Source organism: Acinetobacter sp. CIP 102529 (genome assembly GCF_000368325.1).
Classification (GTDB): domain Bacteria; phylum Pseudomonadota; class Gammaproteobacteria; order Pseudomonadales; family Moraxellaceae; genus Acinetobacter; species Acinetobacter parvus.
This window is the reverse complement of sequence record NZ_KB849353.1, coordinates 1-115343: the sequence shown is the minus strand read 5'-3', so window position 1 is coordinate 115343 and position 115343 is coordinate 1. Positions and strand designations below refer to the sequence as shown.

Sequence of the window (115343 nt, the reverse complement as noted above, 5' to 3'; positions counted from 1 at the left end):
AAGAGGATTTAAGCAAAAAAGATCTGGAGTTTTTTATTGAAAATGGCGCCAAGGAATGTTCTTCCTCCAGTGACGAACGAATGAGAGCACAACGCTTTTGCTTCGATATTAAGCTGGCAGGTGTGGTCTATCCTGCTGCCAATAACCTGACCTCATTAAAAGCCTTGAGCAAGCCTTATCAGGTCACTATTTATACCCAGAAAGAGCAAAGCTATGCATCCAAATCAGGCATGAATCCTTTCGAAAAACTGGTTCTGCTGCCATTTGCAGTGGCGATTGATGTGGTGAGTCTACCTTTCCAAGCCGCAGAAAAGATCTTTGATTAAGCTTAAGCTCGCACTCAGTCATGCAATGATGTATACAAGGCACCATTGCATCACGAAATTATAATTCTTGATCTAATACTTCAACATTGTTTTGCTTAATTTTATCCATCTTCTGATTTAAGCTGAGCACATCTTGATAAAGTGCATTAAATTTTTTGACTTGTGCTGTTTCCTTAAAAAGAATCTTGTTATCTTCTCTTTGCCAAGGGTAAGTTTTTAACATATCAAACATCGCTTGTGCTTTCTCAATAACTTGTTGTTCAATCGGAAAAATGTCATGCTCCTTGTCTGTTTTCAGGTTATTTTGCAATTTTTCTTGTAAGGATTTTCTCATTTCATTATGAATGGCAAGATTTTTTGCTTGTTCAAGTGAATCTGCCTGTATTTTCTGTCTGTTTATTCCGTATTCAGTCGAGATTTTTCGAACATCATGAAGCATTTTTTCAGTCTCACGATAACCTTTTTGACGGTCTTGATCTAAACGTTCGACATCTAAAAAAGTATCCCAATTTGCTGCTTTGAGTTGCCTTAAATAAGCGTTTCTTGCCTCAACATTTTGCATCCAATAACTAAGTAGAAATTCGGACATCAACTTATAATCACCAGATAAACGATCATCATGCACATTGAGTTGTATAGGCTTGCTCCAATCCTGCGCTTGATCATATAACTCACGCATTTTCTCAGCCATCACCACTTCAAACATCTGTTTACTGTCAGCAGCACGTTGCTGTAATTGATGTTGATAGAGAAGAAAAGAACCGATACAGATCACCACAAGCCCAAGCAAGAATAAAAAACGGCGCATACAGCCTCCAAGTATATTTATATTTTTTATGTTCTGAATTTAAGTTTAATCAATCAAACATAGACTGTTAATTGATTTTTATTTCATTTCTCGTAACGGAGCATTACATTTTCATTGCTTTAAATTTCGTAGTTACGCCCCTATTATCAAATTAACTGAAATTGTAGAGATATTCCATGCGTGTGGATATTTGGTCAGATGTGGTCTGTCCTTTTTGTTATATCGGTAAAAAACGTCTTGAACATGTGGCGGCAGAGGCAGGTATTGAACTGGAGGTGCATTGGCACAGTTATGAACTTGACCCAAACGCACCTGCAAAACATGAGGGCTCCAATACTGAGCGCCTAGCCAGAAAATATGGCCGAAGCTATGCCGAAATGGAGGAGATGCAACGTCATGTAGCTGCAATGGCGGCTACTGAAGGCATTGATTTTCAATGGCAGAAAGCCAACTCGGGCAACAGCTTCAATGCCCACCGCATCATCCATCTGGCACAGAGCAAGGGTCTGGGCAATGAGGCAGAAGAGGCCTTTTTCCATGCCTACATGACTGAGGGCTTGGCGATTGGTGAGCGTGAGGTGGTTGAGGAAATTGCCTCACGGATTGGTTTGGACAATGCCGAAGTCGAGTATGTGCTTGATTCAGATGAATTGACCGATTTCGTTCGTCACGATGAAAAAATTGCCCGCGAACAGCTCAATATCACAGGGGTACCGTTTTTCGTGTTTGACCAGAAACTCACACTTTCTGGTGCACAGCCACGTGAGATTTTCTTGCAGGCGCTGCAACAGGCGCAGTCGGCAATAACAGAAATTGAGCAGGATGCTGCTGCGCAATGTAATGATGAAAGTTGCGAAATCAAGCCTCAATAATGCTGGTCATTGGGTAAGCTTCAACATCAGTCCGAAGCTTACCCACTCATATACAGGCCTGTATAATTCCTTTTTATATCAAACTTTTATCATCGAAAAACCACCTTTTATCCAGGGTCATCATTCCGTCATTTTTTCAGCGGTCCTGTTTGCTCGGCTTTTCACCAGCAGATATGTGCGGCTAGTCACAACTCAGCCATAAATTTACAGATAAAATTTAGTTTTATGATCTAATTAACCGATGCATACTTTTAAAATGTTTTTATTTTCAAAGCTAAACCATGAACAATTTCTCTATTTGGAATAGCTAAATGAGATTTTTTACTAACTCATAGGCTATGGATTTTGCATTGTTTTCTTCTATAATCGTCATAAAGTGACATTCTTTTGTTATGGAAATGCAAGCGTTACAAGCCCTCATTAAAGGTCGGACCCCACCAGAACAAATATGCATTGAACAGCTTGTAACGTGGGCGAAACAGCATACTTCAACGACTACAACTGAATACAGACTGTTAGGGATTGCTGTCAATATTGTACTGCTTCACTATTTAAAACAGGCTCAAGCCTATCTCTAAGGAAACTATTGATGGACGTATTAGAGAAAGCTCTTTTGGTTGATGAGCTCAAAACTCTCATTGATAGGCTCAATGACAATAAAACTTCGCTTTTTGAAATTGCAAAATCAAAACAACGTATTAAAGACATTTGTGCATCTTGTGATGACCCTGCCTTTCAGGACCAGTTGATCCCGTTCAAACAATTTATCCAGAATGAAGATTTTTCCGCAGAAGAACTCGCAGATTATGGCTACACCATGACCTATCGTGGCACCTTTAACTTTATGGGGCGCGTTGAAAATGCCCTGTTTGCTTCTGGGGACATGGGCTGGGCCGCCTTACGTCAGGCACAGCACTGGCAAGTGTGGGTGATTCGCCCTGCCCTGTCTTTCCTTAAAAGCCCGTGGATGAACTCATCTCAGGATGCGTTAAAATGGCTACAGCGCCATGCCAGCGACTATGTAAAAACAGATGATGAGCTTGACCACCTCATCCCTGTTCTGGAACCCATGCAACAGAATTCGGCAGATGGCCTTTCAGGTCAGGCAGCTCATAAGGATGCGCTATCTATAATGAGAGAGGAAACAGCGAACTTTCAGATTCAACTGGAAGCACTTATTCAGGAAAAAATACAACCTGTTGCATCCACGGCGACCGCCACACGCGCCAAATCTGGTTTTAAACAGAATGTACGCCCCGTAGCAAACCTGAACAAGGCCAAGCCAATTGCACTGAAAGACTTTAATCTGGATGGTTTGCTCTGTCGTCTGGAACGTGTTGACGCACGTACATTCCCTTCGCTTTACCGTGTTGATCTGCACAATGACATTTACCAGAACATTAAAATCGACTGGCTCTATCTCAAGGCAGAGAATGACGCACAGCCAATCTGGGAATCTGCACAGGTTTTTATTGCAGAGCAGTTGTATGCACAGGGCCAGTTCTCGCATTATGTGGTGCTCGTGGGTACACACAACATTGAATATGCGACCACCATCCTACAGGCCTATACCGACCAGCGTCACACCACAACCAGCTCCATCCATCAGACCAGCTGGACAAATTTCAAGCAGCATTACCACCAGCATGAAACCCTGTTTAATGAATGTGTCATGAATGGTACTCTGGTCTGGCAGCGCGACCAGCGGGTATATCCTTATATCCCTGTATCATTTATCAATACTCAGAAATTCATTCCATTCGAGGAAACTGCGGCAACGTTCCTAACCCCTGTTATCCTGTTAAGGGAACGCCAGAAAATCCGCATCATTCACGGTTCGGAACGCGTTAGGCTATCCAGTGAAGACCAGGCCTATCCATACCTATTGCTGGACCGTGCCGAGGGATATACCTGGCAACTGATCCGTCAGGTGATTAGCCGCCTGCCACAACCCATTTCTGTACATGACCTTTATCAGGCACTGGAAAGCAGTGCGGCCTCAGAATCATCTTAAAACCATCCTAAATTTTACCCCTTAGTCCATCATTTTTTCCTACAACATTCCAGTTGTGGCTGGAGATGATGGACTTTTATTGCAAGCCCTTATTTTCCACTGATTGACCTGTTCACTATCTACCTCTGAAATATCCTCCAACCAAGTGTCAACAAGCTTTGTTGATATGACTACTTTTTGTGTCTATCACTTGATTTTATTCAGTAAATCATCAAGAATGGGGGTAAGAACAATATATAACCCTGCATTATGATGATTTTCCCAAAAACAGTGTCACGACCTCTATTTTATAGCTTTATGGCGTGCTCTTTAGGTTCAGCCAGCATGGTCTATGCGGCTTCAAACACTGAGCCACAGAATCCACCGCAGCCTCAAACTCAGTCTTCCCAGACAGAAGTAGCGACATCTGAAAATTTTCTGGACTATATTCCAAAATGGGTGGATGCGACCCCAACTGTTTTTCCTGAACAGTCCAATCAGCCGATTGTGCCGCCAACGGTGGAAACGGAAGACAGAACATGGATTGATCGCAAACAGCGCACTATCCGCGAATGGACTGACCGCACCTCAGTTAAGATTGATGACTGGTTTGGGGAGATAGATCCAGAAAAGCCTGCTTCCGCCACCATCCGCTTTATGCTCGATAATTACTGGAATGAATATGACAATTACGAGGTGAAACCCCGTATTCGAGGGAAGATCAAGCTCTCAACTCTGGAGAAACGCCTGAGTCTGGTCTTCGGTGATGATACGCTGGACGATGAGTTTGATAATCATATTTCCAGTACCAATCAGCAGCCAAACCAAGATCCTGATAAAAGATTCGATTCTAAACAAACGCGTGATAACAATGGTTCTGTTGCTCTACGCTTCTCAGATCTCTCCAAGAAATTGCCTTTTGAAACGGATGCCGATATTGGTTTGCGTTCAGGCAGCGATGTTTATCTTCGTTTAAGAGCGAAAAAGAATTGGGAATTAAATAACGACTTTAGGTTCAATGCTGAACAGATTTATCGTTATGGCAGCCAAAGTGAAAATTATCTTCGCACTAATTTAGAACTTATCCATGCTCGTCCCAATCAAGCTTTTTTATCCAATCAGCTCAGCCTGACCTATGCTGATAAACAGGATGATGATTTACGCTGGGATAATCGAACCTTCCGTGAACATCAGTTTTTTGCGCACAATCGTTTTAATTATGGCATTTATACGGGTGGTTATTACAACGACAATGACTTGCGTTTGAATAGCTGGGGACCTTTTGTCTCATGGCGACAACCACTGTGGCGTGAATGGTTTTATGTGCAAGGTGATCTCAATTATTTTAATGACCACCGCGAAGACCGTAGCCATTATGTCAGTACTTTTATTCGCTTTGAAACATTGTTCTGATGAAAACACCAGCATAATTGTGGATAACTTCAATGTTATCCATAGAGACAAAAAACCTCTGACGGATCAGAGGTTTTTATTATTTAAGGGGCTACTTCAACAACAGGCTATTGATGCGTTTGACATAAGCCGCAGGGTCTTCTGGCAAGCCGCCCTCGGCAATCACCGCCTGATCAAAAATCACGTTGGCAAGGTCATCAAACTGTGCTGAGCTTTCCAGTTTTTTGACTAATGGATGTTCAGGATTAATTTCCAGCGTTGGCTTGCTTTCAGGAACCGCCTGACCTGCCTGTTTCAGCATACGGATCAACTGTGGAGAGAGTTCACCCTCACTGGTGACCAAACATGCAGGTGAGTCAACCAAACGGGTGGTCACACGGACTTCCTTGGTTTTGTCCTTCAATGAAGTGCTTAAACGCTCCACCACAGGTTTAAACTGTTCAGCCGCTTCCTCAAGCGCCTTTTTCTCATCCGCATCCTGTAGATCACCTAAATCCACCGCACCTTTAGACACGTTCTGTAATGGTGTCCCATCAAACTCAAAGACAAAATTCATTGCCCACTCATCGACACGGTCTGCCATGAGTAACACTTCGATGCCTTTTTTCTTGAACACTTCAAGCTGTGGTGAATTTTTCGCGGCGGTTAAGTTATCTGCTGTCACATAATAAATGGCTTTCTGCCCCTCTTTCATGCGGGCTTTATAGTCAGCCAAAGAGGTTGAGATTTCATCATTGGTCGATGTCGCATAACGTAACAGCTTTAAGATACGCTCACGGTTAGCCATATCTTCACCCAGACCTTCTTTTAACACTGAACCAAATTCAGTGTAGAAGGTCTTGAATTTTTCCTGATCTTTCTCATCTTCCGATTTTGCCAGGCCATCCAATAAGGTTAGAACACGGCGAGCATTGCCCTCACGAATGGTTTTGACATCACGGCTTTCTTGTAACAATTCACGGCTGACATTCAGCGGTAAATCGGCACTGTCCACCACGCCCTGAACGAAACGTAAATAGTTTGGAATCAGGTTGTCTGCTTCATCCATGATGAATACACGTTTAACATAGAGCTTGATGCCCGCCTTTGCCTCACGCGTGAACAAGTCCTGCTTCGCCTGACTTGGGATATACAGCAACTGGGTATATTCGGTGCTGCCCTCAACACGGTTATGCGCCCATGCCAAAGGCTCTGCAAAATCGTGGCTCAGGTTTTTATAAAACTCGATGTATTGCTCATCAGTGATTTCACTCTTATTACGTGTCCATAACGCACTTGCTGAGTTAATCGCTTCCCATTCATCCGTCTTCACCATTTGGCCGCCTTTAGGCTCCTCACCCTCGGCAACCTCTTCCTCTTGCCAAACCTCTTTTTGCATTTCAATTGGCAGACTAATATGGTCTGAATATTTATTGATGATCTGTTTAACTTTCCACGACTCAAGATATTCCAGCGCATCATCACGTAAATGCAGAATGATGTCGCTACCACGGCTCGCTTTATGAATTTGCTGAACTTCAAACTCGCCTGTACCACCACTGATCCAGCGCACACCCTCGGCCGCATCCAGCCCCGCACGACGGGACTCCACCGTGATTTTATCGGCAACAATAAAGCCTGAATAGAAACCCACACCAAACTGACCAATTAACTGTGCATCGGCTTTCTGGTCACCTGTCAGTTTGGACATAAAGTCCTTGGTGCCTGATTTTGCAATGGTACCAAGGTTGTCAATCGCTTCCTGCTGGCTTAAACCAATACCGTTATCTGAAATGGTCAAGGTCTTGTTGTCTTTATCCAGAATGACACGAACATGCAGGTCTGGATCATTTTCATAATATTCAGGATGGTTGATCCCCTCAAAACGCAGCTTATCGCAGGCATCTGATGCATTGGAAATCAATTCACGTAGGAAAATTTCAGGATTGGAATAGAGGGAATGCGTCACCAAATGCAATAACTGAGCAACTTCAGCTTGGAAACTATAATTTTTTGAGGCTTGTTCACTCATAAATCACTCCTTATTTGTGAGGCTTAAATTTAGAATGATTTATGAATGGAGTATTTCTATGATTTTTCAATGCTTATGACTAAATTTTTTATACGCGCACGCCATTAAAATGGCCCATGACTCAACTACGCGATCCTGCAACAACTGGTCAAGCTGCAACTGTTGCTGTGCATAGGCACGTTTCAGGCATGGTGTATTGGCCCCATAGGAGTTACGCTGCTTTAACCACTGGAACTGCTTGTCCTTTTCTGCATCCCGCCCGCCCATTGGCAATGCAGCAGGATAATCTGATAGATGGTTGCCAGTTTTATATCAACATCATTCAGTCCAATATTCTGGCAGATTTGCTGTTCAGCTTTTAATTTGGCCTCCATCAATAAAAAAGGCTCTAAAATAGAGCCTAAACATTGTTTTAATTTTTTATAAAACCATTGCAGCAATCCAGCCAAAAATAAGCAGTGGGATATTAAAGTGTATAAATGTTGGCACAACAGTATCCCAAATGTGATCATGTTGACCATCAACACCCAAACCAGCGGTTGGTCCCAAAGTCGAATCAGAGGCTGGAGAACCCGCATCACCCAGTGCGGCGGCAGTCCCAATAATTGCGATCGTTGCCATCGGACTAAAACCAAACTGCAAACATAATGGCACATACATGATAGCCAGGATCGGTACGGTAGAAAATGAAGAACCGATACCAAGTGTGATCAAAAGACCAACCAAGAGCATGACAAAGGCAGCCAGGGCCTTACTGTCCCCAATCCAGCCTGCTGTTGCTTTCACAAGCTCAGGAACCTGATTGGTTGCTTCAATGACCGCAGCAAAACCTTGTGCAGCAATCATGGTAAAACCAACCAGTGCCATCATACGCATACCTGTCACAATCACATCATCGGCTTCTTTCCATTTAAAGATTCCAGCACAACTCAGGATTGCCACACCGACCAAGCCCGCGACAATCATTGAATCTGAATAGAGCTGTACGACAATCGTTGCAAGAATGGCAAATGCAGCCATGAATAACGTGAACTTTGCAATCTGGGGTGCTTGCTGCTCCTGGGTCATTTCACCCACGATACTACGTGCAACATTATGCAAGGCCTTGTCCTCATAATCTCGCGGTTTACGGTAGCTGATAAAAACCGCTGTTAACATCCCCAGGAACATTCCTGATACAGGGATCAGCATTGCTCGCGGAATTTGATCATTGCTGATATGAAAGCCGTAGCTTTGACCAAAATGGTTAATGTTGTGTCCCAAAATATCATTCAGGAAGATCGCACCAAACCCCATTGGCAAAAACATGTACGTTGCGACCAAACCGAACGTCAGCACACACGCAATCGCTCTACGATCCAGGCGTAGATGGTTGAAAACAATCAATAATGGTGGTATCAGGACAGGAATGAACGCAATATGTACTGGAATGACATTTTGCGATGCCACCGCAGCCGCACCAACTGTAAGAAAAATGAGAAATTTCATTTTCTTCTGGGTACGATTATCTGCATCATTTTTTAGACTTTTAACCAATTTATAGGCAAGTAAATCAGGTAAGCCAGAACGGGCAAGCGCCAAAGCGAAAGCACCGAGCACCCCATAAGCAAGTGCGATCTGAGCACCGCCGCCTAGACCATTATTAAATGCATCTAACGTACCCTGTACCCCCAGACCTGCCAACAAACCTCCCGTTAAAGCTCCAATTACAAGTGCAAAAACAACTGGAACCCGCCCCAGGGATAGGCCGAACATAACAGCAACCGCTGCAATAATCGCGAACATAACTTTGAACTAAATGAAACGAGGGCGCCATTCTACCAGAGTTTAAATTCCGCGATTGCCGTCAGTTGATTTTTATTTATGCATTTTTCACGATAAATTGGCGAATATAATCGGCAATTTTTTCTGGCTGACTCAGTACCGCCCAGTGATACGCATCCAGCTCAACATATTCAAATTCCTCAACCCATTTTGGCATGGATTCCGTAATGTATTCAGGGCTTACGAAAGCATCCCGCTTCAATACAATTGCCTGCACAGGACACTGTGCATAACGCTGGCGTGGCTGGGTCAGGGATGGAATAAAGTTGGCACGGTACAGATTGATTCCATATTTACCATCCGCCACAATATTGGCATTTAATGGTAGATCCTGTTTTTTCTCCAGACCACTTAAAATCTTGCCCCATTTCTCTGGACTAAAGAATGTCCATGCTGTTGGTGCAAGCAATGGTAAATGGAATGCGCCGATGTACCATGATTTAGTCAGCATCTTCAAGACATTGCTTGGAGCGGACTTAAATTTCTCACGTAGATACAGAGAGGCGTGATCCAGGCAAGGTCCCGAAATGGTAGTATAGGATAATAAGCGACCCTTTAATTTTGGCTCAGTTGCCGATTCCCACGACTGTATAGAACCCCAGTCATGCGCTGCCATATGGAAATTACGGTTTGGCAGAACCTGATCAACCACTTCCTGCAAATCCAGTGACAAACGTGGCAAACGATAATGCTTGATGCGTTTAGGAATGGAAGATAACCCTGCACCACGAACATCGTAGGTCACGACAAAATAGTCATTTACCAACTTCTCAATAATCGGTTCCCATACTTCCTGATTGTCTGGATAGCCATGTACCAGCACCAATGGTGTGTTTTTCTCATCACCCCATGTCTTGACACAAAGTGTTTGCTGATCAGAAGTGGTGACGGTTTTTACTTGTGCTTGCATAATTCTTTCCCATTTTTTCAGTCGGCATGGTCATAAAAAAGCCATTGCCACCGATACAATAAAAATGATACTTATGGACTATGAATAGAGTTGCAAGAAAAAAAATTGACCATGAAAGACATTTTCAAAAAAATTCGAACCATTCCTGTGGTTTGTAAATTTATGATCAACCACTACTCACCTTACCGTGGTGCAGGAATCACAATTGAAACCATTGATATGGACAATTACCACATCCGTGTCAAAATGCCGCTCACCCGAAAAAACCGTAACATTGTTGGGACACATTTTGGTGGAAGTTTATACTCAATGGTTGATCCATTTTATATGCTGATCCTGATGCACCATTTAGGCCATAAATACATTGTGTGGGATAAAAGTGCCTCGATTAATTTCCTGTCACCAGGTCGCAGCACCGTCTATGCGGATATACAGCTCAGTGCCACTGAAATTGCGGAAATTAAGCAACTGGCTGAAAATCATGAACCTGTGTTTCGAAACTATACATTGAACGTTGTGGATGATGCGGGAACACGAATTGCAGAGGTTGAAAAGGTTCTGTATATCCGTCTGAAAAAGCCCAAAGCCAGTGCTTAATTTTACGCATATAAAAATGCCTGCAAGGTTTTGCAGGCATTTTTGAATCTGAGAAATTATCTTTTCTTCTCCTGAATGGCTGCACCAGCACCACCACCGATTGCGCCACCAATCGCAGCCCCAGAATCACCACCAAAGATTGATTTACCAATCACAGAACCAATACCTGCGCCAATTGCACTACTTGTGGTTGAGTTGCTGCTGCCACCCTTGGCGTTTGCACCGACACCTGCGCCCGCTGCCGCACCGACACCTGCACCAAGACTACCACCGACATGGTTACCTACACCACCACCAACAGCACCACCCAGTGCCGCCGCACCAATACGCTGGTCAGACGCACTCATATTCTGGCAGCCTGTAAACATCACCGCCGATAACATCAAAGTAGAAACTAAACCCATTGTTTTTTTCATGACTATACTCACTCCTGTTGGTTCTAATAAAAAGCATAATCTTCTTTTATGGGGAATTTGATCTGATTGTGTTATTAGAATGTCCAAATCGATTAATGTTTTGTAACGACTTTCCATTTTTATCATCATTAAGTTGACGCTTTAAATGACGAAAAGAAGCCCTTATCCTAGACAAGGGCTTCTTCCTAATTTTTAAACAATACTTGGCGTACTTCTAAATTCTAGTATTTAGTATTTGCCTTTTTTCTCACCATAAGCTGCGCCAGCACTACCGCCCAGTGCGCCACCTACCGCAGCACCAGCCTCTCCACCCAGAACTGCACCACCCAGAGCCGCACCCACACCAGCACCAATCGCACTGTTTCTGGTGTTTTTACTATTTGCACCTTTTGCATTGGCAGCAACACCCGCACCAATCGCCGCACCCAGTCCAGCGCCAATATTACCGCCTAGACCTTTTCCGACAGCACCACCTGCACCACCCCCAATGGCAGCCGAACCAATACGCTTATTTTCTGGACTTACATTTTGGCAACCCACAAACAATGTGGTTGACATTAGGCCAACACTCACAATCATCATCATTTTTTTCATTAGAACTTCTCCTCTCTCAATTGAAAGTAGCATAGACTGCTTTCATGAAGCATTTACCTTGATTAAGTAATCAAGTGCTAATGCTGTAATGTGTTTATGTAACATTTGCTTGTTTTTTCCACAAAAAAGGCACCGCAAGGTGCCTTTTTTGATTTGCTGGAACTTAGAACTGGTCTGAGTTCAACGCTTGACTAAATGCCTGGTCAACTTCACTGAAATCGTTATGAAGTTCAAACTCCGCAGCTTCAGCCTCTTGACGACGACGCTCTAAGTGGTACGCAAGACCCGTACCCGCTGGGATCAAGCGACCCACAACAACGTTTTCTTTTAAGCCACGTAAATCATCTTCTTTACCTGTTACAGCAGCTTCAGTTAACACGCGTGTTGTTTCCTGGAACGATGCAGCAGAAATGAATGAGTCAGTAGAAAGCGATGCTTTGGTGATACCCATCAATTGACGTTCAAACTTCGCAGGGAACTTGTTCTGAGCCAAGACAGCTTGGTTCTCTTGAACAACGCGGATGTAATCCACTTGCTCGCCCTTAATGAAACTTGTATCACCGCCATCAGTGATATCAACTTTACGCAACATTTGACGTACAACAACTTCAATGTGCTTATCGTTGATTTTTACACCTTGCAGACGGTAAACGTCCTGAACTTCGTTCACGATATAGTTGGTTAATGCCACTTCACCTTTCAAACGTAAGATGTCATGTGGGTTTTGTGGGCCATCAGACACCGTTTCACCACGGTTGACATGCTCGCCTTCAAACACGTTCATGGTACGCCATTTCGGAATCAGCTCTTCATAAATTTCCGAGCCATCATCTGGTGTAATCACTAAACGGTTCTTACCTTTGGTCTCTTTACCAAAGCTCACGATACCAGACACTTCTGCCAGAATCGCATGCTCTTTCGGTTTACGTGCTTCGAACAAGTCAGCTACGCGTGGCAGACCACCTGTAATATCACGGGTACGAGAAGATTCCTGTGGTACACGACCAATAACGTCACCCACACCAATCGTTTCTCCATCACGGACAGTTACAATTGTATTTTGTGGCAGGAAGTAGAACTGTTCGCCGCCATCGGTTGTATCCAACACGATTGCAGGACGTAAATCTTTACCAGAAGCAGGACGTGCTGTTACAGGCAAGATTTCAACAGTGGTCATACCTGTTGCATCGTCCGTCTTAGAGGTTGCAGTTACACCATCAGCGATCTGGCTAAAACGTGCTTTACCAGCAACTTCTGTTACCAATGGATGTGTATGCGGATCCCAAGTCGCTACGATACCGCCAGCTTCTACAGCTTCACCATCTTTCAACAAGATGCTTGCACCATAAGGAAGTTTGTAACGCTCACGCTCACGTCCCAAGTCATCCGCAATACCAATTTCACCTGAACGAGAAACCGATACCAAGTGACCTTTGGCATGTTGTACAGTTTTCACGTTGTGGAAACGTACAGTACCTTTGTTACGCACTTGAACACTGTTCGCAGCAGAAGTTCGGCTCGCAGCACCACCCACGTGGAACGTACGCATGGTTAACTGTGTACCTGGCTCACCAATTGACTGTGCAGCCATTACACCAACAGATTCACCTGGGTTCACCAAATGACCACGTGCAAGATCACGACCATAACAACGCGCACATACGCCGAATGTAGATTCACACGCAATAACTGAACGAACTTTAACTTCATCGACACCCGCTTCTTCAAGCTGAGCTGCGATTTTCTCGTCAATTAACGTACCACGAGGTAATACAACTTCATCATCAGATGCACGACGTACATCTTCAGCAGTTACACGACCCAATACGCGGTCACGTAATGGCTCGATGACATCACCACCCTGAATGAATGGTGTCATTACTAGGCCGCCAGCTGTACCACAGTCAGATTCAGTAATCACCAAATCTTGTGCTACGTCTACGAGACGACGGGTCAGGTAACCCGAGTTCGCAGTTTTCAATGCAGTATCGGCCAAACCTTTACGTGCACCGTGTGTTGAAATAAAGTACTGGAGTACTGTTAAACCTTCACGGAAGTTCGCTTTAATCGGAGTCTCAATGATCGAGCCATCTGGCTTCGCCATCAAACCACGCATACCAGCAAGCTGACGGATCTGCGCCGCACTACCACGGGCACCCGAGTCAGACATCATATAAATCGAGTTGAATGATTTCTGTTTCTCATCTTCACCTTGTTTGTTTTTCACAAGGGTATAAGACAAGTTATCCATCATCGCTTTCGCAACTTGGTCGTTGGTACGTGCCCAAATATCGACTACTTTGTTATAACGCTCACCCGCAGTTACGAAACCTTGCTCAAACTGTTGTTCAATTTCGCGAACTTCAGTTTCAGATTTAGCAATAATCGCTTCTTTGTTTGGTGGAATCAACATGTCTTCCATACCGACGGACACACCTGAACGCGTCGCTTGACGGAAGCCCAGATACATCAACTGGTCAGCGAAGATAACAGTGTCTTTCAAGCCAAGCTTACGGTAGCAAGAGTTGATTAACTTCGAGATGTTTTTCTTGGTCATCTCAAGGTTGATCATGTCAAAACTCAAACCTTGTGGAACCACTTCCCACAATAAGCAACGACCCGGTGTGGTATCAACAATAATGGTTTGCTGTTCACGCTGACCATTTTCATCAATCACGGTTTGATGTACACGTACTTTCACACGCGCATGAATATTCACTTTACCTGTCGCCAAGGCACGGTTCACTTCATGTGTATCCGCAAACACCATGCCCTCACCCTTGGCATTTACCGCATCACGGGTGATGTAGTAAAGACCCAAGACCACGTCCTGAGAAGGTACAATGATCGGCTCACCATTTGCAGGTGACAGGATGTTGTTGGTTGACATCATCAATGCACGTGCTTCTAACTGTGCTTCCAATGTCAATGGAACGTGTACCGCCATTTGGTCACCATCGAAGTCGGCGTTAAACGCTGCACAAACGAGTGGGTGAAGACGGATTGCCTTACCTTCAATCAGAATAGGTTCAAATGCTTGAAGACCTAGACGGTGAAGTGTTGGCGCACGGTTCAACATCACTGGATGTTGACGAATTACAGAGGCAAGAACGTCCCAAACTTCCGGCGTTTCACGCTCAACCATTTTCTTCGCAGCTTTAATGGTTGTTGCTTGACCAGAAGCTTGTAGTTTCGCGAAAATAAATGGCTTGAACAGTTCAAGTGCCATCTTCTTCGGAAGACCACATTGGTGCAGACGTAAAGTAGGACCTACGGTAATGACCGAACGGCCTGAATAGTCAACACGTTTACCAAGTAAGTTTTGACGGAAACGACCTTGTTTACCTTTGATCATATCAGCCAAAGATTTCAATGGACGTTTGTTCGAACCTGTAATCGCACGACCACGACGACCGTTATCAAGCAACGCATCAACAGACTCTTGTAACATACGTTTTTCATTACGTACGATAATATCTGGTGCTGCAAGGTCAAGAAGACGCTTCAAACGGTTATTACGGTTGATCACACGACGGTAAAGGTCGTTCAAGTCTGAAGTCGCAAAACGACCACCTTCAAGTGGTACAAGCGGACGTAAGTCTGGTGGAAGTACTGGAAGTACGTTCATCACCATCCATTCAGGCTTGTTGTTTGAATCTTTGAATGCTTCCATCAATTTCAAACGCTTAGACGATTTTTTCAGCTTAGTTTCTGAGGTCGTTTGTGGAATTTCTTCACGTAAACGCGCGATTTCAGCATCTAAATCGATATCTTTAAGCAAATCTTGAATTGCTTCTGCACCCATTTTCGCAGTGAATTCATCACCGTGTTCTTCAAGTGCGTTGTAGTATTCTTCGTCACTTAAAAGTTGATACTTTTCAAACGGTGTCATACCAGGATCAGTAACAACATAAGATTCGAAATACAATACGCGCTCGATATCGCGTAATGTCATATCAAGAAGTAAACCGATACGGCTCGGTAATGATTTCAAGAACCAGATGTGTGCAACTGGAGAAGCAAGGTCAATATGACCCATACGCTCACGACGAACTTTAGCAGTCGTTACTTCAACGCCACATTTTTCACAAATGACGCCTTTATATTTCATACGCTTGTATTTACCACACAAGCATTCATAATCTTTGACTGGACCAAAAATTTTGGCACAGAACAAACCATCACGTTCAGGTTTAAAAGTACGGTAGTTAATGGTTTCAGGCTTTTTAACTTCACCGTGAGACCATGACTTAATCATCTCTGGTGACGCAAGACCAATACGGATACGGTCAAATTCAACAGGTGCATGACCTTCTGAATCCGTTTTCTTACGCATGATATCGAGCAAGTCTTTCAATTTTTTTCTCCGTGTGTCGGGGAGCTACGCTCTTCCGACTGGGTCACAAATATTGTTTTTACTGAAATTATGGAATCTCCGCCTAGCCCCTCTTTTCAAAGAGGGGAACTTCCCCCCTTTTTTAAAGGGGGAACGAGGGGGATTTAGTCACCATTTTTCAGTTCAATGTTGATACCTAAAGAACGGATCTCTTTGGTCAATACGTTGAACGATTCAGGCATACCCGGATCCATGTAATGGTTCCCATCTACAATGTTCTTATAGATGCGTGTACGACCTTCGACGTCATCCGACTTCACTGTAAGCATTTCTTGGAGCGTATATGCAGCACCGTATGCTTCAAGTGCCCAGACTTCCATCTCACCGAAACGCTGACCACCGAATTGTGCTTTACCACCAAGCGGTTGTTGAGTTACAAGTGAGTAAGAACCTGTTGAACGCGCATGCATCTTGTCATCAACCAAGTGGTTCAGTTTCAGCATGTACATGTAACCTACAGTTACAGGACGGTCAAACTGTTCACCTGTACGACCATCAAACAATACTGTTTGACCTGTACGAGAAATGTCTGCCAATTCAAGTAAGTCTTTGATCTGGCTTTCTTCAGCACCATCAAATACAGGAGTCGCTAATGGAACACCAGCACGTAAGTTACCTGAAAGCGCCAAGATTTCTGCGTCAGTCAAGCTATCAAGCTCTTCCTGCTCACCACCAACCTTGTTATAAATCTTGTCTAAGAATTCACGCAGTTCAATCACTGTACGTTGTTCTTTCAACATTTTTTCGATCTTATCGCCAAGACCTTTCGCCGCCATACCCAAGTGAGTCTCAAGAATCTGACCCACGTTCATACGTGACGGTACACCAAGTGGGTTCAATACGATGTCGACTGGCACACCATTCGCATCATGTGGCATGTCTTCAACTGGCAAGATGTTTGATACAACACCTTTGTTACCGTGACGACCCGCCATCTTATCACCAGGCTGGATACGACGTTTAACTGCCAGGTAAACCTTAACAACTTTCAATACGCCAGTTGTTAATTCATCACCTGTAGAAAGTTTACGCTTCTTCTCAGCAAACTTCTCGTCAATCTCGTAACTCTTCTCTTTCAAGAACACTTGAATTTGAGTTAAACGCTCAGCAATTGCTTCATCATTTGGCTGGATTTCAAGTAAATCAACCAACTCTAAACCAGACAATACCTCTGCAGAAAGTTTATCACCGCGTTTGGTTGAACCACCACCATTAGATTCTTGACCTTTCAACAAACGAACAATACGTTCACGTGCTGCTTCTTCGAAGATTTTGTATTCTTCTTTCAAGTCTTTACGGTATGCATCAAGCTGAGCTTTCTCAATTGCCTGCGCACGTTCATCTTTTTCCAAACCATCACGTGTGAAGACTTGAACGTCAATCACTGTACCTTTAGTACCCGATGGAACACGTAAAGACGAGTCTTTTACGTCAGCCGCTTTTTCACCAAAGATTGCACGAAGTAATTTTTCTTCAGGTGTTAACTGAGTTTCACCTTTAGGCGTGACTTTACCAACAAGGATGTCACCCGCAGTCACTTCCGCACCGATATACACAATACCTGACTCATCCAACTTAGATAAAGCTGCTTCGCCAACGTTTGGAATATCAGCGGTAATTTCTTCCGAGCCCAACTTAGTATCACGTGCGACACATGACAATTCCTGAATGTGAATCGACGTTAAACGATCTTCTTGAAGCACACGCTCAGAAAGTAAGATCGAGTCTTCATAGTTATAACCGTTCCATGTCATGAACGCGACGCGCATGTTTTGACCCAGCGCAAGTTCACCCATGTCAGTCGATGGACCGTCAGCCAAAATATCACCACGAGCAACTTTGTCGCCCAGGTTCACGATGACATTCTGGTTAATACAGGTATTTTGGTTTGATCGTGTATATTTGATCAGGTTATAGATATCTACACCTGCTTCACCCGCAATCATTTCATCTTCGTTGACACGAATCACGATACGAGATGCATCAACATATTCAATCGCACCACCGCGGTTGGCGATTACACACACACCTGAGTCACGTGCTACGTTTGCTTCCATACCTGTACCAACAAGCGGCTTGTCAGCACGCAATGTAGGAACAGCCTGACGTTGCATGTTCGAACCCATCAAGGCACGGTTCGCATCATCGTGTTCAAGGAATGGAATCAATGATGCTGCAACAGAAACAACCTGCTGTGCAGAAACATCCATATGTGTGACGCGCTCAGGCGACATACGCACAAATTCACCTTGATGACGGACAGAAACCATTTCTTCAGTCAAGTTGCCATCTTTATCCACTGCTGAGTCGGCTTGTGCAATGACAGTGCCTACTTCTTCAATTGCAGATAAGTATTCAACTTCATCAGTCACACGACCATCAACAACTTTACGGTATGGTGTTTCCAAGAAACCGAAGTCATTCGCTTTAGCATAGACAGAAAGCGAGTTGATCAAACCAATGTTTGGACCTTCAGGTGTTTCAATTGGACAAACACGACCATAGTGAGTTTGATGTACGTCACGTACTTCAAAGCCTGCACGTTCACGCGTCAAACCACCAGGACCAAGCGCAGATACACGACGTTTGTGCGTAATCTCAGACAATGGGTTATTTTGGTCCATGAACTGAGACAATTGGCTTGAACCAAAGAATTCTTTGATTGCCGCAGCAACTGGTTTGGCGTTAATTAAATCTTGCGGAGACAAGTTATCAGTTTCTGCTTGGCTTAAACGCTCTTTCACAGCACGTTCAACACGGACTAGACCAACACGGAATTGGTTTTCTGTCATTTCACCCACAGAACGTACACGACGGTTACCTAAGTGATCGATATCGTCGACTTCACCTTTACCGTTACGGATTTCTACTAATGTACGTAATACATCAATAATATCGTCGTGTGACAGAATACCTTCAACTTCACGTGACTTCTGGTCAGTACCGACTTCGTATGGACGCCCCAAACGACGGTTGAACTTCATACGACCCACTGGAGAAAGGTCATAACGCTCAGAAGAGAAGAACAAATTATTGAATAGGTTTTCAGCAGCTTCTTTCGTCGGCGGCTCGCCTGGACGCATGACTTTATAGATTTCAACAAGTGCTTCTTCACGACCTGTTGTTGTATCTGCACGTAATGTATCCGCAACAAACGAACCACGATCAATATCATTCGTGAATAGGATGTTAAACTGCTTCACACCATTTTCAGCGATCTTCACCATGATGTCATGGCTAAGAACGGTATTCGCAGGAATCACATCACCACTTTTCAGTGTGATATCTTCAGCTGTAATACGCTCATATAAATATTCATCAGGTACAGAAAGCTTGGCTAAGTTCGCAGCTTCCATTTGACGTACGTGACGTGCGTTAATACGTTTACCTTGTTCAACGATCGCTTTACCATCATTGTCTAAGATATCAAATTGTGCCATTTCACCACGTAAGCGATCTGGAACAAGATCAATTTGATAGCTACCCATATCAAGATATACAGGTACTTTTTCATAGAACAAATTCAAGATTTGTTCATTGCTGTAATTCAAGGCACGTAGAATCACCGTTGCCAGTAACTTACGACGACGGTCAATACGTACGAATACTAAATCTTTAGCATCAAATTCAAAATCTAACCATGAACCACGGTAAGGAATAATACGTGCTGAATACAACACTTTACCACTTGAGTGGGTTTTACCCTTGTCATGGTCAAAGAATACACCTGGTGAACGGTGTAATTGAGATACGATGACACGCTCAGTACCGTTGATAACGAAAGTACCGTTATCGGTCATGAGTGGCATTTCACCCATGTAAACTTCTTGTTCACGCACGTCTTTAATTGATTTCGTTTCACGATCTTTAATGATCAAACGAATTTTTACGCGCATTGGTGCTGCATAAGTTGAACCACGTAAAATACATTCACGTACGTCAAACTCAGGCTTACCAAGACTATACTCAACAAATTCTAAAGCAGCATTGCCAGAATAACTTTCAATAGGAAAAACTGAACGAAATGCGGCTTGGAGACCGATATCTTCGCGATTTTTTGGAGTTTTACCGCCTTGTAAGAATGTACGGTACGAATCGACCTGAATCGACAGTAAGTACGGTGCTTCCATTACGTGGGGCAATTTACCAAAATTCTTACGGATCCGTTTCTTTTCGGTATATGAGTATGCCATCTGGAGTCCTCGGAAAGTAAACTAAACCCGCCTGCAGAACGGGTCTAGAAAGAATTACGCAGGCCGATATGGCCACCACTGTTTACAAATGCTGCAATTTTAGTGGTATTAAAACGCTTAACAATATTTTTATAAGCAAAAAAATATTGGTAAGCGTTTGATTTCATAAATTTTGTTTAAATAATACGCACAATGAACGTAAAACTATCAAAAAACGAGCCGATTATTGTAACGCAAAAAGGCTGATGACCCAAGAGCCATCAGCCATTTTTTGGAGCCGATTTTGAAAAAATCGACTCCCTACAGCATTACTTAAGTGTAACTGTAGCACCAGCTTCTTCAAGCTTCTTCTTAAGTTCTTCGCCTTCTTCTTTAGAAACGCCTTCTTTAAGAACTGCAGGAGCGCCTTCAACAAGATCTTTAGCTTCTTTAAGACCAAGGCCAGTAGCTTCACGAACTGCTTTAATTACAGCAACTTTGTTAGCACCGAAAGAAGTCAACTCAACGTTGAATTCAGTTTGCTCTTCAACAGCAGCAGCAGCTGGACCAGCAGCTACAGCTACAGCAGCAGCAGATACATTGAAACGCTCTTCAAATGCTTTGATTAAGTCAACAAGTTCGATAACTTTTAATTCAGCAACTGCGTCTAAGATTTGTTCGTTTGTTAAAGCCATGAGAATAACTCCAAATGGATATTGAATGGTGTGAAAGTAGATTTAAGCTTAAGCAGCTTCTGACTCGTTTTTCTCTTGGAGCGCTGTAAGTAAACGACCCAATTTCGAAATAGGAGCTTGAAGAACAGAGGCAAGCATAGTAAGCGCTTTTTCGTGGTTCGGAAGGTTTGCAATAATACTAACTTCTTCACCTTGATAAAGTTTGCCGTCAAATGCAGCAGCTTTTAATTCAAATGCTTTGTTAGTTTTAGCAAATTCTTCGAACAAGCGTGCAGCTGCACCCATATCGTCTTCAGAAGTTGAGAATGCTAAGATTGTTGGACCAACCAGATTGTCATTCAAGATAGAGAATTGCGTATCTTGAAGAGCACGTTTAGCTAAAGTATTACGTACAACACGTGTAGCAACACCTAGTTTACGAGCTTCAACACGAAGAGCAGTTAATTGCTCAACCGTTAAACCCTGATAGTCAGCAACAACGGCAGCGAACGCTGTAGAAGCAACTTCAGTTACTTCAGCAACGATCTGTTTTTTGTCTTCGATAAGAAGAGCCATTGTAAAACCTCCTAACGGTGATTTATGCACCCATACAGGCACACTCCCAATTCGTAAGCCTTTCGACTTACACGCGGAGGAGTAACAAATCACACCACCGCGTCTACTCAGACTGGTATTTTAAGAAGCAAATCCTAAAACCTGCCTCGCCTGAGGTCTTTGACGCTGATAAACCTTCATTTATCAATTCAAAGTTTGCTCGGACCCTCTTTTAACAAAAGAGACCGAGGCTTTAAAATTCTGTCTAATTACTTAGAAACGTTGTTTACGTCAACAGTAAGACCTGGGCCCATAGTCGAGCTTAAAGTGATCTTCTTAACGTATACACCTTTAGAGGTTGCAGGTTTTAAACGTTTTAAATCTGCAATTAAAGTTTCAACGTTTTGACGTACAGCTTCTTCGCTAAAGCCAAGTTGACCGATTGCAGCGTGGATGATACCACCCTTGTCTACACGGTAACGTGCCTGACCAGATTTAGCATTTTTAACTGCATTAGCAACATCTGGAGTCACTGTACCCACTTTAGGGTTTGGCATTAAGCCACGCGGACCAAGAATTGTACCTAACTTACCAACAACGCGCATTGCATCAGGAGCAGCAATAACTACGTCGAAATCAAGATTTCCACCTTGAATGCTTTCAGCAAGGTCATCAAATCCCACAACATCTGCACCAGCTTCTTTTGCAGCTTCAGCAGCAGCACCCTGAGCAAATACTGCTACACGTACAGTTTTACCTGTACCTGCAGGTAAAGTCGTCGCACCACGAACAACCTGATCAGATTTACGTGGATCAACACCAAGGTTTACAGAGATGTCTAATGATTCTTTGAACTTCGCAGCTGGAAGGCTGTTAAGAACTTGTACCGCTTCTTCCAAAGTATAAACTTTGTTTGCCTCTACAGCAGCAGCAATGGCTTTTTGACGTTTAGTTAACTTTGCCATGTCTTATAGCTCCACTTCCAAGCCCATAGAACGTGCAGAACCAGCAATGGTACGCACACGAGCGTCTAAATCAGCACCAGTTAAATCTGGTTCTTTAGTAGTCGCAATTTCTTCCAATTGAGCACGAGTCAACTTACCAACTTTAGTTTTGTTCGGTACAGAAGAACCCTTTTGAATACCAGCAGCTTTCTTAAGAAGAATAGATGCAGGTGGAGTTTTCATGATGAATGTGAACGATTTATCGTTGTACACAGTGATCACGACAGGAATTGGCAAGCCAACTTCAAGTTTTTGTGTAGCAGCATTGAATTCTTTACAGAATGCCATGATGTTTACACCACGTTGACCTAAAGCAGGACCAATTGGTGGAGATGGATTTGCTTTACCAGCTGGAACTTGCAGCTTGATATAGCCGTCAATCTTCTTAGCCATTGAAAATTACCTCTGGGTACAGACGCCGTCAGGCTCCCCAAAAAATTAAACAACACCAAAGTGTTAGAACAACAATGCCCGATCAAATCGGGCGCTTACCAACCAACTCAAATTAAATCGTTTTTTCGACTTGTCGAAACTCAAGTTCAACTTGCGTTGGTCGATTAAATACATTAATCGTCAACGTTAAACGCGACTTTTCGTACTGAACTTCCTCCACGACTCCTTTAAAGTCAGTGAACGGACCATCAATAACGAGTAATTCTTCACCTGGTTCAAACATCGTCTTAGGACGCGGTGCTTCACCAGTATTACGTACACGAGCAAGAATCGCATCAGCTTCACGTTGAGAAATTGGTGCTGGTTTTTCTGGCGTACCGCCGATAAAACCAAGAACCTTTGGACATTCTTTTACAATGTGCCAAGTATCATCATTCATTTCCATTTCGACTAACACATAGCCTGGAAAGAATTTACGTTCAGATTTACGTTTCTTACCGTCCTTCATTTCAACTACTTCTTCAGTAGGAACTAGGACTTCACCAAAGCTGTCAGCTACCGTGCTACGTTGAATACGTTCATTAAGCGAACGCATCACTTGTTTTTCAAAACCTGAATAGGCATGAATAATATACCAACGTTTCATGGCGCTCTTACCCGATAATTAACTTAATAAACCAACCTAACCCATAATCAAAGCACCACAACACTAGAGATGCAATAATTACTACCAAGAGCACCTGCCACGAAGTGGTGATCGTCTCTTGTTTCGTCGGCCAAGTCACTCGACGCAGTTCAATTCGTGCATCTTGCAACAAGCGCACAAAGCCTTTACCTTGATGGGTGGCGTATAATAAACCTAAAGCGACAACGATACAAGCCAAAATTACCCCAACGCGCACCCAAATATCATTTGCAGGCGCCCAATAGGCAGGTAAATGCTGATTTACCAATGCAGAACCGATTAGCAAAGCAATAGCAACCAACCACAGGACAGCATCCAATGGCGAACTTGAACTTACAACTTCTGCATTATTTCTTTGAGGGATTGGCGCGTCGCTTAATGCGTCACGCGATTTATCATTCGACATTTTTTTACTCGTCGTTGAATTCGCGACTTATTATATGACAACTTAGCCAGAATCAAGCTTTTTTATTTAAAAAAAGTGGCAGGCCAGGAGGGACTCGAACCCCCAACATTCGGTTTTGGAGACCGACGCTCTACCAATTGAACTACTGACCTATTAAGCAAATCGAAAGCCGAAGCTTTCGATTTGAGTCTAACACAGTATGGAGCTTATGCAGTTACTTTCGCAACAACACCAGCACCTACAGTACGACCACCTTCACGGATTGCAAAACGTAGACCTGGGTCCATTGCGATCGGGTGGATTAACTCTACTGACATTTCTACGTTGTCACCAGGCATTACCATTTCTACGCCATCTTGTAGTTTGATCGCGCCAGTTACGTCAGTTGTACGGAAGTAGAACTGTGGACGGTAACCGTTAAGGAATGGAGTGTGACGACCACCCTCTTCTTTAGAAAGTACGTATACTTCCGCATCGAATTTGGTGTGTGGCTTGATTGTACCTGGTTTAGCAAGTACCTGACCACGTTGTACGTCTTCACGCTTGGTACCACGTAGAAGAACACCACAGTTCTCACCCGCACGACCTTCGTCAAGAAGTTTACGGAACATTTCAACGCCAGTAACTGTAGTCGTTTGAGTATCACGGATACCAACGATTTCAACAGACTCACCAACTTTGATGATACCAGCTTCTACACGACCAGTTACTACTGTACCACGACCAGAGATAGAGAATACATCTTCGATTGGCATCAAGAATGCTTTATCGATTGCACGCTCTGGTTCTGGAATGTAAGAGTCAAGCGCTTCTACAAGTGCAAGAACTGATTTCTCACCATATTCGCCATCATTGCCGTTCAATGCTTGAAGCGCTGAACCACGGATGATTGGAGTGTCATCACCTGGGAAGTCATAAGTAGAAAGAAGTTCACGAACTTCCATTTCTACTAATTCAAGTAATTCTTCATCATCAACAAGGTCACACTTGTTTAAGAATACGATGATGTAAGGTACACCTACCTGACGAGAAAGAAGAATGTGTTCACGAGTTTGTGGCATTGGACCATCAGTCGCAGCACATACAAGGATCGCGCCGTCCATCTGAGCAGCACCAGTGATCATGTTTTTAACATAATCGGCGTGGCCTGGGCAGTCTACGTGAGCGTAGTGACGGATTGGAGAATCGTATTCTACGTGTGATGTATTAATGGTAATACCACGTGCTTTTTCTTCAGGAGCTGAGTCGATTTGTGAGTAATCTTTCGCTTCACCGCCGTAAGTTTTTGCACAGATAGTTGCAATCGCAGCAGTTAAAGTTGTTTTACCATGGTCAACGTGACCAATTGTACCCACGTTTACGTGTGGTTTATTACGTTCAAACTTAGCCTTAGCCATTTGATTTTCCTCGTTTACGTCGACACCAGTTTAGAGAAAAACAACCCTGAAAAACTTTCTTTATCGACATTCGCCTAAAAAACTAGACACCTAATACTTGAAAAGCAGACTATAATAGCCTGCTTCTTTAAATTTTGTAGATATTCTCTACTAAGCTGTATATCTGGAGCTCTTATCGAGATTTGAACTCGAGACCTCTCCCTTACCAAGGGAGTGCTCTACCACTGAGCTATAAGAGCGATCTCTTCGATGGAGCGGGAGACGAGGATCGAACTCGCGACATGCAGCTTGGAAGGCTGCCACTCTACCAACTGAGTTACTCCCGCATGTTGGTACTGACCACTTATATCGAAGTCGAATGGTGGTGGGAGAAGGATTCGAACCTTCGAAACTTTCGTAGCAGAGTTACAGTCTGCCCCCTTTGGCCGCTCGGGAATCCCACCATATCGCACTTACTTGCAGTGCCATCCTTTATTCAACCTATCAACTTTAAGATGGTGCCGGCACACGGATTCGAACTGTGGACCTACTGATTACAAGTCAGTTGCTCTACCAACTGAGCTATGCCGGCTTTATCTTAGCGTTTGATACGTTTCGTATCGGAACGGTGTGCAGTTTAGCAAAACTCACACATGATGCAAGCAGTTTTTTTAGAAAAACTGCGAAAAACTCATAAAATCAATCCGTTTGATGATAATTCAACCGCTTTGATCACTGCGCGAGCTTTTATCTGGGTTTCATTCCACTCAGACTCAGGATTTGAGTCCGCCACCAGTCCCGCCCCCGCCTGTACATAGACCTTTTGATCGCGGATGACACAGGTACGGATCGCAATCGACATATCCATCTCCCCATGCCAGCCCAGATAACCGACTGCCCCACCAAATACGCCACGTTTTACAGGCTCAACTTCGTCAATGATCTCCATTGCACGGATTTTTGGTGCGCCTGAAAGTGTGCCCGCTGGGAAAGTTGCCTTAAAGACATCCAACGCATCCACATCATCACGCACCTCTCCCTGCACATTGGAAACAATATGCATGACGTGCGAATAGCGCTCAATCACCATTTGATCAGTCACCTGCACCTTGCCAATCTTGGAGACACGCCCCACATCATTACGCCCAAGATCAATCAGCATTAAATGCTCAGCAATCTCCTTTTCATCTGCCAGCAAGTCCTGCTCCAACGCCAGGTCTTCCTCCTTGGTCTTGCCCCGTGGTCGCGTACCCGCCAAAGGCCGTACAGTTGCAATGCCATTTTCCAGACGGGATAAAATCTCTGGCGAAGAACCCACAATATGAAAAGGTTTCTGGTCTGTCAGGGTTTGCCCTTGCACCAAAAACAGGTAGGGTGATGGGTTGAGGTGACGCAATGCACGGTAAACCTGCAAGGCCTCACCATCAAAATCAGACACCATCCGCTGTCCAGGCACCACCTGCATCACATCACCAGCGCGGATATATTCCTTGACCTTTTCAATGGTCTCAAGAAACCTCGCCTTACCTGTGATGGATTCAAAATGCGGTGGTGTATGCGGCTTGGCCTGTAGGCTGACAGGGATTGCAAGCAGTTGCTCCAGCTGGTCCAGCTTGGCCTGTGCCTGTACATAGGCATCTGCCTGGTTTGCATCGGCATGATGAATCAGGAACAGCGTATCTTTCAGGTTGTCAAACACAATCACGGTTTGGGACAGCATCAACCACAAGTCAGGCAAGGTGACAGGGTCAGCTGCTGGAACATTTTTTAGTTTTGGTTCGATATAACGAACAGCGTCATAGCCCAAATATCCAACCAGTCCACCTGTAAAGCTAGGTAGATCAGGCAATTCTTTTTGGGTGGGAACCTTGAACTGGCTTTGGAAGTCGCGAATATACTGGAATGGATCGCTACAGTCTTGCTGGGATACGGAACCATCCGCCTGCTGAACCGTAAGGATACCCGCATTGCATGAAAAGACAGTTGACTCGCCCAAGCCGATCATTGAATAACGCGCCCAGTTCTCCCCACCTTCCACTGATTCAAATAAGTAGGCCTGCTTTTGCTCTTTAAAACGTGCGAAAACTGAGAGTGGTGTTTCTGTATCTGCCAGTCGCTGACGGTATACAGGAATGGTATTATAGCCAGCGGCCTTGAGTTGCTCAAATTGTACGAGGGTGGTCATGAATTTTCTCTATAGTTTCGATTTTTGTGCGTTTTCGTTTAATGCTGCTTCAAGCCCGCCATCGAAAAACCATAACAGCTTTCATGCCTTTCTCCTCACCAGATCTTCCTCAACTAACTCTTCCAGACTGTCCACCACCTGTTGTGGCTGGCAGTCATGGATATTTTCTCCATGATTATAGCCATAGCTGACCACAATACAATCTATACCTGCACGTCTTGCAGCTTCCACATCATTACTTGAGTCCCCAATCATCAGGGTTTCCGCCGCGGATACCTGACACAGCTGCATACAATGCAGTAATGGCAATGGATGGGGTTTGCGCTCAGGCAAGGTATCACCGCCAATGACCAATTTAAAGTAATGATCAAGTTTAAGAATCTGTAATATCCCTTTTGCCAAATGTTCAGGTTTATTGGTGACACATGCCATCACCATGTTATGGCTCTGGCAATAGTCCAGAAAAGGCAAGATACCTGTGTAGACCTGAGTATTGACACACAACTCCTGAGCATAAATGTCCACAAACGTATCCAGCAATTGCTTTTGCTGCTCAGTATTCACCTGCCCAAATATATGTTCAAGTACGGTCTCACATAGTTTTGCCGCGCCCTTACCCACCCATGCACGCACTTGTTCCTCTGTCACCAGAGGAAATTGTAGTTTTTCCAGACTCAGGTTCATGGCCCGATATAAATCGGCTGCGGAATCAACCAGTGTTCCATCCAGATCAAACAAAATAAGATGACGACTTTGTAACTGTGCAACAGACATTGAATTTACTCAGAAATAAAAAGGCATGCTTTCTAGCATGCCTTTGATTGTAGAAGCTTAGACTGATTATTTAAAGAACAGCCAGGCAATCACCGCCAAAATCACTAAAATAATAATGGAAATCAGGCCAACTGAAGCATTTTTCTGCTGCTCTTTTTCCTGAGCCACACGGGAGACTGGCTCTTGCATAGGCATAGGCTTTGGCTCAGCAACCGCCTCAACTTGCACATTTTCTGGTATTGGTGCAGGTTTTGGGATGGAAACCTGTTGTGGCATGCCATCACGTGTAATACGTGTTTCAGCGGCACGCTCGGCAATGCTTGGCATTCCCTGATCATGCGGTACTGTCGTTACTGGCTCAACGTCAATTTCAGGTAAATGAGCCTTATAACGCTCAGGAGCAAGAATCATAAACATAAAACTGGCAAACTGGAGCATATCCCCATCATGCAATTCTATCTCCTGTTCCTGCTCAACACGCTCACCATTCACAAATGTTCCATTGGTAGAGTTTAAATCTTTTACCCAAATATGGTCATCTCTAAACAGTAATGCAGCATGTTTTCGTGAAATATCAGTGGACTGCAACAAAATTTCAGCATCCTGATGCCGCCCCACCAGCATGTCACGTTCGACACTAATTTCCTGCCCTGTAAATTCACCTGTAATGGCTTGTAATTTCCAAGTCATAGATGCCTATCCTTATCATATTTTCTTGCAATCATAACATTTTGACACAAGCGCTTCTGTGCATCTACTGTGAATACGCAGGGCGGATGGTTGTTGTTGTCACCGTATTTTTGCTCCGTTCAGTCGCCTTAGCGGGAAGCTGTATGCTTTGCCTCTGCACAGGTGGCGCATCAACAGCAACAGGTGTGGTCACCACAACTGTCTTGCCTTGTATCGCTGTTGGAACTTTTTGATAGGATGAGCTATTCAGCGTAGGTTGTTGCTGGTAAATATCCCCAACATTTTCTGGCAGTTTTGCAAAGTTACCATTGTTGTCCATCGCAAGCTGTAAGCTGTAAAGCTGGTTATAGCGTTGCTGCGACAAACGGCGTACATCATCGGCATCGCCTACAATAGTTGGATGGATAAACACCAGCAGGTTGCGCTTTTCGTTGCTTCTACTGTCAGCTCGGAATAAACGCCCCAGATAAGGAATATCACTCAGTCCAGGAACACCCTGACGTGACAATGCAGTATTATCCGCAATCAGACCACCCAGCACCACCGTCTGACCATGTTCGGCAAGTACCGCAGTTTTAATGGCACGCTTATTGGTGACAAGGTCGGTTGCCTGACCTTTATTATTCTGAACATCTGAAACTTCCTGCTCAACCTCAAGGCGAACCGTACCATTTTCACCAATATGCGGAACCACCTTTAAGGTGACACCAACATCCTTGCGCTCAACAGTGGTATAAGGGTTTACCGTACCTGACGTTCCTGTCGATACCGAACCCGTGACAAACGGAACGTTCTGACCCACAACAATATAGGCTTCTTCATTGTCCATCGTCACAATCGAAGGAGTGGACAAGAAATTAGATTTGGTATTGGTTTTCAAGGCTTGTATCAACGCACCATAAGCTTTGCGTGAATTCTCAAAATTACCTACCCCGAATGTAGCGCCATTGCCTTTGCTGGCATCTCCAGCAATGGCTGCGGCTGCACCACTTGCCCCAGCACTGGCATAACCTGCGGCAATTGATGCGAGACTTGCCCCGACATTACTAAAACTCATCAGACCAACACCGCTGCTTAAATCACCCAGTGCCCATTGAATCCCCAATTGATCTGCATCATTTCCTGACACCTCAATAATCGCGGCCTCAATCAACACTTGCTGACGGCGAATATCCAACTGTTGAATGGCTGCCTCAATTTCACGCATCAGTTGTGGGTCAGCCTTCACCACCAGGGCATTTTGAGTGCCATCTGCAATAATACTGACACCATTGCCATTAAAACTGGTGATGCCAACATTATTCTGGCTGTTATTAAAACCACTGTTCAGGCTAATGGATGAGTTGACACCAGCAGGAGAACTCCCACTCTGACTACCAGAAGTTAAGTTAGTTGTCGGGCTGGATTTATTGCTATTGTTTGAGGTGGATGATGAGGAAACAGACTGTCCCGTCACCAATCCTTGCAGGATCTCAGCCAGATTTTTTGCACTGGCATATTTTAAACGGAATACCTTCAAGCCACCCAAACGGTCTGCCGATGGTACATCCAGCATTTCAATGGTGCGGCGCAAACGCTTACGTGAATCAGGATCACCCTTGATCAGAATTCGGTTGGTTCGATTATCGGCAATGATACGTACACGCGCACCAATAAAATCCTTAGATGTTCCAGTGGCGCTCATGGTTTCCAGCAAACCGATAATTTCCTCGGCCTGACTCGATTGCAGTGTAATGGCTTCAATATCATTCTGACCTGTACCATCCAAATTACGGATAATATTTTCAAGTTGATAAATATTCGTCGCACGATCTGAAACAATCAAAGCATTGGTGCCAGCCACAGCAGCTAAATGTGCAAATTGTGGCATTAATGGTCTTAACGCAGGAATCAAATCATTTGGGTTCGTATTTTGCAACCAAATAACGCGAGTGACTATTTGATCTCCACTTGCACGCTTACGTGCATCATAAGGAATGCCTGAGTTTTTCGCATTACTGTCAGGAACAAGTTTTATCGTATTTCCAGAGGGTAATGCCACTACCCCATTGACATTCAGCACGCCCAAAAACAGGTCGTAGACCTCATCTTTATTGAGTGCCTTGTTGGAAATCACCGTCACATTGCCACGTACACGTGGGTCAACTGCAAAATTCTTGCCTGTAATATCAGCAACTTCATTAATGAATGCAGTTAAGTCTGCATCACGTAGATTGATCTTCCATGTTTGTGCCTGCGCCTGAGTACTGATGGTCGCAACCAGTGGTGCGGCGGCAAGTAGTGCCCAAAGTGGACGTTGATGATTCAAGAAAGCCATAACTTGCACTTGTTCCTAACTTGTAAACCCTTTTGTATTCCCCTTTAACAAGAAGGAATTATAGAAGGTTCTAAAAACTCTGTTGTATGGTCATCACTTGATCACCACGTTTTATTTCTATTTTGGCATGCCCCTCACGACGTACTTGCTCTAGTAATTGTACTTCGCTGAGTCCTGGTCCAATGGTCTGACCGTTGACCGATAGGATACGATCACCCGAGCGTAAACCCAAGGTGTTTTTTAAGGCACTGGGCGTCCGATCCGATATTTCATAACCATCCGCTCCGCCAGCGACACCCATATTTTTCAGATATTGCTCACGGTTGTCCTGCATTTGCTGAATGGCCTGACCTAGAGCAGATTGTGCAGTATTCTGTGCTGGTGGTGTCTGAGGTGGCACACTGTTGCTGTTATTATTCGTAGATAATGGTGCAATTGGCTGATAAAGCCCCTTATCCAGTCCCTTGAACTTGACTTCACGGGTTGCACCATTGCCCTGCCTTAAAATGACATGATCCCAGTACACTTCCGCCAGTTGATATGAAGTTGAACCAATTGTTTCACCCACACGATAACGCTCGGCGGTATCATTCAGCTTAATCACCGCAGAGGATAAATAGCTTGGGTACCCCAGCAACACACCCTGTAATTCTACATTCACATTATCCTGAGCTGTTGTTGCCGCAGGTTCATCAAACAAGGCAAATGAGCTGATGTTTGGCACCCTTGCCTGCTGTGAACCCAGCTCAACCCGATCAAACTGCATCGGCTGTGGCGGTGCAACCACCCACCAGAATAATGAGGCCAGCTTCCAGCATAACCATAGAATCAGCACCACCAGAACCAGCGCACTGAGTTTATCCAGCTTTTGCCAGCGTAACTGCTGCATTTTCTGCATCAATGCATTCATTAGAAACCACCCTGCAACAATGGCTGACGGGAACTAATCACATAGGTGTCCAGTCCAGCCTTGCCTTGATATGATGGAATATTCAACAGCATACGTTGTGTCAACTGTACATCCAACATGAAACTCGGATCTAAACTGAGATTTGCCATTTTTTGACTGCGCTGGTCACGGACATCAATCTGTAGTTGCCCGTTTTCATCCTTTAATTCAGCGATCAGGGATGGTACATTCATACGATCCTGACGCTGACCCAAGGTATAGCTCAATTCACCGCCACCCCAATGCAACTGGCCTTTTGCCGAACCAAAACCTTTTTCTTTCTGATAGTTTAACTGTACATTCTTGAGTTGAATCGCATTTTGTGGCCATTGCCAATTTGCAAAATATTTCAGGGTCTCTGGTGAAATTGTTCCCTGCAAGTCCTTGACCATGATTTTTTGGCCAAAACCATATCCAAACACACCATTGAACTGGGTATTGCCACTATGAATATCGAGGTTGGCACCCAAGCGCATGAGCAACAGGTCTAAAGGACGTGTTTTCCAGTGCACGGAACCGCGCAGCTGGCCTTGCTGCCAATCTGCCTGTCCCTGCCAGATATTGCCGCTGACATTATGTAATATTTGATTATCTTTTGAAAATTTCGCAATTAACCATGTTGCTGGAATTTGTAAAATAATAAAAATTAAAAATGCAAATATGGCGAAAATCCACCATTTCCATTGTTTGGTTTTTTTCTTCATTCCATCCTTACCAACATGCAACAGACCGTCCATTTTGAGAAACTTGCTCTCCGAATGACATTATGCATACTTTTTCAACATCGCCAATTCTCTGATATAAAAAAACCAAGCTTTTTCAGCCTGGCTTTTGAAACAGGGTAAAGTCATCGTATGACAAAATCATGACTTTTAAAACTCGATTAGATTAAGAAATCTTCAAGTTTTGCACCTTTCTCTAACTCAGCAACCAACCAGCGTGGCTGCTTACCACGTCCAGTCCAAGTATCTTCAGGATTATTTTTATTACGGTAACGTGGTTCTACGGCTTTACGCGTTGTTTTTTTACGTTTTTGCTCGCCAAGTTCCAATAGTTCTTCAATGCTAAAGCCCAGACCATCCGCAATCGCAACAATCTGATCATAAGCATCTTCAATTGCTTGATCTTTTTTACTTACAATTAAAGCCTCAGCTTCTACTTGTAAGCGTTTTAATTCTTCAACAGATAATTTACTAATATCAGGTTTCATTCGAAATGCTCCAAATCTAAAAAAGGAAATATATCACTCAAAAATAAAAAATGAATTTTAAAATTCAAAACTATATTAATTTATAAGTGATTAAATAATCAATATCAGAATAGTCTACTTAATCAAATCAATCCATAAAATGAGCTTTTTATTTATCATTAAATAAAATATGGACAGCTTTGCTCAATCAAATGAAATTAATCCAAATAAGCAGACTGTAAGATCTATCAACAAGAATATTAATTTTTTTCTTAATTTTGACTCATTTTTTCTTATTTGAGAAATAAAATACTGCGTCTCTTCACACAAGTCATGATCAGAAATATGCAAGAATTTGATGCAATAAATGTCTATTTTAATTCCGTAAAATAGACATAATTGTCTTTACTATTCACCAGCAGCTAGATTGTGTCCTACACTGGCTTCAAGCTGAATGATCCTGTTCCTAATCAACTCTGGGATATTCACTTTCTGTGAAGTTTGTTTATCCACACATACCAACACAGCTTCACCCGTTGCAACAACCTGGTTTTGTGCCTGACTCCATAACATATAATGCATACGAAATGCACTGTTTCTCAGTTCTTCAATGCGCGCCCCAATATACAATACATCGGGATAGAATACTGGTCTTAAATATTTACACTGGTTGGAAGCCACCACAGTCAATATATCATTTTCAAATATATTTAATACCATTAAGTACGCAATTCGCGCACTTTCAATATATCGGTAATACTGCACATTATTGACATGGCCAAAAGCATCCATATCTCCCCAAGCCACAGTTTGCTCGTGAACAACAGGATAGATAGACAGTTCTTGCATATTTCCACTCATATTTTAAAGTTAAGAAAATTAACATCATTTTCAAAAATTAAATTTAACTGCCTGATTAAATCAGGATTATCGCCAAGCACGGTTTTAATGCGCAGGTAGCTCATTAAAATGTTATCTGGATATAGGCTTAAGAGCTGTTCCGCCTCTTGCTGGCGCTGTGTCGCCACATAAATATGCCACTTGGCGAACGTCAACATGGGTACACTGGTATAACGCTGCTCAAGCTGGATTATACGCTGTTCCACATAAGCATAATCTGGAATCTGCTTTAATAACTGCTGCTGGAACCAAAGATAAAACACCTCTGGGTCAAAATGTTCCTGCAATAAATGTAAGGCTAAATCTTCGTGTTGCAGGCTCATTTCTGGCAGTCGTGCCATTAATTTCAGCCACAGGACTTTACTACTGTATGGTCGCGCCTGAATCTCGCTTTGCAGTGCCAAATAACGTCGCTGCAAGGCAATTAAATCATCGACTGAAGCCTGGTCAAACTGAATCAGTAACTGCTGCAACCATAAATCACGATGTTCAGCATCAAGTAAACCCTGCTGCGTGGTACGTAAAAATAACCACGGTTTTTGTAATGCCAGCTTGCCCCATAAAATCGTGATACATTGCTGATATGCTGTTTCAATTTCACTTAACCAGGGAGAAAGCTGGTGCTGGGCAAGAAATTCCAAATGGGTCAACGCCTTTTCAGTTTGCTGCTGCGCCAGAAAAATATCAATACGCTGTAACTCAGCCAGTTCAAAAGCCATAGGCGCCGATTTTTCCAGATGCTGCAACGCAGTTTCATAATCTCCATTTCGATAATCAAACTGCGCATCCACAATATTATTCAGCAAGCCTGATTGTGTAAAAACACGTTCTATAAATACCTGCTGGTCCTTGGCAGCATCCAGCAACCAAACAATGCCGAGTTGTTCATAGGGATGCAGGTCTCTAAAATGTAAAACTGTTTCTTTTTTTCGTTGCTCACGTGCTAAATAACGCCGAGCAAATATCCATAATAACTGTGCAAACAGACTCACCAAAATAAACAGCAGGATAAGACCCCAAACGCTGCTCTGGAATTGCCAATCGCGCCAGTAAATATAGACATAACCCGCACCATAGCCATAGTTCAATACGGCAAGCAGGGCAAAGATTAATAGACCGACAAGTAGGTAAATCAATACAAGCTGTTTCATCATTCGCTACCCCAACAAACCAAGTGTTGTCAGTTTTGGCGTTGGCACAGCAGGTAAATTCAATACTTTCTCCAGTCGGGACCTGATCTGTTGGCTATTTTGGTCAGGTAGTTTCACCAGTAACTGTATGACTTCCTGAACTGACTTTCGGTATTCAGAAGTTTGCCCCTGATTTAAGGCCTGGGATGCCAGCAATAATCGTAACTGCGCCTCCTTGAGCAGCACATGACGGTTCATTAAATCCGTAGCGGGCTGTTCAACCCTTTCCAGCCTGAACAATTGCCACCATGAACCAGTTGCAGTCTTTTGCAGTGTAATATTGGGATTGGAGATTTCTTGCTGTATTTTTTGATCCAGTTGTTGCAGTAGATGATTCAGTTGCTGTTGTTGTTGTGTTTGTGCCAGTACAAACTGCTGAATAGCTAGCCGATCCTGTTCAATTGCTTTCATTAAACTTTGTTGCAATGCAGGAGCAACCGCATATTGAACGATCTGTTGCTGTAACTGATTTAAATGCTCAAGTGCATAGATAAACTGCTGCTGTTCCACTGCAAACTGAATCAACTGCAAGTGTTGCTTAATCAGAATAATAGGCGCGACGCCTGTCATTGTCGCTGGCATCGTCACCATGTTTTCAGCAGGTTGCACAACACGGTTATTCTGAGCCTGACGCTGTACAGCAACAAACTGGTCATTCAGCAGTGCATAGCGCTGTTGTGTTTGATCAAGCTTCTGTTGAAGCTGAGGAATCGTTTGAGAATATTGTGCAACATCATAACTAAGCTTGGCCAACCACACCAAACCCAGTGCTAATATTAAATATACAATTTTTCTCATAGATTTCCTTGCCAGTCATTTATGCGTTGAATCATCCCTGATGCAGACAAATTTTCAAGCAGAATAATGTTAAATGCCCCACCTGCCTGCGTTGCTGCATTTTCCATTATCTTCACCAAACGCTCACCCAATACCAGATAAACCCATTGTGCTTGAATAAGGTCCTGGCCGCAAAGCTGTTGCCAGTAATTCCAGCTTGCCTCGCTGCTGATCAACACCATCGTCGGTTGATCGCGTTGAATTCTTGATAAGATATCGGGAAAACGCTTCAAGCTTATTTCAGGACACTGTCGATGATACAGCACAAAGTTAAGAATACTGATACCCCGCTGTTGCAACTGCTGCATCATAAACTGTCGCCCACCTTGACCACGCCAAAACGCAATCCGACTTAAATGGGGATGCTGCCTTAAAATCGGCAGTTGCAGCATGCCCTCAGAGTTTTCAATCTCAGGTGCATCACTTTTAATATTAAACTTTGCTAATGCCTGTGCGGTGGTTTTTCCAACCGCAATCCACTGAATATGCGCCAACCGTTCCAAAGTGATACCTGCCTGTTGCAGATAACACATCCCGATCTCAACAGCGGTTGGACTGACCACAACAATCACCTGCACCTGTTCAAGCTGTTGGTAAAGTTGCTGCAATGCCTCAGAAAAAGATTCCGCCACCAATTCCAGCAAGGGTAGGCTTTCAACCTGATAGCCTGCCTCAGTCAATGCCTGGGTGAGGCTGGAGGCACGATCTGAAGGGCGCGTATTAATAAAAAGCATTAATAAAGCGCTTTTAGCAATTCACCTGCACCTTGCTCCAATAAGCATTGTGCAAGTTGTTCACCTAATTGTTCAGCATCTTCTGAAGTTCCAACCAATTGTTGTTTGAGCAAGGTTTTACCGTCCACACTTCCCACACGACCTTCTATGCTGAGCTGATCATTGGCTAAAGTTGCATACCCTGCGATTGGAACTTGACAGCCACCTTCTAGATAGGCATTAAACGCACGTTCTGCACGCACACAAATTGAGGTTTCTTCATGCTGTAATGGTTGAATGATTTTTAATAATTCCACATCATCTGCACGACACTCTAAGCCCAATGCACCCTGACCAACAGCAGGTAAACTCAAAACAGGCGCTAAACAATGACGAATTCGATCCGCTAAACCTAAACGCTTTAGACCTGCACTAGCTAAAATAATGGCATCATATAAACCATCATCAAGTTTTGATAAACGTGTACCCACATTCCCACGTAAGTCAATAATCTCTAAATCAGGGCGTATTTGTAAAATCTGGCATTTGCGACGCAAACTAGATGTACCTACTTTGGCACCTTGAGGTAACTCATCAAAACTTTGGTAATGATTCGAAACAAAGGCATCAAGTGGGTCTTCTCGCTCACAAGTCACAGCGAGCGTTAAACCTTCTGGTAAGTGCATCGGCACATCTTTCATTGAATGGACCGCCAAATCAGCACGCCCATCCAGCAATGCAGCTTCCAGTTCTTTAACGAATAATCCTTTACCACCAATTTTTGCCAAAGGTGTATCTAGAATTTTATCACCCTGCGTCACAAACTTAACCAACTCAACCGTTAAATCGGGATAAAGCGCATTTAAACGGGAGCGAATATGCTCCGCCTGCCAAAGTGCAAGAGGGCTTTGTCGAGTCGCAATTTTCAAGGTTTTCATAAATTCAAGTTAAGCATGGGTCAAAACAATTGTTTCAAACTTAACTTGCTCACCTAAAATTGCAAGCAAAAACTGATTTTTCATCTGACTTAAGTTCAATATTTTATAATTGATGCATGCATTCTCTTAAGCTTGGTAAATGACGGCGACTCACCGACAGGCGTTCATCCAGCTCACGTAATCTAACCTGATACTGACCAGCAGCAATCAGCTCCAACCCTTCTAAATAATCAAGAGAAACTAAAGCATTACGATGAATGCGAATGAAACGATCTGAAAACTCAGATTCTAGCTCTTTTAAAGTTTCATCAATTAATACACTGCCATTTTTATGGCGTACTGTGACATATTTCTGATCTGCTAGAAAATAGTAAATATTTTCTATTGGAATAAGTTCGACCCCGCGATAAGTTTTCGCAGCAATTTGATGACGTTGAGTTTTAGTATCGTACATATCGTCTTGTTGTTGTAAACCAGTCATTTGTGCTTGTGTAAGTTGCGTCAGACTATTAAACACCTGTTGTAAATCTTGTTGTGCAATAGGCTTGAGCAAATATCCCTGTGCTTGAAACTTAAACGCTTCCAATGCGTGTTGATCATATGCTGTACAAAAAATAATAGCTGGACGAGGGCTAAGATGACTGATCTGTTCAGCACACTCCAATCCATTCATTCCAGGCATTTGAATATCTAATAGAACAACATCGGGCGAATCATTTTCAATATGGTTTAACACATCCTGCCCATGATGCGCCGTCGCAATCACTTCATGACCCATTTGGGTCACTAAACGTGACAAACGCTCTACTGCGAGAGGTTCATCATCAGCAATCAGAACTTTCATCCTCTCCTCCTTGTCACCGTTAACTTCATCCGTCGTTTTTATGGTTAACTTATTATTTTACTCGATAGTGATAACTTACCACCGTGGTATATAACGATACTCCCCCATAAACCTGAAACTTCACTGTCTGTCCATAATAGGCTTTCAGGCGCTGTTTTACATTTTCTATTGCAATACCATTCCCTTGTCTCGATTTTATTGTATCGTGAGAATAAGGGTTAGTAATGACTATACTGACTTGATTTTGCAATATTTCAACCAATACACTAATGGTTGAGGGCTGTAAAACTTTTTCTACCCCATGAAAAATACTATTCTCTAGCAAAGGTTGCAATGTTAATAATGGAATCGTGACTCGTTTTAATTCTAAAGACGTAGCCTGTATATTCCATTCTACCTTTAAACGCTCTCCTAAACGTAATTTTTCAATACTTAAGTACTGCTGACACAAGTCAATTTCTTCAGCCAAACTCACCAATTTCAACTCTTGAAAACTGGCGCGGAATAATCGTGACAAGTTAATCAACATGTTTTCTGCTTTGTCAGGATCAATTGAAATCAAACTTACGACACTGTTTAAACTATTAAATAAAAAGTGTGGATGAATACGGGCCTGCATCGCCTGAATGCGTGCATTCAGCTCACTGTATTGCTGTTTGAGCCATTGTTCACGCATATATAGGTAACGCATGCAAAACGCGCCCAGCAATATGCCGTAGCTTAAATGCAGGCCCACACCCTGAAATAAAACCTGTTCTGAAAAGTCTGTTAAAGGTGAAGCCCAGTACTGGATTATATTTACCGCACAAGTGGTAAACAAAACAACCAGTTGAAGCAAAATAAAGCCTAAAATTAATGCCATTTTCTGACTAAATTTGGCAAAAAACTCCTGAAAATAACCAACCAGTGCAGAAAAGGACAGAATCACCCAGTTAATAAAGCATATATATTGCAAAACACGGGCGGTTTCCAATGCCTGCCATGAACGTGCCTCTGCCAGTGCCAACACCATCGCCAGCACATTACTGGCAACAATTAATTCCAATAAGTGTTGCCATTGCCCAATTTTCGTAAAAAAATAGGAAGCTGATGTCTGATCCTGTACATTGTCATGACGCATTTGCAATAACTTGTTGCGTCGAGTTTCGGCAACTGCGTTTGGATTTGCTATACTCTTTTTTATTTTACTGAGCCGCCATGACCACATCTTCTCAATCCTCTTCTTCAGCAAGCCCTAATCAAACCTCTGGAATGTGGGGCGGTCGCTTCTCTGAAGCAACAGATGCATTTGTTGCAGAATTTACCGCATCTGTTCAATTTGACCAACGTTTTTATAAACAAGATATTGCAGGTTCGATTGCACATGCAACCATGCTTGCTAAAGTTGGTGTACTGACTGAGGCTGAACGTGATGATATTATCCAAGGTTTGAATACAATCAAAGCTGAAATCGAAGCGGGTAATTTCGAATGGCGTATTGATTTAGAAGATGTACACATGAACATTGAGTCTCGCTTGACTCAACGTATCGGCATCACAGGTAAAAAATTACATACAGGTCGTAGCCGTAATGACCAGGTTGCAACTGACATCCGTTTATATTTGCGTGATGAAATTGATGACATTTTAGGTTTATTACTACGCTTACAAAAAGGCCTACTGAGTTTAGCAAGTCAAAATACTCATACGATTATGCCTGGTTTTACTCATTTACAAACAGCTCAGCCAGTAACATTTGGTCATCACCTATTGGCTTGGTTTGAGATGTTGGTTCGCGATACTGAACGCCTTCAAGATTGCCGCAAGCGTGTTAATCGCATGCCACTCGGTTCCGCAGCCTTGGCAGGAACAACCTACCCAATTGATCGCGCATACACAGCCGAACTACTGGGTTTTGAAGCAGTTTCAGAAAACTCGCTCGATGCAGTTTCCGATCGTGACTTTGCCATTGAATTTAACGCTGCTGCATCATTGATCATGATGCATTTATCACGTATGTCTGAAGAACTGATTTTATGGACTTCGGCACAATTTAAATTCGTGAACATCCCAGATCGTTTCTGCACAGGCTCTTCAATTATGCCGCAGAAGAAAAATCCAGATGTACCTGAACTTGTTCGTGGTAAATCAGCTCGCGTGTTTGGTGATTTAATCAGCTTATTGACTTTAATGAAAGGTCAACCTTTGGCATATAACAAAGACAATCAAGAAGATAAAGAACCTTTGTTTGATGCAATTGATACCGTTCGTGGTTGCTTAATGGCCTTTGCAGACATGGTGCCTGCACTCGTTCCAAACATTGAAATTATGCGTGAAGCAGCACTTCGTGGTTTCTCTACAGCAACTGACCTTGCTGATTACCTTGTGAAGAAAGGTGTTGCTTTCCGTGATGCACACGAAATTGTAGGTAAAGCAGTTGCGCTTGGTGTGGCTGAAGAAAAAGATTTATCTGAATTGACACTGGAACAGCTACAACAATTCTCTGATTTGATCGAAACAGATGTATTTGATAAAGCCTTAACTTTAGAAGCTTCTGTGAATGCACGTGATCATATCGGGGGGACATCACCAAAACAAGTTGAAGCAGCCATTACTCGTGCACACAGTCGCCTAGAACAGTTATACGCTTAAGGATAAATCATGACTAGACAAGTATTTTGCCGCAAATATAAACAAGAGCTTGACGGTTTAGACTTTGCACCATTCCCTGGTGCAAAAGGTCAAGAATTCTTTGAGACGGTTTCAAAACAGGCTTGGCAAGAATGGTTAAAACACCAAACCACGCTCATTAATGAAAAACGACTCAATGTATTCGAACCCGATGCGAAGAAGTTTCTTGAAGAGCAACGAGAGAAGTTCTTCAACAATGACGAAAGTGTTGAAAAAGCAGAAGGTTGGACGGAACAAAAGTAAATCGTTTCATCTAATATCACTCAATAAAAGAGAGTTAAATATAGCTCTCTTTTTACGTGACATTTACATAAGTAATAAAGGGTTACAGAGTATACACAGTTGTCTACATGACACTTGAAGAGAATATAATTATAGTGAGTCTAAGAAAGATAAAGAGATATATTGATATCTCAGAACGCATGATATTTCTCTCCCAGACTTTTCCCCCGAAGTCTGGGATTTTTTTATCTGGATTTTTTCCAATAAAAAACCACTGATCATTCAGATTCAGTGGTCAATATTAATTCCTGAAATTATTTTTGATTTACTTTCTGTTCAATTTCTTCAATGCTGGTGTGGCGCACATCCATTCCCTTAGCCATATAAATCACCTGCTCGGAAATGTTGCGCGCGTGGTCACCAATCCTTTCCAATGAACGCAGCACCCACATCACATTGATGACACGCGAAATATGGCGCGGGTCTTCAATCATATAGGTCATCAGGGTACGCGTTGCCGACTGGTATTCACGGTCAATATCCACATCCGCCATCACCACCTTTAAGGCCTGATCCACATCCAGACGGGCAAAGGCATCCAAAGCATCATGGATCATCACGCGAACCTGGTTACCAATATGGCGTGTTTCCATATAACCACGCGGTGACTCCCCCTCTTTACACAGGTTTTGGGCAATACGCGCAATCTTTGCTGCTTCGTCACCAATACGTTCAAGGTCGGTATTGGCCTTGCTCATCGCAATGACCATACGCAGGTCAATCGCTGCGGGATGGCGGCGTGCCAGAATCAGGGTTAAGCCCTCATCAATATCCCGTTCAAGCTGATTGACAGTATTGTCCTTGAACTGAACATCAATCGCCAGGTTTGCGTCGGTATCCAGCAGGGCATGAATTGCATTGGCAACCTGTTGCTCGACCAAACCGCCCATGGTCATAAACTTGGTATGCACATCTTGTAAGTCTTCATTAAATTGTGAAGAAATATGGTGACTTAACACAGGATTACTTGGACTCACAGTATGCCTCCACTAGACACATGGAAAATGATGGGTGATTAAAACACAGCAATGATGAAACTTTTATGACAATAACACAGCTGAGTCAAAAGTCGATTGGTGCGAATTGATACAACAAAAAGCCAAAAATCTGTTAGTCTAAATACCTAGCTTGACGGAGCGCAGTTAATTAACTGCTGAGATTATCTTAATCACAAGATTTAAAGACAAGTACCGTTGAACCTGATCAGGTTAACACCTGCGTAGGAATCAAGCCCAACAAAAGCCTCGCCTTTATTTATCAAAGAGATAAATTCGCTATCGTTTTTGCTCGTGCTTGATTCGTTAATGTAATACATAAGGATCATGCCATGAACCAATTAACGAATCTTCCCTCTGCTGATATTTCCGCTCAACATGAGCAAGATGCTAAAGATTTAACCCGTATTTTACCCTCATCAAAAAAAGTCTATGTAACAGGCTCTCGCCCAGATATCCAAGTTCCATTTCGCGAAATTAGCTTGACAGAAACACCGACAGGTCTAGGTGGTGAATATAATCCACCTGTTATGGTTTATGACACCTCAGGTGTTTATACCGATCCTGATGTACAAATTGACTTAAATCAAGGTCTACCTTCTGTCCGCCAAACTTGGATTGAAGAACGTGATGACACCGATGTACTCTCAAGTTTAAGTTCTGATTTTGGTCAAGCTCGCTTAAAAGATATTCGTACTGCTGACATTCGTTTTGCTCATATTCAAAATCCTCGTCGAGCTAAAGCAGGTAAAAACGTTACCCAAATGCACTATGCCAAACAAGGCATAATTACGCCTGAAATGGAATATATTGCAATTCGTGAAAATCAACGCCAAGGTGAAGGCGTAGACATGCGTCAGCATGCAGGACAAAACTTTGGTGCTCAGAATTTAAGAGAAATCACCCCTGAGTTTGTCCGTCAAGAAGTTGCCGCAGGTCGTGCGATTATTCCTGCCAACATTAATCATCCTGAAATTGAACCAATGATTATTGGTCGCAACTTTTTAGTAAAAATTAATGCCAATATTGGCAACTCGGCACTCGGTTCATCAATTGATGAAGAGGTGGCAAAAATGACCTGGGCAACCCGCTGGGGCGCCGACACTATCATGGACTTATCGACGGGTAAGAATATTCATGAAACCAGAGAGTGGATTATCCGTAACTCTCCTGTACCAATTGGTACCGTGCCTATTTATCAAGCTTTAGAAAAAGTAGATGGTGTCGCGGAAGATCTCACTTGGGAAATCTTTAAAGACACTTTGATTGAGCAAGCTGAACAAGGTGTCGATTATTTCACCATTCACGCAGGTGTGTTATTACGCTACGTGCCTATGACCGCCAATCGTCTGACAGGCATCGTGTCGCGTGGTGGCTCAATTATGGCGCAATGGTGTCTTGCGCATCATCAAGAAAACTTCTTGTATACGCATTTCGATGAAATCTGTGAAATCATGAAAGCCTATGACGTTTCATTTAGCTTAGGTGATGGTTTACGTCCAGGCTGTGTGCAGGATGCCAATGACGAAGCGCAGTTCAGCGAACTCAAAACTTTAGGTGAACTGACACATCGCGCCTGGGAACATGATGTACAGGTGATGATTGAGGGTCCTGGTCATGTGCCAATGCATATGATCAAGGAGAATATGGACCTACAACTGGAAGTGTGTAAGGAAGCGCCATTCTATACACTGGGGCCATTAACAACTGACATTGCTCCAGGTTATGACCATATCACCTCGGCGATTGGTGCCGCGATGATTGGCTGGTATGGTACTGCCATGCTCTGTTATGTCACACCAAAAGAGCATTTAGGTCTACCCAACAAGAAAGATGTCAAGGATGGGATTATCACCTATAAGATTGCGGCGCATGCAGCGGACCTGGCAAAGGGGCATCCAGGTGCACAGGTACGTGACAACGCACTGTCCAAGGCACGTTTTGAGTTCCGTTGGGATGACCAGTTTAACCTGAGTCTGGACCCAGATACGGCACGCAGCATGCATGACGAAACCTTGCCAAAAGAGGCACATAAATCAGCGCATTTCTGCTCCATGTGCGGACCAAAATTCTGCTCCATGAAGATTACTCAGAATGTGCGAGATTATGCGCAAAATCAACACAATGCCAATCAGTCAAATGATGTGGAAAAAGATATTGAAGCAGGTCTCAGTGCCATGAAAACCGCTTATCAGGAACATGGTCAAAAATTGTACCACAAGCTGTAAATCGCCTAAAAAAAGATTTGCCCATGAATCATTCTCGGTTAGGATGAGATATGTACAATCTCATCCTGATTGAAGATGAATATTCTTGACCACGCCAGCTATTCAGCATCCGACGTTACGATAGAATCTCGAGAGTTTCTATTCCGAGGATTCATTCAAGTTGAGAAAGTGAGCTTTCGACACCGACTGTTTAATCAGCCAGATTACTCACCCGTGATTCAGCGTGAGCTGATCCATCGCCCAGAAGCCGCTGGTGTCTTGCTTTATAATGACCAACAACAACGCTTTGCACTCATTGAGCAGTTTCGGGTCGGTGCATTAAATGACTCCGAGTCAGCATGGCAACTTGAAGTCATTGCTGGTGTGCTGGATGGAGACGAAGCACCAGAAGACTGTATCCGTCGGGAAAGCCTGGAAGAATCGGGTTGTGAGGTTCAACAGCTCCAGCATTTATTTAGTTTTTACCCTTCTGCGGGGGCATGCTCGGAATTTTTTCACTTGTATGCGGCAGAAGTAGAATTACCAAAAATGGGGGGCATCTTTGGGATGCCAGATGAAGGGGAGAATATCCAGCTTCATTTATTTGACTATTCAGAACTAGGCACTTTACTTAAGAATGGACGTTTGAGAAATGCACCTGTGATTATGGCATTGCAGTGGCTGGCTCAACACTTACAACAACGATAAGAATCTGAGGGACTACAGACGGTGACTTTCCAGGTCTCAGCGTTATCGCAAAAAGATTTTGTGATGATACAGATTACTGATACCCATTTACTGGAGTATCCGCATCTGGAGTTTGTCGGGATGCATCCCGAGCAAAGCTTTCATGCAGTAATCGACTTGATGCGCCAACAGCACCCCCATATTGACCTGATTGTGCATACAGGTGATCTGGCTCAGAACCCGACACCAGTGACCTACAATCGCTATCTGCAACATATGCAGAGTCTGGGCATTCCTTTCTTCCATACCCCAGGCAATCATGATGATGTTGTCCATTTTCCTTTCCATGAAAGCGACCAGACACAGGTAACGGTTGTTGAACTTGGCAAATGGTGCATTATTTTACTGAACAGTGCACAGCCACAGCGTATTGATGGAAAAATCGCGGATGGTCAGTTGGCACAGTTGACCAGACTATTACAACAGTTAAAAGACCGCTATGTGCTTATTGCCTGCCATCACCATCCTTTTGCGATGGAATCTGCTTGGATTGATCAACATAAACTAAAGAACTCATCTGATTTACTCGAAACGATTCGACCTTTTTCAAATATCAAAGCCATCATCTGTGGTCATGTCCACCAAGACTCTATTAACGGATGGCAAGATATTCAATTTTTATCAACTCCATCAACCTGTATTCAGTTCAAACCGAAAAGTGATAAATTCGCCCTGGATGAGGAACATCCTGGTTACCGTTATATCTGCCTTAAGGCCAATGGCGAGCTGGAAACACAGGTCTATCGGCTTCCGACTTCCCAGCGTATGAACAGCTCAGAAGTTTTGGGATATGATTAGCGACTGTTGATTACAAATCACATCCACGATTTCTCACGAAATCTAGACAGGAATGACTACCATCTTGTCTAAAAACTCTATATGATGACGACCCCTGATGGGGAAAACCATCTTCGGTTTATATAAAAACACTTGCATATCACCATATTTTTTGCGTATAGATAGTACGTGTATGATGAGGAATGCCCTATATGGCGAATGACAACCAAAATCAAGTCCTGGACGAACAGACAGAAGTGATTGACGATCAAAAAGCGCCTGTAAAACGTGTGCGTAAAACCAAACCCAAGTCTGCGGAAGGTGGAACCACCGCAAGTCTGTTTGGCATCGCACCTTATCAGCCAAAGAAAAACGAAGAATATATGTCTGAAAGGCAGCTTGAGCATTTCCGCCAGATTTTGAATGCATGGAAAGCTGAGTTAATGTCTGAAGTTGATCGTACCCTGAACACCATGCAGGATGAATCAACTGCATTGCCTGATGTCAATGACCGAGCAACACAGGAAGAAGAGTTTGCGATTGAGTTACGCACCCGTGACCGTGAGCGTAAGCTGATTCGTAAAATCGAACAGTCGATTGAGGCGATCCAGAACGAAGATTATGGTTTCTGTGAAACCTGTGGCATTGAGATTGGCCTACGCCGTCTGGAAGCACGTCCAACGGCAACGCTCTGTATCGATTGCAAAACTTTGGCAGAAATCAAAGAAAAGCAAAACAACGGTTAATTTTGACAACCGTGTTAAGCCATGAAGCGAAGCACAGCTTCGCTCTTGCGCAGCGGCAAAGCGATACTTTGCTTAATCGTCGCTCATACATCGGACGTTTTGCCCCCTCTCCCACTGGCCCCTTACATTTTGGGTCCCTGCTTACCGCAGTCGCAAGCTATTGTGATGCCAAGGCCAATCATGGCAAATGGCTGGTTCGCATTGAAGACACCGACATTCCACGCATTTATCCCCATAGTGAAGCCCACATTCTCTCCTGTATTGATGCATTTCAGTTTGAACCTGATGCCGAAATCATTTTCCAGAAAGATCGTTTAGAGCTTTATGAACAGGTGCTTGAACAGCTTAAACAAATCCAGGCGGTTTATGCCTGTCAATGCACACGTAAAATGCTGGGTTCCAATCATATCTATGCAGGTACTTGTCGTGACCTCCGTCTTGATTTCAGCCAGCAAGCGATTCGCCTAAAGGTCACTGATCAGCGCATTTGTTTTGATGATCGTTTACAGGGCCAGCAATGCTCAAACTTGCAACATGATCTCGGCGATTTTGTGCTAAAACGCCGAGATGGCATTATTAGCTACCAATTGGCTGTCGTGGTCGATGATTATTTACAGGGGATTACCCATGTGGTTCGTGGTGCAGATTTACTGGATAATACCACTCGCCAAATCTGGCTCGGTTCACTGTTAAATTATCCCGTTTTAAACTATATGCATTTACCCCTCGCCATGAATGATCAGGGACAAAAACTGTCAAAGCAGAATATGGCACAGGCACTCGATACCACTAAAGCCGCCGAACTGCTACAGCAGGCGATTTTAGCACTGGGTCAGCCTGATGTTGAACTTGACCAACCCCGAATCATGCTCAAACAGGCGGTGCAACAATGGAATGTTGCTTTAATTCCAAAAGGTAGTCAGTTGGCTGGAATATACCTATAGGCAATAAAAAAGCCCTATGCATGGCAAAGGGCTTCTCTCAAACTTTCAAGCTTGATTAACTAGAAGTTTGATTCTTCTTTTACTGGATTCAACTCTTGCGTTGATGCATCAATTTTCAGAATCAGACTGATCATGGCTGCACACATCATCAATGACGTACCCCCATAACTAATGAATGGCAATGTTAAACCTTTAGTTGGCATCAAGCCCATATTCATGCCCGCATTCACCAAAATCTGTAGCAGGAAAATAATGCTGATGCCATAGGCCAAATAGCCTGCACGCAGGTAGTTGTGTTGCAATGCACGGTGGCCAATACGAATACAGCATGCCAGCATGGTAAATGACAGCGCCATCACAATGGTCACGCCAACAAAACCAAACTCCTCACCTAGAACTGCCAACATAAAGTCAGTATGTGCTTCTGGAAGATAGGACAGCTTCTGGACACTGTGTCCCAATCCCGTGCCAAACCATTCACCACGTCCAAATGCCATCAATGCATTGGAAAGCTGGTAGCCAACGCCCAATGGATCAGCCCAGGGATTGGTAAATGAAATCAGGCGCTGAAAGCGGAAAGGCTCAAACAGGATCAGTGCCGTCACGCCCGCAACAATTGCCCCCAGCATAATCAGGAACTGTGTTGCTGGCGCACCTGCCAGAAAAAATACACCCACCATCATCAAAACAATCACGACGGTGGCCCCCAAGTCAGGCTCAGCCACAATGAAGCCAACGGTTAGGGCCATGACACCACTCAGGCGCAGCAAACCTTTCCAGTGCGTTCGCACCTCTTTGGCACGGCGAACCACATAGTCAGCGGTAAAAATTGCCATCACGATCTTGGCAATCTCTGTAGGCTGCAAGGTAAAGCCACCCACCTTAATCCAGCGGTGTGCCCCATTCACTTCGGAACCCACAACCAGTACGGCGAGCAGCAAGACGATGGTAATCAACCATAACGGGAATGCATTTTTAAACCATAGATTGAGGGAGACCCGATAGGTTAAAAATGCCACCACCGCCGCAACCACAATCGAGATACCATGACGAATCAGGAAGTAGAATGGGTTTTCATGAATATATTCCGCATACGGCATCGAGGCTGACGCCACCATCACCGAACCGAAGCACAGCAGGGAAATCACAGAGAAAATCAGGATATTGCGTGCTGTCATTTCTGCTGGAAACTTGGGCAAACGATTCAGCAGCTGTGAAATCTTCTGTACAGTCTTTTGTATAGCGTTTTGGGCTAAATCAGCCATAACTCTGTCCCTAGTTTTTATTTTCATTCAAGGCATTTACACAGGCCACGAATTGATGTCCACGATCATTGTAGCTCTTAAACATATCAAAGCTGGCGCATGCTGGCGAGAGTAAAACCACATCCTTTGCATGGGTCGCCTGTTGGGCCAAATCCACCGCATGCTTTAGGCTATTGGCATGCTGGATGATGGTGGTTCCCTGAATGGCCTGTTCAATCACTGCCGCATCTTCACCAATCAGAATCACACTCTTGACATATTTCTGGATGGCATCACGTAATGGCTTAAAGTCCTGTCCCTTGCCCTGCCCCCCGAGAATCAGTGCCAGCTTGCCTTTCTTGACCTCAATCGCAGCCCCTAAACCATCAATTGCCGCCAGTGTTGCGCCAACATTCGTTCCCTTGGAATCGTTATAGTAGCGTACCCCATCAACAGTTTTGACGTATTCACAGCGATGTTCCAGCCCCTTAAAGGTTTTTAGGGTGTCAAGCATGGATTGCATTGGCAAGCCAACCGCCTCACCCAATGCCAGGCAGGCCAGTGCATTGGCAACGTTGTGCATCCCCTGAATGTACATTTCGGAAGTTTTAAGTAACCGTTCACGTCCACGCGCCAACCACATGGTACCATCTGCATCTCGCAACACGCCATACTGATTCAGGTCAGGCGCATTAAGACCAAAACTTTGCATCGGCGTGACATCTGGAACCAGTGGACGGCTTAGGTTGTCATCACGGTTATAGACTACTTTTTTCACGCCCTGAAAAATACGGTGCTTGGCCTTGTGGTATCCCAACATATTGCCATGACGATCCAAATGATCTTCACTCATGTTCAACACCACAGCCACTTCCGCATTCAGGTGGGAAGTTGTTTCAAGCTGAAAGCTGGACAGTTCCAGCACAATCAGCTCAGGTTGATCTTTCAGTAAATCCAGTGCAGGACGGCCAAGGTTGCCACCCACAGCCACTTTTTTGCCTGCATCCTGCGCCATCAAGCCAACCAATGTGGTCACGGTGCTTTTTGCATTTGAGCCTGTAATTGCAATAATTGGAACTTCTGTTGCGCGACGTAACAGCTGGATATCGCCCACAACAGCAATACCCTGCTCAATCGCCTGCTGGATTTCAGGTAGCTGTGGCGCAAGGCCTGGACTTAGGATAATTTCTTCTGCTTGTTGTAAAAGCTCTGAATCGAGTTTGCCAAAGCTGGTTTTCACTCCAGCGGGAATCTGGTCATGCCCAGGGGGAGTTTCCCGAGAATCCGTAACTGCAACCTGGTAGCCTTGTTCATGTAAAAAGTTAACCGCCGACACACCTGAAATCCCCAGGCCCGCCACGACTTTTAATCCACCACGTTGTATTAACATTTTCGTTCCATTTTTGCAGTTCACAGAATGGCAAAAATGTTAGCACTTTACTGTTTTAAATGCTTTTTCAGTTTTGGTTTTATTCAGGCTTTTTTGTGTCAGTGCGTAAAAGTAAAAAAATCGCCCATATCCTTAAATATGGGCAACCCTTATATTGCTAACGCCACTTTACCGTTTGGATCGCCTGTGACTTTTTCGTCTCTTTTTCATCAGTAGAACAGCCACAGCCCCCAGCACAACCCACCACCATTTTAGGTTTTAACCATGTGGCCAGACGTTGCCACCCTAAATGCTGGCACAGGTTGGATAAAGCCAGAAATGCTGCATTTGCTGTTTGAGGAAATACTTTCTTAAATACTACCACAGCACTCCACAGCACCAATACAGCAACAATCAAGTACTCAAACATAAGCATCTCTCCAATGATTCCCTGCCTTTGTTAAAGGGGGGCAGGTGGTATTTGCTACCCCCAAATGCGTGATGCAATCTGGTAGGTAAAAAACGACATTAAGTAGGCCAATCCAAACAAATACGCAGTCATCGCCGCCACATGCTTCCATGAACCCGTTTCACGGCGTACCGTTGCCAGTGTTGCCAGACAATGCGGCGCATAGATAAACCACACCAGCAAAGACAAACCTGTTGCCAGCGACCAGCCTGTACCATCAGCACTGATCAAGTGTGCCAAGCCTTGTGCCACCGCATCATCGTCTGCACCCGACAGTGCATAGACGGTACCCAGTGCAGCCACCACCACTTCACGGGCCGCCATCGCTGGGATCAAGGCGATACAGATTTGCCAGTTAAAGCCAATCGGGGCAAAAATAGGCTGGATCACATGCCCCAGCATCCCTGCAAAGCTGTAGTCAATTGCAGGTTGGGTTGCACCCTCTGGTGCCTGCGGAAAAGTACACAGGAACCAAAGCAAAATCGACAGCGCAAAGATAATGCCACCGACACGTTTTAAGAAAATTTTGGCGCGGTCCAGCAGTCCAATCCCGACACTTTTCAGGTCTGGAATACGGTAACTTGGCAACTCAAGCAACAACGCATGTTGTGATTTGTCCTTTTGCAGGAATTTCATCACGATGGAAACACAAAGCGCGCTAAAAATCCCTGACATATACAGGCCAAACAACACCAGACCTTGCAGGTTAAAAATGCCCCACACGGTTTGCGCTGGAATAAAGGCCGCAATCAGCAAGGCATATACAGGTAACCGTGCTGAGCAGGTCATCAGCGGCGCCACCATAATCGTGGTAAAACGATCACGTGGATCACTGATACTACGGGTTGCCATAATTCCAGGCACGGCACAGGCAAAACTTGAAAGCAATGGAATAAAGGCGCGCCCACTCAGACCAGCCTTGAACATCAACTTATCTAACAGGAACGCTGCCCGTGGCAAGTAACCTGATTCTTCCAGCACCAGAATAAAGAAGAACAAGATCAGGATTTGTGGCAGGAACACCACCACACCACCAGCCCCTGCAATAATGCCATCCACAACCAGACTTTGCAGCAATGGCTGGGAAATGTGTTGTCCCAAGGTTTCTCCAAGCCAGCCAAACAGGCTTTCAATCCCATCCATGAATGGTGCAGCCCAGGCAAAGACCGCCTGAAAGACAATAAACATCATCACAGCCAAAGTGATCAGGCCCAGCACTGGATGCAGGAAAATCTTATCCAGAAAATCGGTGCGCTTATCTTCCTGATCAACGAAATTCACCACATCCCTGAAAATCGTTTCAATTTTCTGATGGTGTCCACCTTTCAAACCACTGAGCTCTGTTTGTGGAACCGTGTATTTCTCCTGGTCCAGTGCGTGCAACAGGTTTTCAATGCCTGTGTTACGGACTGCTACAGTCTCGACCACGGGTACGCCCAAACGTTCTGACAGTTTCTGGGTATTGATCTGGATGCCACGGCGACGTGCCTCATCCATCATGTTCAACACCACCAGTATTGGGCGGCCCAGTTCAATGATTTCCAGCACCAAGCCTAAATGCAATTTTAAGTTGGTTGCATCCACCACGCATAAAAAGGCATCCTGCTGCCCCTCTTCCGCGATCTTGCCCTGACAGACATCACGGGTGATTTCCTCATCTGGACTGGTGGCCTCTAAGCTATAGGTTCCTGGCAAATCCAGGACACGAACACTCCGACCTGACGGCAACTGGAAATGCCCGACCTTACGCTCTACCGTTACCCCTGCATAGTTGGCAACCTTTTGGCGGGTTCCTGTCAGGTGGTTGAATAAAGAGGTTTTACCACAGTTTGGATTCCCCACGAGGGCAACACGTAACGCATCACTCATGCAGGTGCTCCTTCAAGTTGAATTTCAATTTTTTCAGCCTCAGTTTTGCGTAATGCGAAACGAGTAAAGCCAATCTGGATTAGAATCGGATCGCCACCAAACACACCTTTGGTAATTACCTGCACCTGAGTGCCTGGCACAAAGCCCAAACTCTCTAAACGCACTGCTACAAGATCTGGCTGTCCAGTCTCATCGACCAGGCGATTCACCTTAGTGATTATCGCCGTTTGCTTGACTTTTAATGCTGACAATCGCACCGCTTCTAACCCTTGACTCTTTTATTGCAAGTATACAGGCAAATGAGAATAATTACCAAAAACAATATCAATGGCATTTCCTTTTTTGACAGATCGACAACACAAAATTTTTCTTTTACAGTGCAGATGAATCAAGGACACTGGCTGTTATGTTAAATAAAAAACCTCGTATTCCCTCTGCGGTCAACATTCCTGAACATTTGAGTTTTTTACAGGGTTTTCGTGATTATCTGGTGGCGCAAACCGTTAGCCCCCATACCCGTAATGCCTATCTCTCCGACCTGATTCAGTGCAGCGAATTACACACATCGGTTTCATTACCGCAATGGTCGAGTGCTGACATTGCCGATGTGCTGATTGCGCTGACCAAGTCTGGTAAAAGTCCCCGTTCAATTGCACGTTGCCTATCGGCCCTGAGACAGTTCTATAAATTTTTAAGGGAACAAAAACTGAGGGATGACAACCCTGTTGCCACCCATCAATCCCCTAAAATTGGTCGAGCATTGCCAAAGGATTTATCAGAACAGGATGTTGAGTCGCTGATCAATGCGCCTGACACTAACACCGCCCTAGGCCTACGTGACCGTGCCATGCTGGAAGTGCTGTATGCCTGCGGCTTACGTGTCTCTGAGTTGCTCAATTTACGCATGGAACTGATCAATTTAAAGCAGGGCTTTTTACGCATCACAGGCAAGGGCAATAAAGAGCGTCTTGTTCCACTCGGACAATATGCCTGTGACTGGATTGAAAAATATCTGACGGAATCCCGTCCGCAGCTCTACAAGAGCAGTACCGATTATCTGTTTCTGACCCAGCACGGTGGCATCATGAGCCGCCAGAACTTTTGGTACGCGATTAAACGCTATGCGCTACAGGCCAATATTCAGGCGGAGTTATCACCGCATACCCTGCGCCATGCCTTTGCCACCCATCTTCTCAATCACGGCGCGGATTTACGTGTGGTGCAAATGCTGCTTGGGCATAGTGACCTCTCCACCACCCAGATTTATACCCATGTTGCTCAACACCGTATGCAGGAGTTGCATGGTAAATACCATCCACGGGGATAAAACCACCACTTGTCCAAGATTGGGATAAAACTTGATTTTGTTCACAATGCATCAGCAAGATTTAACGAAGTCATGGCATTTTTTTGTTATGCTAAGCCCCTGAATATATGAATATGAACAAAAAAGGTTCCTTATGTTGTTTAACCGTTCCAAGCTTGTACTTGCATGTACATTAGCATCGACATTATTGGTAAGTGCTTGCTCAAAAGAAAACTCAGCACAAAAACAAGATGCCCTGACAGCGAGTGCGCCTGCAACTGGTGAAGCATCAACCTTAAATGAACGCAATACCCAGCAGCGTCTGGTTTCAACGCTGGAAAAGCATTTTAAAACCGCCAATATCAATGCCAAAATTTTGGCGGTGAAAAAAACCGAAGTGCCCAACTTATACTGGGTGAGTCTGGAAGGGATGGGTTCAGTTTATGCCACGGCTGACGGGCAGTATATTATTCAGGGTGATGTAATTCGTTTAGGCGACAAACAGTTGCACAATGTCAGTGAGGCATTGCAGTCAACAGAGAATAAAAAACACTTGGCCGCCCTTAAAACAGAAGACCTGATTGTTTATCCAGCGCAGGGCGGTAAAGCCAAACATGTGATTTATGTGTTTACCGATTCAAGCTGCCCTTACTGCCACAAACTGCATGAACATCTGGCTGAAATTACCGCTAAAGGCATTGAAGTGCGTTACATCGCATGGCCTCGTGGTGAGCAGTTTATGCCAACCATGACCGCGATCTGGTGTAGTGAAGACCGTAAGGCCGCCTTTGATCAAGCCGTTCAGGGTTTACCTGTCCTCGCTGGAGAATGTAAAAACCCAGTACGTGACCAATATCAACTGGGTCTCAACATGGGCGTAAATGGCACCCCAGCAATTTACAATGTTGAGGGTGAATATCTGGGTGGTTATATGACCCCTGACGAGATCATCAAGCGACTTGAAAAATAAATTATTCTCTCTCCATATACACCAGAACGAATTGGGCGACAGATTAAAGTGATCTTAGCCCTAGTGTCTACGCAGTTTTTTAGCTATGATCAAGCTTCATTAAAACGATTGAATAAAATGGAGTGTGACGTGAAACCAGTTCGTCTGGCGATACTCGGTCTTGGTACTGTTGGTGGTGGAGCCCTTAAATTATTACAAGAAAATGCTGCTGAAATTAAACGCCGTACTGGTCGAGAAATTCAAATTACCCATGTGGGTACACGCCGTCCACGTCCAGACTTAAATCTTGAGGGTATTCAACAAAATGATGACCTGATGCACATCGTACGTCAACCTGATGTAGATGTCGTGGTTGAAGTCATGGGTGGCATTCATCCTGCCTATGAAGTCATCATGGAAGCCATTAAACATGGCAAGCAGGTGGTTACCGCAAACAAGGCTTTGCTTGCTGAACATGGCAATGAACTGTTTAAGGCGGCAGAAGACAATGCCGTGCAGATCGCCTATGAAGCGGCGGTTGCTGGCGGTATTCCAATTATCAAGGTAATCCGTGAAGGCCTTGCAGCAAACCATATTCAATGGCTGGCAGGGATCATCAATGGTACAGGCAACTTTATCCTGACAGAAATGCGTGAAAAAGGCCGTGCCTTTGAAGATGTGTTAAAAGAAGCTCAGGAACTGGGCTATGCCGAAGCTGACCCAACCTTTGATGTTGAAGGCATTGATGCGGCCCATAAACTCACCATTTTAGCCTCTTGTGCTTTTGGTATTCCGCTACAGTTTGACAAAGTCTACACCGAAGGCATCAGCAAGATTACCGCACAAGATGTGAAATATGCAGAAGATCTTGGTTTCCGCATCAAGCATTTGGGTATTGCACGCCGTGCAGCCAATGGAATTGAGTTACGCGTCCATCCAACATTGATCCCATCCGAAGAACTGATTGCCAATGTCAATGGTGTTAAGAATGCCGTTCTTGTGCAAGCTCATGCAGTTGGTCCTACGTTGTATTACGGTGCTGGCGCAGGTGCAGGTCCAACCGCTTCTGCGGTGGTCGCCGATGTGATTGATATTGTGCGTGATATTTCCTATACCGAAGATGGTGCAGGAACGATTCCTCAACTGGCATTTGAAGCACTCACCAATGTGCCAATCCTCAGCCGTGAGCAAATGACCACTGGATACTACATTCGCCTCAATGCCGAAGACCAGACGGGTGTATTGGCCGATGTCACCACCATTCTCAGCCGTGCGGGGATCAGTATTGATGCCATTATGCAGCAATCACGCTTAAAGGATTTAATTCCGATTGTGATTTTGACTGATCCAGTGCTTGAGTCCAAGATGGATGAAGCGCTTGCACAAATTCAGGCATTACCTACAATTCATGGCGAAATCATCAGAATTCGTTTAGAATCGCTCGATAGTTAATCAGGTTGAGGGAAAATGACTTCCCTCTCCCCGCTCTACCTCATATTGGAACACCATCATGTCGAATGCCAATCGTTATACTGGTCTTGTAGACCGTTATCGTGACCGTTTACCTGTGTCTGCAACTACACGTGCAATCTCTTTGGGTGAAGGTAATACTCCACTAATCAAACTAGAGAACATTCCACGTATTATTGGCAAAAATGTTGAAATCTATGTCAAATACGAAGGTCTGAACCCAACAGGTTCATTTAAAGACCGTGGTATGACTATGGCGGTGACCAAGGCAGTTGAGGAAGGCTCTAAAGCGATTATCTGTGCCTCTACAGGTAATACTTCAGCAGCGGCGGCAGCTTATGCGGCCCGTGCAGGCATCAAGGCATTTGTCCTCATTCCAGAAGGCAAGATTGCCATGGGTAAAATGGCACAGGCGATGATGTATGGCGCGATCACTATGCAAATCCGCGGTAACTTCGATGACGGCATGCGTCTGGTCAAAGAAGTGGCTGACCAAGCCCCTGTAACGATTGTAAACTCAATCAACCCGTACCGTTTGCAAGGTCAAAAAACCATTGCCTATGAAATCGTGGAAGCTTTAGGTCGTGCGCCTGACTATCACTGCTTGCCCGTCGGTAATGCAGGGAATATCACCGCACACTGGATGGGTTATACAGAAGCAGTTGCAAACCAGCCTGCTGACCAGTTTGAACAAGTGATCTATGATGCATCAACTGATCAATTTACTGGCCCTAAACCAGAAAGTTTACCGACCATGGTCGGTTATCAAGCTGCTGGTGCTGCGCCATTCTTACGTGGAGCGCCTGTAGAGAATCCAGAAACTGTTGCAACAGCGATTCGTATTGGTAATCCACAAAGCTGGAACCATGCCAAAGCGGTGGTACGTGACTCTAAAGGCTGGTTTGACGAGTTACAGGATGCTGAAATTCTTGAAGCGCAACGCCTACTTTCAATGTATGAAGGTGTGTTTGTGGAACCTGCTTCTGCTGCCTCTATCGGTGGCGCAATCCGTGACATCAAGGCGGGTAAAATTGCTGAGGGTTCTGTGATTGTATGTACCGTAACAGGTAATGGTCTTAAAGATCCTGATACTGCAATCAAGCAATGTGCTGATGCAGTCATGTTGTCAATCGATGCCACCATGGCTCAAGTGAAAGATTCAATTCTTTCAAATATGTAAGCTATCATTGATAGATCAAAAAACCTGCTACGGCAGGTTTTTTTAATCTTCAGGCGTTAAGATTCTTTTTTCATTTCCTTAAACAGTTCAGCCCGCTGCTCATCACTTAAGTCCAGTTCTTCTGCCAACTCTTGAATGAGTTCTTCAACAAGGGCTTCGGCATCAAAGTCTTCACCCTCTTCTTCGTCTCCCCAGTCATCTTCATCATAGCTATACTGCTTGGCCAATTCTTTTTCAATCGTTTGAATTTCTTCTAGACCAATTTCTTTAATTTCAAACAAAGGTTGCTTCAATAGCGAATTCACAGCATACAATGCTTCATCTTGCCAAGCATCAATGACAAGAGTTTGTTTTGCTTCATCATAACTTAAACCAGATTGTGCACTAATCATTGCCTGCAATAAAATCGGTTGCGCTGAAAGTTCTTCTAAGCTACCTTTTAGTTCAATTGCTGAATAATCATAATCAGCAAAAATATGCTCAACTTTAGATTTAAAAGCATCTAAACTTTCTGAATATATTAAACCCGCAAAGCATTCATCATGTTCCTCAACCCATCGTTGTTTTTTTACAGACCATAAACCATAAAATTTGACTTGATTTTCGAATTCAACCAATTGGAATTTTTGCATTCCAGCAAGCTGAATAAATTCAAAGGTATCATCGTCACTTAAACTTACTGGTAATACATCGTCAGAGATATCCCCTGCTTCGCAGATATGTTCACCACAACGTGAATATACGAAATCATCTAATTGCTGCAATAATGCTTCATCAGCATCAAAAAGGGATTCAACTTCATGTAATGCAAAATCACGCGCTCCATCTATCTCAAGTTTTTTATAAGCTAATTCAGCCTGTTGCTTATTATCAAAAACATTAGCAATACGATTGCCAGCTACGTAGAAAGTTTCATCGTTATAACCAAAGTATTTCTCACGAATCACATAGCTGCCCATGTTGTTCCCCTAATTTATTTATCACTCAATTGTTTGTTTTTTCTGATGTAAAACTTAAGCACTGTAAAGCCAGTGTTATGATTTAACATTAACTGATTTTTATTTTAAAAACCAGTATCATGCGTTGATACAAGACAAATTATGTCGCTTCATTTTGGCATAAAAAAACTCTTCTTGATGAAGAGTTTTTATTTTAAAAACTGATCTACGCAGTATTAAATACGTTTTGGCAGTGTTGCAACCCAATTCAATAGATTGGTAGCATCATTGGTACGTGCCTGTGAACTGGATGCACCAAGCAATACCACAACCGCTGGACGCGAATTTACTGTGGTGTGCATCACCACACAACGCCCTGCCTCATTGATATAACCTGTTTTTGACAGGTTAATGTTCCAGCCACCATTACGCACCAAGGCATTGGTATTGTTTGACTTCAACATACGATAGCCTAGATTGAAGTCATAGGCTGGCGTGGTAGAGAACTGACGAATCAAGCCATATTGTGAAGCTGCACTGACTAGAATGCCTAGATCACGTGCTGATGAAATATTATGAGGGTCCAGCCCCGTTGATTCAGCAAAACGGGTAGAGCTCATACCTAATTGCTTTGCCTTAGCATTCATGGCTGCAATAAAGGCAGGACGGCCACCTGGATAGGTACGAGCCAAAGCGGCTGCCGCAGGATTTTCAGACTTCATCAAGGCAAACAACAATGCTTCTGCACGGTTCATTGTGTCGCCAACACGCAGGGTTGAACTGGAGTTTTTGCCACCTGCACCCGCAAAATCAATGGATTGCAATGTAATTTCTTCAGACATATTTAAACGTGCGTCAGCAGTCACAACGGCTGTCATCAGTTTGGTAATTGACGCAATTGGCACAGACATGTTGCTGTTTTTGCTGTACAGCACTTCACCCGTTTGCGCATCCATCACCAGCGCAGCGCGGGCATTGACTGAAGGCTGGCTACTATAATTGATACTGTTGCTAAAAGTGTCGCGAATTTGTACAGTATTTTTAGGGCTACTCGACGATGTAATGGTTGCAGAACCACCACTGCGCAAAGTTGTCGTCACAGAGGTCGAGCCTTGCGGACTAATCTCTAAAGGTTCATCTTCCTCCATTAACTGGCTAGCATCATTCGCAGACCAGTTTAATGACGCAGAACCATTTGTACCCGAAGCAACTGGACTGTTATTGACCACCAGCTCGGCAAAGCTTGTTGAACTCCACGCCAACAAGATAGACATGCCCAACACATGGATGACAGATTTTTTAGAATTTTTCACGACACAATACTCAACTCAAGACGCTGCACATTTGCGCTTACTATCATTATGCCTTACATTTGAACAAATCGGGTAAAGCTTTTATAGACACAATTGTGTACAACTATTCGCTAGAAACGGAGAATAGGATTGCTAATTTTGTCGTTTCAATGCAAGCTAATTTTGCTTTATGTAACAAAAAAACCAGTTTTTCTGAAAAAAAGGAGGTCTTCTTGATCACTGTTCTTGTTGTTGATGATCATGAGCTCGTACGCACAGGCATTTGCCGTATGCTGGAAGACCATCCAGATGTTGATGTTGTTGGGCAGGCTGAGTCTGGAGAGGAAGCCATTGCCCTAGTTCGGCAAAAACATCCGCAGGTGGTGCTGTTAGATGTAAACATGCCTGGCATTGGTGGGGTTGAAACCACACGTCGGCTATTACAGACAGCACCTGACACTAAAGTAATTGCGGTGAGTGGCCTTACAGAAGAACCTTATCCATCCCTGTTACTTAAGGCTGGGGCAAAGGGTTATATCACCAAAGGTGCGCCGATTGCAGAAATGGTGCGTGCCATTAACAAGGTGATGCAGGGCGGTAAATATTTCAGTGCCGACATAGCCGAACAACTCGCCAGTTCCTATCTTTCCGACACCCAACAATCTCCGTTTGATGCTCTTTCTGAACGTGAAATGCAGGTGGCAATGATGGTGGTCAACTGTATCAGTGCTCAGGAAATTGCAGATAAATTATTCGTCAGCGTAAAAACCGTAAATACCTATCGTTATCGTATTTTTGAAAAACTGGGAATTGATAGCGATGTCAAGCTTACCCATCTTGCGATTCGATATGGACTCATTAAACCTTAATCTTTAGTCATCGCCTATGTTGGGACAAATTGCCTCCTCTGTATCACAGACCATCTATCGACTAGGGATTTGGTATAGTGGTTATCGCCTGATTATTTCAGTCAGCCTGATCCTGATTTATGTGCTTACCGCAGAACAACTGGGCAACAACTATCAATACCCTTTTCTCTATTTTTATACACTGCTGTGTTATACCTGCGTCAACATTTTTCAGCTCTTTTTACTGAAACTGCTTCCACTGCAAATCACCAAGCAACTGATCTTTGTCTTTATTGTTGACGTGATTTGCCTGAGCCTAATTACATTTTCAGCAGGTGGGCCAAACCTCCAGCTTAGCCTGCTCTACGTTATTATTATTTTTTCATCCGCCATTCTGCTTAATGCCCAGTTATCCTTAATCGTCACGCTGTTCGCGGTAATTATGGTGGTTTACCAGCGTTTTCTTGGCAACTTTTTTGACTACAATAATTTAAATCATCTCGGCAATAGCGCTCTCCTTGCCTTTCTATTTTTTGTGGTGCATGCGATTGGCCGTATTGCAGTGCAACGCTTTAAAATTCTGGAAACCTTAACTTTCCACCAATCTATCGAGATCCATCAACTCCAGAACATTAACCGCTATATTCTCGAACAGATCGAGGATGGTTATCTGGTGCTGGATGAAAGCAGCCATATTGTACTCAGCAATCCCGCCGCCAATACCCTGCTGGGTGTTCATTTTCCTATTTCGGCGGAAAAAACACCACTGATCAAATGGCAGGCCGACCTGTTCGAATTGATCAGGCTCAGTGACCTGAAAGATGGTGAGGAATTTAGTTTTGAATCCCAACAAAGCCCTTATACCGTCAATATAAAGGTTAAGCACCTCGTCGTTCCTGAACAATTCCTCATTTTATTGATTTTAAAAGATGCACAGAAACTTAACCAGCAAGTCCAGCAATTGAAACTGGCGGCCTTAGGACAGCTCTCCGCCAGTATCGCTCACGAAATTCGCAACCCTCTGGCTGCAATTGTACAGGCCAATGAACTGCTCAAGGAAAGTGATGCCCATCAACAGGACATGCTTTCACGCATGATTGGCAAACAGGCCAAGCGGATTGACAGCATCATTCAGGATACGCTGGAAATGGCACGCAACAAGCCGACAGAGGCACAGGTCATTCACCTGACTGATTTTTTTGGTAGCCTACTCAATGAAGATTTGGCTGATGTAAAACAACAGATTCAGCTCAATCTTCCTGAACGAGCCAGTATCCTGTTTGATGAAAAACAGTTGAGGCAGGTCATGATCAACCTGATTCGCAATGCATTGAGACATAATGCCGCAGATGCGGAACATATTGAGGTGCAGGTGCATTTAAAAGAGGGGCGAATCTGTATTGATGTCATTGATTTTGGTACAGGCGTGGCAAAACGCGATATTTCTCAGCTATTCAAGCCATTTTTTAGTACCGCAATTAAAGGAACTGGTTTAGGATTGTACCTATCTCATAGCTTTTGTGAGGCAAATCATGCAAAGCTCACCTATGTTGAGCGACAACAAGGAGCATGTTTCAGGATTGAATGCTCAAAAATTCATTGATTTAGATTAGGTTTTCGGGGAAATGGCAACTAAACAACCACTCGTCTTGCTGGTAGACGATGAAGAAGACTTATGTCTCCTCATGCAAATGACGCTTGCACGAATGGGGATTAAAACCCATCTCGCCTATCGTGTAGAGCAAGCAAAAAAGTTTTTTACTGAATTTCAGTATGATGCTTGTTTAACAGACCTAAACCTTCCAGATGGTAATGGTCTCGATTTAGTCAAACACGTAACACAGAACTATCCCAATACACCGATTGCGGTACTAACTGCCTATGGCAATATGGATATTGCTATTGCGGCATTGAAAGCGGGTGCATTTGATTTTGTCAGTAAGCCTGTCAATCAAACACATTTAGACCAGTTGATTCAAAAAGCGTTAAATCGCCCACAACCTGAACAGGAAGCAGCTGAAACAGCTTTAGAAAATAAATTACTGATTGGGCGATCGGCACCAATTCAACAATTACGTATCGCACTCAAGAAAATTGCCCGTTCTCAGGCACCTGTATTTATCACGGGCGAGTCTGGAACAGGTAAGGAAGTCGTTGCCAATCTGGTTCATCGTCTAAGTAACCGTAGTGAAGGGCCTTTTATTGCAATTAACTGTGGTGCCATTCCAACCGAATTGATGGAAAGTGAACTGTTCGGACATAAGAAAGGCAGTTTTACAGGTGCGGCACAGGACAAACAGGGCTTAATTCTGTCAGCACATGGTGGTAGCTTGTTTCTGGACGAGATCGCAGAACTACCACTCAATATGCAGGTCAAATTATTACGTGCCGTACAGGAGAAGAAGATCCGCCCTGTCGGCTCAGACCAAGAAATTGATGTTGATTTCCGTGTGATCAGTGCCAGCCATCAGGATCTTGAACTTCTGGTTCAACAAAGCCGCTTCCGTCAGGACTTATTTTTCCGTATTCACGTCATGGATATCGTGCTGCCACCTTTGCGTGAGCGTGGCCAGGACATTCTCCTGCTGGCGAATCACTTTATCCAGAAAATTAGCCAGGAATGGGAACTCCCTGCAAAAACCCTGTCTTCTCGTGCAGAACAATTCCTGTTACAACAATATTTCCCAGGCAATGTGCGTGAGTTACGCAATATCATTGAACGCGCCATCACCCTCAGTGATGACGAAAATATCGATCTTGCACACTTGCAAACAGCCCCATTACGCGGCTCAATTGCGACTCCTGTCACCATGCCCTTTGCAACGCAGGAAGAGAATGAGCAGGTTCATCCAAGCACTAGCCCTGCAATGAGTTCTAAAAAACTTCCGCCTGAAGGACTGGAACGCTATCTAGAAAATATTGAGAAAGAAATCCTGCTCAATGCACTCAATCTCACGCACTGGAACCGTACTCTGGCGGCCAAGAAACTGGGCATGACGTTCCGCTCTTTACGCTATCGTTTGAAAAAATTTGGACTCGATACTGAAGATGATGAGTAATACGCTGATCTAAAAATAAAGCCCCTTTAAAAGGGGCTTTATTATGTTAAAGCTTACTTTTCAGCACCAGTTCAGTGACATGTTCTAAATAACTGTCCTCTTTCATTTCTGGTGGCAAGGGATAGGTCTGGTTTGGCTGAATCCCCTGTCCCTCAATCATGTTGCCATTTGGGGTGTAATAATGCGATACCGTCATTTGCAGGGCTGCGCCACTTGGAAGTGGAAACAGTTTTTGTACCACACCTTTACCATAACTGTTCTCCCCAATCACCCATGCCCGTTTATGTTCTTTCAGGGCTGCGGTAAACACTTCAGCCGCTGATGCAGAACGGCGGTTGATCAAAATCCCCAGTTTAATATTCTGAAACTCATTGGAGGGCAATGCCTGAAACTGCTGATCACCCTCGGAACGGCTTTTTGTGGTGACAATGAGTCCCTGATTCAAAAATAAGTCTGCTGATTCAACCGCAGCGGAAAGCAGTCCACCTGGATTATTGCGTAAATCCAGCACAACCGCCTTTAACTTGGTTGAACTGTATTCCTCAATCAGTCGTTTGATTTCATTGGCCGTATCTTGCTGGAATACCCGAATTTTGAGTACCAGTACCTGATTATGTAATAAAACAGGTTCAATATCAGTTTCAACTTTTTTATTCCGAACCAGAATTACCGTGCTATTGCTGTTTTCAGGTTGTATTTGCAGGGTGCTGCCAATCGATCCATAAAGTAAACCCTGCACTTGATCTTGATTCAGGCTCTTTAATTCCTGATTGTCAATTTTCAGGATGGTTTGCCCATTACGCAATCCCAGCTTATTGGAATCCGACCCTGTTTTTAGGTCATGAATCTGCCATAAGCGGGTAAAGCTGTCATAATTTAAATTAAAATCAACAGAAGCTAAATCACCCTCGGTATATTGAATCAGCTGGCGATATTCCTCAGCAGACAGATAACGGGAATAGCGATCCAGACCACTGACCAATCCCTTAATGGCCTGCTGAAACAGGGCATCATCAGATTTCTTGTCAACATAGTTGTCCCGTACAATGCCATAGATTTGTACAAACTGTTGAATTGACTCAATTGGCACTTCGGCGCTGCTATGCGGTGCAGTCTCCTCCACCCAGCCCGATGGATGTGGGCTTGGTGCTGCATATAGGATATGTCCCCAACACATCAACAAACCTACATAGAAAGCCCTGTGGATGTTGTTGTGCTGGTTCATTGGTTCACCTTTCTAAAGAAGCTCTTCTTTTAAAAACAGGAGCTAAGGGAAATTTATTCCAAAGTAATTAAATTTTTACCCTGCATTTCTGGCGGTACAGGAATCTGCATCAAATGAAGCAGTGTTGGCGCGACATCTGCCAAAACCCCACCCTCAGCAATGGTTGCCTGCGTTGGCCCAACATAGATAAATGGAACCAGTTCAGTAGTGTGCTGGGTATGAACCTGTCCACTGTCGTAGTCCTGCATTTGCTCTACATTACCATGATCGGCGGTAATTAACATATGCCCTTTGTTTGCCATGACAGCCTCATAGACACGTCCCAAACAGGTGTCCACTGTCTCAACCGCTTTTACCGCAGCGTCAAACACACCTGTATGCCCGACCATGTCACCGTTGGCATAGTTCACCACCAACAGGTCAAACTCACCTGAATTAATGGCATTCACCAGTTCATCAGTGACTTCTATGGCACTCATTTCAGGTTTCAGGTCATAGGTTGCCACATTGGGTGATGGAATCAGGATACGCTTTTCACCTGTATATTCATCTTCACGACCACCACTAAAGAAGAACGTGACGTGGGCATATTTTTCAGTTTCAGCAATACGCAACTGGGTTTTGCCTAAACCAGACAAGTATTCACCAATGGAATTTTTAAGTTCTTCTGGCATATAGGCAACAGGTGCATCAATGCTGGCCTGATAACGGGTCAGCATCACAAACTTTGACAAATGCGGAACAACTTTACGCTCAAAGCCTGCAAAATCTTTTTCAACAAAGGCACGGGTGATTTCACGGGCACGGTCAGCACGGAAATTCATAAATACAATGCTGTCACCATCCTGTACCTTGACGGTTTCACCAATACGGGTTGCTCGAACAAATTCATCGTTCTCATCCGCCGCATAGGCCTGTTCCAAGCCATCAACCGCAGAATTGGCAACACGGATTGCCTCACCCTCGGTCATCAAGCGATAGGCCTCTTCAACACGGTTCCAGCGATTGTCACGGTCCATTGCAAAATAGCGGCCAATCATTGAGACAATACGCCCCTGATTTGGGTATTGGGCAAACATGGCATCCAGTTTTTGCAGCGATGGCTTGGCACTGCGTGGTGGTGTATCACGACCATCGAGGAATGCATGTAGATATACTGTTGCACCACGTTTTAGCGCAAGCTCACACATGGCAACGATATGGTCTTCATGCGAGTGTACACCACCCTCTGACAACAACCCCATCACATGCACTGCACCATGGGCTGCCTTGGCTTTTTCAACCGCATCCACCAGCACTTCATGCTCAAAGAAATCACCAGTACGAATGTCCTTGGTAATACGGGTAAAATCCTGATACAGCACACGACCTGCACCCAGATTCATATGCCCCACTTCTGAGTTGCCCATCTGTCCATCAGGCAAGCCCACATCCTCACCAGAGCCAGAAATTAAACTATTGGGATGCCTGGCTTTCATGGCGCTGAGGTTTGGCGTTTTTGCCGCCAGATAAGCGTTGTCCTCAACCGCTTCACGATGTCCCACGCCATCCATAATGACCAGAACGTGAGGAATTTTGCCAGCATTTGCATCCGTCATAATGGACTCTCTGTTTGTCTATCATTTGATCGGCATAGTTTACCGAAATTTGACAAATTTCTCCATGATCTTGCAGACGCTTTAATCAATAATGATTATCAATTCAAACTATTCAGACTTCTAGCGTGCGCGATAGAGCAAATAACTTCCTGCCACAAACATCAACAGGATTGGCAGCAAGACAAACCACGCTGGGGAAGGCGCATACACCAGACTTGCATAGCCCAAAAAGTCCTGTAAATAGAAAAAGCCCAGTCCTGTAAATAATGCAATTACGAGACGGAAACCCATCGATTGCTGACGCAATGGGCCAAAAATAAAGGAACAGGCGATCAATACCAGCGTAATCAGGGCAAAGGGTGAAGCAACTTTTTGCCAGAATGCCAATTCATAGGTTTTTGGCACCTGACTATATTCTTTTAGGTAGTGCATAAAACTGATCAGTTGGCTTGGCGATAAATCCTCTGGGTCCAGCGTAACCATATGTACATATTTAGGCTGTAATGCCAGTCCCAATGGCTGTTGCTCATGATCAGTCTTGATCGCATTACCCTGAGCCAGTAAATCGACCTGATGCGACTCTTTTAAAGTCCACTGCCCATCTTTGACAAACTGCCCTTGTTCGGCACTGACAAAAGACTGTAAACGATAGTTTTGATCGAAATCAATGACATTAATATCACGAAGTTGTCCCTGGGCATTGGCATAGTCAATATAGATAAAGCGCTGCCCCTCACGTGACCAATAGCCTTTTACCTCACCCAAGGATGCGACACTACGCTGTTTTTTAATGCTCTGCGCCTTTTCATTGGTATATGGGATCACCCATTCACTCAAGGCAAACGACAGGATGATCAGCAATAAAGCTGAACGCATTACCCAGCCCACAATGCGCCATAGGCTGATGCCCACTGAACGCATCACAATCAGCTCACTATTGGATGCCAATGCTCCCAGCCCTAAAACCGAACCAATCAATGCCGCAACAGGCAGGATTTCATAGAGATAGCGCGGCGCCCCCCACATCACAAACAGGAACGCCTGCCATGCGTTATAATCGGGTTTAAGCGAACCCAGCTCACCCAGATAGGTAAACAACACCTGTAGAAAAGACAGCACCAGCGTGGTTCCCAGCATGGCGAGAACCGTGGTTTTGGTGACATGTCTGGCGACTATTCGACGTGCTAACATCACAACCCCACTCGCTGCATACTTTTCTTGATTTTGGGTGCCAGCTTCTGTTTACGGGCAAAAATTGCCGCAGCACCTGCATATACCAACAACACCACTGGATAGGCCCAGATATCCAGTTGTTCCTTACTAATCCGCGTTTTAATCGCGATCATCAACACAATCAGGCTGGCAAAGATGAAAATGGCGGGAATCAGACGGTAATAACGTCCCTGCCGTGGGCTAACCTCAGATAAAGCCACGGTCAGCATCAGGGCAATCACCATGACCAATGGACCAAAAATCCGCCAGCCCAGCTCACTCCGCACCACGGAATCATCCCGCTTTTGCCATAGCTTGCTCATCGGCAATGCTTCCACATCATCACTTTCAAATTTGACATCCTTATCATTTTCCAGACGTAAACGATAGGACTGAAACTCGGCTTGAGTATATCTAGGCTGGTTTGGATAGATTTCGTAGCGACGGCCCTGAACCAGATCAACCACATTGGCGGTATCATTGGCCATTTCCACACGGGTGGCTTCTTTCGCCAGAATCATCACATCAGGCTTATCTTCCCGATCCGCCTTTTGGTAATAAAAAATATCCTTTAAATTCTTACGGTCTTCCGAAAGCGAACCTGCATAAATGGTATATGGCCCAGAAGAGATAAACTCCTTTGGTCGAACCAGATCAAAGCCCGCACGCACAGCCTGAGTCTGCATCAGGCTTTTATAGGCGCGTATTCCCGAAGATGCTCCCCAAAACATCAAGATAGACTGAACAATCAAAAATACCAGGGTCATTGGTAATAAGAGTCGTGCCAACTGGTTGCGGCTCACGCCACTGCCATTCAACACCGCCATTTCATGATCGACATACAGACGACCAAACACCAGCATCAGGCCAATAAAAAAGCCCAATGGCAGGATCAACGTTAAAAACTCAGGCAAACGATAGGCAATGATGCTCAGCAGGACATCACCGTCCAAACGACCCTGTGCAGCACGTCCAAAAATCTTGATCAACTGACCGCCCATAATGATTAGAGTGAGCAAGGCAGTCACCACCAGCGAGGTGGACACCACTTGTTTGACGAGGTAACGCCGAATAATCAAGGTAATGCTTCCAGATAGAGTCAGTCGAAAGGAAACTGTAGTTTACCCGAATGTTAAAAATATAAAACCTATCGCTTGTTGCCGATTGCAACCTCATATCCGAAAGTGTTTAATGGACTTATCTTTCTTTTTTGTCCATTAGGTTCGAAACAGACAATGAAATTTACACTGCAAACTGCATTTCCAGCACAAACATCAAGTGAATCTTTGTGGATATTGGTTGATTCAGAACAATTACAACAGAATTTAAATGCTTATCAAATCAACCAGCTAGATGACATTCTCAATGCCACTCAGTTTAAGGCGGGTTTTAATGAAAGCCTGCCGTTAATTGCCAATATTGCGGTACAGCCAAACGCCCAGCTACTGGGTCTTGGGAAAAGTGCAGAATTAAAAGCTATTAAATTAGCAAAACTCGCACAATCCATTATCAAATCATCACAAAATAAATTTAAGCACATCACGCTAGACATTTCGGCGTTACCGACTGATTTACATGGATTGTTTGCCTTGAACCTGACACAGGCAGCTTATGGCTATGATGCATTTAAATCCAAGAAGAATGAATTTGTGTTGGAAAGCATTGATCTGGTTGCAAGCGAAAGCCCACTGAATGATGCCCAACTCAACCTGATTCATGCAGTTCAGTCAGGTCAAAACTATGCGCGCGATTTAGGCAACTGCCCGCCGAATCTTTGTTTCCCAGAATATCTTGCTGATCAGGCCCTTGCCCTTGCCGCACAATATCCAGACCTACTCAAAGTCACGGTACTGGATGAGCAGCAAATGGCTGACCTGGGCATGTATGCTTTCCTTGCCGTCAGCAAAGGCTCAGAACGTCCAGGGCGCGTGATCACGTTGGAATACAATACCCAGGTAGATCAGGCACCTGTGGTACTGGTCGGTAAGGGCGTGACTTTTGATACAGGCGGTATTTCACTCAAACCAGGCTTGGGTATGGATGAAATGAAGTTTGATATGTGTGGTGCGGCCTCGGTACTGGGTACAATCCGCGCATTATGCGAAGCCCGACTGCCAATTCATGTGGTCGGTGCGGTTGCTGCGGCTGAAAACATGCCATCAGGGCATGCCACCCGTCCAGGTGACATCGTGACCACCATGAGCGGTCAAACCGTTGAAATTCTGAATACTGATGCCGAAGGCCGCCTTGTACTTTGTGACACACTGACCTATATCAAACGCTTCAACCCTGCCCTTGTGATTGACATTGCGACGCTGACAGGTGCATGTGTGGTGGCGCTAGGCAAAGTCGTCAGTGGGCTATTCTCTCCAGATGATGAACTGGTACAAGAATTACAACTTGCTGGCGAACAATCACTCGACCGTGTATGGCGTATGCCTGTGATGGAAGAATATCAAGAACTCCTTGATTCACCATTTGCCGATATTGCCAATATTGGTGGTCCTTATGGTGGTGCAATAACCGCAGCATGTTTCCTTGAACGTTTCACTCGTGATTACCGCTGGGCACATCTTGATGTGGCTGGTACAGCATGGTTATCTGGTGCAGCTAAAGGTGCAACTGGACGCCCAGTACCATTACTGATGCAGTTTTTAGCGAATCGTGTTGAAACGAATAACTAATCTATGGCACAAGTTAGTTTTTATTTGTTTGAAAACAGCGTTGAGCGGCAAGTTGATAGTGCTTGCCGTTTATGTCGAAAAATTCTGAATCAGCACCCACAGATTTGGTGGTATTGTGTTGATTCAAATTTACAAAATGAGTTGGATAACAAGCTATGGAGTTTTGATTCAAGTAGCTTTATTGCTCATGGAATTGATCAATTGAATAGTCCAGTGTGTATTTCAGCTGAATTACCGCCATCGAATGATTGGATTGTATTTAATTTTAACAATCATGCACTTGAACAAACTCAGGATTTTCGCCACATTATCGAAATTATTGAAAATAATGAAACCGCGAAACAGGCTGGTCGGGAAAAGTTTAAAATGTATCGTCGTTTGGGTATCGAACCTCGAACATTTAAATTATAAGTCTGCAACAAAAAGCATCATTTTGAGGAGTGTCGCGTGGCATTAAATGTAGGTCAGGATTTTAAAAAACGCTGGTTAAATGCACCTGAAACAGTCCGCCAGACTTATCAGGAAGATTTGGCACGTATCTGTGATCTATTGCTACCGCAAACCCTGATTCAAACATGGAAGCAACACGAAGAGAAAGCGCAGCAGCGTTCCCAACAACGCATCGATCAGGCCTATGCCGACTTAAAGGCAGAATTGATCGAACAGGCACGCGTTCGTAAACAATTGGCTTTGGAAAAAGCTCTGGCGGAAAAACGTGCTGCCGAGGCGGCTTATGCAGCACAGCTACAGGCAGATGAAGAACAGCAGTTTGAACAGCAAACTGAAAATCTTGTTGCTCTTCGACAACACATTGATCAAGAAATTGCACAACACACTGAACGTTATCAGGTCAATCCTGAACAGCCAAGCGTTGATTACGCCCAAGGTCAGCGCGTTGTGATTGAAGATCAGCAAATTCTGTCTGAGCTGGAAAGTGTCCGTGTTCGACTGGAACTGGAAGCGGAAAGTTTGATTGAACAGGCAGTAACTGTATTCCGTGCCAAGCTTCATGCACTGGCTCAGGACGAAATTGACTACATATTGAAAAACAGTCAGTTCTCAGATGAAAAATAATAAAAAAGCCCAGTTTAAACTGGGCTTTTTTATGTTTCATTTTTTATTTTAAGAAACCGTTTTCAGCCAAAAATGCCATACTGATGTTCGACTCAATTTTTTGTTCCGCTGCTTTATCACCCAACAATAAACGTTCAATATAACGAGCTAATACATCTACTTCCAGATTCACTTTGCTTCCAACCTGCCATGTCCCAATATTGGTACGCTCAGCGGTATGTGGAATCAGGTTTAGGCTCAGGATATTGCCACGTAAATGGTTAATGGTCAGGCTAATGCCATCTACCGTCACAGAACCTTTTTCAGCTAAATATTTTGCCAATTCAACAGGTGCTGTTACTTCAAAATATAATGAACGTGCGTCTTCTCGAACGACTGTAATTTCTCCTAGACCATCAACATGTCCACTCACAATATGTCCACCAAAACGTGTTGTTGGCAACATTGCTTTTTCGACATTGACGGATTGACCTACTTTCCATTGACCTAAAGTCGTTCGATTTAAGCTTTCACGAGACACATCTGCAGCATACCAATTGCTTCCCCACTCGATCACTGTGAGACAAATTCCATTAGTCGCAATTGAATCACCTAAATGTACATCAGACATATCCAAATCAGTTTGAATACGTAGACGTACATCACCGCCTACACTTTGTAAGCTCTCAACCTTACCTAAACTTTCAATAATGCCTGTAAACATAAAATCTCTCCTAACGCCTCTTTTACCACAAGGCCAATTGGGTACTATTGCCTGTAGTATCCACCCCACCCAATTCAGCAAAGTGATACAACTGTCCTAAAAGCTGTCGCAAAGGTGGACCAGACTTGGCATGGGTATCGGTAATCACGATAAATTCAAGTACCCGTGCCCGTTCAGACTGACGTTGTTTACTGACCCGATAGCGAGGAACATCCTGAGTCAGCAATGTGACCTTGCCGCGTTTTAAATTGGCGGTCAGCAGGTCTTTCGGTTCAATATTTCCATCAGTCGAATAACTGGTCAAAATATAGCGGGCATTAATGGTTTCCAATAACTTCTCATACGCCTCTCTGGCATATTTGGATGAGTTATATTGACTTGGACGCTGTTTACGCCAGGCACGGTCAATGCCACTCTTAAAGCCTTTGGTATCAGGTGGTGGCAGATCAACCTGATCCCATAAAGTCAGTGCATTGAGCACATGGTAATTACTGCTATAGGCGTGCTGATTATAGGGTGGATCAAGATAAGCCACATCCACCTCAAAACCACTCATTTGATTGGCCAGATGTTGGGCATCCACACACCACATTTCAGCCGCAGGACGCTTCGTATCGCCAATCTCACAGAAACGGCTTGGGGTCAGCCACAGTAAGGATTCAATCCGTTCCAGTGCTGTTTGGGTCTTACCCCCCCAGCCCTGATGGAAGCTTTTGAATACGCCACTGGTATTACTGACAAAGCTTGCCGAATACAGCAATGGTGCTAGTAATGCACTCATTTCCACATCATTGATTGCACCCTGTGCCTGCCAGGTTGCGATTTGCTGACGAATCGCATCAATCCGCATGCCATTACGGCGTTTAAAGAACAAACGGTCACGTGCTGCATCATAGATATCATCATTGCGCGGACAGAGGTTGTGCGTGACCCAGCCCTTAACCTCGGGCAGACGGTTGAGATAATCAATGGCCTTTTGATAGCCACCCAGTTCCTTAAAAGCAGGCGCATCAACACAGGCCAAAATGGCATGGTTCAAGGCATGGCTATAGGGTTCCCAGTCATTGGCGATCACACGATAGCCATTCTGGCGTGCCAAACGCGAGACCACACCACTCCCCGCAAAGAAATCAGCAAAAATCGGTGGGTTCTTTTTCCTGCTATTCAGTGTTTCCGTAATCTCAAGCGCCTCCAAAATAAGGTGCAATAGACGACGCTTATTACCGAGATAGGGAACGAGCTGATGAAAAAGATATTCGTCAGTGGTACGTGCCGCGTGCCGACGTTTGTGATAAACCGATGGTTCTGGATTCATATCATCTCTTGGATAGGGAACAATCTCAGGCGAATGTCTTGCCCAAGCTGGGTGATATCGACCAACTCAAACCGCAGTTGCTCTGCCATTTGGCTAAATTCAGCATTGAACATTGCACGGGCAGATTGACCAAGTAAGGTGGGTGCAACGTAACTGATCACTTCATCAACCAAACCCTGCTGTAAAAAGGCGGTGGACAACGTTGCGCCAGCCTCAACCAATACATCATAAATTTGGTATTGTTGAGCCAAGGCCTGCAATAATTGATTTAAAGGTTGCGGCGACAATTGTATCACGCCTAAATCGGCAAGTTCCTGACGAAATGGAGTCATCACCATCACTGTTTCAGGATTTTGTAATATCTTGGCAACAAGTGGCAACTGTCCCTGACGGTCTAACACGATACGTTTGGGTTGTACCACGGTCTCAATATCAATATTGTCCAAGGAACGCACATTAAGTTCGCAGTCATCTGCCAGTACTGTTTGAATGCCCGTAATCACTGCACCAGAAACTGCACGCCAATGCTGTACATCCTGCCGCGCGGCCGGGCCTGTAATCCATTTCGATTCACCCGACGCCATCGCGGTACGTCCATCCAGACTGGATGCAATTTTTAAACGCACATACGGCAAACCCGTAGACATCGCTTTTAAAAAGCCCAAATTGAGCGTTTTCGCAGTTTCTACACAAATTCCTGTTTCAACTTCAATACCCGCTGCTTGTAAAATTTGAACGCCTTTTCCCGCGACTAATGGGTTTGGGTCTGAACAAGCGACCACGACTTTCTTCACCTGAGCTTTAACCAATGCTTCGGCACAGGGAGGTGTTCTGCCGTAATGCGCGCAGGGTTCCAGGGTCACATAAGCTGTCGCGCCTTTAGCATGTTCGCCCGCTTGGCGAAGTGCAAAAACTTCTGCATGCGGCTGCCCCGCCTTAGGATGGAACCCCTCTCCAATCAGTTGATCGTTCTTGACAAGGACACAGCCCACATTCGGATTTGGTTTTGTTGAATATTGTCCAAGCCGAGCCAACTCAATGGCACGTTGCATCCAATATTGATCTTGGGATAAATGATTTTGCGTGAACTCAGACATGATTTCTCTAACTCAGGCTTCATTTTCACGTTGTTGCATTTGCTCAATCTGACGACGAAATGCTTCAACATCCTGAAAATCTTGGTAAACAGAGGCAAAACGGACATAGGCGACATGATCCAGCGCAAACAGTGCCTGCATGACAATCTCACCAATGGTTCTCGACTTCACATCCCGCTCACCCAGACGGCGAATCTGCGACTGAATATCACTGAGCACCGTTTCAATTTGTTCCTGGGTCACAGGTCGCTTTTGCAGCGCATGCATCAATGAGCGGCGGAGTTTTTCCTCATCAAAGGGTTCACTTTTTCCATCTGATTTAATCACACGCGGCATCACCACTTCATAACTCTCAAAGGTGGTAAAACGCTCCCCGCAAACAACACACTCACGGCGACGGCGAATCTGGCAGCCTTCGGCGGCCAGACGGGAGTCAATCACTTTACTATCAGCAGCGTTACAAAATGGACAATGCATAGTGGCGCAGTTATTTATCACTTTGCTTAAGTGTAGCAAAGTTTAGGCAATTGCTGAACCTGAGCAAAAGCAGAGCACGGTTTTAATCATCGCATAAAGGGAAATTCAAGGGCAAAGACACAAAAAAACAGCCCTGATGGACTGTTTTTGGATCACTGAATAATCAGTTATTCGATACGTTCGCCATGTTGGCTTAGGTCAAGACCCATACGTTCGTCATCAGCGCTGACACGGATACCAATCACCAGATCAATCACTTTAAGGATAATGAATGTCACAACCGCGCTATATGCGATGGTTGCCAACACACCTTCAACTTGAATCCACAATTGACCTGCAAATGTTGGAGCAAGAACCACACCAGCTGCCTTGATAATTTCATCGCTATAGAAGACACCTGTTAATACGGCACCCACCATACCACCCACAGCATGTAGACCAAAGGCATCCAATGCATCATCTGCTTTAAGTAGGCGTTTCAGTGCAGTAATCCCCCAGAAGCAAACCACGCCACCGATCAGACCCATCACCAACGCACCCCCGACACCAACGAAACCAGCAGCAGGTGTAATCACAACCAAACCAGCAACCGCACCAGAAGCACCACCAAGAACTGAGGCTTTACCACGAACGACACGCTCAACCACCAACCAAGAGAATGCGGCTGCGGCTGCGGCAACTTGAGTGACCAGGATTGCCATACTTGCACGAGCGCCAGCGCCTAATGCGCTACCACCGTTAAAGCCGAACCAGCCCACCCAGATCAGGCTTGCACCCACAACAGTTAAGGTCAGGTTATGTGGCGCCATAGATTCACGACCAAGACCTGTACGTTTACCTAACATGTATGCAGCGACTAGACCAGCAACACCCGCGTTGATATGTACAACAGTACCACCAGCAAAGTCCAGTGCGCCTGCCTTGAATAACCAGCCGTCTGCAGCCCAAACCCAGTGAGTAATTGGAGCGTAAACAAGGATGACCCAGATTGCGATGAATGCCATGAACGCAGAATACTTCATACGATCAGCAATAGAACCACTGATAATTGCCACAGTAATAATGGCAAAGGTCATTTGGAAAATTACAAATAAGCTTTCAGGAATCGTCCCGCTCAGCGCATCAAAAGCAACGCCATTTAACATCGCCTTCGCCAAGTCACCAACATAGGCACCTGAACCAGAGAATGCGAGAGAATAACCAACAATCACCCAAATCAAGCTGACCAAAATTGCCGCAGAAAGGCTGAACATCATGGTACTGAGTACGTTTTTCTTACGAACCATACCACCGTAGAACAAAGCCAGACCTGGAATGGTCATTAACAGAACCAACGCTGTTGAAACCAGAATCCAAGCCGTGTCACCTGTATCCACTGTCGGTACAGCTTCAGCGGCAGGAGCAGCTTCCACAGGAGCTGGTGTTTCTACTGCAATAACTTCTGTTGTTGTGCCATTATCAGCCACAGCTACAGTTTGTTCAGCAGTGACTGGTGCGGATGCAGCATCTTCTGCCCAAACCACGGCAGAGCCACCCAAGAGTGCGCCAGATAGACTGAGCGCCATAAGCATTTTTTTCATTCGTGTCCCCCAACCTTATTTTGTGAGCTATCTGTCTTAATTTCTAACTCAGCAAACTTTATGCCAATTTAGACAGCGTCTGGCCCAGTCTCACCAGTACGAATACGGATGACTTGTTCTAGATTGGTGACAAAGATTTTTCCGTCACCGATTTTTCCTGTGCTTGCGACACGGGTAATTGATTCGATCACCGCATCAACCATTTCATCGCTAATCGCAATTTCAATCTTTACTTTTGGTAGGAAATCAACCACATACTCTGCACCACGGTACAGTTCTGTGTGACCTTTTTGACGCCCGAAACCTTTGACTTCAGTTACGGTAATCCCTTGAACACCAATATCAGAAAGTGCTTCACGCACGTCATCCAACTTGAATGGTTTTACAATTGCAGTTACAAGCTTCATGTTTGTTTTCCTTCGGCTTATTTTCACCAGTAAGGTTTTATATTCAATTTTCATGCCAATATTTAAAGGTTGGGGGTTTTTAAATACTGGACATAAGCTTTCTTTATAACCTATTTAGCCTTGAAGATGTAGATACCCAATCGAAAATAAGTTTCAATTGCGACTATTTAGCTAAATTTATCAGTCAATCATCCAGCTATGATGCACAAGGCTATGGGAATGCGGTGAGCAGTGATACACTGGGCAACAAATACACATAACCGATTGAGCACTTTATGATTGAGACACTTTTACAAGCCATTTTGCAGCAAGTTGACCAGCCGAAAAAAGATTTAGAAAAAAATTTACGCGCCCTCCTGAATGAAAGTATCGAAAAACTGGATCTGGTTTCAAAACAGGAGCTGGATCGTCAGCGAACAGCACTGAATTTGGCCAACCAGCGCCTGAGTGAGTTACAACAGCAAATGGAAACACTTGAAGAAATGGTGCAGAACAAAAAATAAGCACCAACTCAGTGCAACCAATACTGAACAATGACTAAAAATAAAGCACCATGATGGAACAATAACAAATGTCTTTTGCCAAAATTTATACGAGAGGCTTACTGGGGCTACATGCCCCCCAGATCGAAGTGGAAGTCCATATCAGCTCAGGCCTACCCTCCCTAACCATTGTGGGGTTGCCTGAAGCCGCAGTCCGCGAAAGCAAGGACCGCGTGCGCTCTGCGATTATCAATAGTGGTTTTCTGTTTCCAACCAAGCGTTTAACCATTAATCTGGCACCCGCAGACCTGCCCAAGGATGGTTCCCGTTTAGACTTGCCGATTGCACTGGGTATTCTGATCGCCTCTGGACAGTTACCCGAAAACTGTACCGATGGTTTTGAGTTTATTGGTGAACTTGCCCTGGATGGGCATTTACGCCCTGTTTCAGGAACATTGACCATTGCCATGGCTTGCCAGCAGGCACAACATCGCTTGTTACTGCCAACCGCCAATCTCGATGAAGCCAGCCAACTACCTGAATTTGAAGTGTATGCAGCCAGTCATTTACAGCAGGTGTGTGCACATTTTCTGGGCAATTCGCCACTAAAAGCTGCACCACAAAAATCAATGGCGGCATCCTCACGTTATCCATTTGACCTTGCCGATGTCAAAGGACAGTTACGCCCCCGCCGTGCGCTGGAAATTGCTGCGGCAGGTGGACACTCATTATTATTTAAGGGGCCGCCAGGCACAGGTAAAACCTTGCTCGCCTCGCGTTTGCCCTCTATTTTACCGCCATTAAATGCACAGGAAAATTTAGAGGTTGCCAGCATCTACTCAGTTGCAAATGCTCAGCACACTTTCGGGCAAAGGCCGTTTCGCGCACCACACCATACTGCTTCGGCAATTGCATTGGTTGGGGGTGGTTCACAACCCAAACCAGGTGAAATTACCCTGGCCCATTTAGGTGTGTTATTTTTGGATGAATTGCCTGAGTTTGACCGAAAAGTCCTTGAGGTTTTACGCCAGCCACTTGAATCCAAAGAAATTGTCATTTCTCGCGCTGCAAGGCAAATGACCTTTCCAGCAAATTTCCAGTTTATCGCCGCGATGAATCCCTGTCCCTGTGGCTATGCCTTTAATCAGGACAGTCGCTGCCAATGTTCACCTGAAAGTATCCAACGCTATCAAAACCGTATTTCTGGCCCATTGCTGGATCGTATTGACCTGCATATTGATGTACCGCCTTTGCAGGCAAATGAATTACAAGAACGGACACCGAGTGAAAACTCTGAAACGGTGCGTCAGCGGGTGATGAAAGCCTATCAACAGCAAATTCAGCGGCAGAAATGTTTAAATCAGGCACTTTCACCTACTTTGCTGGAGCAATATGCCTGTCTGGATGACAGCTCAAGCAAAATTATTGAGATGGCCCAACAGCGCCTAAATCTTTCAGCACGTGCCTACCATCGGGTGTTACGGGTGGCACGAACCATTGCGGATTTGGCAGAAAGTGAAATCATCTCAAGTTCACACTTGACTGAAGCACTGTCTTATCGGGGTAATTCAACCTAAAATCAGGCCATAAAAAAAGCGACCTTAGAGGTCGCTTTGATTTTTATTGTTATTAGAAAGCGTAAGCCAGTCCCAACACAACCTTGTTCTTTTGTTTGATGTCAGTACGGTCATAGCCACCCAGGATGTAATCCAGACTCCAGTTTGCACCTGTTTCACCTAAAGCATGAGACAAACCAAGCGTTGCATGACGGAAAGCAAAAGTGTTTTCTGTTTTTGCAGTGAACTCATCATCATCCCCATAATAATAAGCACCAATCTGCGCCTTACCTGTAAAACCAGCAGGCAAGGCAGGTGCATAAGTCGCAAGGAAATAGGTGTCACCCTTATTACCGAAAGTAACGTTGTTGAGTAGCGTTTGAGCCGTTACGGTGAGTTCTTTATAGCTTAGACCCAGGAAAGTTTCATATCCTGTTGATTCCCAGCCAGGATAGTAATAATAAATTGTTCCACCAACTTGATAGCCTAGATTATCTGTGATTTTGCCTTTATAACCTGCATAAAAATCACTTTCAAAAGAATCCCTTGAGTTTGTATCGCTACAGCCATCTGGGTTTAGGCAGGCATATGAATAATCCAGGGTTGAAAACCAATAACCTAGATAGAAACCATTGTAGCCATAGTCCAGTCCACCCTGTACAGCTGGACCACTATTTTCAGGTGCATTGGTAATGCCACGTAAATTATAGCTGGATACAGCACTAATATTACCTGTGACTTCACCTGGGAATGGAAGCTTACTATCCTCAGCCAAAGCAAAAGTTGACGTTACAGCCATAACACTTAAAGCAATAGCCTTGCATGCAAATTTCATCATATTGATCTCCCCCATATTATAGATGTTCAACTGATTCATGTTTTGAATTGCATCACTGTGTAATAAGCAAATGCTGTGCCAGTTTTTATGGAATGCAGGGCTTTTAGAAAAAATTTTGTACAATAATATATTTTTATTTTAAATAACAATTAGATATAAAAATTAATTATGAGTACCTTTCCTGATAAATTTTAATATTTACTCAGAATTTACCGATATGGTGCGGTAATAGTGTGCGCTCATGGAGAATGTTGGCGCATGAAAACGGCGCTTTTTTTAGCGTTCCTGTGCGCCCTAAAAGTGCAGGGATGCTTTTCCCTATACTGAATGGATCACTCACATTAGGCGAATTTCGGATATAAAAAAACAGCCAGCATATGTGCTGGCTGTTTTCTTCGCTAGAGGATCTGGCAAACCTTTATAAATGAAAGTTCAACACATCCCTAGCCACATTAGAATGCCTTGGTTAAGGTAAACACCGCACCCGTTTCTGTACCGCGTTTGTATGGTTGGGCATTGGCATCAATATTGGTGCCAATCGCAGCCAATTCAGCAGTCAAGCCAGAAACAGATTTCACGTTATAGGTGAGGCCCACTTTCCAGTCAACATAGATGTCATCTTCACTGCCACTGTCGCTAAAGTCGTAGTTATCCACCTTGGTATAGCCAACGCTTGCCACACCACCAAAGCCAGCGGCAAACGGCACATTATAGGTTGCATTTACATACCAGCCATTCTCGTCCAGACCAGCAAAGTCATTGGTATAGTTGACTGCACCCAGCAAGCTGTCACCAGAGGTCAATACATCCTTGAATCCAAGTTTTGCGTAAAGCTCAAGCCAGTTGATATCTGATGCGCTTGGATAACCGTAATACCATAGGCCAACATCCAAAGTGGGTTTGCCTGCAAATGGCAGTTCAGTTGCATAACCAACATATGGGTCTAGCTCAAGATGTGGATCAGCACCACCAAAATTTACATTGGAACCCCAGACACCCGCATAAAGGCCTGATTCATGCGTTAATGCAAAGCCAACTTGCACCGCAGGGTCATTTTGAGTTTGGGTCACACCACGATAACGGTAATCTGAAGTTAAGGCAGCGGTTCCTGCAAAGCTTACACCTGCCTGAGACAGCGCATTCGATTCTTCAGCCATTGCCAAAGTTGAAGCCATCGCCATAACACTTAACGCCACTGCTTTATATGCAAGTTTCATCATTTGATCTCCCCATGATGGATATTTGACTGATTTATGTTTTAAATTGCATCAAAATGTATCTTGCAAAGGTTATGCCAACTCAAAAAGCCAATAAAATCAAATATTTGTATTATTAAAGGACTAAAAAGCATTTTCACTTTCCCTATTTATAAGCTTGATGCAGGATTTCGGCTGAAATTTGAACCATTTAAAGGCATATAAATAAAACCATACTATTTTTCGCACAAAAACAATGCTTTTTTAACCCATGAAAACCGCTGGAATGATTGAAACTTATATTGCAGGCCCTCTCCAGATAAAATGTTCAATAAAAATGCAAAAATGCGCCAGATGCAATCGACCCAGATAGGGTTAAGCACCAATACCATTCATCGGGCTGGTATTTTTTACTAGCCAAATGAGCTATTTTCAACCAAGTAGTAAATAAATAATTAAATTAAAAGAAAAAATACATAAAATAATCACGTGTTTTATTAAAAACAGGCCAGAAAAAATCCATCAAAAAAACAGTCAACAAATAAATTTAAAGTTAATAAAAATCAAGGTATTAAATTCAAAAAATCATTAGTTTTAATAAAAAATAAATCACAATATTCTATAAGTATTTTATTTAAAAATAATTAAATTATTTTAATAAAAATCTATCTTTTTTACGCATAACTTATACAATTGGTCAAAATTTCAGTTTCTCTCCCCAAATTTGTTATTTACGAGGCTTAGCATGCCAAAGGCACAGAAACTTATATTGGCGGTTTTGATTAATGCCGCATTGATCTCCTCAACATACGCAAGCGAACAAAGCGAAGCAAAAGGTTTTGTTGAGGATGCAAATGGTTCAGTATTGTTCCGCACAGGCTTTTTAAATCGTGATAAAAAAGACGGTTTAACAAATGATACAAGCTCAACAGCGCAAACTGCCATTTTTGATCTTCAATCAGGTTTTACAAAGGGTATTATTGGCTTTGGTGTTGGCGTAGTAGGTGATGCATCTTTTAAGCTTGGTCCGAATAATAATACGGGTAATCAAATGATTCCTGTAGATGATCGTGGATTTGCTTATGATCATTGGGCTCGTGGTGGTGCCAATGTGAAAGCACGTCTTTCCAACACAACCGTGACTTATGGTACACAGGTATCAACACTTCCTGTCATGGCAAGTAATCAAGCCCGTTTAGTACCTGAGTATTACACAGGTGTTTTCGTTGAAAGTAATGAAATTCCAAATCTAAATGTGGTTGCAGGTAAGTTCACAAAAAACCAAATGTCAAACCAAATTAGTACCGATAAAGATGTGACAGGTCAAGGGCTTGATCGTGCAGTAGTTTGGGGTGCTAAATATAAATTTAATGATCAACTCAATTCATCGTATTATGGCTTAGATGTTCAAGATAAATTAGAACGTCATTATGCCAATGTAAACTTTACCCAAAGCTTAAAAGACAAGAGTACCTTAACACTTGATGCCATGGGTTATCATACAAAATGGGATAAAGATGCGCTCACTGATTCACATACCACAGATGATCTAGCAAACCGTAAAAACTCGATTTGGGCTGTTTCAGTGGGCTATGGCAAAGATGTACATAACGTCATGCTTTCTTATCAAGATAACACAGGTAATACTGGGTATGACTATGGCTATAATGCTGATGGTTTACAAAGTATCTATGTGCCTAATTCCTATTTAGGTGACTTTAATGGTAATGATGAAAAATCTGTCGGGCTACAATATAACTATAACTTTAAAAATCACGGTTTACCTGGTCTAAACTGGACAACTGCATTTGTTTATGGCTGGGATATTGATATCGCTAAAATAACAGATCGCTCAAAAATCATAGACCAAGCCGAAGAACATGAGTTGTTTAACCAAGTCAAATATACAGTTCAAACAGGTGCATTGAAAGATGCAAGCCTACGTGTTCGCTATTCTTACTTACGTTCAAGTGATACCTATAATAATGTTTCTGGTCAATATGTCAGCAATGTCATTGGCTCAACCAATGAATGGCGTTTGTTCCTTGATATTCCTGTGAAACTGTTCTAATTCAATTTAGATCAACTCATAAAAAACCGCCATTCAATTGAATGGCGGTTTTTTTATGAGCCTGATTTTAGGGTGATAAAATCAGACTTTATCTTTTAAAATTATTTTTTAGCAGCTTCGATTGCTTTCAACACTTCAGCTTTTGCAACATCAGCATTTTCCCAACCACTGATTTTTACCCATTTACCTGGTTCTAAATCTTTGTAATGCTGGAAGAAATGCTCAACTTGACTGATCAATAAAGGTGGAAGATCGGTATATTCTTTCACATCTTTATAGAGAGGAGATAACTTCTCATGTGGAACTGCGATCAGTTTCGCATCGATACCACCATCATCTTCCATATTCAGTTTACCCACTGGACGGCAACGGATTACTGAACCCGCAGCAACAGGGTGTGGAGTTACAACAAGTACGTCTAATGGATCGCCATCTTCAGATAATGTATTTGGTACATAACCGTAGTTTGCTGGGTAGAACATTGCTGTACCCATGAAACGGTCTACAAACAACGCATCAGAATCTTTATCGATTTCGTATTTGATTGGCGCTGCGTTTGCAGGAATTTCTATGATGACATAGATGTCATTTGGTGCGTCTTTACCCGCAGGAATATTGCTATAACTCATATCAACACTCTTTTATCTTGTGAACTTAGATGTAAATCCGACAGATTATAGCGTGAATACCATAAAAATGATGCTAGATATGCTGAGCGTTAAAGAATTTTATACTCAACATCAATTTAGGTCACTTTAATCGTAATCACAAACAATAAAATTGGACAAAATATTGAAAAAAACCAAATAATCGAACGTAAAGTGGCTAGGTTCGCTAAATAACAGATGCCATAAATAATGCGAAATACGATATATGCCCAGCCTAAGCTCAGAATAAATTTCTCAGGCACAACCATATATTCGGCCATTAAAATTGCAGCGATAAATAAGGGTAGACTTTCAAAACTATTCTGTTGTACTGCATTGGCTCTGGCGGCTAGACCTGTCGTTTTCGCCAAAAATTCACGCGGATTCTGATTATCCTTTGCTTGGAAGCCACCTTTTGCTTTTGCAATCAGGGTAAAAACATACGGCAACAAACATGCGATGATAATCATCAATATAATGCCGCTAATACCTTGCATGCTCACATCCATCATTTGAAGTTCTGCTGATCATGCTATCATAACTCATAATCTATTGAATTTTCATTTGTGCTTGTTCGCCAAGTGTTTCCTTTAAATATTTTCTTTGTGTAAAAGTTCTGTTTTTTCATACTGTTTTAAGGTCAAGTTATGCAACCTCAAAATCAAAAAGAAATGTTTGATGTCCTTGCCAAACAACGGCAGCATCAGCTTTTGGTTGATCGCGTGCTGAAAGTGGTTCTGCCTATTATGGCATTTCTGCTGAGCGTGATTTGTGCCAACTTAAACTGGCAGTCTACATTGGGAACTTTTGTGGTGCTGACCATTGCCTTTTATGCGGTGGGGATTCAGCGTTTCACTCTTTGGCACTGGCTAGTGGTGATTGCGCTGTATGTCTTTGCGGACAATTATTTTAGCTTTAATGGAATCGACCCGAGCCGCTTGCGTTTTCAGCTTGCCACCATGCTGGTATTTGTAGGAATTGTGGGAATTGGCCGTCCTTATATTGATCGTTGGTTAATGAAATCTAATCATAAATAAAAAAACGCCGCAATTGCGGCGTTTTTTACAGCACAGCTTAAGCTGGTTTACGTAAATCTTTACGCAGGATTTTACCAACGTTTGATTTAGGTAGTTCTTCCATAAACTCAACATAACGCGGGCATTTGTAGCCAGTTAGGTTTTGTTTTGCATAAGCAAGCACTTCTTCAGTGGTTAAAGATGGATCTTTCTTCACAATGAACAACTTCGGCACTTCGCCTGATTTTTCATCTGGAACACCAATTGCAGCCACTTCCAATACTTTCGGATGTTTTGCAATCACTTCTTCAATTTCACTTGGGTAAACGTTGAAGCCAGATACCAGGATCATGTCTTTCTTACGGTCTACGATCTTGAAGTAACCGCGTGTGTCCATGACACCGATATCGCCAGTACGGAAGAAGCCATCTTTCGTCATGACTTTTTCAGTTTCATCAGGACGGTTCCAGTAGCCTTTCATGACTTGAGGACCACGAATCGAAATTTCACCCTGTTCACCTAAAGCAACTTCATTACCATCATCATCAAGCAAGACAACTTCGGTCAACGGCAATGGAATACCAATCGTGCCGCTAAACTCAGTCGTTGCAGGAGGGTTTGCCGTTGCAACAGGTGAAGTCTCAGACAAGCCATAACCTTCAATGATGATGGTGCCTGTTACTTTTTTCCACGCTTCAGCAGTCGATGGCAATACCGCCATACCACCACCCATTGCCATCTTCAATTTGCTATGGTCAAGCTGTTTGAATTCTTCGTTATTCACCAGAGCATTGAACAATGTGTTTACTGCCGGGAAGAATGAAGGCTGGTATTTACGTAATTCGCCAACGACTGCTGGTAGGTCACGTGGGTTTGGAATCAGGATATTGGCTTGACCTTTATACATACCGTAAAGCGCGCACACCATGAATGCAAAGATATGGTAAAGCGGCAATGCACAGACAATACGATCATCTTTAGAACCGTCACCTGTGCCAAATTTACTTGAGAAAATACCATCACATTGTAATAGGTTAGAAACCAAGTTACGGTGTGTTAACTCAGCACCTTTAGAAACACCTGTGGTACCGCCCGTATATTGAAGTACAGCCGTATCGCTTAAAGTCAGGCTTGGACGCTTGTAGTTGCTTGGGCTCACTTTGTTCAATGCAGTGTTGAACTTCACATGACCAGGGATATTCCATGCTGGAATTTGCTTGCGGACCTTGCGTAAAACGAAGTTTACGATGGTGCCTTTAAGCGTCCCCAACATATCCCCCACAGAGGCAACAATCACATGCTTCACAGGTGTTTTGCCAATAATACTTTGATATACGCTGGCAAAGTTTTCAATGATCACCAGTGCTTCAGCACCTGAGTCATTTAACTGATGGTCAAGCTCACGCGCTGTATAGAGTGGGTTCACGTTCACAAGGACCAGACCTGCACGGAACACACCCAATGCCACCACTGGATACTGGAATACGTTCGGCATCATCACCGCAACACGCGATCCTTTTTTCAAGCCCAGACTTTGCAGGTAGGTGGCAAATTTACGGCTGGCGACTTCTAATTCATTATACGTTAAAACTTTATCCATAAAGATAAAGGCATCACGTGAACCAAATTTTTGGAAATTGCGTTCAAAAATATCAACAAGTGAGGTGTTTTCAGCAGGCAGTGCAACTGTTTCTGGAATTCCTGTCTTTTTGTATTCAGCAAACCAAATCTTTTCCATAATGCCATTATCTCCGAGTGGTAATCCTTAAAAATAGTAACAATGTTACTTCCATGACAAAACATTTTTTTAACTTTGTGAATTGCCGTGTCAATCTATTCAAACAATATGAATACATTGTCATATATAACGTATTTATATCACAGAATACTAGCCTTATCTCTGAATGAGGAGTCTATTTGCTTTTTGATATCCCCGTGGTAAAAGCTGCCCCTTTGTTGCTCTTTTTCCTATATATTTTTGGAGATCATCCCCTTTCAGTTTTAAGTGCTGTTGTCCTGCAGCGACTTGGATTATTTCATCTAACGTCAGGGTTGTCATGGATAAAATCTGCTCTTTTTCCTCAAGTTGTATCAACTTGTTACCTTTTCCTTTGTTCAGGACAGGCAGTTCGGCCAAGTCAATGATGAGTAAACGGCCTGATGAACTCAGGATGGCGGCATGTGTGGCCTGCTGAACTGGAAGTAGGGGCAAGGCCGTTGCCTTGTCTGCAACCGTCAAGAACGCCTTACCTGCCTTGGCATTGGTATCCAGTTGTGCGGCTTGGGTTTTAAAGCCATAGCCATTTGAACTGACGGCAAGCAGCTCACTGTTATCATCTGCAATAAAGACCTGAATAAACGATACGCCACTTGCAGGCGCAAGCTTGGAACTTAAGGGCTCACCCAAACCACGTGCGGATGGCAAACTGCTGATTGGCAAGGCATAGCTACGCCCTGTCTCATCGAGAAAATACACCCGTTGATTGGTTTTACCGACTGCATGGCTCAAGTATTGGTCACCTGCACGATAATTCAGGTTGGCCGCATCAACTTCCGCACCTTTGGCGGCACGTACCCAGCCAGCCTCGGACAACACCACCGTCACAGTTTCGGCAGGCATTAAATCCTGTTCCTTAATCTGGACGGCATCCGCACGCGCAACGATTGGCGAACGTCGGTCATCACCAAATTTTTTCGCATCTTCTTTCAGTTCATTGATAATCAGGCTTTTCAATGATTCTGGATTTGCCAGTTGTTCACGGATAATGGCTGCCTTTGCCTCCAACTCCTCCTGCTCACGACGGATTTCCATTTCTTCAAGCTTGGCCAAATGACGAAGCTTGAGTTCCAGAATGGCTTCGGCCTGAATATCGTCAATACCGAAATGCTGCATCAACACAGGTTTGGGCTGGTCTTCCTCACGGATGATGCGAATCACGGTATCAATATCAAGATAGGCAATTAAAAGACCTGCCAGGATATGCAAACGTTTTTCGATTTTATTTAAATGGTACTGCAAACGGCGAGTCACAGTTTGCTTACGAATCTCAATCCATTCCAACAAGATTCGGCGAATGGATTTGACTTGCGGACGGCCATCTGCCCCAATCATGTTCAGGTTGACGCGATAGCTGGATTCCAGATCAGTGGTGGCAAATAAATGGCTCATCACCGTTTCTGCATCGACACGGTTGGAACGCAATACAATGACTAATCGCGTTGGATTTCGATGATCCGACTCATCACGAATATCTGCGACCAGAGGTAACTTCTTGGCAATCATCTGATCAGCAATTTGGGTCACAACTTTAGAGCCTGAAACCTGATATGGAAGCTCCGTAATCACGATTTCATTTTTTTCTACCGTATACACTGCACGCGCACGATAGCTACCACGCCCTGTGGTTTGAATCTTTAACAACTCTTCAGGCGGGGTAATGATTTCAGCTTTGGTCGGCAAATCTGGTGCAGGAATATATTCCGCCAGTTTTTCATCAGTGGTTTCAGGGTTACGAATCAGTGCAATCGTCCCTTTCACCACTTCACGTAAATTATGTGGTGGAATATCGGTTGCCATACCCACTGCAATACCCGTCGTACCATTCAACAGAATATTGGGAATACGGGCGGGTAAAGTGATTGGTTCTTTCATCGAACCATCAAAGTTGTCCTGCCATTCACTAGTGCCCTGTCCCAACTCGCTCAGCAACAGTTCACTGTAGGCAGACAGTTTGGCTTCGGTATAACGCATTGCCGCAAAGGATTTTGGATCATCAGGTGAACCCCAGTTGCCCTGCCCCTCAATTAGCGGATAGCGATAGCTGAATGGCTGGGCCATCAATACCATCGCCTCATAGCAGGCAGAGTCACCATGTGGATGATATTTACCCAGTACATCACCTACGGTACGTGCGGACTTCTTTGGCTTGCCTGTTGATTTCAAGCCCAGTTCACTCATGGCATAGACAATACGGCGCTGTACGGGTTTCAGGCCATCACTGATATGGGGCAATGCACGATCCATAATCACGTACATGGCATAGTTGAGGTAAGCTTGTTCTGTGAATTCGGCTACGGAGCGGTTTTCGGTTGCATGATGTGCAAGGCTGGTCATTTCAGCGAGTCATATAAAAAATTTACTTAATGTTATCGTAAATGCCCTTGCGCTGCTATAACCGCAGCTCATATGCGGAGAAAGCATTGTGACAAGTCTTTGTTGTTGTTTATGCGTCAAGTGGTGTCTTGTCAATGCTCATCCGTTGAAGATGCAGACTCAGCATCATCTTCCTTATAAATAAATTTTGGCATTTCCAGACCAAAATAAATTGCAATCACGCGCAAGGTGAAACCAAACACCAAGGTAAAAATTACGGTAAGGTCATGTGGTAGTCCAACCTCTAGACAGACCCAATAACAAATCACGGCAACAAAGGAAATACTGGCATACAGCTCACGACGGAACACTAGTGGCACATCATTACACAAGATATCGCGCAAAATACCCCCCGATACCCCTGTTAAGACCCCAGCCACGGCGGAAACCACAAAACCATGCCCCATCGACAAGGCAATTTGACAGCCAATGATGGTGAAACCAATTAATCCCATGGCGTCAAGCAATAAGAACACACTGCGTAAATGTTTCATCCACTTGGCGATAATAATGGTGACAAATGCCGCACAGCAGGTCAAAACCAGATATTCAGGATGCTTGACCCAGGTTAAAGGATAATGTCCCAGCAACACATCACGCACGGAGCCACCACCCAGTGCAGTGACACAGGCAATCAGCACCACACCGAACCAGTCCATACTGCGTCGCCCTGCCGACAGTGCGCCTGTCATGGCTTCCGCAGTGATGGCAATTATATAAATCACGGTGAGTAACATCTGCCTACATCCTTAAATCAGGCATAAAAGTGTGCGCTATTTTAAGTCAAACTTAGATGAATTGCGCACAGCATTGCTTAAATTTTTTCCCCGAGCCACAGATACAGGGTTGTTTCATGGTGATCTGCATATCCAGCGTTGGATCAAGAAAATACCAGTGTTGCTGATGCAACACAAAATGTGAAATTTCATGATGAATGTGTTGCTGTTTTCCATCATGGTAATAGGCCTTGAATTCTACCAAGGCATGGCTTTTATCAAGCTTGGGCTGGTGTTGTACCACTTCCAGTTTCAGCCACTGATTCGCCTGACTCCAATCTGCAATCGCATCACGGTCTAAAAAAACCTGCTGCCCCAAAGCCGTGGTTTCCAGAATGTAGTCAATCTGCTGCAAGGCAAAGGCGCTATAGCGTGAACGCATCAATTGTTCGGCCGTTTGGGCCGTTTTCTGTTTCAAATGCAGAGGCTGGCAGCACACCACATATTGCCCCTGCCCACATGGACAGTTTTCTAAGGAGGTCATTTTCAACTCTCAAATAAAAATAGCCCTGAGAAAATCTTGTACAACAAGATCAAACTCAAAGGCTATTGGGATGGAAACTAATTACTTCTCTGCTTGTTTCTCTTCCGCGATAATGCGCACTTTCTCAATCTTGTGTCCATCCATGGTCACCACTTCAAAGCGGTAGCCATCTGCTTCAACCGTCTCACCATTTTCAGGTAAACGGCCCAAATGGAACAAAAGATAACCCGACAGAGTTGAGTATTCCTCACTTTCATCTACAAGGTCTTTACCCAGAAGCAATGAAACATGGCGAATATCGGTTGAACCTTCCAGTATCATGGAACCATCTTCAAGGCTTTCCGCCGCCGCTTCAAGTTCGTCCTCATCAGGGAATTCACCCGCAATCGCTTCCAGTACGTCAATTGGTGTGGCAATGCCCTCAATCGAACCATATTCATTCAGTACGATTGCCATTTGCAAGGGTGCCTGACGCAGTTGCTCCATCACCATCAACACCTGCGCATTTTCATGCACAATCACAGGTTCACGCAGATGTTTACTGAAATCAATCGTTCCTGTTTCAATGTATTCATTGAGAATTTTATGGGTCAGTACCACACCCTCAATATTATCCAGCTCACCCCGTGCAATGATCAGGCGTGAATGGGTCATTGCCATCAAACGTTCTTTCAATTCGGCTGGGTCAGCCGCAAGGTCAAGCCATTCCAGCTCAGGACGTGGTGTCATCACTGATTTTACAGGACGCTCAGACAGCCCCAATACGCCCTGTACCAGTACGCTGTGATACACGCCATTGTCCTCATCAAACACTTCCTTGGCGTAGGCCTGTGTCGCCAACACATCTTCAGACTCGTTGTTCTGCCCTTCACCACCATTGCCTTTACTGCCCAGCATACGCAAAACAGCCGATGCGGTGCGGTAGCGTAAATCTGTGGTGGTGACCAGTTTCTCCTGATTGCGGCGCATGGTTTGGTTGACTATTTCGACCAGTACAGAGAAACCAATCGCTGCATAGAGGTAGCCTTTCGGAATATGGAAGCCAAAGCCCTCAACCACCAGCGAGAAACCAATCATCATCAGGAAGCCAAGACACAGGATCACCACGGTTGGATGCTTATTGACGAAATCCATCAACGGGCGTGACGCCAGCAGCATGATACCAATCGCAATGGTCACTGCGATCATCATGATGGAAAGCTCTTTCACCATCCCCACGGCAGTAATCACGCTGTCGAGTGAGAACACGGCATCCAGCACCACGATCTGAACCACCACCATCCAGAACGCGGCATGGACAGGGTTTTCTTCTTTTAATGCCTGCTTGCCCTCAATCCGTTCATGCAGTTCCATGGTTCCCTTGAACAAGAGGAACACACCACCGAACAACAGGATGAGGTCTCGACCTGAGAAAGCATGGTCAAATATATGAAATAGTGGTTCGGTTAGGGTCACTACCCATGCAATAGATGCGAGCAGCACCAGACGCATTAGCAAAGCGAGCACTAAACCAATTCTACGTGCGGCGTTACGTTGGTGAGGTGGTAGTTTCTCTGCCAAAATGGCGATAAACACCAGGTTATCAATACCCAGTACAATTTCAAGTACAACCAATGTCGCCAGACCAACCCATGCAGAGGGGTCGGACATCCATTCCAGAATCATTGAGCTGACTCCTCTGCAAAATTGGCAGTGTTATGATGAAATTTAAAATCTAAAAGGTCGGCACAGGTAGCCAAAACATTTTTTATAGGAAAAAAGAACAAAGCGGAGCGACAACAACCACTACTCATAGAGGTACATAGATTAATAAAAGGATTTTCAGTATAGGCAAGATTGCGGTGAAATTCATCATTTTTATAAGCATGATCTTGGTAATTTTTTTCTAAAGTTTACAGAGAAGCTTGTATGGAAAGTGTGCATCAAACTGTCATAAAAGTCATTTAACCTAGACAACGACAGTGAAAATGATAAGGTAAAAATAAACTGAATGAATAGTATTGTAAAAATGACTGAAAACAACGAAACATCTCCCATCAAAACTACCCAATCCCTGATTGCCTTATATTGCGGTTCCCGTACAGGCAACAAACCCATTTACCGTGACACAGCCATTGAACTGGCCCAGCATATTGCCAATCAATCCTTTGGTATCGTCTATGGCGGAGCAAGTATCGGACTTATGGGCCAAGTTGCAGATACCGTCCTAGAGCATGGTGGTGAAGTCGTTGGTGTTATTCCTGAATTTATGTTGGATTATGAAATTGCACATAACCAACTGACCGAATTGCACATTGTTCAAAGCATGCATGAACGTAAGGCTTTAATGGCTGAACGTGCCAGCGCTTTTATCGCTTTACCGGGCGGATTGGGTACCTTCGAGGAAATTTTAGAAATTGCCACGTGGGGACAATTGAATCAACATCAGAAACCAATGATTATCTACAATGTAAATCGTTTTTATGATGCTTTAATCGCCCAGCTCGATCATGCTGTTGAAGAAGGCTTCCTACCACCACAGCATCGCGCCAAAATTATTATTTGTGAAAACCCAGAACAAATCTCTAATGTCATCAAGAACCTCAATGCACCAACACACATTGAAGTTTAAACATCACCTATAAAAAATGCGGATCAATCTAGATCCGCATTTTTATGTCTAAATTTAATATAGATTTACTTGATAAATGCTAGTGGTACCACTCACCTCATTACCCACAACCAATAGTGGCTTGCCATTTGGCGAGTCTTTGGCAGAGATAAAGATTAGACCTTCTGGTCCAAGATCACCATGTGCAGACAATGCCGTCGACGGATCAGCCTGATCCCATACTTCTCGTGTATTTAAATAATCTTGGAAAATTGGCTGTTTAGGATTACTGACATCAAATACCATGACCCCACCCATACGCTCAAGTCCTAAGAACAAGAATTGTTTGTTGCCAATTTTGCCAATCGTCAAGCCTTCAGGTTCAGGTCCTTTATTGCTGCTACGTCCGCCTAATGTGTTGCCTTTTTCATGATTGCTATTGAACCAATCTTGGCATGGAATATTCCGTGCTTTACCAAGTTTACATTGATCACTATTCAAATATTGTTCAATGAAATCACCCGAGTCATAAGCGATTTTAACTTGATTTTGTGTATCCCAAATTGAGAATGAGCGTCCACCCAACAGGTACAAGTCGTCGTACATCAAATAATCGGTAAGTGGATTACCATTGATACCAATTTTATCGCCAGCTTTTGAGTAATACACAGGTTTACCATTTTCAGTTTGGTAACCTTGTGTCCAGGTAATTTTTAAACGGCCCAATTGCTTGTCATCTCGGCAGTTACCAGCATCACCTTTGCTCGCACCACAGTAGGCAAAAGTGGTCGGATTCAGGTGCGCACCAGCAGCTAAATCACGTAATTGTGCAGGAAGATCATCGGCACAACGGCGATCAAAACCATCCTTGTGCACGAGATGTTTTACGCGCCACTCTTCAACGAATCCTTTGCTATTGTCATTGTCACAGCGCTGCAATTTATTCTTTTCAAAGTCTTTCAGCTTAGTTAGCCCAAAATATTCGGCTGTATTTTCACCCCATGCACGCGCATCACCTTCATTTGCAGAAATTAAATAGGTTTTTTTATCCGCGGCAGTATAAGCAGCAATCGCATCAGGATGATAAATCCCTTTAAGTCCATTCCATGCCTTGATCATAATATCTTGAACTGTTTTTTTACCGTCAAAATCACTCACATCCAAAGCATTACTTGAGTTTTTATTTGGATCCAGCATCGACTTAAAACCACTGTCGCTAAGCCCGTGATCTTTGAATCCCATTGCTTCAATCGAAGTCACCGTTGCCGTCGCAATATCTAAAACCGCGATCGCATTATTTTCTTGTAGTGCAACCCAAGCGGTTTTACCATCATCCGAAACTGCAATATATTCTGGCTCTAGATCTTGAGCGACTGTCGCATTCGGTCCAAAAATACGAACTCCTTTGGCAAGTAACGCATCTTTTTGACTATTAAACGCTTTAAAATCAGCAGTTTTGACTTTTGGCTTGCTGATATCAGTCACATTGATCACACTGACAGAGCCTTCTGGATCGGTTTGATAATCATCAGAGGGTTCACCTTCATTGGCCACCAATACCGTTTTCCCATCTGGTGTGAACGTCAACATATCGGGTAAAGCACCCACTTGCACATGGCTTAGACGTTTAAGATCACTCGCTTGATAAAAGGCAACAAAACCAAGATCTGTTTTATTCGCAGCTTCAACAGCCAAAGCAATAATGCCATTTTGGATGCTGACACTGTTGACCTTTGCACCTTCCGCGATGTCATCAACAGTTAGTGATTGTAAATAAGTTGGCTTAGCTGGATCAGCAAGATCAAGTACATCTAATGCCCCCAGCTCAGCATTGACCACAAAAACACGTTTTGTCGCAGGGTCATAGGCAGGAATTTCAGCTGCACTCTTTCCAAAAACACCTGATTCATATCGGCTTAAAAAGCTCAACTGAATTCGCTCTGGTGTAGGCTCTACTACTTCAGGTTTAGGATCAGGATTTGATGATTTTTCTGTTTTGTCATCATCATTACACGCCACCAACCCCACTGACAGCATTGCAGTGAATAACACTGAAATCTTAAATTTCATGATCAAATTCCATAGATTTTATTTTGTAGAGCTAATCTAGTCATTCGAGGTGCAAATACGATGACATTTTCATGTCAGTTCGATGACGAGTCTTTGACAATTTTGGGCTTTATTTCAAATACAATTCTATTAAACTAAAGCTGATATTTCATACGTCACCACTCATGACAACAACCACTCATCAAGCCGTACAGCCTGAATTTCGTTTATTGGTGCTCTTGGTTTCTATCGGCTTTTTTATGCAGGCCTTGGATACCACGATTGTCAACACGGCGATTCCTGTGATGGCAATTCAGCTCAATGAAAATCCATTACAAATGCATGGGGTAATTGTTGCCTACGTCCTATCAGTTGCTGCTTTTATCCCATTAAGTGGTTGGTTGGCAGACCGCTTTGGTATCCGTAATACTTATCTTGCTGCTATGGTGATTTTTAGTCTGGCATCACTCGGTTGTGGCCTGTCTCAGACCTTAGATCAACTCTTGATTTGTCGTGTTATTCAAGGGATGGGCGGCGCATTATTGATGCCTGTTGGACGCTTGGCTTTACTTAAAATTATTCCACGTAGCCAATTTCTTTCAGCGATGAGTTTAATGAGTCTGGCTGGTCTCATAGGTCCTTTGATGGGACCAACTTTGGGTGGATGGTTAGTCGAAGTTGCCACGTGGCACTGGATTTTCCTTATTAATCTCCCCATGGGTGTGCTTGGGGTAATCATGGCGCTTAAAGTCATGCCAAATCAAAAAGAACCAACCGTCAAATCCTTTGATCTCGGTGGATTTATCTTATTGATGATTGCTATGGTGGGTCTGTCGCTTGGGATTGAGAATATCGCTGCGCCACAATATTCTGGTTGGATCAGCATCAGTCTACTGGTAATCGGATCTTTAGCAACGTTTGGCTATGCGTATCATGCACATAACCATCAGAATGCCTTGTTTCATGGACGATTGTTCCGCCATAAAATTTTTTCAATTGGCATTTTAGGCAATTTCTTTGCACGTTTAGGTAGCAATGCAATTCCTTTTATTTTGCCATTGATGCTACAAGTCGCCTTTGGTTTTGAACCCTTTATCACAGGTTTAATGATGATTCCACTGGTATTGGGCTCATTATTTTCTAAACCGATTATCCGCCCTTTGATCCAGCGTGTTGGCTATCGTCGTTTTCTACTAACCAATACCGTTCTGGTTGGATTATGTATCGCCAGTTTCGCCCTAATGACAGCAACAACCCCACTATGGCTTAAAGTGCTGCACCTGTTTATTTTTGGTACACTAAATTCGCTGCAATTTGTCGGGATGAACACCCTAACCCTGAAAGACCTGCCGCAACAGGATGCCAGCAGTGGCAACAGTTTCCTTTCCATGATCATGATGCTATCCATGAGTATTGGGGTGGCGTTGGCAGGAACCTTGATTAATGTGTTTGGTCAGCATTTCTCAACCGCTTCCCTCACCACTGCGTTCCATGCCACATTAATGACACTGGGTTGTATCAACCTGGTCACCGCACTGGTATTTTGGCAAATTCCAAAAGAAATGGCAGACTAAATGCGTGAAAAAATATAGCTGACGACATGGCAAAGAAACCTGTGAAACATCCACTCTCCCGATATTATCCAACCTATGCCAGTGTTGGCTTAGCTGTCATGCTTGGTGTGGTGAGCTATTTCGGCCTGTTCCATCAGCAGAAAGCGTCTGCGCAGGACTATGCCATTCGTGGCTTTGATGTTTCGCACCATCAGGGTGAGATTAACTGGAAAAAGATCTCTCCAGTGCAGTACCAGTTTGTCTATCTAAAAGCCACCGAGGGTGGCGACTTTAAGGACCGAAACTTTCAGGAAAACTGGCTTAAGGCACGCGAACAGGGCCTGCATGTTGGTGCCTACCACTTCTATCGTTTATGTCGGGATGGCAAGGTGCAGGCGGAAAACTTTATCGCTACCGTGCCCAACAAAGCAGATGCCCTGCCGCCCGTGATTGACCTTGAATATGATAGCAACTGTATCAACGCCTTTACCAAGGAGCAGTTACTCAGGGAAATTCAGGTCATGCATGACCAGCTACAGCAGCATTATGGCAAGCAGCCCATTTTCTATATTTCCAAGAGTTTTTACCATATTGTGCTGATGGGTAGCTTTATCAATACACCGCTTTGGGTACGTGATTATCAGGAACAGCCTAAACTGAAAGATGGACGACAATGGCTGTTTTGGCAACATACCCAGAATGGCAAAATTGATGGTATTGATAAACCTGTCGATTTAAATGTTTATGCCGACTCTCCCAAACAGTGGCGCATCTTTTTAACACAACAAGGCATTCAGGATGGCAAATGAGCTGCGCAAGATCATCCATATTGACATGGATGCTTTCTATGCCTCAGTTGAGTTAAGGGAACGTCCCGAACTCAAGGACCTGCCTGTAGTGGTGGCCTTTCATCATACCCGTGGCGTGGTCGCCGCCGCATCCTATCCTGCCCGTGTCTTTGGCCTGCGTTCCGCCATGTCGATGGGGCAGGCACGAAAACTTTGTCCACAGGTGATTGTTCTTGAACCGAACTTTGAGAAATACCGAGAGGTATCTGCACAAATTCACCAGATTTTTCAGCAATATACCCCACTGATTGAACCGCTGTCACTGGATGAGGCCTATCTGGATGTGACCGAGAACCTAAAAAACATCCCTAGCGCCACCGAGGTTGCAACACAGATCCGTGCCGATATTCTGGCAGCCACTGGATTGACCGCTTCCGCAGGCGTTGCCCCGAATAAGTTTCTGGCAAAAATCGCATCCGACTGGAACAAGCCCAATGGCCTGTTTGTGATCAAGCCCTCACAGGTACTCAGCTTTATTCAGGATTTGCCCGTCAGTAAAATTCACGGCGTCGGCAAAGTGACCCAACAAAAGCTTCATCATCTCAATCTGCACACCCTGGGTCAACTGCAACAAATTGATGAAAATATATTGATTCACCATTTTGGCAAATATGGCAAACAGCTCTATCTATATGCCCAAGGCATTGACCAACGCCCCGTCAAGGCTGAACGGGAACGCCAGCAAATTTCCAAGGAGATCACCTTTGATGATGACTACACCCTTGATCAATGCAGCCATACATGGCAGCCGTTGACAGAACAGGTCTGGCGTAGCCTGAATAAGAAGCAGTTGACGGCCCGTGGTGTCAACGTCAAGTTGAAGTTAAAGAATTTTCAGGTTTTACAGCACAGTAAAAGCTTTAAACAGCCCTTGCAATCGCAGCAGGACCTGTGGCAGGTGGTGTTGCAATTGCTGAATGAAATGCATATTGAACCCATTTTACAGTTTCGGCTGGTTGGCGTGGGCGTGTATCAATTACAGCAAGCCCAGCAGGAACCCCAGCTTTGCTTATGGTAATGGCGTTTTTTTACTCAAAAGCATGGTTTTTGTTTAAATTTATGTTTGCTTTTTATGTGCTTTTCAGTACTCTAGCAGCGCAATCACATTATCCATGTGATTTGCTGATGCTAAAGAAATCCTCACTTTTAGCATCTGCTCCTGTGGTTGGCGTGACGATCAAATCCGAATATTACAGGGCACTTCTGGTGTCCTTTCTCAATTTCCCCACCCATAAAATTTTCAGGATTGCACTTTTCTCCCTACTGTGTTCAGCTAAACTGTATCCATACAATTAGAATATCTTGAATGCGCGAGACTTCTGCCTGACTCGACTAAGAGAGGCAAAAATTCAGTTGCTGAATCTTGGCAATATGATCATTTGCCCGCAGCAACACTCCATTTTATTTTTCCAGCAACGCAGGCTGGTTCGCATGGAAAGCTTTGCTGGCTGATTTATCCATTGGAGCGTAAAACCTCGGGGTTTAGCCCGAGGATATAAGCGACTGGCGTAAGCCATTAATGCGGTGTTTGCTGTTGTTGAATATACTGCTTAATAATCCCAATAGGTGCACCTCCGCATGATGCAGCGAAATAACTAGGCGACCATAAGGCATTACCCCATAATTTGCTTTTAATTTCAGGGTGTTTTGTTCGTAAAATTCGACTAGATGCACCTTTCAAGCTATTTACCAAACTAGAAATAGCGACTTTAGGCGGATAATTGACGAGCAAATGTACATGGTCATGTTCACCGTCAAACTCTACCAACTCAGCTTCAAAGTCCAAGCATACACGCTCAAATACTTCACGCATCGTTTCAAGCATTGCTTTAGTAAAAACATCACGCTGATATTTAGCTACAAAGACTAAATGAACGTGCATATTAAAAACACAGTGGCGACCTGTTCTAATCTCTTGACTATTACTCATAGACCAAATATATTTTAAGTATGAAAACACTTAAATTACGCATAAAAGATAAACATTGCAAGGTGCTAAATCAGATGGCATCTGAGGTGAATTTTGTCTGGAATTACGTGAATGATTTGTGTTTTAAACATCTACAACGAAAACAACAATTCTTTTCAGCATACGACATTGCCAAATACACAAAAGGCACATCGAAAGAATGTAATTTGCATAGCCAAACGATTCAGGCGGTCACAGAAGAATTAGTGACAAGACGCAAGCAATTCAAAAAAGCAAAACTGAAATGGCGAGTCAGCAATAAAAAATCAGCTAGGCGTTCATTGGGCTGGATACCGTTCAAGAAAGTAGCAATCAAATATGCTGATGGCTATGTTCAATATGGCAAGCATCAATTTAAACTATGGGATAGTTACGGATTAAGTAAATACAATATCAAAACAGGCTCATTCGTAGAAGATAGTCGTGGACGTTGGTATGTATGTCTTGTAGTTGATGCAGTCAAAATAGAAAAAAACAACGCTAAAACCTCAATTGGCATAGACTTGGGTTTAAAGGATTTAGCCACTTGTTCAGATGGAGTAAAGCTCAAAGCCCCTAAAATCTATCGGCAATATGAACAAAAACTTGGCATAGCTCAACGTGCGAGAAATAAAAAGCGCGTCAAAGCGATTCACGCCAAGATTAAAAATATACGTCAAAACATGTTGCATCAATTCAGTCATAAACTGGTGAATGAACATGCAGCAATCTTCGTTGGCAATGTGAATGCCAAAGCACTAGCACAGACTAAATTAGCTAAGTCAGTGTTAGATGCAAGTTGGACAACACTAAGAACCATGCTCAAGTATAAATGCGAGAACGCAACTTGCGCAGCAGTGCTGCTCAGGTATGAAGAAGTCAATGAGGCCTATACCACCCAAACTTGTTCGTGCTGTGGCTCACGCTGTAGTAGTCCGAAAGGTAGAGCAGGCTTAGGAGTAAGAGAATGGCAGTGTATGGAGTGCGGTACGCTCCATGATCGGGATGTAAATTCCGCACTGAATATTCTTGCGCTCGGACATGAGCGTCTAGCAGTAGGAATCCCCGTCCTTTAGGTCGGGGAGGATGTCAAACAAAATTACACTGTGGCGAGGGGCATGCAGTACAATCATCCTATGTTTTTTTTAATTAGGTTACCATTATGTCTGTGCAACGACTACGTGTCACCTCACGCTATTGCGAAGTTGCAATTTCAGGAAATCAGGTTCATCTGGCTGGACAACTGGCAGATGACACCAGCCTGGATATTGGCGCACAGACCCAGCAAACCTTAGACAACATTGACCGTTTACTGTCTGAGGCAGGCACAGACAAAACCCATATTCTATCTGTGTTTATTTTCCTGAAAGACATTGAAAAAGATTATGCGACCATGAATGCCGTTTGGGATGCGTGGATTGCTGAGGGGCATCCCCCAGCACGTACCTGTGTGGAATCCAAGCTCTATGCGCCTGATGTTCTGGTGGAAATGACCGTCACGGCAGTGCGTCCAGACTAGGACGATTTCACCGCCAGAACGTTGTATTTTATCGCGCGCTCCGCCGCCTGTGGCATGGTCACTGGTGTAGCGGTTCTTGGTGTAGCACGCGCGAACAGATCAGGAATCAGGTCTTCCCGTAATTCCTGTTCAGTTGGAATCGCGCTGTAACGCAATACACGGTATCCAGCCAGTTCCAGCAGACTGTCCTGATAATGTTTTTGTTGCAGGCGATTGACATACGACTGGTCTGCGATCTCAATGATGGCAAGCACCTGATGCTGCTGGTCCAGCACCACAAAATCGGCAACCAGCCCCTGATACTTACGGCGGGTATGGGCAAACTTTGTGGTAAGCAAGGCATCAAAAGACACATGCGCCAATACGGTATGCCGTGGCAAAACCGCTTGTAAACGCATCAGGGTAATCTGTTCAGAAATATTCAGGATACCACGTCGTTTCAGTGGGCTGTCCTGACGCCGATTTTGGTGCAAACTTCGAACTGCAAATACTGTAATAAACAGTAGTCCAACTATTGTTATGAAATAATACATTTCTAACCAATCCCTTTAGATTTTTTATAATCATTTTAGCTTTGATGCCAATTTTTTTAATCAATACTTTTTAATCAACGGCGAGCGATAGTAAAGTCATTTTTGTAGTACAAACTTAAATTTTTTAATCCTGTTTGAACAGCCGACTAAAGTCGTAAAAGCGTCCTGCACCTTTATTTATAATCATCCTACAGGGAATATTCAAGTCGATATTGTCAGTATATGTTTCTATAAATTGTAGTTTTACCAATCATTTGTGACTACCCTCTCATTTGTGTATCAAAAGGAAAGCATGAAAGACTCAGGCTTTCCCAAACTCAACTTAACGATGGGCCTTGGACTTCGGTTTTGGTTTTGCCGAAAAAGGTCGTTTCTCACCTGTTTCACGCGGCGGCAAGCCCGTATGCTGGGTCAGAATCTGCCCTTTTTGTGGACGTTTCTGGCCTGATTGCGGCTGTCCTGTACGTTTTGCGGAATCTCCCGCCAAAGTGGAGTTCTTCTTGCGAGCAGACTTATATTCCCCCTCAGCGGTTCCCTGTGGCTGGTAGGTCGGAATCAGGTGCTGTTTGGAATTTCCAATCAAATCCGAACGTCCCATTTCCTTTAAGGCTTCACGCAATAGAGGCCAGTTGTTTGGATCATGGTAACGCAGGAATGCCTTATGCAAACGGCGACGTTTCTCACCCTTAACAATATCCACATTTTCAGTGTAACGCGCCACCTTTGACAGTGGGTTTTTACCTGAATAATACATGGTGGTGGCGGTGGCCATTGGCGATGGATAGAACGTCTGTACCTGATCGGCACGGAAACCGTTCTTCTTCAACCAGACCGCCAGATTCATCATGTCATAGTCGGTTGTACCTGGATGTGCAGCAATAAAGTATGGAATCAAATACTGTTCCTTACCCGCTTCCTTACTAAAACGCTCAAACATTTGCTTAAAGCGGTCATAGGTACCAATTCCAGGTTTCATCATCTTGGAGAGTGGCCCCTGTTCGGTATGCTCAGGCGCAATCTTCAGGTAACCACCGACATGGTGCTGTACCAGTTCCTTGACATATTCAGGATTGAGTACCGCAAGGTCATAACGCAGGCCAGAACCAATCAGAATCTTCTTCACACCCTTGATTTCACGTGCCTTACGGTACAGCTGAACCAGTGGCGCATGATCGGTGTGCAGGTTCTGGCATACGCCTGGATAGACACAGGATGGCTTACGACAGTTCTTCTCAATTTCAGGATCATTGCAGTGCAGACGGTACATATTGGCGGTTGGACCACCCAAGTCTGAAATAATGCCTGTAAAATTCGGTGCAGTATCACGGATCTTTTCAATTTCACGTAAAATCGAGTCTTCCGAACGGTTCTGGATAATCCGCCCCTCATGCTCCGTAATCGAACAGAATGTACAGCCACCAAAACAGCCACGCATGATGTTGACAGAGAACTTGATCATGTCAAATGCAGGGAAACGTGCATCCCCATAGGCAGGGTGTGGTAAACGTGCATACGGCAAGTCAAACACGTAATCCATTTCCTCTGTGGTCAGTGGAATCGGCGGTGGATTAATCCACACATCACGCTCACCGTGGCGCTGAACAAGGGCACGCGCATTGCCAGGATTGGTTTCAAGATGCAAAATACGGTTGGCATGGGCATACAGCACATGGTCATTCGCCACCTCTTCAAATGAGGGCAAACGAATCACCGCCAGTTCACGTGGTGGCAGTTTATGCTTAATTGCCTTGGATGGTGCAGCTCTCAGTTGCACAATCTGGGTATCAGGGTCTAACTGATCACCCTCACGTACAATTGGATTTGCCACAATTTCTTTCTGGAAATTTTGATATTGGGCTAAGGAATTGCCTTTTTCTTTCTCAACCTCACAGCCATCAATGTCTTCTGTCATCACATACGGATTGATGATGGGATCGACACGTCCAATGGTATCGACATCGTTACTGGCAATTTCAACGAATTTTGCCTTGGAGGCTTTATTATGTTTATTAATGATAAATGCTGTACCACGAACATCGGTAATGTCATGCACCTTTTCACCTTTGGCCAAGCGGTGCATCACCTCGATAATGGCACGCTCACCATTACCATACATCAACAGGTCGGCCTTTGAATCCATCAAAATGGAACGACGAACCTTGTCTGACCAATAATCATAGTGTGCGATACGACGTAGACTGCCCTCAATCCCTCCCAGCAATACAGGCACATCTGGAAATGCCTCACGACAACGCTGGCAATACACGGTTGCCGCACGATCAGGGCGTTTATTTGCTTCATTGTTTGGAGAATAGGCATCATCCGAACGGATTTTACGATCTGCCGTATAACGGTTGATCATTGAATCCATGTTCCCAGCCGTTACCCCCCACGCAATGGTGGGCTTGCCCAGCACACGGAAGCTTTCCACATTGGTCCAATCTGGCTGCGCAATAATCCCGACACGGAAGCCCTGTGCCTCAAGCACACGCCCAATCACACCCGACACAAAGGAAGGATGGTCAATATAGGCATCACCACAAACCAAAATAAAGTCACATGCATCCCAGCCGAGCAGGTCCATTTCTTCTCGTGACATCGGCAAAAATGGTGCGGGTTCAAAACACGACGCCCAATATTTGTCGTAATCAAACAGCGCTTTGGGCGCGGTCTGCATGGTGTAGGCAGTAGACATGGCTTGCGAATCTCGGCTAGCAGATGGAGGAGAGACATCTAAAGATGAAAGCCGATCATTTTAACATGAATTTGATTCATTTTCCTTGTTTATAAAACATACAGAAACAAAGAGATAAGAATTAATCTGCCTAAAATTCACTCGCAATCTATAAATTTTCAAGTGGGTACTCAATGAGGCCTGTAATAACCATTCGTTACCAACTGAATCGTTCTTAATAATGGATATTGCTCAGGAATTGCATTTCTTGCCATCTCTACACATTTCATCATGTTATTTTTATTATAAAGCCTTTAGACGAATCGATAAAATCAGGCCAAAAGCCAATACCAACACCACACTGAGATTGATCCCAATCCAGCCAAAGTTTTCCCAGATCAAGCCACCACTACTTCCCAGCAAACTGGAACCGATGTAATAGCAGAATAAATACAGCGATGCAGCCACCGCCCGATACTGAATTGCCTGCACAGATACCCAACTGCTGGCGGTGGAATGTGCTGCAAAAAAGGCAAAGGCAAAAATAATCAGTCCCAGCAAAATTACCCAAAGCGCTGGAATCAGGGTAATCAGCAGTCCAGCCATCATCATCAATAACATGAGGGGTAAAACTTTGGCCCGACCATATTTAAAGCTCCACTGTGCTGCTTTTGATGAACTGTAAATTCCTGCCAAATAGGCAATCGAGATTAAACCAATCCAGCTTTGTGATAATTGAAATGGTGCTTCCAGCAGGTGATAACTAATATAATTAAACACCGTGACCAGACATCCCATCAGGATAAAACCCTCGGCAAACAGGATGCGTAATTTACGGTCTTTTAAGTTTTGTTCAAACGCTGCCTTAAAACGGGAAAATCGAAAAGGATAGGGTTGAAAATGCTGGGACTTGGGTAAGAGTAAATAGAACAGACAGGCAATGATAAGATTGATAAAACCAATAATATAAGTTGCTGATTGCCATGAGATAAAATCAACCAATACCCCTGCAATCAAACGTCCGCCCATCCCTCCAATCGCTGTGCCTGAGATATACAACCCCATCGCCAAACCAATATCTTTCTGTGAAATCTCCTCTCCAATATAAGTCATTGCAACTGCGGCAACACCACTCACCGCCAAGCCTATAAAAATACGAGTTGTTAAGAAAATTTCCCAGATTGGAAAAGACGCACTGACCAGCAATAAAACCGAAACAAGGAACAAGGTAAATACCATAATCGGTTTGCGCCCGAAACGATCAGAAATAAAGCCTGTAAACAGCAGGCCAATGGCCAGGGCAATGGTGGAAAAGGATAATGGAAAACTACTATGTGTCGGGCTGACCTGAAAGAACTTTGCAAAAATCGGCATCATCGGCTGCACACAGTACAGGGATGAGAAAGAGGCAAACCCTGCAAAGAACAATGACCATAAAATCGCGGTAAATGATTTTGAACCATATTCAATATGGGTTTTGACAATGTCCGACATAAATCAGCTTTTTCTACAGGTCTGATTTGATTTTAGTCTTTTTTAGACTCCCTGTAATGACCACCTTTAAAAAAACCTGAAACGTTGGGCATTGCATATGATTTTCTGCGCGACATACTGCTGCATGCCTCAACCCCCACTGATAAAATGTAACTATCTGGCCATAATCCTGTATTTTGTAGGTTAAAGCGTACACAGGTTGCGGTGATTGGCGAATAGCTGATAGCAGGTTTATCCCCTAATATACAAATCATAGAGAGACAGGAAGTCTCATTCAGAACAACAAGAAGCACAGGACGTGGTCGTTGACAGGAGTTGGCGGTAAGAAACCAAATATGAGAAAGCCTCGACAGGATGTCGGGGCTTTTTTATTGACCTGGTGTTTAATTCGCATAGACATAGAACGATAAAATAATCGCTATTGACTCCCTCAATTTGGCTTAATACCATGACTCATCATTTTATTTTTCTGGTTGTTTGCTTTGCAAATCCTAACAACTCAACAATACATTCTTGAAAAACCCATCTTGCTGCTTTTAAGAATCGGGCTGGTTCTGAGCGCTATCACCCTGTCTGCATGCAGCAGTCTAAGCGGATCATTTGCCAATCGTTCCAATCAACTCTCATCAGGATTACAAACCGCTTATTCTGTTTCACCTAGTACCGCCAATCGCGTATCGCCAATCATCATTCAAAGCTCAGAGCGTTACGATGTTTCGCCACTTTTAATTGCGGCGATTATTCGACAGGAATCCAACTACAACAGTGCCGCACGCTCACCGACGGGCGCGGTGGGACTGACCCAAATCATTCCAAGTCATTGGCGTCAGGCCTGTCCTGGCAATCTTTATGATGAAAGTGTCAATATTAACTGTGGCACCCAGGTCCTTGCGACCTACTATAAATCTGCGGGAAGCTGGTCAAAAGCCGTTGCCTATTACAATGTTGGACCAACAGGTTATCAACGCAGTTTCTGGACACGACACAAAGGCAAGAAATATGCAAGATCGGTGAAGCGACATGAAAAGGCTTTAAAGAAAGCACTTTAAATTGGACAATAAAAAAACCATGCGCTAAAGGCATGGTTTTTTTATATTCAACGACTGATTAAGCCTCGTCAAACAAGCCCTCAAATAACACTGAAGATAGATAACGCTCACCACTGTCAGGTAAAATCACCACAATGGTTTTCCCTGCATTTTCTGGACGTTCAGCAATCTGGGCCGCTGCCGCCAATGCCGCACCACTTGAAATACCCACTAAAATTCCTTCTTGCGTTGCACACTTTCTTGCCCAGTCAATCGCATCCGCACTGTTCACTGGCAGGACTTCATCAACCAGGTCCAAATCCAGGTTTTTAGGAATAAAGTTGGCACCAATCCCCTGAATTTTATGCGGTGCAGGTGTAATGCTCTCACCATTTTTAGTTTGGGTAATAATTGGTGATTCAGCTGGTTCAACTGCCACTGAATACAATGGCTTATTCTGCACTTGCTCAAAATAACGTGAAATCCCTGTAATGGTGCCGCCAGTTCCCACACCCGCCACTAAAATGTCAACATTACCCCCTGTGGCATTCCAGATTTCAGGACCTGTAGTATCTGTATGAATCTGTGGATTGGCTGGATTTTCAAATTGTTGTGGTAGGAAATAAAGCTCAGGGTTTTCAGTGGCTAAGCGTACCGCCTCATCCACCGCACCTTTCATGCCTTTGGCTGGTTCAGTCAGTACAAGGTTCGCACCCAAGGCTTTCAGCACCTTACGACGTTCCAGACTCATACTTGCAGGCATAGTCAGGGTAATGGGATAACCTTTTGCCGCCGCCACAAATGCTAGAGCAATCCCTGTATTACCGCTAGTCGGTTCAACAATATGCATACCAGTTTTAAGTACACCACGTTTTTCCGCATCTGCAATCATGGCTGCACCAATACGGCATTTTATTGAAAATGCAGGATTACGGCTTTCAACTTTTGCCAATACTGTAGCATCTGATTTAATCAAGCGATTGATACGAACTAAAGGTGTATTACCAATGGCTTCGGCATTATTTGAATAAACTGCGATACCTAGGTTGGCAGGCGTTGGAAATTGTTGATCGGTTGTCATGAATGATCCTTTATATCTTATCGTCTTTAAAAAGATTATACGCAGTTTAACCTTATCATCAAAAATTGATATTTAACGATTTGTGATGCTGATTTATAACAAAACTTTCAAGTCTAGACTTCCCGACTCTTTTTGTATTATTGCCTGTTCTGGCTTTTAACCACATCTCTGCATTAAGCCAATTCCTCATGGACAATGCCCTGATCAGTATCACCCAGCAGAATTGCAACCCGTTCAGAATGTACACCAAATGCTCCAGCCAACGCTGGGTAGCGAGCAATTCCAGAGCATAGGTTGCAGAAACATTTTGATGGGTGGAATCCTCGATAATCTTTTGCCTTACAGACTCTTGTCTCTCTTTCATTTCATTCACTATCAAGCTCAATTCATCCACTAAAGATTTAGGTATTTTTACAAATGATTCCTGCAATAAATAAGGAATATACTGCCACCAACGCCAGGGTCTGTTCCAGATTAATGGTCTGGGTAGACAATGCCGCAAGAGTTGTGGTCATTGCCGCACTGGATGACTGGAGTACAATCGTCATGAGAATACCGACCAACACCAGAAACAAACGCATCAACAGCGTCGGTTCCGCCCAGCGCGAGAGGTCAATCAGTTCCGCAACGCCACTCATGGCATCCTGCAAAAGCTGGATACCAAAAAACAATAAACCAAAACCTGCCAGGGTCAGTCCAATAAATCCAACTCTTTCTTTTCCCAATAATTTTAGCAAGGCGCCGATACCAATCAGTGGTAAGGCAAAACTTGAAATCGAAAACTTTAAACCAAGTAGTGCTATAGCAAACCACACTATATAAGCTACATTGATTTAAAACCAAGCATTAGGACATCATAATTTTCAATTTCTTCACCTTTGTGAAAAGTCGCGTTATCTAAAATGATAATACGGTCTTTCATCGGTTTTGACTTCCCAAATGATTATCCGAATGAAGTTAACCAACTTTCAAATACACTACGATTACAACAGCTTTCAAATAGTATAGGCATGATAAATTTAGTTTTTTCTGCCAAGGATATAGCACCAATAAAGCTCATAGGTCTGGAAGATAGACCTGAACGGGTTGCATGACATCTTGTACCTTTCTTTGACCATCCCATTTGTGCAACTTCATTGCAACTCATGCCAGCTTCATCCATATAATAGATATCTGATGGATCAACTCGTTTGAGTATTTCTAAAAGATGCCATTGGTAAGCAATCTTTTGTTCTAATTGACTTTCTTTGTAGGTAAAACTCTTTTTTTATATATCCAGCCAATTTTATGCAAAGCAGTCAATAAAGTTCGATAGCTAATCTCATAAGTGAATTGTTTAGCAAATAAAGGGAGGAGTTCTTTTGCCTGTGAAAACTCAGGTGTTTCTACAAATAGCTGAAATGCCTGCATATCTTTAATCTTGCTTTGCCGCCCAGAGTTTATGATTTTGGGTTGCTTAAGTTGCCCTGTCTGTTGTTCCAGCTTGATCCAGTCGTCCAGGGTAGTTCTTGCGATATTGAATAAATGACAAGTTTGCGATTTATGGTGAGTATCATGATAATGTTTCAATGACTTTTTCACGTAAATCTACAGAATATATTTTAGGTATGAGTGAAGTCTCAAATAAATCCAAGTGTAGCTTATATTTTGCTAATTGCTATAGCTGTATTCTTATCCTATTAAGCAATAAAAAACCTCCCAACATTGGTTGGGAGGTTTTGAAATTAAAAGCTGGCGATGACTTACTCTCACATGGCAAACGCCACACTACCATCAGCGCGAAGAGGTTTCACTTCTGAGTTCGGGAAGGGATCAGGTGGTTCACTCTTGCTATTGTCGCCAGCAAACTGTTGTGGTGTTTTGGGGTCTTATTGATCATGTTGTGTTTTCACTTCATGTCTGCCTTACTTACGAACCAAAGAGTTATTAACGGATTAGATATTGAGTCTAACTTTGTGTTCAGCATTTTAACTAGTTTTCACACTAAATCAAGTTATGTATTGAATTTATCTTGAATACAACAACTGTTTGGGTGTTGTATAGTCAAGCCTCACGAGCAATTAGTATTGGTCAGCTTCACACGTCACCGTGCTTCCACACCCAACCTATCAACGTCCTAGTCTCGAACGGCTCTTTAGAAGACATATAGTCTTAGGGAAATCTTATCTTGAGGTAGGCTTCCCGCTTAGATGCTTTCAGCGGTTATCCCTTCCGAACATAGCTACCCGGCGATGCGACTGGCGTCACAACCGGTACACCAGAGGTTCGTCCACTCTGGTCCTCTCGTACTAGGAGCAGATCCTCTCAAATTTCCAGCGCCCACGGTAGATAGGGACCGAACTGTCTCACGACGTTCTAAACCCAGCTCGCGTACCTCTTTAAATGGCGAACAGCCATACCCTTGGGACCTGCTTCAGCCCCAGGATGAGATGAGCCGACATCGAGGTGCCAAACACCGCCGTCGATATGAACTCTTGGGCGGTATCAGCCTGTTATCCCCAGAGTACCTTTTATCCGTTGAGCGATGGCCCTTCCATACAGAACCACCGGATCACTAAGACCTACTTTCGTACCTGCTCGACTTGTGGGTCTCGCAGTTAAGCGCGCTTTTGCCTTTATACTCTACGCGTGATTTCCGACCACGCTGAGCGCACCTTCGTACTCCTCCGTTACTCTTTAGGAGGAGACCGCCCCAGTCAAACTACCCACCAGACATGGTCCTCGCCCCGGATTACGGGGCAGAGTTAGAACCTCAACATTACCAGGGTGGTATTTCAAGGACGGCTCCATTGGAACTAGCGTTCCAACTTCAAAGCCTCCCACCTATCCTACACAAGTAAGGTCAAAGTTCAATGTCAAGCTGCAGTAAAGGTTCACGGGGTCTTTCCGTCTAGCCGCGGGTACACTGCATCTTCACAGCGATTTCGATTTCACTGAGCCTCTGCTGGAGACAGCGCCGCCATCATTATGCCATTCGTGCAGGTCGGAACTTACCCGACAAGGAATTTCGCTACCTTAGGACCGTTATAGTTACGGCCGCCGTTTACTGGGGCTTCGATCAAGAGCTTCGCTTACGCTAACCCCATCAATTAACCTTCCAGCACCGGGCAGGCATCACACCCTATACGTCCACTTTCGTGTTTGCAGAGTGCTATGTTTTTAATAAACAGTTGCAGCGGCCTGGTTTCTGCGGCTGCCAACCGCTCAGGGAGCAAGTCCCATCACCGTCAGCAGCGTACCTTCTCCCGAAGTTACGGTACCATTTTGCCTAGTTCCTTCAGCAGAGTTCTCTCAAGCGCTTTGGTCTACTCGACCTGACCACCTGTGTCGGTTTCGGGTACGATTCCTGTGTAACTGAAGCTTAGAGACTTTTCCTGGAAGCATGGTATCAGCCACTTCACTGTACAAGTACAGCTTGCTATCGACTCTCAGCATAGAGCACCCCGGATTTGCCTAAGATGCATGCCTACTGTCTTCCACCTGGACAACCAACGCCAGGCTGACTTAACCTTCTCCGTCCTCTCATCGCATTACACAGAAGTATTGGAATATTAACCAATTTCCCATCGACTACGCCTCTCGGCCTCGCCTTAGGGGTCGACTCACCCAGCCCCGATTAACGTTGGACTGGAACCCTTGGTCTTTCAGCGAACGGGTTTTTCACCCGTTTTGTCGTTACTCACGTCAGCATTCGCACTTCTGATACCTCCAGCATACTTCTCAATACACCTTCTTCGGCTTACAGAACGCTCCCCTACCACGTAACTTAAAAGTTACATCCGCAGCTTCGGCACATAGTTTTAGCCCCGTTACATCTTCCGCGCAGGCCGACTCGACTAGTGAGCTATTACGCTTTCTTTAAAGGGTGGCTGCTTCTAAGCCAACCTCCTAGCTGTCTATGCCTTCCCACATCGTTTCCCACTTAACTATGATTTTGGGGCCTTAGCTGGCGGTCTGGATTGTTTTCCTCTTGACTACGGACGTTAGCACCCGCAGTCTGTCTCCCGGATAGTACTCATTGGTATTCGGAGTTTGCATCGGTTTGGTAAGTCGGGATGACCCCCTAGCCGAAACAGTGCTCTACCCCCAATGGTATTCGTCCGAGGCGCTACCTAAATAGCTTTCGGGGAGAACCAGCTATCACCAGGCTTGATTAGCCTTTCACCCCTATCCACAAGTCATCCCCTGGCTTTTCAACGACAGTGGGTTCGGTCCTCCAGTTAGTGTTACCCAACCTTCAACCTGCTCATGGATAGATCGCCTGGTTTCGGGTCTATACCCAGCAACTAAACGCCCTATTAAGACTCGATTTCTCTACGGCTCCCCTATTCGGTTAACCTCGCTACTGAATATAAGTCGCTGACCCATTATACAAAAGGTACGCAGTCACCGAACATGTCGGCTCCCACTGCTTGTATGCATGCGGTTTCAGGATCTATTTCACTCCCCTCACAGGGGTTCTTTTCGCCTTTCCCTCACGGTACTGGTTCACTATCGGTCAGTCAGGAGTATTTAGCCTTGGAGGATGGTCCCCCCATATTCAGACAAGGTTTCACGTGCCTCGCCCTACTCGTCATCATTATGTGTGCCCTTTCGTGTACGGGAATATCACCCTCTACGTTCGCACTTCCCAGAGCGTTCCACTAAAACACACATAACTTAATGGGCTACTCCCCGTTCGCTCGCCGCTACTAAGGGAATCTCAATTGATTTCTTTTCCTAAGGGTACTGAGATGTTTCACTTCCCCTCGTTCGCCTTGCAACACTATGTATTCATGTTGCAATACCTACCTTATGGTAAGTGGGTTCCCCCATTCAGATATCTCCGGATCACAGGATATTTGCCGCCTCCCCGGAGCTTTTCGCAGGCTATCACGTCTTTCTTCGCCTCTGACTGCCAAGGCATCCACCACATGCACTTAATTACTTGACTATACAACCCCAAACAGTCGCTAACCCTTACAAGTAAGGTTAGGACAGATTGCTATGCTCGTTTTTCAACTTACATCGCTCTCATCCAGTTTGTTGCTTCGTGAATTTAATCACCGTACAGCTTCAATCTAAATTCATATACCAAAACGCTTGATTCAGTGTTTTTGCTAGTTCTCATTTCTAACAACTCAGCTTAAAGAATTAATTCTTCTTGCTTTGTTATTGAATGAGTGAACAATTTATTTCAGACTCAAATTCTAATCTGTTAATGATTAACTACAGCCTCGTCAGCTTGCAGTAAACTGTGATAAATCACAGAAGTTAATAAATCTAAATCAATCTCTTGATTCACCTTATTTATTAAGTTCTATAATTTAAAAATATCTTTCACTACCATATTAGATCAGATACTACGCGCAGCATAGCTGCTTGTCTTGCGCTTCGGCAAAGCGTTGCTTTGCTGATCGAAGCTCTGGTGGAGACTAGGAGAGTCGAACTCCTGACCTCCTGCGTGCAAAGCAGGCGCTCTACCAACTAAGCTAAGTCCCCAGCTTACAATCATAATGAACGATATATCTTCTCATCTAGTAGCTTGTGATTATTCATCACTTCGTCAGTAGTGGTGGGTCTGACAAGACTTGAACTTGTGACCCCACGCTTATCAAGCGTGTGCTCTAACCAACTGAGCTACAGACCCTGAGAAATAAAAGAAGAGATCGTTGATCTCTTCTTTTATTTCGCAAGACAAGCGCAGCGCGTAGTGCACGACTTATCTCTAAAATTAAAAAAGAGAAACAATACTTTTTCTATCTTTCATTCGATATATCTCGAAGAACAACTTGTTGTGGATTCTTACCGATCGTCAATCTTTCGTTAAGGAGGTGATCCAGCCGCAGGTTCCCCTACGGCTACCTTGTTACGACTTCACCCCAGTCATCGGCCACACCGTGGTAAGCGTCCCCCCTAAGGTTAGACTACCTACTTCTGGTGCAACAAACTCCCATGGTGTGACGGGCGGTGTGTACAAGGCCCGGGAACGTATTCACCGCGGCATTCTGATCCGCGATTACTAGCGATTCCGACTTCATGGAGTCGAGTTGCAGACTCCAATCCGGACTACGATCGGCTTTTTGAGATTAGCATCCTATCGCTAGGTAGCAACCCTTTGTACCGACCATTGTAGCACGTGTGTAGCCCTGGCCGTAAGGGCCATGATGACTTGACGTCGTCCCCGCCTTCCTCCAGTTTGTCACTGGCAGTATCCTTAAAGTTCCCATCCGAAATGCTGGCAAGTAAGGAAAAGGGTTGCGCTCGTTGCGGGACTTAACCCAACATCTCACGACACGAGCTGACGACAGCCATGCAGCACCTGTATGTAGATTCCCGAAGGCACCAATCCATCTCTGGAAAGTTTCTACTATGTCAAGGCCAGGTAAGGTTCTTCGCGTTGCATCGAATTAAACCACATGCTCCACCGCTTGTGCGGGCCCCCGTCAATTCATTTGAGTTTTAGTCTTGCGACCGTACTCCCCAGGCGGTCTACTTATCGCGTTAGCTGCGCCACTAAAGCCTCAAAGGCCCCAACGGCTAGTAGACATCGTTTACGGCATGGACTACCAGGGTATCTAATCCTGTTTGCTCCCCATGCTTTCGTACCTCAGCGTCAGTATTAGGCCAGATGGCTGCCTTCGCCATCGGTATTCCTCCAGATCTCTACGCATTTCACCGCTACACCTGGAATTCTACCATCCTCTCCCATACTCTAGCTGACCAGTATCGAATGCAATTCCTAAGTTAAGCTCAGGGATTTCACATCCGACTTAATCAGCCGCCTACGCACGCTTTACGCCCAGTAAATCCGATTAACGCTCGCACCCTCTGTATTACCGCGGCTGCTGGCACAGAGTTAGCCGGTGCTTATTCTGCGAGTAACGTCCACTATCCTAGAGTATTAATCCAGGTAGCCTCCTCCTCGCTTAAAGTGCTTTACAACCAAAAGGCCTTCTTCACACACGCGGCATGGCTGGATCAGGGTTCCGCCCATTGTCCAATATTCCCCACTGCTGCCTCCCGTAGGAGTCTGGGCCGTGTCTCAGTCCCAGTGTGGCGGATCATCCTCTCAGACCCGCTACAGATCGTCGCCTTGGTAGGCCTTTACCCCACCAACTAGCTAATCCGACTTAGGCTCATC

General features: G+C 44.2%; 99 protein-coding genes, 7 tRNA genes, 3 rRNA genes, 3 pseudogenes and 1 riboswitch (1 of these 113 running past the window's edge). Of the genes and pseudogenes, 34 read left to right on the top strand and 78 right to left on the bottom strand.

Going from position 1 to position 115343, the window contains the following annotated elements; genetic code table 11:
* Window positions 1–326: the 3' portion of a YidX family protein gene (locus F972_RS01465; protein ID WP_004763702.1), read on the top strand. It extends 373 nt beyond the left edge of the window; the window shows 326 of its 699 coding nt (coding positions 374–699); its start codon lies off the left edge, out of view; its stop codon occupies window positions 324–326.
* 58 nt (window positions 327–384) lie between these two features.
* Here the strand turns inward: F972_RS01465 and F972_RS01460 are convergent, their stop codons facing one another.
* On the bottom strand, window positions 385–1134 hold the full coding sequence (locus F972_RS01460; RefSeq protein WP_004680724.1) for a hypothetical protein: 750 nt from the start codon (window positions 1132–1134) through the stop codon (window positions 385–387).
* 176 nt (window positions 1135–1310) lie between these two features.
* On the opposite strand from F972_RS01460, the gene F972_RS01455 reads away from it, so the two are divergent.
* The 4 genes from F972_RS01455 to F972_RS01440 all read left to right on the top strand — a co-directional run bounded on the left by F972_RS01455 (window position 1311) and on the right by F972_RS01440 (window position 5412).
* Window positions 1311–2006, top strand: coding sequence for a DsbA family oxidoreductase (locus F972_RS01455; RefSeq protein WP_004680725.1), 696 nt, complete (start codon window positions 1311–1313; stop codon window positions 2004–2006).
* Between the two features lie 392 nt (window positions 2007–2398).
* Window positions 2399–2584, top strand: a complete 186-nt coding sequence (locus F972_RS01450) for a hypothetical protein (RefSeq protein WP_004680726.1) — start codon at window positions 2399–2401, stop codon at window positions 2582–2584.
* Between the two features lie 11 nt (window positions 2585–2595).
* Entirely contained in the window at window positions 2596–4020 is a 1425-nt protein-coding gene (locus F972_RS01445) for a hypothetical protein (protein ID WP_004680727.1), read from the top strand.
* Window positions 4021–4344: 324 nt separating this feature from the next.
* Complete coding sequence (locus F972_RS01440) at window positions 4345–5412, top strand: hypothetical protein (RefSeq protein ID WP_004763699.1); 1068 nt, start codon at window positions 4345–4347, stop codon at window positions 5410–5412.
* Between the two features lie 91 nt (window positions 5413–5503).
* Here the strand turns inward: F972_RS01440 and htpG are convergent, their stop codons facing one another.
* From htpG to F972_RS01420, 4 genes and pseudogenes are all read right to left on the bottom strand, one after another.
* On the bottom strand, window positions 5504–7423 hold the full coding sequence (gene htpG / locus F972_RS01435; RefSeq protein ID WP_004756323.1) for a molecular chaperone HtpG: 1920 nt from the start codon (window positions 7421–7423) through the stop codon (window positions 5504–5506).
* Between the two features lie 104 nt (window positions 7424–7527).
* Window positions 7528–7797: pseudogene (locus tag F972_RS01430) on the bottom strand (lysozyme inhibitor LprI family protein).
* A 46-nt stretch (window positions 7798–7843) separates the two neighbouring features.
* Window positions 7844–9208: a Na+/H+ antiporter family protein gene (locus F972_RS01425; RefSeq protein ID WP_004680731.1), complete on the bottom strand. Its 1365-nt coding sequence runs from the start codon at window positions 9206–9208 to the stop codon at window positions 7844–7846.
* Between the two features lie 76 nt (window positions 9209–9284).
* Window positions 9285–10157, bottom strand: coding sequence for an alpha/beta fold hydrolase (locus F972_RS01420; RefSeq protein WP_004763695.1), 873 nt, complete (start codon window positions 10155–10157; stop codon window positions 9285–9287).
* A 90-nt stretch (window positions 10158–10247) separates the two neighbouring features.
* Here F972_RS01420 and F972_RS01415 point away from each other — a divergent pair, with 90 nt between their 5' ends.
* Window positions 10248–10754, top strand: coding sequence for a DUF4442 domain-containing protein (locus tag F972_RS01415; RefSeq protein WP_010589263.1), 507 nt, complete (start codon window positions 10248–10250; stop codon window positions 10752–10754).
* A 56-nt stretch (window positions 10755–10810) separates the two neighbouring features.
* Here the strand turns inward: F972_RS01415 and F972_RS01410 are convergent, their stop codons facing one another.
* The 30 genes from F972_RS01410 to F972_RS01265 all read right to left on the bottom strand — a co-directional run bounded on the left by F972_RS01410 (window position 10811) and on the right by F972_RS01265 (window position 40158).
* Window positions 10811–11170, bottom strand: a complete 360-nt coding sequence (locus F972_RS01410) for a YMGG-like glycine zipper-containing protein (RefSeq protein ID WP_004680733.1) — start codon at window positions 11168–11170, stop codon at window positions 10811–10813.
* Window positions 11171–11398: 228 nt separating this feature from the next.
* Window positions 11399–11764: a hypothetical protein gene (locus F972_RS01405; protein WP_004680734.1), complete on the bottom strand. Its 366-nt coding sequence runs from the start codon at window positions 11762–11764 to the stop codon at window positions 11399–11401.
* Window positions 11765–11927: 163 nt separating this feature from the next.
* The gene (rpoC, locus tag F972_RS01400) at window positions 11928–16121 is read right to left on the bottom strand and encodes a DNA-directed RNA polymerase subunit beta' (protein ID WP_004680735.1); all 4194 of its coding nucleotides are present in this window, start codon (window positions 16119–16121) and stop codon (window positions 11928–11930) included.
* 143 nt (window positions 16122–16264) lie between these two features.
* Entirely contained in the window at window positions 16265–20353 is a 4089-nt protein-coding gene (gene rpoB, locus F972_RS01395) for a DNA-directed RNA polymerase subunit beta (protein WP_004680736.1), read from the bottom strand.
* Between the two features lie 308 nt (window positions 20354–20661).
* Entirely contained in the window at window positions 20662–21027 is a 366-nt protein-coding gene (gene rplL, locus F972_RS01390; protein WP_004659350.1) for a 50S ribosomal protein L7/L12, read from the bottom strand.
* 48 nt (window positions 21028–21075) lie between these two features.
* Window positions 21076–21582 (bottom strand): 50S ribosomal protein L10, encoded by a 507-nt coding sequence (rplJ, locus tag F972_RS01385; protein ID WP_004659354.1) that lies wholly within the window; start codon window positions 21580–21582, stop codon window positions 21076–21078.
* Window positions 21583–21830: 248 nt separating this feature from the next.
* Window positions 21831–22526: a 50S ribosomal protein L1 gene (gene rplA, locus F972_RS01380; protein ID WP_004674343.1), complete on the bottom strand. Its 696-nt coding sequence runs from the start codon at window positions 22524–22526 to the stop codon at window positions 21831–21833.
* 3 nt (window positions 22527–22529) lie between these two features.
* Window positions 22530–22958 carry a 50S ribosomal protein L11 gene (gene rplK, locus F972_RS01375; RefSeq protein ID WP_004637639.1) on the bottom strand — a complete coding sequence of 143 codons (429 nt, stop codon included), beginning with the start codon at window positions 22956–22958 and terminating at the stop codon, window positions 22530–22532.
* A 112-nt stretch (window positions 22959–23070) separates the two neighbouring features.
* The gene (nusG, locus tag F972_RS01370) at window positions 23071–23604 is read right to left on the bottom strand and encodes a transcription termination/antitermination protein NusG (protein WP_004680737.1); all 534 of its coding nucleotides are present in this window, start codon (window positions 23602–23604) and stop codon (window positions 23071–23073) included.
* A 7-nt stretch (window positions 23605–23611) separates the two neighbouring features.
* Complete coding sequence (gene secE / locus F972_RS01365) at window positions 23612–24049, bottom strand: preprotein translocase subunit SecE (RefSeq protein WP_004680738.1); 438 nt, start codon at window positions 24047–24049, stop codon at window positions 23612–23614.
* A gap of 76 nt (window positions 24050–24125) precedes the next feature.
* Window positions 24126–24201, bottom strand: a tRNA-Trp gene (locus F972_RS01360).
* A gap of 54 nt (window positions 24202–24255) precedes the next feature.
* Window positions 24256–25446: an elongation factor Tu gene (gene tuf, locus F972_RS01355; protein WP_004680739.1), complete on the bottom strand. Its 1191-nt coding sequence runs from the start codon at window positions 25444–25446 to the stop codon at window positions 24256–24258.
* Window positions 25447–25610: 164 nt separating this feature from the next.
* A tRNA-Thr gene (locus tag F972_RS01350) sits at window positions 25611–25685 on the bottom strand.
* A gap of 11 nt (window positions 25686–25696) precedes the next feature.
* Window positions 25697–25772 (bottom strand) — tRNA-Gly (locus tag F972_RS01345).
* A 33-nt stretch (window positions 25773–25805) separates the two neighbouring features.
* Window positions 25806–25889 (bottom strand) — tRNA-Tyr (locus tag F972_RS01340).
* A gap of 52 nt (window positions 25890–25941) precedes the next feature.
* Window positions 25942–26017: transfer RNA gene (locus tag F972_RS01335), tRNA-Thr, on the bottom strand.
* A 99-nt stretch (window positions 26018–26116) separates the two neighbouring features.
* Window positions 26117–27610: an anthranilate synthase component I gene (trpE, locus tag F972_RS01330; RefSeq protein WP_004763692.1), complete on the bottom strand. Its 1494-nt coding sequence runs from the start codon at window positions 27608–27610 to the stop codon at window positions 26117–26119.
* Window positions 27611–27691: 81 nt separating this feature from the next.
* A complete protein-coding gene (locus tag F972_RS01325) occupies window positions 27692–28384 on the bottom strand; it encodes a phosphoglycolate phosphatase (protein WP_004763690.1) in 693 nt (230 codons plus the stop codon).
* A gap of 66 nt (window positions 28385–28450) precedes the next feature.
* A complete protein-coding gene (locus tag F972_RS01320; RefSeq protein WP_004763689.1) occupies window positions 28451–29074 on the bottom strand; it encodes an FHA domain-containing protein in 624 nt (207 codons plus the stop codon).
* Window positions 29075–29138: 64 nt separating this feature from the next.
* A complete protein-coding gene (gene gspD / locus F972_RS01315; RefSeq protein WP_004763687.1) occupies window positions 29139–31391 on the bottom strand; it encodes a type II secretion system secretin GspD in 2253 nt (750 codons plus the stop codon).
* Between the two features lie 70 nt (window positions 31392–31461).
* On the bottom strand, window positions 31462–32301 hold the full coding sequence (locus F972_RS01310; protein ID WP_004763686.1) for a type II secretion system protein N: 840 nt from the start codon (window positions 32299–32301) through the stop codon (window positions 31462–31464).
* Complete coding sequence (gene gspN, locus F972_RS01305; RefSeq protein ID WP_026040082.1) at window positions 32301–33044, bottom strand: type II secretion system protein N; 744 nt, start codon at window positions 33042–33044, stop codon at window positions 32301–32303. Before gspN ends, F972_RS01310 begins: the two co-directional genes overlap by 1 nt.
* Window positions 33045–33223: 179 nt before the next feature.
* Window positions 33224–33550, bottom strand: a complete 327-nt coding sequence (locus tag F972_RS01300; RefSeq protein WP_004680745.1) for an H-NS histone family protein — start codon at window positions 33548–33550, stop codon at window positions 33224–33226.
* 387 nt (window positions 33551–33937) lie between these two features.
* Window positions 33938–34378: an acyl-CoA thioesterase gene (locus F972_RS01295; protein ID WP_004763685.1), complete on the bottom strand. Its 441-nt coding sequence runs from the start codon at window positions 34376–34378 to the stop codon at window positions 33938–33940.
* A gap of 8 nt (window positions 34379–34386) precedes the next feature.
* Window positions 34387–35580, bottom strand: a complete 1194-nt coding sequence (locus F972_RS01290) for a membrane protein (protein WP_010589460.1) — start codon at window positions 35578–35580, stop codon at window positions 34387–34389.
* A 6-nt stretch (window positions 35581–35586) separates the two neighbouring features.
* Complete coding sequence (locus F972_RS01285) at window positions 35587–36417, bottom strand: hypothetical protein (RefSeq protein WP_004763684.1); 831 nt, start codon at window positions 36415–36417, stop codon at window positions 35587–35589.
* Window positions 36414–37190 (bottom strand): uroporphyrinogen-III synthase, encoded by a 777-nt coding sequence (locus F972_RS01280; protein WP_004756340.1) that lies wholly within the window; start codon window positions 37188–37190, stop codon window positions 36414–36416. Before F972_RS01280 ends, F972_RS01285 begins: the two co-directional genes overlap by 4 nt.
* Window positions 37190–38107 carry a hydroxymethylbilane synthase gene (hemC, locus tag F972_RS01275; RefSeq protein WP_004756341.1) on the bottom strand — a complete coding sequence of 306 codons (918 nt, stop codon included), beginning with the start codon at window positions 38105–38107 and terminating at the stop codon, window positions 37190–37192. Before hemC ends, F972_RS01280 begins: the two co-directional genes overlap by 1 nt.
* Window positions 38108–38210: 103 nt before the next feature.
* Window positions 38211–38951, bottom strand: a complete 741-nt coding sequence (locus F972_RS01270; RefSeq protein WP_004680751.1) for a LytR/AlgR family response regulator transcription factor — start codon at window positions 38949–38951, stop codon at window positions 38211–38213.
* 52 nt (window positions 38952–39003) lie between these two features.
* Window positions 39004–40158, bottom strand: coding sequence for a sensor histidine kinase (locus tag F972_RS01265; protein WP_004763683.1), 1155 nt, complete (start codon window positions 40156–40158; stop codon window positions 39004–39006).
* On the opposite strand from F972_RS01265, the gene argH reads away from it, so the two are divergent.
* On the top strand, window positions 40149–41582 hold the full coding sequence (argH, locus tag F972_RS01260) for an argininosuccinate lyase (RefSeq protein ID WP_034428043.1): 1434 nt from the start codon (window positions 40149–40151) through the stop codon (window positions 41580–41582). The two genes, F972_RS01265 and argH, sit on opposite strands and share 10 nt — an antisense overlap.
* A gap of 9 nt (window positions 41583–41591) precedes the next feature.
* Window positions 41592–41864: an oxidative damage protection protein gene (locus F972_RS01255; protein ID WP_004659388.1), complete on the top strand. Its 273-nt coding sequence runs from the start codon at window positions 41592–41594 to the stop codon at window positions 41862–41864.
* 293 nt (window positions 41865–42157) lie between these two features.
* On the opposite strand, the gene phoU is transcribed toward F972_RS01255, so the two are convergent.
* Entirely contained in the window at window positions 42158–42880 is a 723-nt protein-coding gene (phoU, locus tag F972_RS01250) for a phosphate signaling complex protein PhoU (RefSeq protein WP_004680754.1), read from the bottom strand.
* Window positions 42881–43025: 145 nt separating this feature from the next.
* Window positions 43026–43146, top strand: a riboswitch (TPP riboswitch).
* 84 nt (window positions 43147–43230) lie between these two features.
* On the opposite strand from phoU, the gene thiC reads away from it, so the two are divergent.
* From thiC to gluQRS, 5 genes are all read left to right on the top strand, one after another.
* Window positions 43231–45126, top strand: coding sequence for a phosphomethylpyrimidine synthase ThiC (gene thiC, locus F972_RS01245; RefSeq protein WP_004680755.1), 1896 nt, complete (start codon window positions 43231–43233; stop codon window positions 45124–45126).
* A gap of 75 nt (window positions 45127–45201) precedes the next feature.
* Entirely contained in the window at window positions 45202–45813 is a 612-nt protein-coding gene (locus F972_RS01240) for an NUDIX domain-containing protein (RefSeq protein ID WP_004680756.1), read from the top strand.
* Window positions 45814–45834: 21 nt separating this feature from the next.
* Window positions 45835–46650 carry a 3',5'-cyclic-AMP phosphodiesterase gene (gene cpdA, locus F972_RS01235; RefSeq protein ID WP_004680757.1) on the top strand — a complete coding sequence of 272 codons (816 nt, stop codon included), beginning with the start codon at window positions 45835–45837 and terminating at the stop codon, window positions 46648–46650.
* A 191-nt stretch (window positions 46651–46841) separates the two neighbouring features.
* Window positions 46842–47375, top strand: coding sequence for an RNA polymerase-binding protein DksA (gene dksA, locus F972_RS01230; RefSeq protein ID WP_004680758.1), 534 nt, complete (start codon window positions 46842–46844; stop codon window positions 47373–47375).
* A gap of 11 nt (window positions 47376–47386) precedes the next feature.
* Window positions 47387–48319 (top strand): tRNA glutamyl-Q(34) synthetase GluQRS, encoded by a 933-nt coding sequence (gene gluQRS / locus F972_RS01225; RefSeq protein WP_004680759.1) that lies wholly within the window; start codon window positions 47387–47389, stop codon window positions 48317–48319.
* 59 nt (window positions 48320–48378) lie between these two features.
* Here the strand turns inward: gluQRS and ftsW are convergent, their stop codons facing one another.
* The 5 genes from ftsW to F972_RS01200 all read right to left on the bottom strand — a co-directional run bounded on the left by ftsW (window position 48379) and on the right by F972_RS01200 (window position 53527).
* On the bottom strand, window positions 48379–49584 hold the full coding sequence (gene ftsW, locus F972_RS01220; protein WP_004674301.1) for a putative lipid II flippase FtsW: 1206 nt from the start codon (window positions 49582–49584) through the stop codon (window positions 48379–48381).
* A 10-nt stretch (window positions 49585–49594) separates the two neighbouring features.
* A complete protein-coding gene (gene murD / locus F972_RS01215; protein ID WP_004680760.1) occupies window positions 49595–50953 on the bottom strand; it encodes a UDP-N-acetylmuramoyl-L-alanine--D-glutamate ligase in 1359 nt (452 codons plus the stop codon).
* 157 nt (window positions 50954–51110) lie between these two features.
* Window positions 51111–51362, bottom strand: a complete 252-nt coding sequence (locus tag F972_RS01210) for a DUF6587 family protein (RefSeq protein ID WP_004680761.1) — start codon at window positions 51360–51362, stop codon at window positions 51111–51113.
* Window positions 51363–51416: 54 nt separating this feature from the next.
* Window positions 51417–53270, bottom strand: a complete 1854-nt coding sequence (feoB, locus tag F972_RS01205) for a ferrous iron transporter B (RefSeq protein WP_004674298.1) — start codon at window positions 53268–53270, stop codon at window positions 51417–51419.
* Window positions 53267–53527 carry a FeoA family protein gene (locus tag F972_RS01200; protein ID WP_004674296.1) on the bottom strand — a complete coding sequence of 87 codons (261 nt, stop codon included), beginning with the start codon at window positions 53525–53527 and terminating at the stop codon, window positions 53267–53269. Before F972_RS01200 ends, feoB begins: the two co-directional genes overlap by 4 nt.
* Before the next feature lie 149 nt (window positions 53528–53676).
* Between F972_RS01200 and xerD the strand changes: the two genes are divergently transcribed.
* From xerD to thrC, 4 genes are all read left to right on the top strand, one after another.
* Window positions 53677–54597 (top strand): site-specific tyrosine recombinase XerD, encoded by a 921-nt coding sequence (gene xerD / locus F972_RS01195; protein WP_004680762.1) that lies wholly within the window; start codon window positions 53677–53679, stop codon window positions 54595–54597.
* 133 nt (window positions 54598–54730) lie between these two features.
* Entirely contained in the window at window positions 54731–55546 is an 816-nt protein-coding gene (locus tag F972_RS01190) for a DsbC family protein (protein WP_004680763.1), read from the top strand.
* 129 nt (window positions 55547–55675) lie between these two features.
* Window positions 55676–56977 (top strand): homoserine dehydrogenase, encoded by a 1302-nt coding sequence (locus tag F972_RS01185; protein ID WP_004674291.1) that lies wholly within the window; start codon window positions 55676–55678, stop codon window positions 56975–56977.
* Between the two features lie 58 nt (window positions 56978–57035).
* Window positions 57036–58175 (top strand): threonine synthase, encoded by a 1140-nt coding sequence (gene thrC / locus F972_RS01180; protein WP_004756358.1) that lies wholly within the window; start codon window positions 57036–57038, stop codon window positions 58173–58175.
* A gap of 56 nt (window positions 58176–58231) precedes the next feature.
* Here the strand turns inward: thrC and F972_RS01175 are convergent, their stop codons facing one another.
* Together F972_RS01175 and pbpG are read right to left on the bottom strand one after the other, a co-directional pair.
* Window positions 58232–59134, bottom strand: coding sequence for a hypothetical protein (locus tag F972_RS01175; RefSeq protein ID WP_004680765.1), 903 nt, complete (start codon window positions 59132–59134; stop codon window positions 58232–58234).
* 215 nt (window positions 59135–59349) lie between these two features.
* Window positions 59350–60426, bottom strand: coding sequence for a D-alanyl-D-alanine endopeptidase PBP7/8 (gene pbpG / locus F972_RS01170; RefSeq protein ID WP_004756360.1), 1077 nt, complete (start codon window positions 60424–60426; stop codon window positions 59350–59352).
* A 212-nt stretch (window positions 60427–60638) separates the two neighbouring features.
* Between pbpG and F972_RS01165 the strand changes: the two genes are divergently transcribed.
* From F972_RS01165 to F972_RS01155, 3 genes are read left to right on the top strand one after another with little or no spacing between them, the layout of a single operon-like run.
* Window positions 60639–61274, top strand: a complete 636-nt coding sequence (locus F972_RS01165) for a response regulator transcription factor GacA (RefSeq protein WP_004674275.1) — start codon at window positions 60639–60641, stop codon at window positions 61272–61274.
* A gap of 16 nt (window positions 61275–61290) precedes the next feature.
* Complete coding sequence (locus tag F972_RS01160) at window positions 61291–62856, top strand: sensor histidine kinase (RefSeq protein WP_004763680.1); 1566 nt, start codon at window positions 61291–61293, stop codon at window positions 62854–62856.
* 22 nt (window positions 62857–62878) lie between these two features.
* Window positions 62879–64312 (top strand): sigma-54-dependent transcriptional regulator, encoded by a 1434-nt coding sequence (locus tag F972_RS01155; RefSeq protein WP_004680769.1) that lies wholly within the window; start codon window positions 62879–62881, stop codon window positions 64310–64312.
* A 46-nt stretch (window positions 64313–64358) separates the two neighbouring features.
* Here the strand turns inward: F972_RS01155 and F972_RS01150 are convergent, their stop codons facing one another.
* The 4 genes from F972_RS01150 to lptF all read right to left on the bottom strand — a co-directional run bounded on the left by F972_RS01150 (window position 64359) and on the right by lptF (window position 69426).
* A complete protein-coding gene (locus F972_RS01150; RefSeq protein ID WP_004756365.1) occupies window positions 64359–65537 on the bottom strand; it encodes a S41 family peptidase in 1179 nt (392 codons plus the stop codon).
* A 53-nt stretch (window positions 65538–65590) separates the two neighbouring features.
* Window positions 65591–67135, bottom strand: coding sequence for a 2,3-bisphosphoglycerate-independent phosphoglycerate mutase (gpmI, locus tag F972_RS01145; RefSeq protein WP_004756367.1), 1545 nt, complete (start codon window positions 67133–67135; stop codon window positions 65591–65593).
* 120 nt (window positions 67136–67255) lie between these two features.
* Window positions 67256–68326 (bottom strand): LPS export ABC transporter permease LptG, encoded by a 1071-nt coding sequence (lptG, locus tag F972_RS01140; protein ID WP_004756369.1) that lies wholly within the window; start codon window positions 68324–68326, stop codon window positions 67256–67258.
* On the bottom strand, window positions 68326–69426 hold the full coding sequence (gene lptF, locus F972_RS01135) for an LPS export ABC transporter permease LptF (protein ID WP_004756371.1): 1101 nt from the start codon (window positions 69424–69426) through the stop codon (window positions 68326–68328). The genes lptG and lptF overlap by 1 nt, the downstream gene beginning before the upstream one ends.
* Window positions 69427–69582: 156 nt before the next feature.
* On the opposite strand from lptF, the gene F972_RS01130 reads away from it, so the two are divergent.
* The 3 genes from F972_RS01130 to F972_RS01120 are packed head-to-tail and all read left to right on the top strand — an operon-like array spanning window position 69583 to window position 72105.
* Complete coding sequence (locus F972_RS01130) at window positions 69583–71031, top strand: leucyl aminopeptidase (protein WP_004680774.1); 1449 nt, start codon at window positions 69583–69585, stop codon at window positions 71029–71031.
* A 3-nt stretch (window positions 71032–71034) separates the two neighbouring features.
* A complete protein-coding gene (locus F972_RS01125; RefSeq protein WP_004680775.1) occupies window positions 71035–71442 on the top strand; it encodes a DNA polymerase III subunit chi in 408 nt (135 codons plus the stop codon).
* A gap of 36 nt (window positions 71443–71478) precedes the next feature.
* Entirely contained in the window at window positions 71479–72105 is a 627-nt protein-coding gene (locus F972_RS01120) for a cell division protein BlhA (RefSeq protein WP_004763679.1), read from the top strand.
* A gap of 43 nt (window positions 72106–72148) precedes the next feature.
* Here the strand turns inward: F972_RS01120 and F972_RS01115 are convergent, their stop codons facing one another.
* From F972_RS01115 to glnK, 6 genes are all read right to left on the bottom strand, one after another.
* Window positions 72149–72808: a riboflavin synthase gene (locus tag F972_RS01115; protein ID WP_004763678.1), complete on the bottom strand. Its 660-nt coding sequence runs from the start codon at window positions 72806–72808 to the stop codon at window positions 72149–72151.
* Between the two features lie 22 nt (window positions 72809–72830).
* Window positions 72831–74123, bottom strand: a complete 1293-nt coding sequence (locus F972_RS01110; protein ID WP_004680778.1) for a DNA adenine methylase — start codon at window positions 74121–74123, stop codon at window positions 72831–72833.
* A complete protein-coding gene (ribD, locus tag F972_RS01105; protein WP_004680779.1) occupies window positions 74120–75220 on the bottom strand; it encodes a bifunctional diaminohydroxyphosphoribosylaminopyrimidine deaminase/5-amino-6-(5-phosphoribosylamino)uracil reductase RibD in 1101 nt (366 codons plus the stop codon). Before ribD ends, F972_RS01110 begins: the two co-directional genes overlap by 4 nt.
* Before the next feature lie 12 nt (window positions 75221–75232).
* A complete protein-coding gene (gene nrdR / locus F972_RS01100) occupies window positions 75233–75697 on the bottom strand; it encodes a transcriptional regulator NrdR (RefSeq protein ID WP_004674250.1) in 465 nt (154 codons plus the stop codon).
* A gap of 167 nt (window positions 75698–75864) precedes the next feature.
* Window positions 75865–77277, bottom strand: coding sequence for an ammonium transporter (locus F972_RS01095; RefSeq protein ID WP_004763677.1), 1413 nt, complete (start codon window positions 77275–77277; stop codon window positions 75865–75867).
* 68 nt (window positions 77278–77345) lie between these two features.
* Window positions 77346–77684, bottom strand: a complete 339-nt coding sequence (gene glnK / locus F972_RS01090) for a P-II family nitrogen regulator (protein WP_000780326.1) — start codon at window positions 77682–77684, stop codon at window positions 77346–77348.
* A gap of 275 nt (window positions 77685–77959) precedes the next feature.
* On the opposite strand from glnK, the gene F972_RS01085 reads away from it, so the two are divergent.
* Together F972_RS01085 and F972_RS01080 are read left to right on the top strand one after the other, a co-directional pair.
* The gene (locus tag F972_RS01085; protein WP_004756386.1) at window positions 77960–78187 is read left to right on the top strand and encodes an accessory factor UbiK family protein; all 228 of its coding nucleotides are present in this window, start codon (window positions 77960–77962) and stop codon (window positions 78185–78187) included.
* Window positions 78188–78255: 68 nt separating this feature from the next.
* A complete protein-coding gene (locus F972_RS01080) occupies window positions 78256–79743 on the top strand; it encodes a YifB family Mg chelatase-like AAA ATPase (protein WP_004763675.1) in 1488 nt (495 codons plus the stop codon).
* Between the two features lie 52 nt (window positions 79744–79795).
* On the opposite strand, the gene F972_RS01075 is transcribed toward F972_RS01080, so the two are convergent.
* Both F972_RS01075 and F972_RS01070 read right to left on the bottom strand, forming a co-directional pair.
* A complete protein-coding gene (locus F972_RS01075) occupies window positions 79796–80560 on the bottom strand; it encodes a TorF family putative porin (RefSeq protein WP_004756444.1) in 765 nt (254 codons plus the stop codon).
* A 452-nt stretch (window positions 80561–81012) separates the two neighbouring features.
* Entirely contained in the window at window positions 81013–81780 is a 768-nt protein-coding gene (locus tag F972_RS01070) for a TorF family putative porin (protein WP_004762397.1), read from the bottom strand.
* A gap of 721 nt (window positions 81781–82501) precedes the next feature.
* Here F972_RS01070 and F972_RS01065 point away from each other — a divergent pair.
* A complete protein-coding gene (locus F972_RS01065) occupies window positions 82502–83827 on the top strand; it encodes an OprD family outer membrane porin (protein ID WP_004763673.1) in 1326 nt (441 codons plus the stop codon).
* 101 nt (window positions 83828–83928) lie between these two features.
* Here F972_RS01065 and ppa read toward each other — a convergent pair whose 3' ends face one another.
* Both ppa and F972_RS01055 read right to left on the bottom strand, forming a co-directional pair.
* Window positions 83929–84456, bottom strand: a complete 528-nt coding sequence (gene ppa, locus F972_RS01060; protein ID WP_004674242.1) for an inorganic diphosphatase — start codon at window positions 84454–84456, stop codon at window positions 83929–83931.
* 116 nt (window positions 84457–84572) lie between these two features.
* Window positions 84573–84971 (bottom strand): MAPEG family protein, encoded by a 399-nt coding sequence (locus F972_RS01055; RefSeq protein WP_004763672.1) that lies wholly within the window; start codon window positions 84969–84971, stop codon window positions 84573–84575.
* Window positions 84972–85121: 150 nt separating this feature from the next.
* Between F972_RS01055 and F972_RS01050 the strand changes: the two genes are divergently transcribed.
* Window positions 85122–85511, top strand: coding sequence for a hypothetical protein (locus F972_RS01050; RefSeq protein ID WP_004763670.1), 390 nt, complete (start codon window positions 85122–85124; stop codon window positions 85509–85511).
* Between the two features lie 37 nt (window positions 85512–85548).
* Here the strand turns inward: F972_RS01050 and F972_RS01045 are convergent, their stop codons facing one another.
* The 5 genes from F972_RS01045 to F972_RS01025 form a co-directional block, all read right to left on the bottom strand.
* Window positions 85549–87228, bottom strand: a complete 1680-nt coding sequence (locus F972_RS01045) for a long-chain-fatty-acid--CoA ligase (RefSeq protein WP_004763669.1) — start codon at window positions 87226–87228, stop codon at window positions 85549–85551.
* Between the two features lie 156 nt (window positions 87229–87384).
* Window positions 87385–89604, bottom strand: a complete 2220-nt coding sequence (gene parC, locus F972_RS01040; protein ID WP_004680788.1) for a DNA topoisomerase IV subunit A — start codon at window positions 89602–89604, stop codon at window positions 87385–87387.
* A gap of 131 nt (window positions 89605–89735) precedes the next feature.
* Complete coding sequence (locus F972_RS01035; protein ID WP_004680789.1) at window positions 89736–90380, bottom strand: trimeric intracellular cation channel family protein; 645 nt, start codon at window positions 90378–90380, stop codon at window positions 89736–89738.
* A gap of 52 nt (window positions 90381–90432) precedes the next feature.
* A complete protein-coding gene (locus F972_RS01030; RefSeq protein ID WP_004763668.1) occupies window positions 90433–90903 on the bottom strand; it encodes a YchJ family protein in 471 nt (156 codons plus the stop codon).
* Between the two features lie 81 nt (window positions 90904–90984).
* Window positions 90985–92568, bottom strand: a complete 1584-nt coding sequence (locus F972_RS01025) for a TerC family protein (protein ID WP_004762409.1) — start codon at window positions 92566–92568, stop codon at window positions 90985–90987.
* 325 nt (window positions 92569–92893) lie between these two features.
* On the opposite strand from F972_RS01025, the gene F972_RS01020 reads away from it, so the two are divergent.
* Window positions 92894–93514 (top strand): LOG family protein, encoded by a 621-nt coding sequence (locus tag F972_RS01020; RefSeq protein ID WP_004756459.1) that lies wholly within the window; start codon window positions 92894–92896, stop codon window positions 93512–93514.
* 54 nt (window positions 93515–93568) lie between these two features.
* Here the strand turns inward: F972_RS01020 and F972_RS01015 are convergent, their stop codons facing one another.
* The gene (locus F972_RS01015; RefSeq protein ID WP_004680793.1) at window positions 93569–95563 is read right to left on the bottom strand and encodes a choice-of-anchor I family protein; all 1995 of its coding nucleotides are present in this window, start codon (window positions 95561–95563) and stop codon (window positions 93569–93571) included.
* Window positions 95564–95727: 164 nt separating this feature from the next.
* Here F972_RS01015 and mdtD point away from each other — a divergent pair, with 164 nt between their 5' ends.
* Genes mdtD through dinB form a run of 3 tightly spaced genes read left to right on the top strand, consistent with a single transcriptional unit; the run spans window position 95728 to window position 98961 of the window.
* Window positions 95728–97116, top strand: a complete 1389-nt coding sequence (mdtD, locus tag F972_RS01010; RefSeq protein ID WP_004680794.1) for a multidrug transporter subunit MdtD — start codon at window positions 95728–95730, stop codon at window positions 97114–97116.
* 26 nt (window positions 97117–97142) lie between these two features.
* Window positions 97143–97904 carry a glycoside hydrolase family 25 protein gene (locus tag F972_RS01005; protein WP_004680795.1) on the top strand — a complete coding sequence of 254 codons (762 nt, stop codon included), beginning with the start codon at window positions 97143–97145 and terminating at the stop codon, window positions 97902–97904.
* 1 nt (window position 97905) lies between these two features.
* The gene (dinB, locus tag F972_RS01000) at window positions 97906–98961 is read left to right on the top strand and encodes a DNA polymerase IV (protein ID WP_171062505.1); all 1056 of its coding nucleotides are present in this window, start codon (window positions 97906–97908) and stop codon (window positions 98959–98961) included.
* 498 nt (window positions 98962–99459) lie between these two features.
* Here the strand turns inward: dinB and tnpA are convergent, their stop codons facing one another.
* Window positions 99460–99873: an IS200/IS605 family transposase gene (gene tnpA, locus F972_RS00990; protein ID WP_004755937.1), complete on the bottom strand. Its 414-nt coding sequence runs from the start codon at window positions 99871–99873 to the stop codon at window positions 99460–99462.
* A gap of 20 nt (window positions 99874–99893) precedes the next feature.
* On the opposite strand from tnpA, the gene F972_RS00985 reads away from it, so the two are divergent.
* Complete coding sequence (locus F972_RS00985; protein WP_034428036.1) at window positions 99894–100967, top strand: RNA-guided endonuclease InsQ/TnpB family protein; 1074 nt, start codon at window positions 99894–99896, stop codon at window positions 100965–100967.
* A gap of 86 nt (window positions 100968–101053) precedes the next feature.
* The gene (locus F972_RS00980) at window positions 101054–101410 is read left to right on the top strand and encodes a RidA family protein (protein WP_004680799.1); all 357 of its coding nucleotides are present in this window, start codon (window positions 101054–101056) and stop codon (window positions 101408–101410) included.
* Here the strand turns inward: F972_RS00980 and F972_RS00975 are convergent.
* The 4 genes and pseudogenes from F972_RS00975 to F972_RS14905 all read right to left on the bottom strand — a co-directional run.
* Window positions 101407–101943, bottom strand: a complete 537-nt coding sequence (locus tag F972_RS00975; RefSeq protein WP_004763666.1) for a DUF2726 domain-containing protein — start codon at window positions 101941–101943, stop codon at window positions 101407–101409. The two genes, F972_RS00980 and F972_RS00975, sit on opposite strands and share 4 nt — an antisense overlap.
* A gap of 322 nt (window positions 101944–102265) precedes the next feature.
* Complete coding sequence (locus F972_RS00970; protein WP_004763664.1) at window positions 102266–104638, bottom strand: YgiQ family radical SAM protein; 2373 nt, start codon at window positions 104636–104638, stop codon at window positions 102266–102268.
* A 282-nt stretch (window positions 104639–104920) separates the two neighbouring features.
* Entirely contained in the window at window positions 104921–106111 is a 1191-nt protein-coding gene (locus F972_RS00965) for an MFS transporter (RefSeq protein ID WP_004763659.1), read from the bottom strand.
* A 13-nt stretch (window positions 106112–106124) separates the two neighbouring features.
* A pseudogene (locus F972_RS14905) lies at window positions 106125–106264 on the bottom strand (MerR family transcriptional regulator); the annotation flags it as partial.
* 329 nt (window positions 106265–106593) lie between these two features.
* Here F972_RS14905 and F972_RS00960 point away from each other — a divergent pair.
* Window positions 106594–107160 carry a lytic transglycosylase domain-containing protein gene (locus F972_RS00960; RefSeq protein ID WP_004762427.1) on the top strand — a complete coding sequence of 189 codons (567 nt, stop codon included), beginning with the start codon at window positions 106594–106596 and terminating at the stop codon, window positions 107158–107160.
* Between the two features lie 58 nt (window positions 107161–107218).
* Here the strand turns inward: F972_RS00960 and cysK are convergent, their stop codons facing one another.
* The 10 genes and pseudogenes from cysK to F972_RS00915 form a co-directional block, all read right to left on the bottom strand.
* On the bottom strand, window positions 107219–108220 hold the full coding sequence (gene cysK, locus F972_RS00955; protein ID WP_004680804.1) for a cysteine synthase A: 1002 nt from the start codon (window positions 108218–108220) through the stop codon (window positions 107219–107221).
* A 58-nt stretch (window positions 108221–108278) separates the two neighbouring features.
* Window positions 108279–108593, bottom strand: a complete 315-nt coding sequence (locus F972_RS16515; RefSeq protein WP_228127546.1) for a hypothetical protein — start codon at window positions 108591–108593, stop codon at window positions 108279–108281.
* 76 nt (window positions 108594–108669) lie between these two features.
* A pseudogene (locus F972_RS16510) lies at window positions 108670–109023 on the bottom strand (hypothetical protein); the annotation flags it as partial.
* 140 nt (window positions 109024–109163) lie between these two features.
* Entirely contained in the window at window positions 109164–109382 is a 219-nt protein-coding gene (locus F972_RS16505; RefSeq protein ID WP_141629352.1) for a hypothetical protein, read from the bottom strand.
* A gap of 71 nt (window positions 109383–109453) precedes the next feature.
* Window positions 109454–109789 carry a helix-turn-helix domain-containing protein gene (locus F972_RS00940; RefSeq protein ID WP_228127545.1) on the bottom strand — a complete coding sequence of 112 codons (336 nt, stop codon included), beginning with the start codon at window positions 109787–109789 and terminating at the stop codon, window positions 109454–109456.
* Between the two features lie 160 nt (window positions 109790–109949).
* Window positions 109950–110064 (bottom strand): 5S ribosomal RNA (gene rrf / locus F972_RS00935).
* Window positions 110065–110259: 195 nt separating this feature from the next.
* Window positions 110260–113153, bottom strand: a 23S ribosomal RNA gene (locus F972_RS00930).
* Window positions 113154–113625: 472 nt separating this feature from the next.
* Window positions 113626–113701: transfer RNA gene (locus F972_RS00925), tRNA-Ala, on the bottom strand.
* Between the two features lie 71 nt (window positions 113702–113772).
* Window positions 113773–113849 (bottom strand) — tRNA-Ile (locus F972_RS00920).
* 177 nt (window positions 113850–114026) lie between these two features.
* A 16S ribosomal RNA gene (locus F972_RS00915) occupies window positions 114027–115343 on the bottom strand; the annotation flags it as partial.

What these genes read in the sequence shown, in the direction of transcription:
- glnK (WP_000780326.1), bottom strand. Translation starts at nt 77,684, where the DNA reads ATGAAGCTTGTAACTGCAATTGTAAAACCATTCAAGTTGGATGACGTG.
- rplK (WP_004637639.1), bottom strand. Translation starts at nt 22,958, where the DNA reads ATGGCTAAGAAGATTGACGGCTATATCAAGCTGCAAGTTCCAGCTGGT.
- thrC (WP_004756358.1), top strand. Translation starts at nt 57,036, where the DNA reads ATGTCGAATGCCAATCGTTATACTGGTCTTGTAGACCGTTATCGTGAC.
- F972_RS01420 (WP_004763695.1), bottom strand. Translation starts at nt 10,157, where the DNA reads ATGCAAGCACAAGTAAAAACCGTCACCACTTCTGATCAGCAAACACTT.
- F972_RS01065 (WP_004763673.1), top strand. Translation starts at nt 82,502, where the DNA reads ATGCCAAAGGCACAGAAACTTATATTGGCGGTTTTGATTAATGCCGCA.
- F972_RS01300 (WP_004680745.1), bottom strand. Translation starts at nt 33,550, where the DNA reads ATGAAACCTGATATTAGTAAATTATCTGTTGAAGAATTAAAACGCTTA.
- F972_RS01410 (WP_004680733.1), bottom strand. Translation starts at nt 11,170, where the DNA reads ATGAAAAAAACAATGGGTTTAGTTTCTACTTTGATGTTATCGGCGGTG.
- F972_RS01080 (WP_004763675.1), top strand. Translation starts at nt 78,256, where the DNA reads ATGTCTTTTGCCAAAATTTATACGAGAGGCTTACTGGGGCTACATGCC.
- F972_RS01425 (WP_004680731.1), bottom strand. Translation starts at nt 9,208, where the DNA reads ATGTTCGCGATTATTGCAGCGGTTGCTGTTATGTTCGGCCTATCCCTG.
- feoB (WP_004674298.1), bottom strand. Translation starts at nt 53,270, where the DNA reads ATGAGTGATGCGTTACGTGTTGCCCTCGTGGGGAATCCAAACTGTGGT.
- F972_RS01255 (WP_004659388.1), top strand. Translation starts at nt 41,592, where the DNA reads ATGACTAGACAAGTATTTTGCCGCAAATATAAACAAGAGCTTGACGGT.
- F972_RS01020 (WP_004756459.1), top strand. Translation starts at nt 92,894, where the DNA reads ATGAATAGTATTGTAAAAATGACTGAAAACAACGAAACATCTCCCATC.
- F972_RS01035 (WP_004680789.1), bottom strand. Translation starts at nt 90,380, where the DNA reads ATGTTACTCACCGTGATTTATATAATTGCCATCACTGCGGAAGCCATG.
- ppa (WP_004674242.1), bottom strand. Translation starts at nt 84,456, where the DNA reads ATGAGTTATAGCAATATTCCTGCGGGTAAAGACGCACCAAATGACATC.
- F972_RS01030 (WP_004763668.1), bottom strand. Translation starts at nt 90,903, where the DNA reads ATGACCTCCTTAGAAAACTGTCCATGTGGGCAGGGGCAATATGTGGTG.
- F972_RS01150 (WP_004756365.1), bottom strand. Translation starts at nt 65,537, where the DNA reads ATGAACCAGCACAACAACATCCACAGGGCTTTCTATGTAGGTTTGTTG.
- F972_RS01070 (WP_004762397.1), bottom strand. Translation starts at nt 81,780, where the DNA reads ATGATGAAACTTGCATATAAAGCAGTGGCGTTAAGTGTTATGGCGATG.
- secE (WP_004680738.1), bottom strand. Translation starts at nt 24,049, where the DNA reads ATGTCGAATGATAAATCGCGTGACGCATTAAGCGACGCGCCAATCCCT.
- F972_RS01115 (WP_004763678.1), bottom strand. Translation starts at nt 72,808, where the DNA reads ATGTTTACAGGCATTATTGAAAGTTTAGGTAAGGTTGAGAGCTTACAA.
- mdtD (WP_004680794.1), top strand. Translation starts at nt 95,728, where the DNA reads ATGACAACAACCACTCATCAAGCCGTACAGCCTGAATTTCGTTTATTG.
- gspD (WP_004763687.1), bottom strand. Translation starts at nt 31,391, where the DNA reads ATGGCTTTCTTGAATCATCAACGTCCACTTTGGGCACTACTTGCCGCC.
- trpE (WP_004763692.1), bottom strand. Translation starts at nt 27,610, where the DNA reads ATGACCACCCTCGTACAATTTGAGCAACTCAAGGCCGCTGGCTATAAT.
- F972_RS01075 (WP_004756444.1), bottom strand. Translation starts at nt 80,560, where the DNA reads ATGATGAAATTTGCATGCAAGGCTATTGCTTTAAGTGTTATGGCTGTA.
- parC (WP_004680788.1), bottom strand. Translation starts at nt 89,604, where the DNA reads ATGACCAGCCTTGCACATCATGCAACCGAAAACCGCTCCGTAGCCGAA.
- tnpA (WP_004755937.1), bottom strand. Translation starts at nt 99,873, where the DNA reads ATGAGTAATAGTCAAGAGATTAGAACAGGTCGCCACTGTGTTTTTAAT.
- dksA (WP_004680758.1), top strand. Translation starts at nt 46,842, where the DNA reads ATGGCGAATGACAACCAAAATCAAGTCCTGGACGAACAGACAGAAGTG.
- F972_RS01005 (WP_004680795.1), top strand. Translation starts at nt 97,143, where the DNA reads ATGGCAAAGAAACCTGTGAAACATCCACTCTCCCGATATTATCCAACC.
- F972_RS01160 (WP_004763680.1), top strand. Translation starts at nt 61,291, where the DNA reads ATGTTGGGACAAATTGCCTCCTCTGTATCACAGACCATCTATCGACTA.
- F972_RS01210 (WP_004680761.1), bottom strand. Translation starts at nt 51,362, where the DNA reads ATGTTTGAGTACTTGATTGTTGCTGTATTGGTGCTGTGGAGTGCTGTG.
- lptG (WP_004756369.1), bottom strand. Translation starts at nt 68,326, where the DNA reads ATGTTAGCACGTCGAATAGTCGCCAGACATGTCACCAAAACCACGGTT.
- nrdR (WP_004674250.1), bottom strand. Translation starts at nt 75,697, where the DNA reads ATGCATTGTCCATTTTGTAACGCTGCTGATAGTAAAGTGATTGACTCC.
- F972_RS01445 (WP_004680727.1), top strand. Translation starts at nt 2,596, where the DNA reads ATGGACGTATTAGAGAAAGCTCTTTTGGTTGATGAGCTCAAAACTCTC.
- F972_RS01125 (WP_004680775.1), top strand. Translation starts at nt 71,035, where the DNA reads ATGGCACAAGTTAGTTTTTATTTGTTTGAAAACAGCGTTGAGCGGCAA.
- F972_RS01015 (WP_004680793.1), bottom strand. Translation starts at nt 95,563, where the DNA reads ATGAAATTTAAGATTTCAGTGTTATTCACTGCAATGCTGTCAGTGGGG.
- F972_RS01455 (WP_004680725.1), top strand. Translation starts at nt 1,311, where the DNA reads ATGCGTGTGGATATTTGGTCAGATGTGGTCTGTCCTTTTTGTTATATC.
- F972_RS01055 (WP_004763672.1), bottom strand. Translation starts at nt 84,971, where the DNA reads ATGCAAGGTATTAGCGGCATTATATTGATGATTATCATCGCATGTTTG.
- F972_RS00970 (WP_004763664.1), bottom strand. Translation starts at nt 104,638, where the DNA reads ATGTCTACTGCCTACACCATGCAGACCGCGCCCAAAGCGCTGTTTGAT.
- ribD (WP_004680779.1), bottom strand. Translation starts at nt 75,220, where the DNA reads ATGTCTGAGTTCACGCAAAATCATTTATCCCAAGATCAATATTGGATG.
- F972_RS01265 (WP_004763683.1), bottom strand. Translation starts at nt 40,158, where the DNA reads ATGTGGTCATGGCGGCTCAGTAAAATAAAAAAGAGTATAGCAAATCCA.
- xerD (WP_004680762.1), top strand. Translation starts at nt 53,677, where the DNA reads ATGTTAAATAAAAAACCTCGTATTCCCTCTGCGGTCAACATTCCTGAA.
- F972_RS01295 (WP_004763685.1), bottom strand. Translation starts at nt 34,378, where the DNA reads ATGCAAGAACTGTCTATCTATCCTGTTGTTCACGAGCAAACTGTGGCT.
- F972_RS01240 (WP_004680756.1), top strand. Translation starts at nt 45,202, where the DNA reads ATGAATATTCTTGACCACGCCAGCTATTCAGCATCCGACGTTACGATA.
- F972_RS16505 (WP_141629352.1), bottom strand. Translation starts at nt 109,382, where the DNA reads ATGGATGAAGCTGGCATGAGTTGCAATGAAGTTGCACAAATGGGATGG.
- rplJ (WP_004659354.1), bottom strand. Translation starts at nt 21,582, where the DNA reads ATGGCTCTTCTTATCGAAGACAAAAAACAGATCGTTGCTGAAGTAACT.
- murD (WP_004680760.1), bottom strand. Translation starts at nt 50,953, where the DNA reads ATGTTAATACAACGTGGTGGATTAAAAGTCGTGGCGGGCCTGGGGATT.
- F972_RS01460 (WP_004680724.1), bottom strand. Translation starts at nt 1,134, where the DNA reads ATGCGCCGTTTTTTATTCTTGCTTGGGCTTGTGGTGATCTGTATCGGT.
- F972_RS01025 (WP_004762409.1), bottom strand. Translation starts at nt 92,568, where the DNA reads ATGATTCTGGAATGGATGTCCGACCCCTCTGCATGGGTTGGTCTGGCG.
- F972_RS01320 (WP_004763689.1), bottom strand. Translation starts at nt 29,074, where the DNA reads ATGACTTGGAAATTACAAGCCATTACAGGTGAATTTACAGGGCAGGAA.
- F972_RS01190 (WP_004680763.1), top strand. Translation starts at nt 54,731, where the DNA reads ATGTTGTTTAACCGTTCCAAGCTTGTACTTGCATGTACATTAGCATCG.
- gspN (WP_026040082.1), bottom strand. Translation starts at nt 33,044, where the DNA reads ATGAAGAAAAAAACCAAACAATGGAAATGGTGGATTTTCGCCATATTT.
- hemC (WP_004756341.1), bottom strand. Translation starts at nt 38,107, where the DNA reads ATGAAAACCTTGAAAATTGCGACTCGACAAAGCCCTCTTGCACTTTGG.
- tuf (WP_004680739.1), bottom strand. Translation starts at nt 25,446, where the DNA reads ATGGCTAAGGCTAAGTTTGAACGTAATAAACCACACGTAAACGTGGGT.
- F972_RS01045 (WP_004763669.1), bottom strand. Translation starts at nt 87,228, where the DNA reads ATGGAAAAGATTTGGTTTGCTGAATACAAAAAGACAGGAATTCCAGAA.
- F972_RS01450 (WP_004680726.1), top strand. Translation starts at nt 2,399, where the DNA reads ATGGAAATGCAAGCGTTACAAGCCCTCATTAAAGGTCGGACCCCACCA.
- F972_RS01085 (WP_004756386.1), top strand. Translation starts at nt 77,960, where the DNA reads ATGATTGAGACACTTTTACAAGCCATTTTGCAGCAAGTTGACCAGCCG.
- gpmI (WP_004756367.1), bottom strand. Translation starts at nt 67,135, where the DNA reads ATGACGGATGCAAATGCTGGCAAAATTCCTCACGTTCTGGTCATTATG.
- F972_RS01155 (WP_004680769.1), top strand. Translation starts at nt 62,879, where the DNA reads ATGGCAACTAAACAACCACTCGTCTTGCTGGTAGACGATGAAGAAGAC.
- F972_RS01310 (WP_004763686.1), bottom strand. Translation starts at nt 32,301, where the DNA reads ATGAATGCATTGATGCAGAAAATGCAGCAGTTACGCTGGCAAAAGCTG.
- F972_RS01175 (WP_004680765.1), bottom strand. Translation starts at nt 59,134, where the DNA reads ATGGGCAGCTATGTGATTCGTGAGAAATACTTTGGTTATAACGATGAA.
- rplA (WP_004674343.1), bottom strand. Translation starts at nt 22,526, where the DNA reads ATGGCAAAGTTAACTAAACGTCAAAAAGCCATTGCTGCTGCTGTAGAG.
- F972_RS00980 (WP_004680799.1), top strand. Translation starts at nt 101,054, where the DNA reads ATGTCTGTGCAACGACTACGTGTCACCTCACGCTATTGCGAAGTTGCA.
- F972_RS01290 (WP_010589460.1), bottom strand. Translation starts at nt 35,580, where the DNA reads ATGAAACAGCTTGTATTGATTTACCTACTTGTCGGTCTATTAATCTTT.
- F972_RS01050 (WP_004763670.1), top strand. Translation starts at nt 85,122, where the DNA reads ATGCAACCTCAAAATCAAAAAGAAATGTTTGATGTCCTTGCCAAACAA.
- F972_RS01285 (WP_004763684.1), bottom strand. Translation starts at nt 36,417, where the DNA reads ATGAGAAAAATTGTATATTTAATATTAGCACTGGGTTTGGTGTGGTTG.
- F972_RS01110 (WP_004680778.1), bottom strand. Translation starts at nt 74,123, where the DNA reads ATGAATCCAGAACCATCGGTTTATCACAAACGTCGGCACGCGGCACGT.
- cysK (WP_004680804.1), bottom strand. Translation starts at nt 108,220, where the DNA reads ATGACAACCGATCAACAATTTCCAACGCCTGCCAACCTAGGTATCGCA.
- F972_RS01095 (WP_004763677.1), bottom strand. Translation starts at nt 77,277, where the DNA reads ATGAAAAAAATGCTTATGGCGCTCAGTCTATCTGGCGCACTCTTGGGT.
- F972_RS01280 (WP_004756340.1), bottom strand. Translation starts at nt 37,190, where the DNA reads ATGCTTTTTATTAATACGCGCCCTTCAGATCGTGCCTCCAGCCTCACC.
- F972_RS01405 (WP_004680734.1), bottom strand. Translation starts at nt 11,764, where the DNA reads ATGAAAAAAATGATGATGATTGTGAGTGTTGGCCTAATGTCAACCACA.
- F972_RS01270 (WP_004680751.1), bottom strand. Translation starts at nt 38,951, where the DNA reads ATGAAAGTTCTGATTGCTGATGATGAACCTCTCGCAGTAGAGCGTTTG.
- F972_RS00985 (WP_034428036.1), top strand. Translation starts at nt 99,894, where the DNA reads ATGAAAACACTTAAATTACGCATAAAAGATAAACATTGCAAGGTGCTA.
- argH (WP_034428043.1), top strand. Translation starts at nt 40,149, where the DNA reads ATGACCACATCTTCTCAATCCTCTTCTTCAGCAAGCCCTAATCAAACC.
- thiC (WP_004680755.1), top strand. Translation starts at nt 43,231, where the DNA reads ATGAACCAATTAACGAATCTTCCCTCTGCTGATATTTCCGCTCAACAT.
- F972_RS01325 (WP_004763690.1), bottom strand. Translation starts at nt 28,384, where the DNA reads ATGTCTGTTGCACAGTTACAAAGTCGTCATCTTATTTTGTTTGATCTG.
- F972_RS01440 (WP_004763699.1), top strand. Translation starts at nt 4,345, where the DNA reads ATGGTCTATGCGGCTTCAAACACTGAGCCACAGAATCCACCGCAGCCT.
- rpoB (WP_004680736.1), bottom strand. Translation starts at nt 20,353, where the DNA reads ATGGCATACTCATATACCGAAAAGAAACGGATCCGTAAGAATTTTGGT.
- F972_RS01130 (WP_004680774.1), top strand. Translation starts at nt 69,583, where the DNA reads ATGAAATTTACACTGCAAACTGCATTTCCAGCACAAACATCAAGTGAA.
- F972_RS00975 (WP_004763666.1), bottom strand. Translation starts at nt 101,943, where the DNA reads ATGTATTATTTCATAACAATAGTTGGACTACTGTTTATTACAGTATTT.
- F972_RS00965 (WP_004763659.1), bottom strand. Translation starts at nt 106,111, where the DNA reads ATGTCGGACATTGTCAAAACCCATATTGAATATGGTTCAAAATCATTT.
- htpG (WP_004756323.1), bottom strand. Translation starts at nt 7,423, where the DNA reads ATGAGTGAACAAGCCTCAAAAAATTATAGTTTCCAAGCTGAAGTTGCT.
- nusG (WP_004680737.1), bottom strand. Translation starts at nt 23,604, where the DNA reads ATGAAACGTTGGTATATTATTCATGCCTATTCAGGTTTTGAAAAACAA.
- rplL (WP_004659350.1), bottom strand. Translation starts at nt 21,027, where the DNA reads ATGGCTTTAACAAACGAACAAATCTTAGACGCAGTTGCTGAATTAAAA.
- ftsW (WP_004674301.1), bottom strand. Translation starts at nt 49,584, where the DNA reads ATGGCTGATTTAGCCCAAAACGCTATACAAAAGACTGTACAGAAGATT.